This window comes from Aquidulcibacter paucihalophilus, assembly GCF_002105465.1.
GTDB classification, from domain to species: Bacteria; Pseudomonadota; Alphaproteobacteria; order Caulobacterales; family Aquidulcibacteraceae; genus Aquidulcibacter; species Aquidulcibacter paucihalophilus.
In genome coordinates this window covers 115,344-229,290 of the sequence record NZ_NCSQ01000174.1, presented here as the reverse complement: position 1 = coordinate 229,290, position 113,947 = coordinate 115,344, and the positions used below count along the sequence as shown (strand labels likewise).

Genomic DNA, 113,947 nt, shown 5'->3' with positions numbered 1-113,947 from the left:
CTAAAGGCCCGGCCGTTGCCGCCTGTAGCCAATGGATGCCAATCGGCTTTTTATTGCGTGGCTCATCCTGAAAGCTGATGCGGATAAAGTCCCCCGTCTCAAACATTTGAGTCGTGGCTTGCACAAAGCGGCTTTCGTCACGATCCAGCGGCTGCAGGGCCACAAAGCCCGGCAGAGCGCAGAGTAGCAGCGTCAAGAGGATTAGGGCGTGGGGCCGCCAGCCTTGGCAAAAAAAGTCGAGGATGTCTAAGCCGTGCTTGTGCTTCTGATGGGCGGGGACGTCTTGGACTTGTTCGGACACGCCTGCTTCCTTGATTGCGCGACAGAATGGTAAATGTCGCTATGCTTGTATCCCCCTCTAGCTACTCCTTCTGGCTGTGGCAATTGATGCCAAATCATTCGATCTTTTGGTGATGGGTGCGAATCCCGCTTCGTAAATCCGGCGACCCACCCTATGGCCAAGAGGCGTTGAGGTTCTGATGTCCGAGTTACATACACACGATCTGTCGATTGCCGTGCTGGTTCCCTGTTATAATGAGGGCGCTACGGTGGCGACCGTCGTGAAAGACTTTGCCGCCGCGCTGCCTCGCGCAAAAATCTATGTCTATGACAATCGCTCAACCGACGACACGTTTGCGCGCGCGGTCGAGGCTGGTGCCATTGTGCGGCGGGAAGATCGGCCCGGCAAGGGTGAAGTTGTCCGCCGCATGTTTGCCGATATTGAGGCCGATATCTATGTGATGATTGACGGCGATGCGACCTATCACGCCCCATCAGCCCCGCATTTGATTGATCTCATGGTCTCGACCCACGCAGACCTTGTTAATGGGGCCCGCGTGGATACAGCGGTGAAGGCCTATCGCCCGGGTCATCGCTTTGGCAACCGCCTTTTGACCGGCTTGGTCAGCGCCGTTTTTGGCCAAATGACCACCGACATGCTGTCAGGCTATAAGATTTTTTCCCGCCGGTTTGTGAAGTCCTTTCCCGCCCATTCGCGCGGGTTTGAGATTGAGACCGAGCTGATGGTCCACGCGCTAGAATTGCGCATGACGATCAAGGAACATCCCACCCCCTATGCCGAGCGGCCAGAGGGCTCAATTTCCAAGCTCAATACCATCCGCGATGGCATTCGGATTATCTCCATCATCGGCTTGTTTGTGCGTGAAGAGCGGCCATTGGCGGTCTTTAGTATCTTGGGCATCCTATTGGCGCTAACCGCCTTATTCTTGGGTATCCCAGTCGTGCTCGAATTTTGGGAGACAGGCCTTGTGTCGCGCTTCCCCACCGCGATTTTGGCAAGCGCCTTGATGATTACCGCGGTCATTTCGGTCTTCTCGGGCTTTGTCCTTGATACGGTGACGCGCGGTCGCCGCGAGGTGAAGCGCTTTGCCTATCTCGCCGCGCAAGATAAGCGCTTTTAAGGTCGCCCCATGCCAAACAAAAACGCTTCCCGGCAGGGCCAGGAAGCGTTTGGTTTTGCTTTTCTGCCCGAAGGCTGATGGGAGGCTTAGAGGCCAGCCTTGGCCAATTCACCCATCAGTTCTGGCACAGCTGACTTATAGTCAGCCACCAAGCCATAGTCTGCAATCGCAAAGATTGGCGCGTCGGCATCTTTATTGATGGCGACGATGACCTTGGAATCCTTCATGCCGGCCAAGTGCTGGATGGCGCCGGAAATGCCCACCGCTACATAGAGCTCTGGCGCAACAACCTTGCCGGTTTGGCCGACTTGATAGTCGTTTGGTGCATAGCCTGCATCCACGGCAGCGCGCGAGGCACCCACCGCGGCACCCAATTTGTCGGCCAGAGGCTCAATCACATTGTGGAATTCGTCAGCCGAACCCATGGCGCGACCACCTGACACGACGCGCTTGGCGCCTGCCAATTCTGGACGGTCAGACTTGACGATCTCAGCACCCTTAAAGGTCACATGAGCCGAAGGCGCACCAGCCGTGACGGTTTCGACCGAGGCCGACCCGCCTGCCCCTGCAGCCGCAAAAGCGGTGGTGCGGACGGTGATGACCTTCTTGGCATCTGAGGTTTCAATCGTTTCTAGCGCATTGCCAGCATAGATTGGGCGCACGAACGTCGTCGCATTCACCACTTCTTGGATTTCCGAGATGGGCGATACGTCCAAAGCTGCAGCGATGCGGGGGGCCGCGTTCTTGCCGGTTGCGGTGGCCGCAAACAAAACCGCGTCATAAGTGGCCATCAAAGGCACGACGAGGCCTTCAACTGCTTCTGCCACGCCTTGCTCAAAGGCGGCGCCTTCAGCGTGGAGGACCTTGCGGACGCCTGCAATACCGGCTGCAGCCGCAGCGGCAGCACCAGCGCCAAGACCTGCGACCAGGACATCGACATCTGAGGACAAAGCCAAAGCGGCAGTGATGGTCTTGTTGGTTGCGTCCTTTACCGACGCATTATCGTGCTCAGCAACAACGAGAACAGCCATTAGAGGACCCCTGCTTCTTTGAGTTTGCCGACCAATTGCTCGGCGCTTTCAACTTTGATGCCGCCTGCGCGCTTGGGTGGCTCTGTCACTTTCAAAACTTTCAGACGTGGCGCAACATCGACGCCATAATCACCAGTCGATTTGACGTCGATTGGCTTTTTCTTCGCCTTCATAATGTTTGGCAAAGAGGCATAGCGCGGCTCGTTCAACCGCAAGTCTGCGGTGACGATTGCTGGCAATGCGACTTCCAAAGTCTGCAAACCACCGTCGATTTCGCGGGTGACAGTGGCTTTGCCATCGGCAATCTCAACTTTCGAAGCAAAAGTGGCTTGTGGCCAGCCCAAGAGGGCCGCCATCATTTGGCCGGTGGCGTTGTTGTCGCCATCAATGGCTTGCTTGCCCATCAGAACCAATTCTGGGGCTTCTTCCGCAACAACAGCTTTCAGCAATTTCGCCACTGCCAAAGGCTCTAAATCGTCATCGGTCTGGATCAAAATGCCCCGATCTGCACCCATGGCCAAAGCCGTGCGGATGGTTTCTTGAGCCTGTTGTGGGCCGATCGACACCGCAACAATCTCAGTCGCAGCACCTTTTTCCTTCAGACGCACCGCTTCTTCAACAGCGATCTCGCAGAATGGGTTCATGGACATTTTGACATTGGCCAAGTCCACCCCGGTTTGATCGGGCTTCACGCGGACCTTCACGTTATAATCAATGACCCGTTTGACGGGTACGAGGACTTTCATGGGGCGTCTCCACTGAGTGAGCTTTTGGTTTAACGGGGCAAGTTAACCTAACTTGCCCCAGTTTCCAATTTTTGTTTGAGTGAGATCTCAATATGGACCGGCTGCGAGAGCCGACCAGATTTATTTTGGTGCCGCTTCGCTTGCTGGTGCAGCGGCTTCTGGCGCGGCGGCAGGGGCAGCACCTTCAGCTGCGGGAGCGGCACCGTCTGCAGGCACAGCTGCAGGGGCGGCTGCTGCCGCAGCCGCAGCAGCGGCTTGTGCCGGATCACGGGTTGGGTCTGGCGCAGGCAAGGCCGCTGGCGATGGCGACAGCGAGCGCAGATACGCAACCAGAGCAACACGGTCTGAGGACTTGCCCATGCCAGCATAGGCCATGGCGGTGCCTTTGATATAGCCCTTCGGGGCCTTCAAGAAATTATAAAGGCCATCGTAATCCCAGGCCTTGCCATAGGCCTTCATCGCATCCGAATAGGCAAAGCCTGCATGGGTGCCAGCCACCCGCCCCATAATGCCATACAGCATCGGGCCAGTCTTGTTGGCGCTGCCGGGCTCTACATTGTGGCAGGACGAGCAAACCTTGTGCAGCTTGTCGCCTTCAGCAACCAATTCTGCGGTTTTGGCGGGGTCTGCCAAAAGCGTGCCCCAGTCTGGCATGAGCTCAGGACCGGCTGCGGCCTCTGCACCACCTGCGGGCACTTCCGCAACTTCTACCGGAAAGCCTACGGCCGCTGTATCATTGGCATAGACCATATCACCCAAAGTACGAAGGCCCATAATGCCCAAGCCGGTCGCCAGTAAGGCGCCAGCTACCATGTTGAACCACAGATTGTTGCTGCTCATAACGGTGCTAATATCCCTGTTGTCGCGTGTTTGTCTCGAACCGCCCGCCCTCTTTTCAAGGGTGTTTGGCGGACTTTGCGTATTGGACTGTCCTATGGCATGCGTCTCAGCGGCTTTCAACAGTTTGTGCTGTGGCACCGCGCAGACATAGGCTCGCATTCTCTGGCTTTGGGCATTAAGAACGCCTGCTCGCAAAGGGTCATCACCATGTCGCAACCCCTTATCGTCATCCCCGCACGCTTGGCCGCAACCAGGCTGCCCGGCAAGCCTTTGGCCGATATTGCGGGCAAACCGATGATTGCACGGGTGATTGAGCGCGCCTTTCTGGCCAAGCTTGGCCCGGTGGCTGTTGCCGCTGGTGAGGCTGAAATTGTCGCAGCCGCCCAAGAAGCGGGCGCAATGGCGGTGCTAACAGACCCAGATTTGCCCTCTGGATCGGACCGGATTCATGCTGCCTTGGCCGAATTAGACCCCGATGGCCATTTTGATCCGATCATCAATCTGCAGGGCGATATGCCCACCCTGAACCCGGCCTTAATCCAACAGGCCCTTGCGGCCCTTGAAGATGCGCCCGATGCGGCGCTCTCAACCTTGGTATCCCCCAGCACCGATCCGGCAGAGCGGGCCGATCCCAATGTTGTGAAGGCCGTGGTTTCGTGGCCAGACACGACAGAAGGGGGTGCGACAACGGGTCGCTGCCTCTACTTCACCCGGGCGGACGCACCCACCGGGCCAGGACCGATCCAGCGCCATGTGGGCCTTTATGTTTGGCGGCGGCGTGCCTTGGCGCATTTTGTTGCTGCATCGCCATCGCCTTTGGAAGTGCGCGAGAAACTGGAACAATTGCGTGCCCTTGAATTGGGCATGACGATTGTGGCGCGCGCGGTCGATGAATTCCCCAAGGGCGTCGACACACCCGAACATTTAGAAGGTGCCAGAGCGTGGTACCAGGAGCAGGCATCGTGAGTGACTTTGTTGAAGGTAAAATCGCCTTTCAGGGCGAGTTGGGGGCCAATTCCCACGCGGCGGCCAAAGCGGCTTGCCCTTCCTTAGAGCCTTTGCCCTGCCAAACCTTTGAAGATGCGTTTGCAGCTGTTGCCAGCGGTAAAGCGGTGCGCGCCATGATTGCGATTGAAAACACTTTGGCCGGTCGGGTTGGCGATGTGCACCACCTTCTACCCGAAGCTGGCCTCTATATCGTGGGGGAATATTTCGCCCCCATTCACCACCAATTGGTCGGCGTTAAAGGTGCGACCCTGGCCGACATCAAAAAGATCCGCTCGCATCCCATGGCGCTGGGCCAGTGCCGCAAGATCATCCGTGAACTAGGCGCAGAAGCGGTGAAAACCGCCGACACCGCCGGGGCTGTGCGCGAAATCAGCGAGATGGGCGACAAGAGTGTTGCAGCCCTCGGCTCTGCCTTGGCCGCAGCCTTTTACGACCTGCCCATTCTGCGCGCAGATGTGGAGGATGAACCCCACAATGCCACCCGCTTTGTCATTCTTTCGGCCACGCCGGAGGATGCCGACCTCGAAGACGGCAAATGCATCACCAGTTTTGTCTTCCAAGTGCGCAATATTCCCGCCGCTTTGTACAAGGCGATGGGTGGGTTTGCGACCAATGGTGTGAACATGACAAAGCTGGAAAGCTATCAGATCGGCGGCAGCTTTAACGCCACCCAATTTTATGCCGATATTGAAGGCCATCCGAACGAGCGAAATGTGCAATTGGCGCTGCAGGAATTGAAATTCTTCTCCGCCGAGTTGAAAATCTTGGGCGTCTATAAGGCCCATCCCTTCCGCAAGCTGGAGGCAGGCGCTTAAGCCTACCCCGTTTCAAAAGGCCCCTTTGCCATGAAGCCCTTAACCCCCGCCCTTCGCAAAGAGGCCGTCACCTCGCTGGAACAATTCTGCGCCGAAAACTTTGACGAGCCAGTCGGCAATCTGGCGATTGAGGCCTTGTTAGACTTTATGGCTGCAGAAATCGGCCCGCTCTTCTATAACCAAGGCGTCAAAGACGCCCAAGCCCGCCTGCAAGGCCTGATCACCGATTTGGACCAAGACATCTATCAAGAGCCCTTCACCTACTGGCGACGCAAACGGTGAGGGGGCGGGTTGCCGATGCGGGTAGTGCGGCTTCACGTGATTTCTCTATTTGGTTCTCATTTGCCAGAGGCTAGGCCTAGGCAAAGGCAACGGCTTTAATCGTGTGTGAGCAAAGCGAGGCATCGAGCCGTTCCGCGCACTGCGCGGTGTGGCTTTCTTCAAGCACACGGGCTTTCCATCATCCCTCACCCAATCCGGTCTCGGCCTTCGGCATAGCCACGGGCGATGGTTTCGTAGATTTGGGCGTTTATCCGATTGGCTTCAGAGCAGTCTCTTGTTTTGATGAGGCGTGCCGGGACCCCGGCGATGACGGAGTTTTAAGGAAATATTTGCCCTTGCCGCACCAGACTGTGCTCGGCGACAATCGAATTAGCCCCAATTTTCGCCCCGTCCATGATGGTGGAATTAATGCCGATCAAGCAGCGGTCGCCAATTTCGCAGCCATGCAAAGTCACATGATGGGTGATAGAGCAATCATCACCAATCACGGTCGGCGTCGAATGACCAACATGGAGCATCACGAAGTCTTGAATATTGGTGCGACAGCCAATGCGGATTTCGTGGACTTCAGACCGCATCACGACATAGGGAAAAATGGACGCGCCCTTGCCGATCCGCACTTTGCCATAGATCAAAGCGGTGGGGTGAATCAAAGCGGGCTCGTCCAAAATGACATCATGACCACGTGAAAACATCCTTTGCCTCCCCTATGCGAGCTTGAGCGGGACAAAGCCCTGCATGATTTGATCCATCGCCAAGCCCCGCGAATGCTCGATATGATCGCGGGCCGCACGCTCTGCCGCCTTCGCGTCACCGGCCTCAAAGGCTTGGATTAAGGCCTCATGCTGGGCATCGGCATCGCGTTGATTGACCTCATTACCGGGCCGGCCAAACAGGCCAAGATGGACCAAGCGTTGCATCTCATCGGCCAAGGTTTCCAACAAAGCGGCCAGCCTGCGATTGCCGCTGGCCTTGGCGATTTCGGCATGAAAAGCCCGATTGCTGTCAACAAAGGCCAGCTGGTCGCTTGCCGTCTTGGCCAAGTGTGGGGCGGCATTGAGGGCGCGCAGACGGGCCGGATCAATCTTGCCGACGGCCATTGCGGCGGCCTGTGGTTCAACCATCAAGCGCAATTCAAACACGTCTTTGAGGGAAGCCAACGTGATGGGCGTCACCACAAAGCCATGACGGGGCACTGGCTGGACCAAGCCCATTTCAGCCAATCGTGTGAGTGCCGCCCGCGTCGCAGCGCGCGCCAAACCATAGCGGCTGGCCAATTCAATTTCAGAGAAATGCGCCCCAGGTGCCAAGCGGCACGAGATGATTTCACGTTTCAGGCAGGCAAGGGCCTGATCGCTTTGGCGCGGGTTTGGGGGCTGATCCATAAAATCTTTATAACATGTTATTGACATGTTACAAGAGGATAGTCTATGGGCCCTCTTTATGAAGGAGGGGCAAAGATGTTGACGCAGGTAAGTTGGGTCGCGCTTCTGCTCGTGCATGTTATCCCGGCCTTGGCGCTGTTTCGGCCTGCTTTGATCACCAAGCTCTATCGGGTGGAGGCGACTTCGCCGCTCTTCTTGCTGTTCCAGCATCGCGCAGCCTTGTTTTTGGTCGTGTGCCTGATCTGTGTCTGGGCTGCCGTGCGACCGGAGGTACGGCAACTGGCGACATGCGCCGTTGGCTTCAGCATGCTCTCATTTCTGTGGCTGTTTTGGGCGGCAGGCTCTCCGCCCAGCCTGCGCAGCATCGCGCTGGTTGACCTCATCGGCCTACCGTTTCTGGCCTATGTTGCCTGGCAGGCCCTCAAGCCTGTGGGTTAGACAACCGACGAGCAGCGCCCTTTTTTAACATAAAGCCTAACCCCTGTAACCAGACCCAATCTGCCCCCGTATCCTCTTGCAAGACACGATCAGGAGGCCACGGCCATGAAGTTAAAGAACATTGCGGCCACGGCCATTTCGGTTTTTGGCGCTGCCATTTTTCTCGATAGCTTGCGTTACAAGTTTACCGACCACCCTAAGACCCAGGTGATTTTCGGGGCTTTGGATGGGTGGGCAGGCTCTTTAGGGTTGCCGGGGCTGTTTGCCCATACCGGTCTCTTTAGCCAATATGTGATTGGCTCGGCAGAGCTTTTGGCTTCAACCCTGTTGATCGTAGGCTTGTTGCCGCGCCTGCAGCGATTGAATGCCCTGGGTGCCTTGATTGCCTTTGCGGTGATGGCCGGCGCAGTCAGTTTCCATTTGTTCACGCCCTTGGGGATTGACCCCAACCATGATGGTGGCGGCCTTTTTGCCGCAGCTGCAACCTTATTGGCTGGTTCTGTGGTGCTGATTGGCATTCGCTTGCCTGACATTCTGGGTCTTTTAGGGGATTTGCGTCGAATTTTTGTGGCCGATGCGCCGATGCAGTCTGAACCAAGCCCACGGATCCAACCGGCGATCTAATCCCCGCCTGAGGCGACTCCGCCCCCTTCATAACCCCATCCAACATCTTATTCACGGAAAGGATACCCCCATGAAAACCCTTAAGCTCGCCTTGATTTTAGCACTCGCCCTCAGCCCCTTGGCGATTTCTGGCCCGGCTTTGGCCGACAAAGCACCGATCTGGACCAGTTTTGGCTCCAATGTCGCCATCAAGGGCTATGACCCCGTGGCCTATTTTACCGCTGGAAAGCCCGTCCAAGGCACCTCGCAATTCAAGGTCAATTATCAGGGTGCGGAGTTTCAATTCTCAAGCGCCGCCAATCGCGACGCCTTTGCAGCCAATCCGGCCCGTTATGCCCCACAATTTGGCGGCTATTGCGCGTGGGCAGTCAGCCAAGGCTATACGGCGGGGATCGACCCCAATGCGTGGGCCATTGTGGGCGGAAAGCTATATTTGAATTACAACAAGGACGTGCAAGCACGCTGGCAGCAAAATACGGCTGGCAACATTGCTGTTGCCAACCGTAACTGGCCGACTGTTTTGAAGAAATAGAAGCGCTTAAGCGATTAAGCTGCGTCGGTGGCGTCGTCCTTCAGGGCCTTAGCCAGGTCCAGAAGGCGGCGCCGTGGGCGCTCGCCCAGACGGTAATAGGCGCGGATCAGTTCCAGCGTTTCTTTTTGACGCAGAACTTCGGGTCCGATCTCATCATCATTGGCTGGCGGCTCATTGGCGGCCGTCATGGTAGATAAACCATCATAAAAATATTGTACGGCAATCGAAAGCGCACCGGCTAGTTCAAACAAGCGGCTGGCGGTGATGCGGTTGGCACCACATTCATATTTCTGGATCTGCTGGAAGCGAATACCGACGCTATCGGCCAATTGCTGTTGGGTCATGCCCATCAGACGACGGCGGCGTCGCAAGCGGCGGCCCACGTGTAGGTCGATTGAATTGGCCATCTAGTCCTCCTGGTCGTCAAAATTCAGAAGCGTCGTGCCACCGGAACGATCCGAAACGGGACGGCCAACGCTGTTACGATGGGTAGAGTGCAAGGGCCATGCCGCTGAAGTGCGTCGTTTGCAGCACAAGGTGCTTGCCGTAATCGCGCCTCGCGCTTAGCTTGCTGCAACTGCGAAGAAAGCAGTTAGATATCAAAGGGCAGGTCTTTCCATCAAATGGCACAAATCAAGACAATTGGCGTTGTTGGCGCGGGTCAAATGGGGAATGGCATTGCCCATGTTGCGGCTTTGGCAGGATATGATGTCTTCCTGAACGACATCTCCCAAGAGAAGTTGGACGCAGGCCGCGCCCTGATTGAGCGTAATTTGACCCGTCAGGCGGCGCGTGGCTTGATTAAGGATGCCGAAATCGCCCCTGCCTTGGCCCGCATCGTAACCACAACGGCGATTGAAGACCTTTCTTCGATCGATTTGGCGATTGAAGCGGCCAGTGAGAAGGAAGATGTGAAGCGGGCGATCTTTAAGTCGCTGTGCGGCATCGTCCGTCCCGATACGATTCTCTCGTCTAATACCTCATCCCTGTCCATCACGCGGCTGGGTTCGTCGACCGACCGGCCAGAGCGTTTCATTGGTCTGCACTTTATGAACCCAGTGCCGATGATGAAGCTGGTGGAAGTCATTCGTGGTCTTGCCACCAATGAAGAAACCTATGAGGCGGCCACCGCCGTGGTCACGGCCATGGGCAAGACCATTACAAATGCCGAAGATTTCCCGGCTTTTATCGTCAATCGCGTCTTGATCCCGATGATCAACGAAGCCGTCTACACTTTGTATGAAGGCGTCGGCACGGTGGAAGGCATTGATAAGGCGATGCGTCTGGGTGCTAACCACCCGATGGGACCATTGGAACTGGCTGACTTTATCGGCCTCGATACGATTTTGTCGATCATGCAAATCCTGAATGAAGGCTTGGCCGACACAAAGTATCGCCCCTGTCCACTTCTGGTGAAATATGTCGAAGCCGGCTGGCTTGGCCGCAAAACCGACCGCGGCTTCTATGACTATCGCGGCGAAACCCCTGTCCCGACGCGCTAGTTTATTCGATCGTTTTGGACATTTTCCGATCCAGAAGCGTTTAGGTGAAACAGCGTTTCCACCAAAATAGGCCTAGGTGAAACCTACCCCATGGATGTCATCCCGGACGGCAAAGCCGGTCCGGGATGTCGTGCGGCAAACTCGCTGAGATCCCCGCTGGAAGCTCGCGCTTCAGCGGAGATCAGGCGTCGGAAGCGGCGGCTTACTTCGTGTCAATTCGGCTGGAGGAGATGCCCTTTTGCTTTAAGAAAGCCTGTACGCTGTCAGGGCCGCTTAGGTGGCCGGCACCGACGGCGACAAAGACAGTACCGGGCTTGGCCATCCGGGCGGCGATCCAATCGGCCCAACGCTGGTTGCGATCAGCCAAGATAAGTTTGGCAAGCTCAGGCTGGGTACGCAGGCTGGTATTCATCAGATCGCCCAGCTTGTCGGCATTACCGGTCTTCCAAGCGTCGACCATGTCGTTCAACATGGTTGTGGCTTGGTCCCAGTCCTCGATGGTCGAGACCAACATCGCCCGTTGTTGGGCGTCGGTCAGATTGGCGAAGAAGCCCACTTGCTCGGCACCGGTTTCAAAGCCTTCCACCGGCTTGTTTGCCGCACGGGCCAAGCTATCCAGCGTCTTGTCTACCCCCTGATTTGGGTCAAGGCCTAGCTTTTGATAGAGGCTGAGCGACAGAATGAGGCTGGCCATCCAAGGCCGCATTTGTTGGATGGCTTGGGGAGGGAAGCCACTTTGGGCGATGATGGAATTGAGCCCTGTTGTTTGGGCTTCGGTCAAGCCATCAAAGAGGGTCTTGCCGGCTGGCAATTGGCCCTTTGTGGCCATCAGATTGGCAATGACGGGACCTTCGGCTTCCAGATTGGCGATTTCTAAGCGCAAAGTGTCGGAGCTTTCAAAAGCGGCCTTTACCTTGCCATGGTTCCAGTTAACGTCGGGGGCCATCAGATGGAAAGTGCCGAACAGATAGATGGTGGTATCGCTGTCCTTCACCACCCACAGAGCGGGGGTAGCCTTTTGGCTAGCTGGTGCCGCCGCAGGTGCTTTGGCTGGTTGTGCCAAAACGGATGGAGCTTGGAAGAGGGCAATACTGAAAGCCGACAGGGCAACTAAGAGAGTCTTTTTCATCGTTATAGTCCTTACAGAGGTTAAGGTTGGTTGGAGGGTTAAACAAAAGCTGGATAGGCGGGCTTAGGCTTGATTTCGCTTGAGCCAAATCTGAGCCCAAATGGCCAAATAGGTCGCCAGAAGGATCCCCATGGCTACGCCCATGCCCGCAGCAAAGGCGTGAGTTTTGGTGCCAAGCAAAGTTTCCAAGCTCGGAAGTTGAAACTCTGGAAAGCCCACCAAAGCTGCAATTGGGACAAAGCAGATCGAAATCGTAAGAACTGAACCCCAATAAAAGGCGACCTCATGGGTATGGCGCGCCAATTCGTCGAGCAGCCTGGTATAGTGGATGGTCGCCGCCAAGCCCAAGATCATCGCAAGAACCAGCAGCACGACAAACCAGGCAGTCGGACCTCCTGTGGCTCTGAAAGGCAGGCTGAGGCCAATCCCGGCCCCGATCAGCAGGGAGCCGACAATGTAGACATTGAGCTTGGTCTGTCTGGACCATTTTGTCTTTAGAGGCAAAGGAGGCGTGTCGTTCATAGCGTGTCCTCAAAGATGGCTTCGATCGGCAACCCAAAGAGGCGCGCAATCTTGAAGGCTAAAGGCAGGGAGGGATCATATTTCCCTGTCTCCAAGGCGTTGATGGTTTGGCGGGAGACATCGAGCGCGTCAGCCAGATCGGATTGGGACCAATCCCGTTCGGCTCGGAGAACTTTGAGACGGTTCTTCATGCGTCTTCTGGTTCCTCCATGGTGAGCATATTGGGGTCGCGGATCCCAGATACCACGCCATAAATGACAAGATAAACAAACTGATAGAGAACCAGCCAGTCAAAGCCCGTCATGCCTTTGTAGAGTCCAAGCTGGGTGGCCCCCATCTCAACGAAGAAGCCCAAAAGGACGATGAAAGCTGACAAAGCACCCGATTCTACCCAAATCGCCCGGAAGAACTCGTCAAAACTTTTCCAGACGCGGTAGGCACACCACCCCATCAAGGCCGCACCTATAAGGATGAGGCCTAACACGAAGAAAGGCTGGCCAAAGGCTGTTTTAGGAAAGGCGTGCAGAAAGACCAGAGTACCAAACGCCAAACTATAGCCCACATAAAACAGCGCGAGGGAGGAGAAGGCCCGACGAGAGCTGGGATTGTCGCCAAGCCCCCCCGTCAAGACCCGATTGCGCGCAACTTTCGGATTGACCATCGCCAAACCAAATAGGCCGGCGCTGATCAGATAGATGATTAGGAGAAGCACACCGATAAAGAGGCTGAGCGAAGGCGCAAACCCAATCTCAGCGAGGAATAGCCCGGTGCGGCCTTCTTCAAACTCACGAACCCAGCCGCCGACGAAGTAGCCGACGATGCCACCTAGGAACGCAAGTCCCGCAACGCCGAGTAGAAAGTTTCCCTTTCCCTTCGTCCGAGGTTTTGGAGGTGTTCTATTCGTCATGTCATGTTTCCTTGTTAATATGACAAGGATGCTTGTCACACACGGCCAAGGCTTTGTCAAGCACACTTGTCTAAATGACATGCAGTCTTGTCAGTAGGTGTGCATTGGACGCGGTGCGGCCTAGCTGTCCCCCTCTGCGAAAGGGCAAGTCTCGCCACCCTGCAGAGTCGCAGGGTTAAAGGCGTACAGGGTGGATTTAGACGCTTAAGCTAAGACGCGTTTCAGCGCATCCGCCCAGCCGCTGAGGCGCGTTTGGCGGATGTTTGCAGCCATGTCGGGGTTAAAGCGCTCAACTTGGCCGCGCATGATTGCGGCTTCTTCCAGCGAGCCATAAAGGCCACAGCCGACCCCGGCGAGCATGGCGGCGCCCAAAGCCGTGGTCTCGATAAAGTGGGGGCGCTCTACATCGATGGCCAGAATATCGGCCAGATCTTGTGCCATCCAGTCGTTCGCAACCATGCCGCCATCAATGCGCACTTCGGCCCAATCGGCCCCATCGGCGGCAAAGGCGGTCTTGAGGTCATAAGTCTGGTGGGCCATGGCCTCGAGGGCTGCACGAACGACATGGGCCTTCTTGGCCGAGAAGCTGAGGCCATGGATCGCGCCGCGGGCATGGGGTTGCCAATGGGGGGCCCCAAGACCGGATAGGGCAGGAACCAAATAGACGCCGCCATTGTCCGCCACGCTGCGGGCAAGGCTTTCAGAGTCTGAGGCCCGTTCGATTAGGCCTACATCATCGCGCAGCCATTGCATCAAGCTTCCGGCCACAAAGACCGACCCCTCCAAAGCATAATGGCGCACACCGTCCAATTGCCACGCAATGGTGGCCAGCAAGCGGTTCCTGGACTGGGGCAGGGTCCGTCCGGTCTGGGTGAGGACAAACGCCCCGGTGCCAAAGGTCGCTTTGGTCTGGCCGGGTCGCAGGCAGGCTTGGCCGATGGTGGCGGCTTGCTGGTCGCCCGCCATGCCCGAAATGGCAATCGCGCCGCCGAACAGCTCTGGCAAAGTCAGGCCTAAGGGGCCGGCGCAATCGACAATCTGGGGCAGAATGGCACGCGGCACCCCGAACAGGTCGCATAAGCCGTCATCCCACCCCGCACTGCCAATCGCCATCAGCGCGGTGCGCGAGGCATTGGTGGCGTCGGAGATATGGGCGCCACCTGTTAGACGATAGACCAGATAGCTCTCAATCGTGCCAACTGCCAGCTTGTCGCCCGCCGCTTTCAAGTGCGGCCAGTTGCTTAAGGCCCAACCGATCTTGGAGCCCGAGAAATAGGGGTCTAGCAACAGGCCGGTCTTGGCCTGCACAATCGCCTCTTGGCCTTGATCCTTGAGGGCCTGACACATGTCGGCGGTACGACGATCTTGCCACACGATGGCGGGGGCCAGTGGCTTGCCCGTCGTCTTGTCCCAAAACACGATGGTCTCGCGCTGATTGGTGATGCCAATGCCCGCAATCGCCGAAGCCCCACCGGCCTGAGCCACCATTTCCCGGGCGCAGGCGAGAGTCAGCGTCCATATCTCGTCTGCATCATGCTCGACCAGACCGGGCGCTGGATAATGCTGGGTCAAGGGCTTTTGCGCGCTGCCAAGGCAGGTGCCATCGGCGGCAAACAGCATCACGCGGGTGGAGGTGGTGCCCTCATCAATCACAAGGATCTTGTCACTCATGGTTCCATCGCCTTCATGGCGCGCCCTTTCGCGCTGAAAATGAACACGGCCTTATTGCCAAACACCCAGCGATTGACGCTCAAAGCGGTGATGACGGAGGTGATCAGCACGATCAACATCACGTCGATATAGTGCAGCCAGTAAAGGCCAATATGCTGATAGAAGGTCTCGCCCGGAAACAAGGTGTCTGGCTTGTAGAGCACGAAATTATGGAAGCCATAAAGCAAGAAGCCAAAGATCAGGCCTGCAATTGCGGCCCGTGCATCGACATTGCGGAACAAGAGCCCTGCGATAAAGGCCGATAAGATCGGCATGGAGAAGAGCCCGTTTAGCTCTTGCAACAGATTGATGATGCTCTTGGCATTTTGGAAGACAGGCACGAGCGCAATGGAGGTCACGGTCAGCACGGCCGACGCCAAGGCGGCCAAGCGCCAATGGTTCTTGACCGCGCCAATGAACTTCTCATGGAAATCGATGGAATAAAGCGCCACACTCGAATTGAGGATCGCACTGGTATGCGCGATGACGGCCGCAGCCATCATGGCGGCAAAAGCACCCGACATCCACGACGGCAAGACATGGGCGACAAGCTTGCCATAAGCGGCATCCCCTACACTGCCAAACAGCTTATAAGCCACCACACCGGGGATCACCACAATGGCGGGGATAATCAGGATTCGCACCGCAGCGGCGGCCAAAACCCCTTTCTGCGCCTCTTGGACGGTTGGGGCCGTCATTGCCTTTTGCGTGATGTTCTGATTGGTCGACCAATAGAAGATTTGGATGAACAACATGCCCGTAAACAGGGTGTGGAACGGAATGGGCGATGTGAAAGAGCCGATCATCGAGATACGCTCCTCAGGCACACCCGAAACAATGTCAAAATTCACTGCCGCAAGCGCCAAGATCACGACCAAAAAAGCAATCGCCAGCACGCCAATGCCGGAATAGGTGTCCATCACCGCTACAGCCCGCAGGCCGCCGGTAATCGTATAAATGGCAGCAATAATGGCCATGGGTGCGGCAAACCACAAAAGCGACCAGTCCACCCCGAACATGGATTGCAGGAATAAGCTGCCGCTATAGAGCGCCGCAGGCAGATAAATCAGCACATTGCCGATCAGGAATAGAGCGGAAATGACGGTGCGAATGCTGCCGCCTTTATAACGCTTCTCCAACAGCTCGGTCACCGTGGTACAGTTGTTTCGGTAATAGATGGGCACAAAGACGAAGGCCAAAATCAAGAGGCCAAAGAAGCCGCATATTTCCCACCAGGCGAGCAACAACATCTGGTTGCCATTCATGCCCACCAATTGCTCGGTCGAAAGATTGGTTAAGGTGATGGCCCCAGCCACAAACAACCAAGAAAGACCACCGCCTGCTAGAAAGACTTCCCGCGTGGTCCCGCCATCCTTCTGTCGGTCTTTGTGACCTGCGCCGGCACCATGCACTTTCCAATAGGTCATGAGGGCGATCAGGGCGGTTAGCCCGAAGAAAATGCCGATTTGTAACGCCGACGCGCTGCCTTGAAACATGGCATTTCCCCCTTGCCTTTTCTTTAGGTGCAGACACTAGTAAGCCCTTCACGCCGAGGCAAGCTTCGGAAATGGAAAATAAAAGCGAGCAGTCCGCGCGGAGCTTGCCAGGCAGCAATTTGGGAACAACATTATGGATAATCTGATCCTCCATGGCGGTGGAACGAGTTTGGTCGTGGCGGCGAAGCGCGGTGCACCACCGGCGATCCTGCATTGGGGGACTGGCTTGCCCGATGATGTGGACGCACGGGTTCTTAAGTCGCTTGCCAGCCATCAGGGTGGACCGGGTAGCTCGGACGTATTTGTCGATGCGTCGCTGGCGATGGAGGCAGGCCTTGGCCTACTTGGCCCCTCCGGCATTGTCGTGCACCGTGCTGGAAAAGATTGGGGTAGCCGTTTTGTCGTGACAGAGGCCACACAAGCAGGCGACACGATCCATATTGCCTGCCGCGACGACCACACACAGGTGGGTTTGGCCTATGAACTGCGGCTTGATGCTGTCACAGGCGTTTTGACCATCCAGTCTGCGCTGACCAATTTGGGCGAGGGCCTGCTGGAGGTCAGTGAATGCGCGACAGCCGTATTGCCCATCGCCAATCATATGACCGATCTGATCGGCTTTACCGGTCGCTGGGCTTTGGAATTTCAGCGCGAACGGGTGAAGCGTTTTGCAGGTACGTATCTGCGCGAAAGCCGTCGGGGTCGTACTTCGCATGATGGCCTGCCCGCCCTCATTCTGTGCGGCGATACAACCGATGAAGTGCAAGGGGAGGCCTATGGCCTGCATCTGGGCTGGAGTGGCAATCACCGTATGCGGGTAGATAGTCTGCATGACGGGCGGGTCTTTGCAGGGCTTGGCGCGCTATTAGGCCCCGGTGAAATCCGGCTGAAGCAAGGCGAAACCTTCCACGCGCCCACCATCCACGCCGCCTATAGCCGCGAAGGTCTCTCGAACCTCAGCCAGCGCTTCCACGCCCATGTCCGCAGTCAAATCTTGCGCGCCGAGACGCGCGCCAAAGTTCGCCCTGTCCATTACAATACGTGGGAGGCCGTCTTTTTTGACCATGACCTTGATCGCCTGAAAGCCATTGCTGATCGCGCAGCGGCGGTGGGGGTAGAGCGTTTTGTGTTGGATGATGGGTGGTTTGGCTCCCGCCGCGATGACACGTCTGGTCTGGGCGATTGGTATGTTTCAGCCGACGTCTATCCCGAAGGCCTAAAGCCCCTGATTGATTATGTAACGGGCCTCGGCATGGAAATGGGGATTTGGTTTGAGCCTGAGATGGTCAATCCCGATTCAGACCTGTATCGCGCCCATCCCGATTGGGTGTTAAGCCTTGCCCATGTGGAACAAGTGCCGTTTCGCAACCAAGTGGTGCTGGATATTTCGCGTCCCGAGGTCTCCGACTATTTGTTTGAGCGCATCGACGCGATTTTGCGCGATCATGCCATTGGCTATGTCAAATGGGATATGAACCGGGACATCAGCCATCCAGGCGACCATCAGGGCTATCAACGCTCGCACGCCCAAGTCCAAGCGCTCTATGCTTTGCTCGAACGATTACGGATCGCCCACCCGCAGGTGGAGTTTGAATCCTGTGCCTCCGGCGGCGCGCGGGCTGATTATGGTGTTCTGAGCTATACCGACCGGATTTGGACATCCGACAGCAATGACGCTTTGGACCGCCAAGATATCCAGCGCGGGGCAAGCTTCTTCTTTCCGCTGGAAGTCCTGGGTGCTCATGTTGGGCCCCGCCGCTGTCACATTACGGGCCGAACCTTGTCCATGGCGATGCGGGCAGGGACCGCGATGATCGGCCATATGGGTCTTGAGCTCAATTTGTTGGAAGAATCTGACACAGAGCTGGCGATCCTGAAAGAGGCCATTGCATGCCATAAGGCCCATCGAGAGCTGCTACACAATGGCAATTTGGTGCGCCTAAAAACCTCTGACGAGCTGTTGGGCATGGGCGTGATCGCGCAAGATCAAACCGAAGCGCTTTATTCGATCGCCATTATGCGCAGCCAAGTTCAACGCCTTCTGCCGCGCGTTCTCTTCCACGGCTTGGACCCGGACATGAGCTATCTTGTGAAACTTGTCTGGCCGCCCAAATTCCGTTCGTGGTCGGCGGGCTCCAGCGTCGAGGTATTGGATCTTACAGGGGCCGGTCAGGTGATGACGGGGCGGTTGCTGCAAGAGGTTGGCATGGGCCTGCCGCTGACGGCGCCAGAGCAAGTCTTAATGTTCCATCTGCGCGCGCACACGCCAGATTGATCGCTTAACGGTATCTGGCCCTTTCCCCTTGGGGCCTGTCAGGCTATGTCGACCCCATGACTCCCCGTGAAAACATCCGTAATTTCTCCATCGTTGCCCATATCGACCATGGCAAGTCCACCTTGTCTGACCGCCTGATCCAATTGACAGGCGGCCTCACCCAGCGTGAGATGAAGGAACAAGTGCTCGACAGCATGGATATTGAGCGCGAGCGCGGCATCACGATTAAGGCGCAAACCGTGCGGCTTGAGTTCCAGCGTGAGGGTCAAGACTATATTCTGAACCTGATCGACACCCCGGGCCATGTGGACTTTGCTTATGAGGTCTCGCGCTCTTTGGCAGCGTGCGAAGGTGCCTTGTTGGTCGTCGATGCAAGCCAAGGCGTGGAAGCCCAGACCCTCGCCAATGTCTATCAGGCAATTGATGCCGATTTGGAGATTGTGCCAGTCCTCAATAAAATCGACCTTCCGGCGGCCGAGCCTGATCGGGTGAAGGCCCAGATCGAAGAAGTAATCGGCATTGATGCGTCAGAATCCGTGATGATCTCAGCCAAAACCGGTCTTGGCATTGAAGATGTGTTGGAAGCCATCATCACCCGCTTGCCACCGCCCAAGACGGGTGACCGCGATGCACCTCTCAAAGCGCTTCTGATGGACGCCTATTACGACCAGTATTTGGGCGTGGTGGTTTTGGTTCGCATCATTGATGGCGTGATGAAAAAGGGCATGAAGGTCCGCATGATGGCGACCGGGGCGAATTATAGCCTCGATCGTGTCGGCGTGTTTAAGCCTAAGATCACCGAAGTGGACGAATTGGGGCCAGGTGAAATCGGCTTCTTGACCGCCTCGATCAAGGAAGTGGCCGATGCCGCCGTGGGCGACACCATCACCGAAGAACGTCGCCAAACCACCAGCATGCTGCCAGGCTTTAAGCCAGCCCAGCCGGTGGTGTTCTGCGGCCTCTTCCCCGTCGATGCCGCAGACTTTGAAGATTTGCGCGCTGCGATGGGAAGGCTTCGTTTGAATGACGCCAGCTTCTCGTTTGAAATGGAAACCAGTGCCGCACTGGGCTTTGGCTTCCGCTGTGGCTTCTTGGGCCTCTTGCATTTGGAGATCATTCAAGAGCGTTTGAGCCGCGAGTTTAATCTTGATCTGATCGCAACGGCTCCCTCGGTGGTTTATGAGATCAAGATGAAGAATGGCGAGACGTTGCATCTGCACAATCCCGCCGACATGCCCGATGTGATGGCGATTGAGGCGATTGAAGAGCCTTGGATCAAGGCCACGATCCTGACCCCAGATGAATATCTGGGCGGAATTATGAAGCTGTGCCAAGACCGCCGCGGCAATCAGCGCGAACTGACCTATGTCGGCACGCGCGCCATGCTGGTCTATGAATTGCCACTCAACGAAGTGGTGTTTGACTTCTATGATCGCTTGAAGAGTATCTCGAAGGGCTATGCGTCCTTCGACTATACGATTGAGGGCTATAAGGCCGGCAATCTGGTCAAAATGTCGATCCTGGTGAATGAAGAGCCTGTTGATGCGCTTTCCATGCTGGTCCATGCAGGGCGCGCCGAAATGCGCGGCCGGTCGATGTGCGAAAAGCTGAAGGATTTGATCCCGCAGCATCTTTTCAAAATCCCCATTCAGGCTGCCATTGGTGGCCGCGTGATTGCGCGGGAAACCATCTCGGCCATGCGCAAGGATGTTACGGCAAAATGCTATGGTGGTGACGCCAGCCGTAAACGCAAACTGCTCGACAAGCAGAAGGCTGGTAAGAAGCGCATGCGCCAATTTGGCAGCGTCGATATCCCGCAAGAGGCCTTTATTGCCGCCTTGAAGATGGATGCCGACTAAGCTCGGTTAGACTTCGTCAAAACCCCGCTCGCCAAGACTGGGATCAGATAAAGCAGCAAGAAGCCGGTATTGGATAGTGCATTTCCCGGCGTGTTCAGCGCCACCGAAATGCTGCTATCGATCACCCACCAAACCAGAATGGAGCCGGTCATCGGTCGCCACAGCGAGAGCTGAGGTTGCTTCAAAGCTGTTTGCACCAAAGTGAGAAGGGTCAGCGCCCAGCCCATCATCACTGCGCCCAGAATCGCCGCCGTCAGGCGCAGGCTTTCATGCCAGCCACTTTGCCCGTCTAATGGCCAATAGATCACATCGTAAAACAGGCGGACTGCCGCGTCGGTTTGCGGCCATGCACTGCCCGCGAAGACAAGGCCCAATGCCAGAACCAGATAACACCAGCTGATCACCCATCGCCGCCAGAGACGTGCCATCCTCTATCCCCTTCTCCAAGTCTGAGGCAAACTAAGGGTGAAGCGGCTTCCGCTTCAATTACGCGCGACGTTATCCTGTCTGCTTGAGACAGTGGTATTCGCAAACCAATCCAGCAATGATGCACACTTGGGTAACAGGGTTTGGCTGCGGCCTGTATGCGAGGAGGCTCGCCCACTTTGTACCCATTTATGAGGGACGGAAAAATGCGCGTGCTGGTTACAGGAGCCGCCGGCTTTATTGGGTTTCATACTGCCGTTGCCCTGTTGCGGCGTGGCGATGATGTTGTCGGCTTTGATGTGGTCAATGATTATTATGATCCCGCACTTAAAGAGGCCCGCCTGACGCTGTTAGAACAGGTGGCAGCTCAGGCAGCAGGTAGTTTCAGCTTCATCCGTGCAGACCTTGCCGATGCCCCCGCCGTGGACGCCTGTTTTGCAGAGCATGCTTTTGACCGGGTGATCCATTTGGCCGCTCAGGCCGGTGTACGCTATTCGCTGGATAATCCGCGCGCCTATGTGGCTTCCAACATCGTCGGCTTTACCCACATCCTCGAGGCCTGCCGGGCCCACAAAATCGCACATTTGACCTATGCCAGCACGTCCAGTGTTTATGGTGGCAATACCCATATGCCCTTTGTTGAGACCAATGGTGCAGACCATCCGCTGCAATTCTATGCGGCAACCAAGCGTGCCAATGAGCTGATGGCCCATTCCTACAGTCACTTGTTCGGATTGCCGACCACGGGCCTGCGCTTCTTTACCGTTTATGGCCCGTGGGGCCGGCCGGATATGTCGCCGTCTCTTTTCGCCAAGGCGATTTTTGCCGGAGAACCGATTCAAGTCTTCAATTACGGCCATCACAGCCGCGACTTCACCTATGTGGACGATATTGTTGAAGGCGTGGTTCGTACCAGCGATCTGATCGCCACACCCAACCCGAACTGGAACAGCGACGCCCCAGACCCATCATCTTCGTCAGCCCCGTTTCGCATTTATAATATCGGGAACAATAACCCCGTCGTCTTGGCCGATTATATCGCAGCCATCGAACAGGCCGCTGGCAAGAAAGCGATCTTGCACATGTTACCGCTGCAACCTGGCGATGTACCCGATACTTCCGCAGATGTTACTGCACTTGTTGCCGCAATCGGCTATAAGCCCTCCACACCCATCCAAGTCGGCGTGAAGGCCTTTGTGGATTGGTACCGAGACTATCACGGGCTTTAGGCCCAATCTTTTTCAGCATGAACCTATGGGCCGCAGATGGACGCGCAACTTTCAACCTTGACCCGCATTAAAGACTTCATCGGACCGCAAGGCTGGACGGAAGATCCTGACCTGATCGCCCCCCATTTGATTGAATGGCGCGACCGATGGAGTGGTTCTGCGCCGATCCTGCTGATGCCCGCCTCCACCGCAGAGGCACAAATGATCCTGAGCCAATGCCATGAGGCCGGGCTGGCGGTAACGACCCAAGGCGGCAATACGGGTCTGGTTGGTGCGCAAATTCCACGCGGCGAAGTCCTGATTTCGACCAAGCGCCTCAATGCCATTCGCTCAATCGATCCCGTCGATGATGCTTTGGTCGCCGAAGCGGGCGTTATTTTGACGCAAGTTCAAGACGCGGCCCGACAAATTGGCAAACGCTTTCCTTTAAGTCTGGCCTCAGAAGGCTCTGCCACGATTGGCGGTCTGATCTCGACCAATGCAGGCGGGGTTCATGTGCGCCGCCACGGTATGATGCGCGCCCAAATCTTGGGGCTAGAGGCCGTGCTGCCCAATGGGTCGCTCTATGAAGGCCTATCGGCTCTGCGTAAAGACAATACCGGCTATGACCTAAAGCAGCTATTCATTGGGGCTGAGGGAACCTTGGGCCTCGTCACGGCCGCAACCCTGAAATTGGTTGCCCAGCCGCGCTACATGACGGTCGCATTACTCGCTTTGGAAACGCCTGAGCAAGCGGTTGAATTGCTGCACCGGCTAGAGGCAGAAGCCGCCGCGGTCGCAGCATTTGAAGTCATGAATCATGTGGGCGTCTCGCTGGCCCTCAAAAACATTCCCAATGTGCGGGTGCCCTTTAGCGCACTTTCACCGTGGCTGGCCTTGGTTGAGTTTGAAGGTCCCAGTGCAGACCTCGTCGAAAAAGTGGAAGAGGCTTTGGCCTCTGCGCTGGAAGCGGGCCTCGCTTCGGATGTCGTCGTCGCGCAAAATGAGGCGCAATCAAAGTCCTTCTGGTATTTGCGAGAAGAGATGAGCGCGTGTCAAAAGCCCGAAGGTGTGGCGGCCAAGCATGACGTTTCTGTGCCCGTCTCCAAGATTCCTGCTTTCTTGCGATTAGCCGATGCCGCCGCAGAAAAAGTGGCACCGGGCGCGCGCGTGGTCGCCTTTGGCCACTGTAGCGACGGCAATATCCATTATGATGTGATCCAACCCCGTGCGATGTCGGCAGAAGCCTACAAGGCGCTGGTGCCCCAGATGAATGAGGCGATCCACGATGTAGCTATGTCCTTCAATGGCTCAATCTCGGCTGAACATGGCATTGGCATCAGCCGGCGGGATGAATTTCTGCGGCGGGAGCCTGACGCCCATCTGACCCTGATGCGCGCTATCAAGCAAAGCTTTGACCCCAAAAACATCATGAACCCGCGCGTACTGCTTTAGTTCTGGCGGATTACATGAGGTGCTAAAGAAGGTGGCGCGCCATCCAATCGGCGAACCGCGCTTGTGCATCGGCGGTTTGCTCAGGATTGAAGCGGAACGTGGGGTTGACGGAGGTTTCTTCGTCAAAGGAATGGGTGGCACCTGGATAAATCAAGGTCTCAACGGTCGCGCCCGAGAGGCGGACTTTATCGGCAGCTTTAAGTGGCAGGTGCGTGCCAGACAGCGTGTCATTTTCGCCTAGCATGAGATAGGCTGGAATAGCCTTTTGCCATCCCTTGCGCAGCGTTTGGGCACCGAGACCGCACCAAGGATAGACGAGAAAAGCCGTCGAAAGCCCCGCAAGTGGATCGGCAGGGACGCCTTCCAAATCCGCAAATTCTGCTACTTCCGGGCCAAGGGCCAGAGCATCCATCACGGTCCAGCCGCCATGGCTCCAACCTGCTGCAGCCAGACGATCGGCTTGCACCCAGTCTTGCCCCCGCGCCCAATGCAAGAGCGCAATCAAATCGCCAGCCCGCTCCCGACCCCAAAGCCGCAGGCCCGTACATACCAAAATCCGCGCTTCGGTGAGGCTGATGTCGCGCGGACGGAAGGAATCCACTACGACACTGGCGATCCCCTTTTGCGCTGCTGCCTTAGCATAGCCTGGTTGCGGGCCATCATTATCGCCGCATCCATGAAACAGGAAAGCTGTTGGGAATGGGCCATTGCCCTCTGGTTTGAAAATCTGGCAATGAGCAAGCAGGCGCGCAGCACGGGCGTCTAATGTCTCGCGGGGGAATTTTTGCATCCGCCCAAGTCCTTCTAGTGCCGGAAATGGCGCATGCCCGTAAACACCATGGTGATGCCCGCTTCATCGGCAGCCGCAATCACGTCATCATCGCGGATCGAGCCACCGGGTTGAATGACGGCCGTGGCACCAGCCTCCACCGCTTGCAACAGACCGTCGGCGAAGGGGAAGAAAGCGTCAGAGGCACAGGCCGAGCCGATGGTGGCCGCTTGGCTCCATCCTGCCGTCTCCGCTGCTTCTACGGCACGAACCGCGGCAATGCGGGCTGAATCGCGACGGTTCATTTGGCCTGCGCCAATACCCGCGGTGACACCGTCCTTCGCATAGACAATCGCGTTGGACTTCACATGCTTGGCGACCCGAAAGGCAAACAGCATATCTGTCAATTCTTGCGGGGTTGGGGCCCGCTTGGTCACGACTTTCAAGTCCGGTGCCATAATCCGCCCCGTATCGCGGTTTTGCACCAAGAAGCCGCCGGCCAAGGTGCGGAAGGTCAGGCCTGGCTGGGTGGGATCTGGTAGGCCACCGGCCAACAAGAGGCGCAAATTCTTCTTCTTGGCAAAGATGGCCTGCGCATCTTCATCCGCATCAGGGGCAATCACGACTTCGGTGAAGATTTTGACGATCTCTTCAGCCGCCGCCCCATCCAATTTGCGGTTGCATGCAACAATGCCACCAAAGGCCGAGACTGGGTCGCAAGCCAAGGCGCGCTGATACGCGTCGGTCAAAGAAGCGCCAATGGCCACACCGCACGGGTTGGCGTGCTTGATAATGGCAACAGCGGCTGCTTCACCCGCATCAAACTCTCCGACTAATTCATAGGCGGCATCAGTGTCGTTGAGATTATTGTAGGACAGTTCCTTGCCCTGCAGCTGACGGGCGGTGGAGACACCGGGGCGCTTTTCGGTGGTGGCGTAGAAGGCAGCGACTTGGTGGGGATTTTCGCCATAACGCAGGCTTTGAACCTTGGATCCCCCAAAAGCCCGCCAATCCGGGGAGGCTTCGCCCACTTGCTCTCCATACCAGCCTGAAATGGCAGCATCATAAGCTGCGGTGCGAGCATAGGCTTTGGCGGCCAATCGTTTACGCGTCAGCTCTTGGGTGCCGCCATGGGCCGCCATGTCGGCCAAAACCGTCTGGACATCGCCAAGGTCGGTTGCCACCGCGCACCAGTCGAAATTCTTAGCCCCCGCGCGGATCATAGCAGGCCCGCCAATGTCGATATTCTCAACGCATGTTTCAAAGTTTGCACCCGAAGCCAGGGTTGCCTCGAAGGGGTATAGATTGACCCACAGAAGATCGATGCCCGCAATGCCATGTTGGCTCATCGCTGCCGCATGCTCGGCCACATGGCGCAGAGCTAGCAAACCACCATGCACGGCCGGGTGCAAGGTCTTGACCCGTCCATCCATCATTTCAGGAAAACCTGTCACATCGGCAACATCGATGACGGCCAGACCGGCCGCCGCTAAAGCTTTACTGGTGCCACCGGTTGAAACCAGAACGACCCCTTGGTCGGCCAATTGCCGTGCTGTCTCAATCAGCCCCGTTTTATCGGAAACCGAGATAAGGGCTCGGCGGACGGGACGGATCGTGGACATGGCAAAGGCTCCGGCGGAGGGTGATCACAAAAGGGGTGCGTCCGCTTATAGGCTGCGAATCGGCCTGTGGCGACAGGGTGGACTCAGCCCTTGGTAAGGGCGGGCTTGGCTGCCTTTTTGGCAGGTGCTTTTGTTGTGGGCTTGGCCTTCTTGGGCGCATCTGCTGGGTTTGGAGTCTTCGCCTTAAACTTGCAAATCTCAGCGATGCCACAGCGCCAGCAGGCGGGCTTACGCGCATCACAAACGTAGCGACCATGGAGGATCAGCCAATGATGCGCGCCCTTCTTATAGGCATCAGGCGTCACACGTTCCAGCACCGCCTCGACCTGATCGGGGTTCTTGCCCGGGGCGAGACCCGTCCGGTTTGAGACGCGGAAAATATGGGTGTCCACCGCAATCGTCGGCTCCCCAAAGGCTTCGTTGAGAACGACATTAGCCGTTTTGCGGCCAACGCCGGGCAATTCGGTCAAGGCATCTCGGTTCCGGGGCACCTCGCCGCCATATTTTTCAAGCAACAACTCGGATAAGGCGATGACATTCTTCGCCTTATTGCGCCACAGGCCAATGGTTTTGATATAATTGGTGACACCTTCTTCACCCAAGGCGACCATTTTTTCCGGCGTGTCGGCAACCGCAAACAGGCGTTTGGTGGCTTTGTTAACACCGACATCGGTGGCTTGGGCAGACAGCGCGACGGCGACCACCAAAGTATAGGGATTGGTATAGTCCAGCTCTGTCTTGGGATCAGGACGTTCTGCTGCCAATTGCGCATAGAGGGCGGCAATCTCGGCAGCCTTTAGTTTGGATTTTACGACTTTTGCTTTTGTGGCCATGCCCCCGCATAGCCAATTGCGGCAAGCCCCGCTAGCCCCTCAAAAAAATCGCCACCTTCTACATTCTGCAACTGTGCTTTCGCAGACTTTGCGCTAACTTAGGGGAATGAGTACGTCGATCACCGCCCTCCCAAATGCCCCAGAATTTGATCAGCGCGACGCCATTTATATGGACGCGGTATTGCGCCCAAACCGTTCTTTATCCGACCAAGGCTTCAAGATCGTTATGCTATCGCTTGCAGCTATGAGCTTCTTTGCCGGTTTGGCCTTTCTCTCAATTGGTGCCTGGCCGGTGATTGGATTTTTCGGTTTGGATGTCATTTTGGTCTATCTGGCGTTTAAGGTGAATTTCAAAGCAGGCGCACGCGAATGCGAAACCGTGAAGGTGAGTGCGGCGCAAATTGCGATCTCAAAGACGTGCCATCGCGGCAAAGTCGGATGGTGGCGCGTGAGCCCCAGTTTCGCCCGCGTGATTGTTGATGAGATCAATGAATATGAGACCCAAGTGACCCTCTCTGCCGGTGGGGCCCGCCTGCCCTTAGCGACCTGTCTGTCGCCGCACGAGCGCGTGGCATTTGCCGCCGCCCTCAAAGCCGCGCTAGAACAAGCACGCGGCGAACGCTACCCAACAGAAGTGACTGTTTGAAAGGTCTCACGATGGAATATCTGCACACCATGATCCGCGTCGGCAATCTGGACGCCGCCTTGGATTTCTTTTGTGGTGGTTTAGGGCTGGTAGAGCTTCGCCGGACTGAGAATGAGAAGGGCCGCTTTACCTTGGTGTTTTTGGCGGCCCCAGTGGATGCCGAGCGCTTTAAGGCGCAAGGTGAAGTGTCACAAAGCGGCCTACCAGGCGGGCTGCCTATGGTGGAACTGACCTATAATTGGGATGAGCACGCCTATGATGGTGGACGCAATTTTGGTCATTTGGCGTATCGCGTCGATGACATCTATGCCTTGTGTGCGCATTTGGCCGCCCGTGGCGTGACGATCAACCGCCCTCCGCGCGACGGATATATGGCGTTTGTGCGGTCACCCGATGGGATTTCGGTTGAACTTCTGCAGCGCGGTGCCGCGCTGGCCCCGCAAGAGCCTTGGGCAAGCGCGCCAAATATAGGCACGTGGTAATCTGGTTGAACCAGCGCGGGCAACCGACAAGGATAAACACATATGGGGAGGCCGGCACGATGCAAAAACGACTTTTAGCTTTAATTTGGATAGCCCTGGCTGGCTTTGCGACAGTCGGCTGTAGTCCGGATTTGCCACGCGCGGTTGCCGAGGCCCGCTACACATCCCCTGCATCGCAATTCATCACAATTCGCGACGGTGTCCGCTTACATGTGCGTGATGAGGGCAAGCGCGATGCGCCCGTCTTGATCCTTGCCCATGGTTCCAATGCGTCTCTCCACACGTGGGAGCCTTGGGTGGCTGAGCTTAAAGATGATTGGCGGGTGATTAGTTTCGATTTCCCCGCCCATGGCCTCACCGGCCCTTCCAAGAGTGGGGTCTATTCAAGCACCGCTTATGTGCAAGTTGTGGATGATCTGGCCCGGCATTTCAAAGTGGAACGCTTTGTTTTGGGTGGCAATTCCATGGGTGGTGGTGTGGCATGGCGCTATGCACTGGCCCATTCAGAGAAAGTCGCAGGTCTCATTTTGGTCGATGCGGCTGGCTATCCGCGCGAAACAGGCAAGCCACCTCTGGTATTCCGTCTGGCCCGCACGCCGGTGATTGGCGAGATTTTTTCGCGCGCCACCACCAAAGGCATGATTGAATCCAACCTGAAGCAAGTCATTGTGGATGATGCTTTGGTGACGCCAGAAATGGTGAAGCGGTACCATGGTCTCTTGATGCGCGAAGGCAATCGGCAAGCCACTCTAGCTCGTATGCGGGCAGGCCCTGACGATCCAAATGCCTATCAGAAAATCCCAACCATCACCGCCCCAACCCTGGTGATTTGGGGGGAAGCCGATCCTTGGATTCCGTTCGCCGACGCCAAGCGTTTTGCCCAAGAGATTAAGGGCGCAAAGCTTGTCTCCTATCCCAATATCGGTCATTTGCCGCAAGAAGAGGTCGCGCTGGCGACCGCGAAGGAAGTCGATGCCTTCTTGCAACAAGTCTATCTTAAGCCCGCCCCCTGATATAGCTTGCTCTGATCGGGTGATGCAACGCGCTGTCATCAAGAGTGACAGTATTGGGGGTGGCGCCTCTGACGGAAGCTTTCTATCAACACGGCACATGTACTCAGTCTTGCAAGACTTGAAAGGCGCTTTTTAAATGTGCGGCATTATTGGAATCTTGGGTAAAGAGGCGGTGACTTCGCGTCTCATTGAATCACTAAAGCGGCTGGAATATCGCGGTTATGATTCTGCGGGCATCGCTACCTTGGTAGATGGCAAGATTGAACGTCGTCGCGCGCAAGGCAAGATCAAGAATCTGGAAGACGTATTGGTTACCGCGCCTTTACCTGGCCTCATCGGCATAGGTCACACCCGCTGGGCTACACATGGTGCGCCGTCGGAACGAAACGCCCACCCCCATGCAACCAACCGCGTCGCGGTGGTGCATAATGGCATTATCGAAAACTTCCGAACCCTGCGGGCAGAACTTGAAGCGGAAGGCCGCACGTTTGATTCTGAAACCGATACTGAGGTTATCACCCAATTGGTGTCGCGCGCCTTGGATTTAGGGGCCAGCCCAAAGGACGCCGTGATTGAGGCCCTCAAGCGGGTCCGTGGTGCTTTTGCGATCGCCTGCTTATTCACCGGCGAAGAGGATTTATTGGTTGGTGCCCGCCAAGGCAGCCCCTTGGTTGTGGGTGTTGGCGACGGCGAGATGTATTTGGGCTCAGACGGTATAGCCGTTGCCCCCTTCACCAATCGTGTCATTTATCTCGAAGAGGGCGATCTGGTGGTCCTAAGCCGGACCAGCCATGCGGTTTATGACGTGGCGCGCAATCCGGTTGCGCGTCCGATCAAGTCGGTCGCCGCCAGTGCTGCAGCGGTCGAAAAAGGCAATTATCGCCACTATATGCAAAAGGAAATCCACGAGGAACCTGATGCGGCTGCCCGCACCATCGGCCATTATGTAGATCCACTCGAAGAGCGCGTCACGCTGCCAGACTTTGGCGTTGATTTCGCCCAGATCGACCAATTGTGGATCATTGGCTGTGGGACAGCCTATTTGGCTGGTCGCGTCGGGGAATATTGGTTTGAGCAAGTGGCAGAGCTGTCGTGCGAGACCGATATTGCCTCTGAATTCCGCTATCGCGAGCCTGTCGCGGCGGGCCGCGCGGCCGCTGTGTTCATTTCTCAATCGGGTGAAACCGCCGACACGCTAGAGGCCTTGCGCTTGTGCAAACGCAAGGGCTGGAAGACGATTGCTGTCGTCAATGTGCCGGAAAGCTCCATCGCGCGCGAAGCTGATGCCGTGCTGCCAACCTTGGCCGGCCCTGAAATCGGCGTGGCGTCCACCAAAGCCTTCGTCGCCCAATTGTCCGCATTGGCGGCAATTTCGGTCGCTGCTGCCTTGGCGCGCAAGAAGATTGATCGGGAAGAGGAGCGCCGTTTGGCGCATCTTTTGATGGAAACCCCGCGCTTGATCCGCGAAGCCTTGAAGGTTGAGACCACGATTGCTGCGGCGGCAGAAGAAGCCAGCCACGCCCGCTCCATCCTCTATATTGGCCGTGGCATGGCTTATCCGATTGCTTTAGAAGCCGCGCTGAAGCTTAAAGAAATTAGTTATATCCATGCCGAAGGCTATGCCTCAGGTGAGTTGAAACATGGGCCCATCGCCTTGATCGATGAAGTCACGCCCGTATTCGCCATCGCCCCGCATGACCATTTGTTTGAGAAGACGATCTCCAACGTTCAGGAGATTGCCGCCCGAAAAGGCCGGGTGACCTTATTCTCGGACGCATTGGGGATTGAGGAATCTGGCGATGTCGCGCGCCATACGATTGAAGCGCCAAAGGCCGATCCATTCGTGGCCCCGATTGTCTATTCACCCTTGATCCACTTGTTGGCCTATCATGTGGCGGTGGCTAAAGGCACCGATGTGGACCAGCCGCGTAACCTTGCAAAATCGGTTACGGTCGAGTGATCTGACGCAACACAATCGCGCGCTTCAACAGGCTAAGGGGCGACCAGGCAAATTGGCGCATCAGGCCCGATAAGCTGGCCTTGCGTTTGGCTTGTATGGCACCTCGGGCTTGCCACGCTTGGTGCCAGCCTTTCAGACCATCGGCAAGTCCGCGGCCATAAGCAGGGCCTGCCCCGCGCCAAGCGGTATGGGCCCACAAAAGAAGCGTCGCTGCAAGATGCGGCAGCAACAACAACCAGAATAGCGCGCCTGGCATATTTCGGATGAAGGTCCAAAGTCGGTTGCGCGTGCCATGATAGACGGCGAAGTCCGACAGTCGCCCGCTGGAAGCCGAGCCCAGATGTCGGACTTGTGCGTCGGCTAATTGTACGACTTCTCCGCCTGCCAAGCGATGCCGAAACCCGAGGTCGACATCTTCGCAATAGCAGAAATAGCTTTCTTCATAGCCGCCTAAGAAGTCAAACACATCTGCCCGCCACATCGAAGCAGCGGCACAGGGGCTGAAAGCCTGTCCGTCGGCCAGATCACTCGGCCATGGCTTGCGATAGCCGCCACGAAAGGGAATGCCGAACGCATGATAGACATCGCCGGCGCCATCGAGTTGGCTCGGGTCCTCGTCCAAAATCTGGGTGGAACCAAAGGCCGTCACATCTGGATAGCGCTGGGTTGCCGCCATCAAGGCTTCAAGCCAGTTGGGTTCTGGGAATGCGTCTGGATTGAGGCAGATGATCCACGGTCCCTTGGCAAGCCTCGACGCTTGGTTGTTTGCCGCTGCAAAACCGATATTGGTGGCATTGGCGACAAATTGCGTGGCCCGCGCCTGGGTTGCCGCGTCGGGCTCTGCCCCCTTGGGCGAGGCATTATCGATCAGGATTGTCTCAAAGTCGCGGAAGGTTTGCGCATCAAGACAGTCAAACAGACGCGGTAAATGCGCCCGGCTCTTATAGGCAATGATTAGGATCGAGACGCGTGGCCCGGTCAAGTTCAGCCAAGTGCCTCAACGGCTGCACAAACAGCTTCGCTGGTAATGCCGAAATGGGCGTAAAGCGCCTGATAGGGGCCAGATGCACCAAAGCCCTTCATGCCGATAAAGGTACCCGTCGGGCCAATCCAACGGTCCCAGCCGAAACGGACAGCTGCTTCAATGGCGATCTTGGGCAAATCGCCCCCCAAGACTTCGCTTTGATAAGCGGCGGATTGGGCTTCAAACAGCTCCAAGCAAGGGGCAGAGACGACCCGGACGCCAATACCGGCTTCGGCCAATTTGGCTTGGGCCTTCATGGCAATTTCAACTTCAGACCCCGTTGCAATCAAGACCGCCTTCTCGGGCAGGCTAGACGGCGACAACACATAGGCACCTTGGGCACAGCGGTTTGTTGGCGAACCATCCTTCCGCTGAAAGCCGAGCTTTTGGCGGGTCAAAGACAGAACCGATTGAGTTTTGGGCGCAAGCAGCGCCAGCTCCCAACATTCAGCGACTTCAATTGGGTCACACGGGCGGAAAACATTTACGTTCGGTATCGCGCGCAGCGATGCCAAGGTCTCGACTGGCTGATGGGTTGGGCCATCTTCACCCAGACCAATACTGTCGTGCGTGAGAACGTGTATGGCGCGGACTTCCATCAACGCACCGAGGCGTAGGGCAGGGCGCAGATAATCGGCAAATACCAAAAAGGTGCCCGAATAAGGAACCACGCCGCCGTGCAAGGCCATACCGTTCATAGCTGCGGCCATGCCATGCTCGCGAACACCGTAATGCACGTAGCGTTCCTGATAGGCATTAGCCCCAAAGCCCTTCATACCCGCCACTTTGGTATTTACCGAACCCGTCAAGTCAGCTGAGCCGCCCATCAACAGATCAAAGGCTGGAACCAAAACCTCCAAGGCCGCCCCAGAGCTTTCCCGCGTCGCGAGAGATGGGGCTTTCTCCGCCATGCTTGCGCAATGCGCCTCAATCACGGCACGCAATTTGGACGCATCGATCTTGGAGTCCAAAAGGTCTTTGACCGCGCCTTGATCAGACCGTTTTGCAATCCGCGCTTGCCAATCGGCATGGGCCTTCGCCCCACGGCTACCGGCAGCGCGCCATGCAGCAACAATCTCCTCTGGCACCACGAACGGCGCGTGGGGCCAGTTGAGTGCTGCGCGGGTGGCTTCAATTTCGGCAGCCCCCAGGGGGGACCCATGGGTTTTGGCAGTTCCAGCCAAATTCGGCGAGCCGAAGCCGATTTGGGTGCGGCAGGCGATCAGAACCGGCCGGTCCGACGTGAGGGCCGCCGCCATAGCTGCTTCCAATGCCACAGGATCATGACCATCTACCCGGCTTGTTTGCCAACCAGCAGCCTCAAATCGCTGAAGCTGGTCGCCAGTTTCGGCGACGGACAAAGCCCCATCGATCGAGATCTCATTATCGTCCCACAGAACAATGAGGCGATTGAGGCGCAGATGGCCCGCCAAGGAAATCGCCTCATGGCTGATGCCCTCCATCAAGTCGCCGTCTGAAGCGATAACCCAAGTGCGGTGGTCGCAGACATCGGCACCCAAAGTCGCCCGCAAATGGGCTTCGGCCATCGCAATACCAACGGCGGTGGAAATGCCTTGGCCTAAGGGACCCGTGGTGGTTTCTACACCCGGCACATGGCCATATTCGGGGTGACCAGCGGTCAAAGCGCCAATCTGGCGAAAGCGCTTCAACTGATCCATCGTCATCGCTTCGTAGCCTGTCAGATGGAGCAGCGAGTAAATCAGCATCGAACCATGGCCAGCCGACAAGACGAAGCGGTCGCGATCTTGCCAATCAGGGGCTTTGGCGTCGAATTTCAGAAACTTGGTGAACAGAACTGTCGCGACATCTGCCATGCCCATCGGCATGCCGGGGTGCCCCGAGTTGGCTGCCTGAACGGCGTCCATCGACAAGAAGCGAATGGCATTTGCAAGATCTGCATGGCTGGTCATGGGCAGTGAAACTTTCGTCGGCTGAATGACGGACCGCATATAGGACTCGGGCGGCGCTAACAATGGTAAACGGCACCTGAATCCGCCTCGACATCACCGACTTGCTCGGTGGACTCATTGCAGACTCATTGTGGTCAAAATCTACGCCCGATTTTGTCGTAAGAGGGGTGCATAACCAACTCACACACACAGTGAGGCCCGAAAATGACTATCCTTCCTTACCCCAAATCCCGCCGCCGCCCAGCCAAGCAAAAGGTAGCACCTGTTGCTGTTGTGGTTGCCCCACCTTCGGGCACGCTCCTCAATGCCATTTTGTCATATGCGGATATCTCTGAGGATATTGGAGGTGGGCTGACCTTGTTGCGGGTCAGTGCCAAGCGCATGGATGATCCCGTCATTACACAAAGCCTTGGGCGCGAGGCCGCGCGCTTGGCCGATGTCTCCATCCTGTGGAATGATGATGAAAGTGAGATTCATACTGTTCTGGATGCCGCAATTCCAAGTGGCGTTGAAGATTTCTGGGCAGAGCCTCAGTTTGAATTGACCGATCTGGCCATGGCTTATTTGGATGAAATGCTGGAGACCGAAGCGCGTGCCAAGGCCGGTTAGCCTGTTTTTTCCCCAGCTTAGCGTCTCATAAACACTTTATTCGCCATAATCTTGCCTTGTGAGGGGTAACATGCGGCCACAAACCGCCTTATAAGTAGGCCTATGACGACAATAGCTCTGGTCGATGACGACGAAAACATCCGTGCTTCCCTGGAAATCCTATTCCAGAGCGAAGGTTATGACGTGCGCACGTATCCCGATGGGGCCACGGCTTTACCTGCCTTGATCTCAGACCCGCCAGACATCGCGATCTTGGATATCAAAATGCCTCGTATGGACGGGGTTGAATTATTGCGTCGTGTGCGGGAAAGCTCAGACGTGCCTGTGATTTTCTTGACCTCGAAGGATGATGAGATTGACGAGGTCATTGGCTTTTCTGTGGGGGCAGATGATTTCATTCGTAAGCCATTTTCCACCCGGCTTTTGTCAGAGCGGGTGAAAGCGGTTCTCCGTCGCTCGCGTCCGATTGATGCGGTCGATGAGGATGTATCCCCGGCAGATGGCGACAAGAAAGTCGTTACACGTGGTTCTCTCACCATGGATCCAAATCGCCATGCTTCTTATTGGAAGGGTAAGCCCGTCCGCCTGACGGTGACCGAATTCCTCTTGCTGCAAGCGCTTGCCCATCGTCCTGGCTTTGTCAAAAGCCGAGATCAATTGATGGATGCGGCCTATGACGACAGCGTTTATGTTGATGACCGTACCATTGACAGCCACGTGAAGCGTGTGCGCAAGAAATTCCGTGAAGTTGATGGCGAGTTTGACGCCATCGAGACGCTTTATGGGGTCGGCTATCGCTACAAAGAATCCTAAAAAGAAGCCTATCGAACCCTTTGGCAAAACCCGAAGGCAGCGCCGCCGTGGCGGTATCGCAGGCATTATTTTTATTGCAAACTTCGCCGGCATCGTCATTCTGGTGCTTGGCTCGCTCTTGTTTAACGAGTTACGATCCGGCCTTACCAAGGCGCGTATGGATGCCCTACGGGCGCAAGGCTCAACGATTGCGAGCGTTCTGGCTGAGGCCGCAATTCCTGCCGACGCGGTACCGGTTTTGGATGAAGGCCGCGCCCGCGCAATTTTGAGGCGCCTATCGCGAGAGCCGGGGGCTCGCCTGCGTTTGTTTAGCCGCGATCTGCGTCCCATCGCCGATAGCACCATCTTGGACGATATCGTCAATGTACGCGAATTGCCACCGCTGGGACCTGCAGCCCCGGATATTGGCGAGGCAGCCGGCAAGGCCGTCTCTAACGTTCGGGTCTTTATCCAAGGGGCAAGCGACGACCCGAAGAAGGCCTTGATCCGTGAGGTCTCTACCGCGCTGCAAGGCAATGTCGTTCAAAGTGAGCGCTTTGATGAAGAGGGTCGCCGCGTGGTATCTGTCACGGTGCCCATTCAACGTATTCGCGCTGTCGTCGGGGTCCTGACGCTGGAAAGCGGCGATGTGAGTGAGATTGTGGAGGCAGAGCGGCGGGCCCTTTACCCCTTTATCTTTTCAGCCATTTTGGTGACTGCGATTTCGGCCAGTATGTTGGCGTGGTCTATCGCTGTGCCGTTACGGCGCTTAGCTGCGGCTGCGGATAATGTGCGAAGAGGGCGCGCACAGGCCTTGGATGCAGATGCCCTGCGCCGACGCCCGGATGAAATTGGCGATTTGGCCGACGCTTTGGCTGCCATGACTGCGACCTTGCAAGACCGCATTGACGCGAACGAAAGCTTTGCGGCTGACGTCGCTCACGAGATTAAAAATCCCTTGGCCGCGATCCGCAATGCGGCTGAACTCCTGCCTCGGGCCACCACACCCGATAGCAAAGCGAAGCTTGAATCCATCATTCTTAATGATGCGCGCCGGGTAGACCGCTTGGTCACCGATATCGCCAACGCCTCTCGCTTGGATGCCGAACTTGCCCGCGCCAGCCAGCAAAAGTTCTCCATGGCTGAAATGATGGATGATTTGTCGCGTGCCTATGGTTCGATTGGCCATTCCCGCGAAGTTGAAATTGTTGTCCGCTATCCCGATGAAACCGACCGCTTGATCGTGAGTGGGCGGGAGGAGGCGATCTCGCGCATCCTCACCAATCTATTGGACAATGCGCTGTCCTTCTCGCCCACCGACGGCCAGGTCAGTTTGGTTGGTGCGCGCGACGATAAGACCATCCGGATTGTGGTCGAGGATGAAGGCCCAGGTATTCCAGAAGAATCTCTGCAAAGCATCTTTAACCGCTTCTATACGCACCGTCCAACCAGTGCGGGCGAGGAGGGCCAAGCCGCCTTCGGTAAGCATTCGGGTCTTGGGCTCGCCATCGCGCGCCAAATTGCCGAGAGCCATGGCGGGGCGATTTGGGCGGAAAATCGCGAGGACCGCAGTGGTGCGCGCTTTGTACTCGAGTTGCCGGCTGCTTAGGCCTTAAGGCGTCGCGAGGGCCGGATGAGACAAAAGATCATGGGTCACAACCGGATAGAGTGAGGCAAGCAGGGTAAGGGCTGCGATGAGGTTGAAAGTCCGCAGCTTTACAGGATCCTGCAGGAATTGGCGCATCTGCACACCCATGAAGGCCCATAGGCCAACCGTCGGCAAGTTAATCACGCCAAAGACACTGGCGACGATGACGAGACCCAAAATTGGATGATCGGCCGGCACATAGGCAGTCACAGACATGAGCGCCATCGTCCAAGCTTTGGGATTGACCCATTGGAAGAGGCAGGCCTGTAAAAAACTGAATGGCTTTGCAGTCGAATTAGCGCTCGATTCTGGGGGGGAGGCGGTCGCAATCTTCCACGCCAGATAAATGAGATAGACCACCGAGCCCACCTTTAGGACCGTGTAGGCAATTGGAAAGCGCACAAAGATTTGCGCCAAACCGAGCCCAACCAAAATTGTCATCACCACAAAGCCAATCGACACACCCAGCATATGGGGCAAAGTGCGGGCAAAGCCGAAATTGATACCCGACGCCATGAGCATCAGATTGTTCGGCCCCGGCGTAATCGAAGAGACGAGGGCAAAGCCACATAGGCCGAGGAAGAGTTCTTGGGTCATCATGGCGCAATTTTATACGATCATTGGTCGTATGTTCTTGCAATTTCATCGTCTATGGATAAAAATGCGCATGCTATGATGAATCTAGATGAGATTGACCGAAGAATATTGCACGTCCTGTCTCATGACGGACGCATCAGCAATGTCGACCTTGCAGGTAAGGTGGGTTTATCACCCTCGGCCTGTCTTAGGCGCGTGCAAGAGCTAGAGAGACGAGATGTCATTCAAGGCTATCGCGCCCAACTCAATGCCGCCGCCCTTGGGATTGGTTTTTTGGCTTATGTGACGGTGGGTCTATCCCGCCATACCAAGCAAGAACAGGCTGATTTTGAAGCAGCAATCAAACGCGCACCTCAGGTTCGCGAATGCCACAATATAACCGGCACTGTTGAGTATTTGTTGCGGGTCGAGACAACCGATCTACCTGCGTATAAGCATTTCCATACCGAAGTCCTCGGGGCCCTGCCCCAAGTTGCCACCATCACCAGCTATATCGTGATGGGCTCGCCCAAGGATGAGCGGGGGTAGGGGGATGCTGTGGCTCCAGATTATCTTCCGTAAACGGAGATCAATTTGATGTGATGCTCTGTTGTGCAGAGTTAACTCTGTGGTACAGAGTAATCATGGACAAGAAAAAAGCGCTTGAAATTTTGAACGACGTGGCGATTGCACGTCGGAAGACGTCTGAGCTTCGGAATTACCGTGGCATGGGCTCCATTATCTCTGCTTGGGGGGTCGTTTGGCTTCTTGGCTTTGGTGCGCAGTCGATTTTCCCAGCTGCAGCACCTTATGTTTGGATAGTCGGCTGGCTTGGGGCCTTCGCCTGGACATTCACTAGACCGCCAAAGCCTGAGGACTTCCGCGCTTTGGCTACTTGGGTGGTGGCCGTTTTGTGCATATGTCTTGTCTTGGTGGTCACCAAGGCGACCCAGCCAACGGCAGCCATGATATTCGGATTGGCATTATCGGCAGCTTACGCAATCCTTGGAATTTGGTCAGGCAAGCGCTTTTGGGTGCTCGCTGCACTGGTGCTGATCTCGGCATGTGTGGGGTGGTGGCTGGTGCCCCAATGGCTTTACTTGGCTTTGGCGCTTGGCGGCGGCGTTGCGCTTATACTTGGTGGTGTCTCGATACGTCGACCATGAAACAGTGTCACGAAATCATACATCAGCAACATCGGCTCAGGATTATGGCTGCGCTTGACAGCGATCCAGAGCCATTAGATTTCGCAACCTTGAAAGCGATCAGTGGTGCCACAGACGGTAACCTGGGTTCTCACTTAGTAACGCTTGAGAAAGCTGGTCTCATCTCGATTTCAAAGGAGATCATTGGCCGCCGAACGCGAACTTGGGTCGCTCTAACTGCGTCGGGAAGGCTGGCGTTTCGTGAACATGTCGCCTTCCTTGAAGAGATTATCCAAACCAGTCAAAAGGCCCAGGAGATTGAAACATGAATGCGTGGATATTTTTAGCCTGTGCGATTGCGCTTGAAGTGACAGGCACCTTCTTGCTCAAATTATCCAATGGCTTTGAAAAGTGGCACTGGGGTGCGTTGTCGATCTTTTGCTATTCTTCGTGCTTCTGGTTCTTAGCTCCGGCCATGAAGGCACTCCCAGTCGGTATCGTCTATGCCATTTGGGCTGGTGTTGGCATTGTAGCTGCAGCGGCCATTGGGGTCTTCGCGTTTGGCGAGAAGCTAAGCGCAGTCCAATATTTGTTCGTTGTCATGGTCTTGGGCGGCGCAATTGGTCTGCGGGCAACGACGAACGCGTAGAAACTCACTTTCCCAAGGATGAGCGGGGGTAGGGATGGTGCTAATCAATCAAGCTTCAACCTAGTTTGCATTGTGTAGGCATCAGGAACGTTGTGTACAGGAACCAATCGATTGACGCATGACGCTGGCTCTTTACTCCCTGCGTGCTTCGCCAAGAAGCGCCTTAGTTCCAAGAGGACGGCGCAGCTCTCCAAGTTTAAGTCGTGCGTTTCCTTTTTAAACTCAATGAAGCGAGAATTTGGTAACAATAACTGATATCCCCCAACCTCCCTTAAGGGCACAAAATCATACTCACCACGCAGCAATAGGACGGGCAAAGTTTCATTTGCATTGGAAGCGACAATTGGTGCCTGCACATGCTGACGCTTAAGCACTAAGTTCACTTCATAACTTTGTCCGTCTATTTCCCACTGCTTTCGTTCCGAAAGCGGGATTATTTTCTCCGAGAGCCATGGCGATATTGGCGCGATCATATATGCGAGCCACAGACGATCAATCGGGGCCGTCGCCCGGCCTGTGGGGACAAAGTCTGGTAGCGGGCGGCTAACTTGTACGGAGGGCGCGTGTGGTCCTGGTTCTAAGCGAGTTAAAGGCTGTGGCTCAAGCGAAAGCTCGAACTTGGGAATTCTATACCGAAGACAATCCTTCGTAATCGGCGATTGTGCCGCCCCACACGTTTCGGGCAGCGAGATTGGCGAAACAAGTACTAAGCCCTGAACGATTTCTGGGTGAGCAATAGCGACTCTGGTCGCAATGCCCGCCCCCCAACTCCCACCGAAGAGAATTACTGGCTGTCGAATGATATCTTTTGAAAATTTCTGAATGGACTTGATGCTGTTTTCGAGAGTTAATTGCCTTTGTGCCAGCCGATCCGAAGCCCCAACGCCAATCTGGTCCAGAAAATAGATATCAAAATCAGGAAACAGCTTTGATAAGCTACTAATTTTTTCCTTTGAAATGCCAATGCCTGGTCCTCCCTCGAGGTACAGAATGGGAGTCGAGGCCTTATAAGGTGCTGTGGCGTTGATCTTCCAATAGGCGACGCGGCCAACGCCTTCTACTGAAAGATAACGCGCCTCCTTCGGTTCCGTGCCGCTTGCCACCGGCGGCGGCCTCTGCCAGATGTACCACACGGCAAAAACGCAGAAAACCACAATCAAGGTCAGCACGACAGCCACGGAAAAAGCTAATCGCTTCATCCATTTGGTCTGCATCAACGCTTCCCAAAACTATCTCAATAAACCCGCAGCTTTGGTGGAATCGTCGCGACGTCGTTGCTCATGGTGTTCATGTGCACCGGACGATAGTCGATTTTGACCGAGCCGGTGGCCTCATCATACCAGGTCAATGTGTGCTTCATCCAATTGACGTCGTCGCGATCGGCATAGTCTTCGCGCGCATGGGCACCCCGGCTTTCGGTCCGGTTGGCAGCACCATACATGGTCACCATGGCTTGGCTCAACAAATTGTCGAATTCCATAGCTTCAGCGAGGTCTGAGTTCCAGATCATGGAGCGGTCGGTGATGGCAATGTCAGGTGCGCCAGAGAAGACCTTGTCCATCTCCTTACAGCCTTCGTCCAAGGTTTGGCCTTCGCGGTAAACGGCGCAATGGTTCTGCATCACCTTTTGCATTTGCAGGCGCAGAGCCGCAGTGGGCGTGCCGCCCTTGGCCTGGCGGAAGCGATCAAGACGCGCCAAATGGCTATCCGTCATGGCATTGGTGATTTCGGGCTGACGGGCCCCAGACTGAACCGTCTCGCCACAGCGCAGGCCAACAGCACGGCCAAACACCACCAAGTCGATCAGTGAGTTAGAGCCTAAACGGTTTGCCCCATGTACAGACACACAGGCTGCTTCGCCGACGGCCATCAGGCCTGGTACAACCTGATCTGGGTCCCCACCAACCTTGGTCAGCACTTCGCCATGATAATTGGTTGGGATGCCGCCCATATTATAGTGCACGGTCGGCAGAACCGGGATCGGCTCCTTCGTGACGTCTACGCCCGCAAACACCTTGGCGCTTTCCGAGATGCCGGGCAGGCGCTGGGCCAGAATAGCAGGGTCCAAATGGTCGAGATGTAGGTGGATATGGTCCTTGCCAGGGCCCACGCCGCGGCCTTCACGGATTTCCATTGTCATCGCGCGCGAGACCATGTCACGTGGGGCTAGGTCCTTCACCGTTGGGGCATAGCGCTCCATGAAGCGTTCGCCTTCTGAATTGGTCAGATACCCACCTTCGCCTCGTGCCCCTTCGGTGATCAAGCAGCCTGCGCCATAAATGCCGGTTGGGTGGAATTGCACAAATTCCATGTCTTGCAAGGGCAGACCCGCCCGAAGAACCATCGCATTGCCGTCACCGGTGCAGGTGTGGGCGCTGGTGCAGCTGAAATAGGCCCGGCCATAGCCGCCCGTGGCCAGAACGGTGCGCTGCGCGCGGAAACGGTGCAGCTTGCCGGTCGCCAATTCCCACGCTGTAACACCGATACACGCGCCGGTTTCATCCATGATCAGATCAAGGGCGAAATACTCAATGAAGAATTCGACGTCATATTTCAGGGAGTTGCCATAGAGGGTGTGCAAGATGGCGTGGCCGGTGCGGTCCGCCGCAGCACAGGTGCGTTGGACGGGTGCTTCCCCATAATTGCGGGTCATGCCACCAAAGGCGCGCTGATAAATCTTGCCGTCTTCCGTGCGCGAGAAGGGCACACCCCAATGCTCCAGCTCATAAACGGCGGCGGGAGCATTGCGCGTTAGATATTCAATCGAATCCTGGTCGCCCAGCCAATCCGACCCCTTGACGGTGTCAAACATGTGCCAACGCCAATCATCTTCGCCCATATTGCCAAGAGCCGCCGAGATACCACCTTGCGCCGCAACGGTGTGTGAGCGGGTTGGGAAGACCTTCGAGATACAGGCGGTCTTCAAACCGGCTTGTGCAGCACCCAGAGCGGCGCGCAAACCAGAACCACCCGCACCTACAACAACGACATCGAAAGTATGGTCATTCCACTGATAGTCGGCCGTCATGGGCTTAAGCTCCAACGAATACTTTGGCGACCGAAAGGATCGCGATAACAGCTAAGATAGCGGGGATGGCTGTGTTGGCGAGCAAAGATACAGTGCGGGCAACAGCGCCCGTGATATAGTCTTCGATTACCACTTGCATGCCAAGACGCATATGGAACAGTCCAGTGAGGACTAGGAGAGCAGTCCCCGCAGCGTTCAATGGGTGCTTCAGCCAGCCCACCACACTGTCATAGCTACCATCGGTGCCCAAAAGCACTGACAAGGCGAACCAAGGCAGCAGGACGGCCAAGAAAATCGCGGTTGCGCGCTGCTGGATAAAGTGGCCGACGCCATGCTTGGCGGATCCAAGACCACGAGCGCGCGATAGCGGCGTACGTAAAGAGTGGTTCATCGTCTCCCCCTAAGCCAAAAATGCAAGCGCAAAAACCAAAACAGCCCCAACAGCGCCAGCAATGATGGTGGCCCATCCGGTCGCGGTTGAAACCTTGGGGTCAAACCCTTTGCCAGCGTCCCAAGCTAGGTGACGTATGCCGTTTGCCAAGTGATAACAGGCGGCGGCCGTAATCCCGAACAGGATCACTAAACATAGTGGGTTCATCAAAAATGACATGAAGTCTGTGTAGGCCGCTGGGCCGCTTGCCAATGCCACAACCCAAGCTGTTAGGACCATAGCGCCCAAATAGAGAGCGACCCCAGATGCCCGGTGGAAAATCGATGTCGCCATCGTCACGTGCCAACGCCAGACTTGCAGGTGTGGCGACAATGGCCGCTTATCGTGTGCTTGTGGACCTGCCATGCTCATCCCCAGAAAATGTCTGTGTGACATGGAAGAGAGCGACCGCTTCGTCAACGTTTCTCGTCAGGAGAAGTGGAAAAACAGCTTCATTTAGCTGGCTTTAGCTGCATGATTCAAAACAAGTTGGCTTAAGATAGCGTTCTCGGCGCTGAGGGCGGGGAGAACCAAGCTTGCTTCCCCCTGTTCAGCCAGCCAAGCCTCCACCCAGCTCTGCCAAGCTTCATGAAAGCCAATCAAGGCCGTCATGCCGGTTTGTCGCCTGACCCTCGCCCATTCGGTGCCGGCAATCCAAGCCAAATTCTGGGCCGACCAATCCGGCCTGCTCAACTCATATAGGCTTTTGAGGTGAGCGGCCATATCGTCTACATGCAGATAGACGATCAACGGTTTGACCTTAGCCAAGGCGGTCAAGCGTGTGGACGCAAGCTGTCGGATATGTGTGTCGGGCAGGCCAGCGGCAAAGGCGGGTAGCAAGGTGTTTTGGATCAGGGTTGCATCTAAAAGTGTGATCCCACGATGAACGATACCATGTGCCGCGAGGCGCGCCCACGGCTCAAGCCCATAGGCTTTGGGTTCTGGTTCATGGCCGGACAATCGATCCACCTGTTCGGTACGGATTGGATGATCCGGGTCAAATTCGAGATAGGCGCGTGCTTCTTTTCCTTTAGCTTCAAGATCATGCGCCACGCGCATGGCCAAGCTGGTTTTTCCGGCACCGATCGGGCCCTCTATCAATAGAATCTGTCGGTTGAATCTGCCCATCATCTTTCAGCTCGAGATTGCAGCCCTATATGAAGACCGAGTCAGGGCTGCACTTTGGGTGATTTGGTCCCCAAAAGGGCGATATGTCAGCTATAACAACTTTGTCATCATCTTATGCGACGGAATAAACGTATAGGCACGTTCAACGCGTTAAGCAAAAATCCAACTGGCTGGCCTTGGGCCGTCTAACAAGAAGTATAGGTCTCCCCCCGATGTCCATTCGATTGGCACTCTTAAGCAGCGCAGCTGCGCTTTTGCCTTTGGCATTAGCAACGCCCTCCCTGGCCCAGGTCGCGACGGTTCAGCCTGCAAATGCAACCGCGGTGCCCGTTACCTCGCAGCCGGTGGATCAGCCGGTGACCGAAGATGAGCAACCGGTTGAGGAAATCGTGGTGCGTGCCCAGCGCGGCCCAAACTCTGTCCCCGGCGATGCTGTGCCTGAAACGACCTTGGACCCAGTTGAAATCACCGCGCTTGGTGCATCAAACATTGCTGAAGTCTTGGCGGCTTTGGGTCCGCGTGCTGGTTCTGGTCGCGGGCGCGGCAGTGGCCCGCCCGTTATTCTGCTGAATGGTCGAAGGATCGGTAGTTTCCGCGATGTCCAAGGCCTTGCCTCAGAAGCCATTTTGCGGGTGGAGATCTTCCCGGAAGCTACGGCCCTGCAATATGGCTATTCGGCAGATCAGCGGGTTATCAACTTCATTCTGAAAGATAATTTTCGCGCGATTACCACAGAGCTCACCGCTGGCACCGCCGCAGAGGGCGAGCAATCCCGCGGTGAGGTTGAACTGGGTCTTTTGAGCATCGGGGCTAAGGGCCGTCTGTCAATCAATAGCGAAGTGTCCAGTCAGAATGGCGTTACGGAGGCCGATCGTGGTGTCCGTCGCGCTGCATCGCCGACGAGCACGGCTTTCCGGACTTTAGTGCCCGAAACACAGGCAGCTGAACTCGGGATCAGCTATAATCGCAATTTTGGCAAGTCGATGGGGGCGACATTTGACCTCCGTTTTGATTCCAATGAAAGTCAAAGTCGTTTGGGTCTCGCGGTAAGCCCAACAGGGCTGCCCGTTGCCAATGCATTCATTCAGCGCAATTCGCAGATTGACACGTCGCGCGCTGCCGTGACCGTCAATGGCACAACAGATGGCTGGCAGTGGACGGCCACAGGCTCTGCCGATCAAACCAAGTCGGACACCAGAACCGTTTCGCCTTTGGCAGCCGCGCAAACGGCCAATTCCACCGCGACCGTTTATGAGGTTATTTACAACACCACTGGCCCAATGATTGATGTGCCAGCCGGCCCAATCCGTGGGTCGTTCCGCATTGGCTATCAAGATCGCCAGCTCGAGTCAGAATCGGTGCGTAATGGCCTAACCACCTTCACCAATCTCAGCCGCGGTGACGTTACCGGGCGCGGAAATCTCTCTATTCCGATCACCAGCCGCCGCTCTGGCTTCGGCGAGAGTTTTGGCGATCTGAGCTTGAGTGTGAATGGCTTCTATACCGATTTGTCGGATTTTGGCGGCCTGCAAGGTGGAGGGCTCGGGGTGAATTGGTCCCCGCTTAGCACTGTGCGCCTGTCTGTTGCTTATGATGCCTCTGAGGCGGCACCCAGCATCCAGCAATTGGGCAATCCTGTTCTCGTCACGCCAAGCTCTGCCGTGTTTGATTTCCAAAGTGGCCAAACCGTATTGGTAAACCGTACCAGTGGCGGAAACTCGGCCCTCAAAGCCGAAAGTCGAGCCGATACCACCTTCAGCGTCAATTATTCGCCCGCCAAGTTTGAAGGCCTCGATCTGACGCTGAGCTATGCTGTCAATACCAGCGAAGACACAATCGCTTCCTTCCCTCTGCTGACCCCGGCGCTTGAGGCGGCCTATCCCCGGCGGTTTGAGCGCAACAGTGCGGGCGTTCTAACTGGAATTGACCAACGGCCCATCAATTACGACTCTGCCGACAGCACGATTTTGCGTTACGGATTTTCCTTCTCGAAAGGGTTTGGTCCCCAGATTGGGCGTGGCGCAGGTGGTCCCCCGATCGGTTTTGGCGGTGGGCAAAGGCCACCGGCGCCCGCAAGCTCGACAACACCTTTGCAAGGCGGTGCCGCCAGCACAAGCCCGAACCGGCCGCAATCTGGCGACGGGCAAGTGCCTGCCGCAGCCCCTAATCGACCCAATCAACAAGCAGGTCAGCGCACCGCTTCTGCGCCATCGTCAACACCTTCTGCGAGTGGCCCGGGAGGCTTTGGTGGTTTCGGGGGTGGACGCGGCGGTCCCCCGCCTGGCGTCTTCTTCGGCGGTTTTGGCGGCGGCGGCTTTGGCGGCGGACCCGGTGGTCAAGCAGGCCGCTGGAGCATTTCGATTTTCCATTCCATCAAGCTGGAAGATTCCATCATTCTGGCCCCCAATCTGCCTAAGCTTGATCTGCTTGACGGGGCGGCTGTCGACGATGGCGGTGGATCGCGCCGTCATACGGTCGAATTCAATGGTGGATGGTCCTATATGGGGATCGGCTTCCGGGCCTTTGGCGAATGGCGCGGTGAAAGCAAAATCATCGCGAGCGCAAGCGGCGTCCCAGGTGCGACAGACCTCTATTTCGACGATCAGCTCACCTTCAACCTACGCGGCTTCTTGAACTTTGAAGCGCGGCCGCAATGGGTCAAAAAGGCACCTTTCTTGAAGGGATCACGCCTCATTCTCCGGGTCGATAATCTAACAGACTCGGCCCAGATTGTCCGCGACTCTGCCGGCAATACACCTGAGGCCTATCAAAAGGCCTTGTTGGCACCGCGTGGTCGTTCCGTGGAGTTGAGTTTCAGAAAGCAGTTCTAGCTCGCCAAACCCAGTCTCGGCCTGCGCGCAGAGATTGACTCTTAGCCAAGCGCTCTGTAACAGCGCGCGTTCAATTTTCTTCTCGATCAAGGCGGTTGTCCGCCAGGAGTAACTGTCGTGAAACGCACGTTTCAACCATCTAACCTCGTCCGCGCTCGTCGCCATGGTTTCCGCGCCCGTATGGCAACCAAGGGCGGCCGTCTGGTTTTGGCCCGTCGTCGCGCCAAAGGCCGTAAGCGTCTGAGCGCTTAAAGGTTCCGGCGGCCTGGGCAGTCTTATGTCCGATAGTCCGCCTCCTACGATTGATCGGCTGACCATTCGTCGTCAGTTTTTGCATGTCGCTCAGGGTCGTAAGGCCGCTGGGCGATTTGTGTTATTGCAGGTCCGTCAGGCTTCCGATGCAGCCGCGCAGTCCAAAGGCCTCATCCGGTATGGTCTGACGGCTTCAAAGAAAGTTGGCAATGCGGTCAGCCGCAATCGGGCCCGCCGCCGTTTGCGCGCAGCGATGTTACAGCTATTGCCTCTTCATGGTCGCCCGGGATTTGACTATGTAGCAGTCGCGCGTACTGCAACTGTGACAGTGGAATGGCCCGCCTTGCTTGACGACTTGACCACCCTGTTCTTAAGGCTGTCCGCAAAACCTGCCTCTCCGCCTGTTACATCCGCCACAGCCACATCTTAGAAGCTGATAGCAAGGACCCCAATGTCCCCGTCTCCACTGTCTCCGCCACCCTCAGCGCCTGATACCAAGAACCTCGCAATCGCGATCGGCTTGTCTTTAGCGATCTTGCTTGGCTTCCAATATTTTTATGAGATGCCGCGCGAGAAGGCGCGTATGGCAGAGATGGCGCAGAAGCAGGAAGCCCAAGCCGCCGCACAAAAATCTGCTGCGGCGCAACCAGCTGTCACGCCTGTGCAAGCAGCAGCAGCAGCAGGACAACCCGTCAGCCGTCCCGATGCGCTGGGTTTGAGCCAACGTATTGGCATTGATGCGGATGCGGTCAGCGGGACGGTCTCGACTTTGGGTGGCCGGTTCGATGATTTGGTGCTGAAGCGCTATGATGAAACCATCAAGAAAGATTCCAAAGCGGTGACGTTGTTGCATCCGCAAGGCACGGCCGATGGATATTACGCTTTCTTTGGCTTTACAGCGCCCGATGGCAGCGCCGGCGCTTTACCAGGGCCCAACACGGTCTGGCAGGCCACTCCGGGCGAAAAGCTCACGCCAACGACACCCATCACCCTGACCTATAACAATGGTCAAGGTCTGACGTTTAAGCGTGTCGTGAAAGTGGATAAGAATTATCTGTTCACGGTCACAGACACCGTTGTGAATGCCGGTGCGGCACCCGTGACGTTGCAGCCTTATGGCGCGATACGTCGCCACGCAAAGCCAAAAGAGCCACCTAATGGGATCAACCACGAGGGCATGGTTGGCGTATTTGATGGCAAGCTGAAATTGATGAGCTACCAAAAGCTGGAGAAGGGCGAGGCTCTGCAACAAGCCAGCACCGGTGGCTGGCTCGGCATCACCGATAAATATTGGCTTTCCGCCCTGATTCCCGATCAAAAGACCAAGGTAGACGGAGCCTATAAAGTTACCCAATTGCCGAATGAGGAAGTGTTTGAAGCCAGCTTCATTGCCGCACCGGTTGCCTTGGGTGCGGGCCAAAGCTTGACCACAACACAGCACCTCTATGCCGGCTCAAAGCGCGTGTCGGAATTGCGCACTCTTGGCCAAGAACTCGGGCTGCAGCGCTTTCAAGATGCCGTCGACTGGGGGATGTTTTGGTTCCTGACCAAGCCATTCTACGCCATGCTGATGTTCTTCAATGGCTTGATCGGCAACAATATCGGCATTGCCATTCTGATGGTCACCGTCGTGATCAAGGTCGTGACCTTCCCCCTAGTGTATTCCAGCTATAAGAGCTTTGCGAAACTGCGCGATCTCGCCCCCAAAATGGCGGAGATCAAAGAACGCTTTGCCGCCGATGTGCAGCGCCAGCAGCAAGAGACGATGAAGCTTTATCAGACGGAGAAGATTAATCCCGTCGCTGGCTGTATTCCAGCTTTGCTCCAAATGCCGATCTTCTTTGCCTTGTTTAAGGTTCTCTCGATTTCGCTCGAATTGCGTCATGCACCCTTCTACGGCTGGATTTCTGACCTGTCGGCCAAAGATCCAACCACGATCTTCAATCTCTTCGGTCTGCTACCCTATGACCCGACGGCAATCCCCATTATTGGCACCTTCTTGGCGATTGGTGCTTGGCCGATCCTGTACGGTGTCTCGTTCTGGTTGTTGCAGAAGATGCAGCCTACTGCGACCGACCCGCTGCAGGCACAAATTTTTGCGCTCATGCCGTGGATCTTCGTCTTCGTATTCGCGGGCTTTGGTTCGGGCCTCGTGATCTATTACACTTGGTCAAACCTGCTGACGATTGTGCAGCAATATGTGATCTCGAAGCGGTCAGGTACGTCTAACCCAATTGACGAGTTCTTTGCAAAACTCGGCAAGAAAAAGTCTGCCTGATTATGTCTGAACCAATGGCTCCGATGCGTGACCTCCCGCCGGGGGAACGCTTGTTTCGCTTGGAGCCGCGCTTTCTGTGGGCCGCCAAGACGATGTCAGACTTGCCGCCCATGGGGGCACCTGAAGTCTGCTTTGCAGGTCGGTCCAACGTCGGCAAGTCCAGCTTGGTAAATGCTTTGGTCGGGCGCAAAGGTCTCGCCCGGGCCTCGTCAGAACCCGGGCGCACCCGCGAACTGATCTTCTTTGCCATCGCCGGCAAAGATGAAGTTGAGCGTATTCGGATTGTTGATCTACCCGGCTATGGCCATGCAGTGGCATCAAAGGCAGAGATCGCGCGCTGGAACGAAGCAACGCGTGACTTCTTGCGTGGCCGCGCCACTTTGAAGCGGGCCTTTGTTCTGGTCGACAGCCGCCATGGGTTAAAGCCAAATGATCTGGACGTGATGCGCATGCTGGATAGTTCTGCCTTGTCGTATCAAATCATCCTGACAAAGGTCGACAAATTGAAGAAGGGGGAGCTGGACGCGGTGCTTGCTGCCACAAAAGAGGCCCTCAAGAAGCGTCCCGCTGCACATCCTGAGGTTATCCCAATTTCTTCGCATGAAAACCTCGGCATTGGGCAATTGCGAGAGGAAATCGCTTCCTTATCGGTAACGTAAAATTTTTCATTCAAATACAGTCTGATATTCGCCAGTTAGGCGAAAATAACCCAGTATTTGGCGCGCGCAGCTAACTCCTTCGCCTTTTTTGGGACTGGAAGACCTCACTACTCTAGATTTTCTGACTGATGCTAAGGACTTGTTTAAAAAAGCCCCCGTTTGCTTGACCTAAAGTTAAGGAGTTTCTGCGACATTTTACCCAAAAACGTGGGCAATTTGGTCGGTATGGGATTCATAAACGCAATGGTGCAGAGCTTCACGCCTCTCCAAATGCTACAAACTGGGCGACGCATGCAGCCAAGCAGCTTGCGCGTGCCGGCCCGGCTGCGTTGCCCTGTTGGACTTGCGGGTACGGCCTTTGAGACCGGCCTTCTGGACTGGGTGCCCATATGAGTTCGCCCGCCGCAAGCATTGATCATTTCGTCCGAACAGACTTTGCACGGGTCTTGGTTGTGGACGACGATCCCATCCTGCGTGAATTTGCCGTCTCCCACCTCGCTAGCCCCAGTATCGAGGTAAGTGTTGCAGAGGATGGGCTGATTGCGCTGGAAGCTTTGCGTAAAGGTGACTTTGACGTGGCGCTCGTCGATCTCGACATGCCGAATATGAATGGCTTTGAGCTGATGGAAGCCATGGGCCGCGATCCGCGTTTGATGGGTCTGCCGGTTGTTGTCATTACCGGGCGCGACGATATGGAGGCAATTGATTTGGCCTTTGCCGCTGGCGCGACCTCCTTTGTCGTCAAGCCGATCAATTGGCGTCTAATAACCCATCAATTAGCTTATGTGCTTCGAAACAGTCGGTCTGAGGCGGCAATCCGCCAAGCCCGGGCTGCGGCGGAATCTGCCAGCAAGGCCAAAAGCATATTCCTCGCCAATATGAGCCATGAAATTCGTACGCCTCTCAATGGGGTCATTGGTTTGGCCGGGGCTTTGAGCCGGACCCCACTTAGCGATGAGCAGTTCGAAATGGTTAGCCTCATCCGTCAGTCGGGCCAGACGCTTGAGCGCTTTTTGACCGATATCCTTGACGTGTCCAAGATCGAAGCAGGCAAGCTTACCCTTCAGGTCGACACGTTCGATCTTGTCGAGGCGATCGAGGCGGCTGTGCATTTGATGCAGACAGCCGCGACGGAGAAATTCCTTAAATTCGGCTTGAGTTTTGGGGAAACCGCGCGCGGGCTTTTCAAAGGGGATGTCGTCCGCATTCGCCAGATCGTTTCGAACCTAGCCTCTAATGCGGTTAAGTTCACCAAAGAGGGCCAGGTTACGGTTCAGGTCGATGTGATCGAACCCGAAGTCGACGGAGAGGTGGCGACCTTAGTCGTCAAGGTTTCCGACACGGGTATCGGGTTTGATAAAGAAGCCCGCGCCCGCTTGTTCAATCGCTTTGAACAAGCCGACGGATCAATCACCCGCCAATTTGGTGGCACAGGTCTTGGCTTGTCCATCTGTAAGGCCCTGTCAGAGATGATGGACGGCTCTATCAGTGTCGTGTCGATTCCGAACGAAGGCTCAACCTTTACCGTCAGGCTGCCGCTGAAACGGTCTATGCCACTTGATGCATTTGACATCCTGCGCGCGATGCAGCCTGAAGTGCCGAAGCAAAATGTGGCGACCTCGGGCGCGGCAGAGCGCCTCTTGCGCATTCTACTGGCCGAGGATCATCCAACCAATCAACGCGTTGTGGCCATGATCCTACAGCCCTATGGTGTGGACCTTACCGTCGTGGAGAATGGCGTGAAGGCCTTGGAAGCTTTCCAAGCTGATAAGTTTGATGTCGTTTTGATGGATATGCAGATGCCCGAAATGGATGGCTTGAAGGCCACACAGGCGATCCGGGCTTTTGAATTGACCGCCAACCGCCCCCGCACGCCCATTGCCATGCTCAGCGCGAACGCCATGAAAGAGCATGTCGAACAGGCCTTACAGGCCGGGTGCGACGTCCATATTGCAAAGCCTGTCACGCCTGAATCCTTGGCGAAAGGGATTGAGGCGGCTCTCGCGGGGGCCATAGCCAATCATCCAGATGAAAGCCCCGCCTTGGCGCGTGCCTAAGGTCCAATTCAACTCACAAGATCGAGTTCGGGTGCGGCATGCAAATGGGTAGCTTTTGCGGGGAGATAGCAAGACACGGTAACCCCTTTGGCATTGGGGGAGGCCAGAGACACCCAGCCGCCGTGTAGTTCAACAAAGCGCTTCACCAAAGCGAGACTGACGCCAGCCCGCCGGTCGCCATCGGCAAAGCCTTCAAAAGCAGAAGCTTGCCGCGCCATATCTATGCCCGGCCCAGTATCGCTGACCCAAAGCCGAACCGTATCGTCAAAGCGACGAGCACCAATCGTGATGGTGTCGCCTTTGCCCGTAAAGCGCAGCGCATTGGATACCAGATTGAACAAAATCTGCCGGATGCGCGCTTTATCTGCCCGAATGATCCCGGCGCTTTCGTCACACTCAACCACAATCCGCACTTGGTCGTTGACGGAATTGGTCCGCGCGATCTCTGCCGTAACTTCTAGGGTTTCGGCCAGATTGACGTCGCCCAAGTCTAGCGACATTTGTCCGGCATCAATCATGGCGAGGTCGAGAATATTCTCGATCAGCTTTTCGAGTTGGCTGGACGCAATGCTGATTGAGTTCAGATAATCTGACTGGGCTTCAGTTAACGTGCCGCCAACACCTGCTGCCAAGAGTTCGGCATAGCCCCCAATCGTCGTAAGCGGTGTACGCAATTGATAACTCACATTACGCACAAACTCGGTTTTTAGGCGGTCGGCATCTTGGAAAGCCGCGGCCTTGTCGCGCAGAGCAGTTTCCACTTCGCGCGCAGCAGTCACGTCAGCAAAGGCCGCCAGCGTTGCACCATCGGGCAGGGGGCGGGTTAGCCAAGTCAGGCTGGTGCCATCGGCGCACACAAATTCACCCTGTTTCTCTTGTCGTGAACGAGGTGAGGGATCAGAAATCCGGGCCTTTAATTCACTCCAAAACACGGCGTCGCGATGGACCAAAATTGCACGCTCTGCAACCAAATCAAATTCGGGCAGTGCGTCTAAGAAACTTTGGTCGAGGCCCCACATGCGGGCGAAGGCACTATTGGCCAAGGAGAGCCGCCCGTCAGCCGTGAACACCGCCACGCCTTCGCCAAGCTTGTCCAAGGTGGCGCGCTGTACCTCGATCAATGTTTTGAACCGGGCTTGCAGACCCATCTTATCGGAGATGTCCTCAAACAGGATCAACAGACCACCTGAAGGCTGGCGCTGGCGGGCCACGCGCAGAATACGACCATCAGGCATGGTCCACGTCTCATCAGGAATCAGGCCGGGTTCCTGGTAATGCGACAGCTCCTTCGCTTTCCAGGCGGCAAAATCGCGCGTCGCTGCAATCTTGGCAGACTGGCGCAACCGGTCCAGCCATTCGCCATGGGTTGGGCCATCATTCAACCACGCATCCTCAAGGCCCCACAAATTGGAGAAGGCGCTATTGTGCGTTGTTAAGCGTCGACTGGAGTCAAAAACAGCAACCGCGTCGGTAAGGTGGTTTAAGGTTTCCTCGTGCGCTTTGGCTTCGCGGGCCAAGGTGTCGCGCACCTCAATCTCTTCTGTAACGTCAAATGCAATGCCCGACGCACCGTCGTCGGCAGGAAAAAGACTGATCCGCAACATGCGACGCTTGCCATCAATGGTAACCGCTCTGGTATGGGTTGAGGCTTGGCCCTTGGCCGCTTGAGCGGCATCATCACGCGCCTTTTGATCAAGCGCGCAATCCCGGGCGCGTGCATCTTCGAGATCGACCGCTTCAACGGCCTTCAAATACGACGTATTGGCCCATAAAAGAGCACCTTGGCTATCGGTTCGCCAAGCCGGGAAACTTGCCTGTCCAGCCCCAGCAAGATCGCCTGCAGCCGCACCGGGGGTCAACCAGACAATGGCCTTCGCGCCGTGGGGCTTGCCCATAACTTCAAGTCCCAAAACCGATAAGGTGAAAGCTTCTCCGCGCTGACGCAATTGCGTAAGGCGGGTGCCAAGCTCAGCGGAGGCTGCAACCAAAGCTTCTAGGATATCAAAGGTACTGGGTTCTTCGGTTGGGCTTTGTGCCTTTAGATCCAAGCGTTTGAGGAGCGTTGACCGCGTTGAGGCGTCGGCCTCCTCCTCGGGTTCGCCCCAGCCTTCGCCATCATCATGATCGGGCCAAACCAAGGCGACCGAGCCAGAAGCAGCAATGGCGGCACTGGCACGGGGGCTCGAAATGGGAACACGCCTTTGCTTGCCATAGCGATACGCCAAATAGCCGGCCACGGCCGCGGCTCCGCCCGCGGTGACGACATCACGCCCCCATTGGGCTAAAAAGGCTGACAAGTCTAATGGCACTTTCTGTACGCATCCACTCGTTTTGATTCACTTTGTTAAGTCTAAGCTAAGATTGGTTAACAAAGATTAACGCCGGGCGATTGGATGCACCTTATGCACAGTTTCGGCTTAGGAGATTCCGCCGAGATAGACGTATTTGAGCTCCAAATATTCTTCGACACCGTGGTGCGATCCTTCGCGGCCTAGGCCGCTTTGTTTGATGCCGCCAAACGGTACGCCTTCAGACGAGGTTAGCCCCGAATTCACGCCCACAATCCCCGTTTCAAGCGCTTCGGCAACCCGGAACGCGCGGGCCAAATCCTTCGTATAAAAATAGGATTGAAGACCAAATGGCGTATCATTGGCGGCAGCAATTACTTCTGCCTCGGTCTTGAAGCGAAAAATCGGTGCGACCGGACCAAAGGTTTCTTCCTGTGCAAACTTCATTGAACTGGTCACCCCCGTGATCACGGTGGGTTCAAAGAACGTGCCCCCTAGCGAGCTGACTTTGCCGCCAGTTTGAAGGCTGGCACCTTGGGCTAAGGCATCGGCGACATGGCTTTGAACTTTGGCGAGAGCTGCCTGGTTGATTAGCGGGCCCTGTGTGACGCCTTCCTCGGTCCCTGGTCCCACTTTCATGGCGGCGACTTTGGCCGTCAGTTTGGCAACGAAGGCATCATGGATGTTTTCTTGGACATAAATCCGATTCGCACATACGCAGGTTTGGCCCATGTTACGGAACTTAGACGCCATGGCCCCGTCTACGGCCGTATCAATATCTGCATCATCAAAGACGATGAAGGGTGCATTTCCGCCAAGTTCAAGTCCCAGTTTTTTGACCGTATCAGCGCATTGGCGCATCAAAAGTTTGCCAATTGGGGTTGAGCCTGTAAACGACAGCCCCCGTACGATCTCGCTCGCGCACCACGCTTGACCGATGGCGACGGCATCGCCCGTCACAACGTTCAATACACCCGCTGGCACGCCCGCCTCACAAGCCAAATCCGCGAGGGCGAGTGCGGTGAGCGGGGTTTCTGGGGCGGGCTTTAGAACCATGGTGCAGCCTACCGCCAGCGCGGGACCTACTTTGCGTGCAATCATGGCCGCCGGGAAATTCCAAGGCGTGATGGCTGCCACGACTCCCAAGGGCTGGCGTAAGACCATGATGCGGCCATCGGCTTTTGGTGACGGAAGCGTCTCTCCGCGGATGCGCTTGGCCTCTTCAGCAAAAAACTCAATGAAAGACGCGGCGTAAGCGATTTCGCCGCGGGCTTCGGATAGTGGCTTGCCTTGTTCTGCCGTCAAGATCTGCGCCAAATCTTCTAGGTTGGCCATGATCAGGTCAAACCACTGGCGCAGAATGGCGCTTCTTTCCTTTGCGGTTTGGCTGCGCCAAGCAGGTAGGGCGGCATGGGCCGCGGCAACAGCTTTTTCCGCAGCGTCGTGACCCAGTCTGGGCACTTTACCCAAAACAGCCCCGGTTGCGGGGTTGAAAATTTCTTCATCGCCGTCGCCGATCCAGTGGCCATCAATGAGACATTGGGTACGGAGTAGGCGTGGATTAGACAGCTTCACGTTTTGGCCTCCTCAGCCGTGGCTTCGCATCACGGTAATTTATCTCGCAGCGCATACCAAGACATGGCTGCGGTCAAAAGCGGCCAGCGGAGCGCCCGGCCACCTGGGAAATGGGGTACGGGCATACGGTCGAGCACGTCATAGTCACGCTGTTGACCCAAAACACATGCCGCAAGGATGCGCCCAAAATAAGGTGCTAAAACAACGCCTTGACCCGAGTATCCAGACGCAGACAGAATGCCGGGCCTGATTTGACGCAAAAAAGGCAATCGGGTTGGGGTGATGCCGAGTGCTCCACCCCAAGCATGGGTAACCTGAATAGCGCTGAGGTCGGGATAGATTTTAACCAGATTGCGCCGCACGAAGCTTTCAACGTCTTTCGGCCAGCTAGGCGTGTATTTTTCGCCCCCCCCAAATATCAAGCGATGATCGGCTGTCTTGCGCCAATAATTGACGACAAAGCGCGTATCCATCGCCGAATCATGGTGCGGCAAAATTGGGCTCGTGATCGGTAAGGGCTCGGTTGCGACGACAAAGCTGCCGATTGGCAGAACGCGCGCTTCGACATCAGGTTCGATGCCGTCTAAATAGCCATCGCCGCACAAGAGGATATGCTCCGCCACGACCCGACCATTTGCGGTTCTGGCAAAGCGCTTGCCGCCGTTGACGCCAATTTCAAGGACGCGGCTGTTCTCATGCAGATCCGCTTTAGCGACGAGGGCCGCTTGCGTCAGCCCATAGAGTAACTTGAGTGGGTGCACGTGCCCAGCCGATGGGTCGCGCCAGCCGCCATGATAAGCGGAGGTTCCAAGCGCCTCCTCAACGTGCTCACGATCCAGCCGATGGGGCCGTTCATAGCCATACTCGCGCGCCATAAATTCCGCGTCTTCATCCAAGGCTCGCATCAGGCCCGGGGTGTGCGCGGCAAAGATTTGCCCCGGGGCCCAATCGGCCTCAATTTGCAAGTCCCGCATACGTGCCAAAAGGTCCGCTTTGGCTTCTTCGGCGAGCAACCATAGCTTACGGGCATCCTCGCGGCCCATGCGTGCTTCAAGCCATTTCTGGTCATGCCGCCAGCCAGAACAGGTAAGGCCACCATTTCGGCCCGAAGCACCCGCACCCACTTCGTTGGCTTCTAGAACAACAACCTTTAGTCCAGCTTTGGCCAGATCAAGCGCTGCTGACATGCCGGTAAAGCCTGCTCCAACGACAACGACATCTGCCCACACTTCCCCAACAAGGGGTATGGTGCGGGCAAAGGGACGCTTCGCTGATGCGTGATACCACGTGGTGGGCGCGCTGGCTGCAGAGCAAACATGACGCGAAGGAGAATGCACGGCTGTCATTTGTTATAACAAATGAACCATCCAAGCATCTAGGTCAAGCAGCTCTAAGTCCTTAACCTCAAGCCTTTTGGCCGAATAAGCCCTTCACGCGGCTAAAGGCGGGGACCAAGGCCTTGTGCGCGATAGGTTCAACAATCGCTCCTATAACCAGACCAATTACTGCAGCAATCGCAGCGCTCACGAGCCAGGTCACAAAACCTGAAAGCGCGGGGACACTTGCTGCCACCGACGTCGCGAACCCATGGATCACCTTCTCGGGTGTGGGGTAGCCAAGCTCATAGAGGCCATGCACCATAATGCCGCCGCCAACCCACAACATGGCAACCATGCCAATGTAACTGAGGACCTTCAAAAACACGGGCATGCCTAAAACGAGGCCGCGCCCAAAGGCCGCAATCGCGCCATTGGCAGAGCGCGCCATAGCCGCACCTGCGTCGTCCGCCTTCACAATCAAAGCAACGGCTCCATAAACCAAGACCGTCATGCCGATGCCGACAACAGCCAAAACACCACCTTGCAGCCATAGAGGCGCGGTTGCGACGGTAGATAAGGTAATGGCCATGATTTCTGCGGATAGAATGAAATCGGTCCTGATTGCACTGGCCACTTTCTCATTCTCAAGCTCAAGAGAGGTCTTGTCACCATCATCGGTGACGTCATCCTCGCCGTGGTGGTCATGGGGGCGGACTAGGTCCATGACCTTCTCATAGCCTTCCATGCACAGATAGGCTCCGCCCAACATCAAAAGCGGTGTGATAATCCAAGGGGCAAAAAAGCTCAGGAATAAGGCACCTGGCAGCAAGATGATGATCTTGTTTTTCAGCGAGCCCCAAGCAATCTTGCCAATGATGGGGAGTTCGCGTTCCGAGGCAAAGCCAACGACATAGCGCGGCGTAACAGCCGCATCGTCGATCACAATGCCAGCAGCTTTTCCCGCGGCCTTGCTGCCAGCTTTTGCCGCTTGAGCCGCTGCATCATCCAAGCTTGCAGCCGCAATTTTCGCGATCGCTGTGACATCGTCCAACAGCGCCAATAATCCTGAGCTCAAATCATTACCCCCAAAACGGATCCCTAGAGCCCAAGATATAGGCCTTTTTGGGCCTAAGCGCTATGTCCCGCGACATGCATGATCCCGATAAATCCCTCTTCAGCCAGTTTCGGCCGTCCTAAGGAGGTGACGCATGTCGAGCGACCTAAACTCGTCCAGAAAGAAGGGACCTGATTCAATGTCAGACTTGTGACCTTCGGTCGCCAGCCCCAAGCGCTTCAAAGCCTTGCAGGCAGGCCTTTGGCTCGCTAACCAAAACGCAGAAAGGCTGCTTGATGACCAAATCAAATCCGGGACTATTTTTTGAAGATTTCCATGTCGGCATGGTTTTGCGGCACGCGACCCCAAAGACTGTCACAGAGGGCGATGTCGCGCTTTATACCGCGCTAACAGGATCGCGCTATGCGCTCTATAGCTCAGATGCCTTTGCGCGGGATGGTGACTTAGATGCCGCACCCATAGACCCTTTATTGGTGTTTCATACGGTGTTTGGCAAAACAGTTCCGGACATTAGCCTAAATGCGGTTGCGAATTTGGGCTATGCCGATGGTCGTTTCCTCGGTCCAGTGTTCCCGGGTGACACGTTGTCGGCTGTTTCCGAAGTGATCGGCGTTAAAGAAAATTCCAATGGGAAGACCGGCGTTGTTTACGTGCGGACGACTGGCTTCAATCAGCAAGGCGAAGCCATCCTGAGTTATGTTCGTTGGGTGATGGTCCATAAGGGCGACCCTAGCGCGCCAGCGCCAACGCCGGTTATCCCGCACTTGCCCGCCTTCGTCGCACCCCAGGACTTACCCGCTCCCGTACCGGCATGGTCTGGGACTTATGATTCTGAATTGGCGGGCTCGCCTTATGCATTTGAAGATTATCAGATCGGGGAATGCATCGACCATGTGGATGGGATGACGGTCGAAGAGGCTGAACATCAAATTGCGACGCGCCTGTATCAAAACACGGCAAAAGTGCATTTTGACTCTGTCGCCCAAGCCCAATCCAAGCAAGGTAAGCGTTTGATTTATGGCGGTGTTGTGATCTCAATCGCGCGGGCCTTGGCATTTAATGGACTGGCCAATGCAGCTGAAATTCTAGCGATCAATGCCGGGCGGCACATCAATCCGTTATTCGCCGGCGATACGATTTATGCGTGGAGCGAGGTTCTCGACAAAGCGCTGTTAAGCAATGGCCATGGCGCCCTGCGTCTGCGCTTAATCGCGACAAAAAATGTCTCGGCCTATGACTTCCAAGGCCCTGAAAGCCCTGACGCGATCCTGGAGTTTGACTATTGGGCTGCGATCCCGCTTCGCTCGAGTTTTGTCAGCTAAATGGCGTTTGCACTCGACCCGAGACTAGAAGCCGATACGCTTTTTGTGGCGCAATCTCGCCTGTGCGACGTGCGGCTGATGAATGACTCGCGCTATCGGTGGCTCGTGCTGGTGCCACGTGTCGCTGACGCTGTGGAATTGTTTGATTTGCGGCCAGAAGATGGGCAGCAAGCTTGGAAAGAAGTCCTAGCACTCGGCAGTTTGGTCGGCGGCCTGCCGGGAGTTGATAAGGTCAATATTGGCGCTCTGGGCAATATGGTACGCCAGCTTCATATCCATATTGTCGGTCGGCATGTGGGTGATCCAGCTTGGCCCGGACCAGTTTGGGGGCATAGCCCGGCTACGCCTTATAGCTCCGACGAGGCAGCGGCATTGATCAACCGCGTCGCAACCTTCGTGTCGAGCCTCGATTAAGCCCTATATTCATCGCCTCAAAATCCTGTCATGACATCCGCCTCACCAGTTTGCCGCCTTCTTGCGTGATTGATATGAACCAGCCTGACACCGTAACCTTTAGGGTTCCAGATTCGCTTGTTGTTGCGCTTGAGGCCTTGGCGCGACGCGCAGGTGGGGCGATATTGACGGTCAAGCACACAGGCATCCAATCACACGCAAAGTCGGATGGTTCGCCAGTTACTGCCGCCGATTTGGCCTCTAACGCCCTCATTCTTGAAGGTTTGACAGAGCTTTTACCGCATGTCCCGGTGATTAGCGAAGAAGGGGAGGACGGTCCTAAAGTTCTCGCCAATCCAGACGGGGATTTTCTGCTGATTGATCCCCTCGACGGGACGCGGGAGTTTGTATCAGGCGACCCTGATTACACCGTCAATATCGCTCTTTTGACTGGTCGCAGGCCGGCCGTGGCGGTGGTTCATATGCCGGAAACTGGCGTCTCTTGGGTTGGAGATTGTCGGATGGCTTCTCGCGGTGCGTGGCGCCTCGATCCTCACGGCTCTTGGCACCCAATCAAAACACGTGAGGCTGAAAAGAGCCTCTCCGTTTTAGCCTCACGCTCGCATCAAGACCCGGCGACAGAGGCCTTTTTGGAAAAAGTCCACGTCAGGGAACTTGTGCGCCGGGGTTCTTCCTTGAAATTCTGCTTGATCGCTGAAGGTCTAGGCGACCTTTATCCCCGCTTTGGACCGACCATGGAATGGGACACAGCAGCCGGTGATGGCGTTTTGACCGCGGCAGGCGGGGCCATGTTGGACCTAAGCGGCCAAGCATTCCACTATGGCAAAATTCAAGAAGAATGTAGAAATTGCGGCTTCATGGCGATGGGTGACCCCAGTTTGGCCGCGACGCTCTTTTAAGCTGCTGCGCGATCCTGTTTGGCTCGCCGTTCGTTCAAGGCGTGAGTATAGAAGCCCGCAACCCAAGCGGCAACCACATCTCCATCAAGCGGCGCGTTGAGGCTTGCCAAAGCAGCATCGGCCATATCCTCTGAAAAGCGCGTGCCACGCCGCGAGCGAATTAGCGCATCCGCGAACCGCGGGCAGAACTCCGGGTGGCCTTGAAACGACAAAGCGGGCACGTCGTCATAAACCAAAGCCGCATAAGGCGTGAAATCCGATTGTGCGATGACGCGCGCTGTCTTGGGCGGTTCCAGCACTTGGTCTTGGTGACTGACTGCTAAATGTAGGCGCTGTCTGGTTCCGCCCATCCAAGGCTCGTCGGCTGCGACGTGATAGGTATGACGGCCTAGGCCCCAGCCTTGGGGAGCTTTATGTGCGCGCCCACCAAAGGCCTCCGCCATGAGCTGGTGGCCAAAACAAATGCCAACTTGCGGGACCTTAAGTTCGCCAGCGCGCTGGATCCACGTTTTCAGTTCTGCAATCCAAGCAAAATCATCATACACACCCGCGGGTGATCCTGTGATCAACGCGGCTTCGACCTCGCCCGGGTGGGGCAGGGCTTCCCCGTCCAGAACCTGCACGACCTCGCAAGTGAGGGCTGGGATATGTGGGGCCAAAAGGGCCTCAAGCATAGCCGGATAGCTGGGGAAAGCGCCGCGAATCGGTTCAGGCGGACGGCCGGTTTCAAAGATCGTTACATGCATGGCCATAACCTAACCTCGATTGAAGATAGTTTGCATGTAAAACATGGTTAGAAAAAGCTAACAAAGATCAAATGACGCCGGATTAGGCAGGGCTTGGCTACTTGCACCTGGAAACAGACCAAATTTGTTCAGACTTAAAACACATGTTGCGTTTTGGGACATCAACTAACTGTCAACCACGAATTTTTCCTCTTTCGCAACCAAACAATTCATGGCACATTGCTTGCTAACAGGATTTCGACCTTCTTTTAGGTCCCCTGCATGCGAAAAACTTTTTGGGCTCCGGCTTTCTGGCTGGGGCCTTTTTTCGTTTTCGGCCTATGGCGTCTCTATGGCGGTCTTCCTGCTGGATTGGAACGTTGCGACGCTATATAGCGCCAGTCCAGCCCAGATCAGGGCAAAAGTTATCCCATGGGCTGGGGTGAAATGCTCCCCCAAAGCTAGGCCAGTGCTGAATTGTAGCGTTGGAGCCAAATATTGCAGCAGTCCCAAGGTCGTTAGCTTAAGACCACGCGCCCCAGTTGCAAACAAGATAAGCGGGATCGCTGTTGCTGGGCCCAGCAAGATCAATAAGCCTGTCATGCTTAGTGATCCGCCCATGACAGGGCCGCCTGCCTGAATATGCCAGGCGATGATGGCCAAGGCAGGGAGAAAGAGGAGAGCTGATTCCCAGAATAGACCCGCTGCGGGGTGAACCGGGGCTAGCTTGCGAACTAAGCCATATAGCGCGAATGAGAAACCCAAGCCCAAGGCCACATAGGGAAAAGCACCGACCAGAAAAGTTTGGTTTAGCACGCCCAAAAGTGCCAAGGCCAAAGCGCCAATCTGCCACTTAGTCAGCTTTTCTTTGAAGAAGGCTACACCCATACAGACATTGATCAGCGGATTGATGAAATAGCCAAGGCTCGATTCCACGATCCGATCTTGGCCAACCGCCCAGACATAAAGCAGCCAATTGCCGCCAATTAAGGCTGCCGATAAGGCCAATAGACCAAGGGTCTTTATCGTCACGCGCAGAGACGCCATGCCCCCAAAAACCAGAGCGGCAAGCAGAGCGCAGGGCAAAGTCCAAACAATCCGCTGGGCCGTAACTTCCAGAGGTGGGATATGGGAAAATAGGTGCAGAAAGGCCGGCAATAGGCCCCACATGACATAGGCGGACAGTGCCGCCCAGAATGCGGGTTGCAACCTTGTGCGCTCAACCAGTGTCATCATTCCCCCTTCGTGCCCAGCGCTACCCCGCCAAGCACAAAGCAAAAGGGGTATTGTCAGGCTGTCGTGCTAGGCATTCGCCACAGTCAATTTTTTCTCGAACGCGCCACGCTCGACAAGCAATTGGGCAATCTGGATCGCATTGAGTGCGGCACCTTTACGCAGATTGTCGGCGACAACCCACATGGCCAAACCGTTTTCAACCGTCGGGTCGGTACGGATGCGCGACACATAGACGGGGAATTCGCCGGCTGCTTCAACTGGCGTCATATAGCCACCGGCTTCCCGGCGATCCATGACCACCAAACCAGGTGCTTCTTCCAAAGCTTCCCGGGCGGCTTCCTCGCTGATGGGGTTTTCAAATTCAATATTAACCGCCTCGGAATGGCCCACAAAAACGGGTACGCGCACCACAGTCGCCGTCACCTTGATGGTCGGGTCCAGCATTTTTTTGGTTTCAGCGACCAATTTGAATTCTTCGGTCGTGTAGCCGTCTTCCATGAAATCGCCGCCATGCGGGATGACGTTGAACGCAATTTGCTTGGGATAGATTTCTGTCTTCACCGGATCATTGACAAAGATGCCGCGTGTCTGGGTCCACAATTCATCCATGGCTTCTTTGCCAGTGCCAGAAACCGACTGATAGGTTGCGATCACCACGCGGGTGATTTTCGCCAAATCATGCAATGGCTTGAGGGCCACAACCAATTGCGCGGTTGAGCAATTTGGATTGGCAATGATCATTTTCTTTTTGTAGCCCATGGCCGCGTCTGGATTGACTTCTGGCACGACGAGCGGAACGTCGGGGTCCATGCGCCATTGGCTGGAATTGTCGATCACCAAACAGCCTTGCGCCGCGATCTTGGGCGACCATTCTTTCGATGTTGCACCACCGGCGCTCATCAAGCAAATGTCCCACCCAGTGAAGTCAAAATAATCAAGGGCTTGGCACTTCAAAGACTTGTCGCCAAACGAGACTTCACGACCCAAAGAACGCCTTGATGCAATCGCGGCAATTTCGGAAACAGGAAACTTCAGTTCTGCCAGCAAAGCGAGCAATTCGCGACCAACATTGCCGGTTGCACCGACGACGGCGACTTTTAAACCCATGACTTTTCTCCGTAGGGAGCCCTATTAGCCCTTTGAGCGCTAATGTCCAAGAGCAAAGGACTGTTACGGGCCCTTTGCTGCCACTTGGATCAGACCGGATCGTGCCTTAGAGCGCGCGTAAGGCGGGTAGGCACTGATTGAGTGATTTTTCGATTGTATCGACCATAAAGTCGATTTCCGAAGTCGAAACGATCAGCGGCGGGCACATGACCACGCTATCACGAATACCCCGAACCATCAGGCCATTGGCGATACAGGCGTCACGCACCATCGGGCCTGCCTTGCCCTCTTTGCCGCCAAAGCGGTGGTTCGTGCCGGGTTCGGATACAATTTCGACAGCACCCAACAGACCTTGCGAACGCACTTCCCCGACCAATTCATGGCCTACCAAGCGCTGCAAGGCCTTTGCCAAATAGGGCCCAGTGACTTCCCGTGTGCGGGTGACAAGGTCTTCGCGCTCAATGATTTCCAAATTGCGCTCTGCGACCGCACAGCACATCGGGTGCCCCGAATAGGTGTAACCATGCACAAAGTCGCCGCCCTTTTCGCGCAGCACTTCCACGATCGCGCGCGACGCAATCGTGGCTGAAATCGGCGCATAGCCTGACGACAATTGCTTGGCTGTGGTGATAATGTCCGGTGTAAAGCCGTACGTAGTGTGGCCAAACCACTGGCCGGTGCGGCCAAAGCCACAAATGACTTCATCGGCAACCAAGAGAATATTGTATTTGCGGCAGATTGCCTCGATCTTTTGCCAATAGCCCTTAGGCGGAATGATGACACCGCCAGCGCCTTGGATGGGTTCGCCCACAAAAGCTGCAACATTATGGGCGCCAACTTTTAGGATTCGGTCTTCAACCTCTTGCGCACAGCGTGTAGCAAAAGCTTCCTCATCTTCCCCAAAGCCTTCATTGAAGGCATAGGGTTGGATCACATGCTCAATCCCTGGAATGGGCAGAGATCCGATCGCGTGCATCGCGCTCATGCCGCCAAGGCTTGCGCCCGCGACTGTCGAGCCATGATAGCCATTGCGTCGGCAGATAAAGATGTTTTTGTAAGGCTGGCCTTGGACCGCCCAATAATGGCGCACCATACGGAACATGGTGTCGACAGCTTCAGAGCCTGAAGAATTGAAGAACACATGCTGCAATTCGCCGCCGGTAATGCCAGCAATCTTTGCAGCCAAGCGTACTGCGGGTGCCGTCGCGGTTTTGAAGAAACTGTTATAATAGGGAAGTTCCAACATTTGCTCATAGGCAACGTCAGCCAATTCTTTGCGCCCATAGCCTACGCCGACGCACCAAAGACCGGCCATGCCATCGAGATAGGATTTTCCGTCTACATCCCAGAATGTGCAGTCTTCCGCGCGCGTAATGATACGCGAGCCACCCAAATCACGAATCTCGCCGTAATCAGCTTGGGCAGGTAAATGGTGTGCGACATCCAAACGTCGCAGCTCAACCGCGTCATAATTGCGCAAAGCTGTTGCTGGTGGGGTCATGGCTTTTGTCCTAAGCTGATCTGTTTGTTATAACAAATAGATCAGCCAGACGAACAGGGAAAGTTATTTCTGCGCCTCGACCTGTAATTATCCAACGCGGCGGCGCATGAGGGGGCAGCGACGCAAGGCCTAAAGGCCTAGCGCTTTCCAAAGCCTCTGCCAAAAGCTTGTGCGGACTTGCAGGCGAACAGCCGGTCGCACGACAGGCTCATTATAGTCCCGCAACTGGCGTGGGCGAAACGAGGCTTCGGCGGTGTAATGTGGCGCAGTTCTCATCGCTTTGTTCCATCTTATGACACCTTGTGTGTCTGAATGGATTAACTGCAAGTACTATGCCACGTGGTTAATCGCACCTCAACAAAAAGGCCCGCCATATGGCGAGCCTTTTAAACTTCTAATAAATCAGTGGCGAAGCTTGCCGTGGCCTTAGGCCGCCGCAGATTGCTCACCTGGTGTTGGGTCGCGAAGCACGTAACCACGGCCCCAAACTGTTTCAATGTGGTGCTGGCCGTCGGCCGAAGCTGCCAATTTCTTGCGTAGTTTACAAATGAAGACGTCGATAATCTTCAATTCTGGCTCGTCCATCCCGCCATAGAGGTGGTTCAGGAACATTTCCTTGGTCAAGGTGGTGCCCTTGCGCAAGGAAAGCAGCTCCAGCATTTGATATTCTTTGCCGGTCAAGTGAACGCGTTGATTGTTCACTTCCACCGTCTTCTGATCGAGGTTCACCACGATGTCGCCGGTGCGAATCATCGACTGTGAATGGCCTTTCGAGCGGCGCACGACGGCATTAATTCGGGCAACTAACTCGTCCTTGTGGAAAGGCTTCGCGACGAAATCGTCTGCGCCCACGCCCAAACCACGAACTTTGGTGTCAATGTCGCTCGTTCCCGACAAGATCAGGATTGGCGTGCCGACACGAGAATTGCGCAACTGCCGCAACACGTCGAAGCCGTTCATGTCTGGCAAGGTCAAGTCCAACAAAATAATGTCGTAGTCATACAACTTGCCCAGATCGACACCTTCTTCGCCAAGGTCAGTCGTGTAGATATTGAAGCCCTCAGACTTCAGCATTAACTCAATCGACTGCGACGTCGCGCTATCGTCTTCAATTAACAGAACCCGCATGGAGCCCCCTCCGACATGCCCTGAATGGGCGGTGTAACAACCAACGACCCATGCCTAAGCTGATTTGCTTAAAGATGGTTAACCGCTTTTTGCGGCTTGTCTGACATTTTCCATATGTTGGGGCTACGTTTGCCGAATTGATCTTTACGACAGGTTAACGCGAAGCGCTTCAAATGCGACTTTATCAACCATGTTCACTCATTTCTTCACATGGCGTCTTAAGTGGGACGGGTTTTAGCAGAGAAAGTAGGGCGGCAGGATGCGTCCAAACGGACATTCACGAGTGGGAGGCGGTGTGCGCTTGGCCGATTTGGCCGAAACCTTGGGGCGGCAAGACCATACGCGCTATGAAGGCCGGATTGTTGCCGTAAAAGGTCTGATGGTCGAAGCGAGCGGTCCGCCGCAAGCGATGGCCTTAGGGGCACGGGCACTGGTCGAAGCTGCTGAAGGTTATGCGCGCCTCGAAATCGTTGGCTACCGTGATGGCCGCGCTCTTCTGATGCCCTTTGAAACCGTTGAGGGCTTGCGTGCAGGGGCGAGCCTCGTCTTTGAGGGCACGTCGCCGATGATCGCGCCATCCTCATCTTGGTTGGGTCGGGTTATTGATGCATTTGGCAATCCCGTAGATGGCGGACCACCGGTCCCCAAGGGTTCCCACCCGCGCCTGCTTAGGGGTGTTCCCCCGCCAGCACACACGCGGGTGCGCGTTGGCGAGAGGATGGAAACAGGAATTCGGGCAATCGACGCCTTTTGCGCCCTATGTCAGGGCCAGCGAATGGGCATTTTCGCGGGCTCTGGTGTCGGCAAATCGGTTTTAATGTCACAATTGGCCAAAGGTGCGGCAGCAGATGTCGTTGTTATTGGTCTCATTGGTGAGCGCGGCCGAGAGGTCAAGGAATTCGTTGAAGACACCTTGGGCACAGAAGGTTTGCGCCGCTCGGTCGTGGTTGTGGCGACATCGGATGAAAGTAGCCTCAAACGCCGCCAGGCCGCCTATACCACCTTGGCCGTTGCCGAGCACTTTCGTGACCAAGGGCTTCAGGTCCTGTGCCTTTTTGACAGCGTGACTCGCTTTGCCATGGCCCAACGCGAGATCGGCTTGGCAACAGGCGAACCACCAACCACAAAGGGTTATACACCCACAGTGTTTGCCGAATTGCCGAAGCTGCTGGAGCGCGCAGGCCCGGGTGCCCCGACTGGTGGAGAGCAAACCGGATCAATTACGGGCCTTTTCACAGTCCTTGTTGACGGCGGTGACCATGATGAGCCCGTTGCCGACGCGGTCCGCGGTATTCTCGATGGCCATTTGGTGCTCGAACGCGCCATTGCCGAACGTGGCCGTTTTCCTGCGCTCAATATTCTCAAATCTGTTTCCCGTCTCATGCCGGAGTGTCATGCACCAGAGGAGCAAGTTTTGGTGCGCGACGCCAAGCGCGCCTTAGCCGCTTATTCGGATATGGAGGAATTGATCCGCCTCGGCGCATATCGTCGCGGGGCAGACCCAGGTACGGACCGGGCGATCGCTTTGGCAGAACCCTTGGAAGAGTTCCTTAGCCAAGGTAAGCAAGAGCGGACGACCTTTGTGGAGACTTTCCAGCGCCTATCAGACATCATGACCACGCAGGGCTAAAATAAGTCATTGAGCCTATTGTGCAGTTTTCCTACCCGCGGGAAAATTCTACAGATCGAAAGAGCGATTTCTTAACCCACAGCGTGTATAAGAGGGATGTAACGCAGGGAAAGTCATAATGAAAACCGGCTCAACGCTTATCAAATTGGCCAAGCATAAGGTCGACAGCGTCCAGATGCTGATCAGTGCGGCTGAACGCACACGCGAAGATATTGAGCGCAAGAAGGCCGACCTTTTGGTCGCGGAGAAGCGGGAGCGCACGCGTGCGGAAGCCGATCCTGCCATGATGGGCCATTGGGTAGCTTATTCTCAAGTGCTGGTCGCACAGCGTGCCAATCTGGATGCCTCGCTTGTGGGCGTTGAAGAGCAGTTGGAAGCCTTACGGGGTGACCTGCAAGCTGCTTTTGAAGAGCAAAAGAAGTTCGAAATGCTCGAAGAGCGCCGTCTAAGCCGGACGAATGCCTCCAAAGCCAAACGCGAACAGGCCTTCTTGGATGAAGCGGCCATGATCCGGGCTGCAAAGCGCCACTCTGCTTAACAGCATTTGTTCTGACGCAATTGCAAAAAAGGGCCCTCACGGGCCCTTTTTTGTGCGTTTGGCGAGTGGGTGATTGCGTGTCACCAGTTCCGTCAGTCGCGCGTCGGCCACATGGGTGTAGATTTGCGTGGTGGAAATGTCGGCATGCCCAAGCATGACTTGAACCGACCGTAGATCCGCGCCGCCTTCAACCAAATGGGTTGCAAAGGCATGACGCAGCACGTGTGGGCTCATCTTTTTGGGATCTAAGCCGGCTTTGATCGCCAGTTCATCCAATAGGCGCGCAAATTCACGGCGTCCAAAATGGCCGGCCTTACCCTTGGCGGGAAACACGAACTTCTCAGCCTCCGCTCTCAAATTGCCCTCAGGCAGGCTTTGGGCTCGGACGGCAAGCCACGTATCCAAAGCGCGTCGGGCGTAAGATCCCAAAGGAACAAGTCGTTCCTTCCCGCCTTTGCCCTTCACGCGCATGGCCGCAATGTCCGGCTTCGGCACGGCGCGCAGTGGCAGGCCCACCAATTCACTGACCCGTAAGCCACATCCATAAACAAGCTCAATCAAGCAGCTTGCACGCGCCGCTTTCCAGCCTTTTAGGGTGGTTGCTGCGGCCAAAAGCGCATCAATGTCCGCAGCTTCAGCAGTCTTGGGCAGGCTTCGACCCCGTTTGGGCCCATCCCACCGCCGTGTTGGGTCATCAGCCCGCCACCCTTCGCTGACGGCGAATTGAAAGAATTGTCGCAAAGCTGCGCGGCGTCGGGCGATGGTCGTGCTGCTAAGTCCGCGGACACTTAAGTCTTGGGCAAAGGCCTCAATATCTTCATAGGTGGCAGACATGGCGTCGACTTGCCGTTCATTTAGAAAGTCTGAGAAATCTGCCAAATCACGTCGATAGGCATCTAGCGTATTGCGGGCCGCGCCCCGCTCCACACCAATCATCTCGAGAAAGGCGTCGACCAGATTGTTCACTTCGGTGGGGTCCAACTGGGCTTTGGTGGTGCTTTAGTTTGGGCCTTTGGTGCCGCTGCCCCCTGGCGTGGCGCCGGACGTGGGGTCGCTTTTGTCGCGCTCGGTGCGGCAGTTGCCGCAGGTGCTGCCGATCTTGGCGGGCTGGGGGGATTGGTAGTTGTCCGCAAGCCCGACGGGGGAGGTGGTGGCGCGGCACTGGGCTTGGCAGGCGCAGTTGTGGGTGCAGGCCGCGCTGGAACAACCATGTCCAACGCAAGCAAATAATCGCGCGCTAGTTCGACAGCTTGTGCCGACAGGCCCACGCGCCGCAACGCACGAATGGAGATGGCTAGTGTTTCGGCGTCCGCACTGGCGGGCTCTTGGCCTTGAAGTGCAAGGCCCACCAATAATGCAACCTCACCCTTTGAGTTACGTTCGGCCGCTAAACTTAGGGCCGTGCGCAAGCCGGCTTGACCGCTTTTGACGTCGGGAAGCCCCGGTTGAACTAAGGCCGATAGCCCGCCCAGCGTGGGCAAGCCGCTCGACCAGGCGATGAGTGCGTCTCGAATCGCTTGGCGTTGGCTGCTAGGATTGGTCGCCGCCTCGATATGGCGTTGCACTGGACGATCGCCCGCAACTGGATCAAGCATCGCCAAGACAAGGCGCTGGCGTGGCGACATAGGCGTGGGACTGCGAATTTCAATCGCCTTGGCTAGCCTTATGTCGCCGGCCCAAAGTGCAGCTTCAGCCAAGATGGGCATTGTCATGGGTGGGATCTGATCAGGCGACGAGGCGAGGAGATTTTTCAGATCCGGCAGGAGAAGGCGTGCTTCTAAGGCCCGGCTTTGTGCCGTGGCGGCTTGGCTGATGGCCCGAGCCCATATTTCTGCAATAGGCGGTGGTGGAGGCGGTGCCGGCAGCGTTACGGGCTCGCTTTGCACATCTTGCGTCTCGGTTTGTGGGGAAAGAGTGGGCGTCATCGGAGGTGGCAAAGGTATGCGCAAAAGCGCTTCTTGGGCGGGCGACGCGACCCCTGTTTGCGCGGCTCGCCGCAAGAAGGGTGTGACTTCGTCGACCGGTCCCCGCGCCATGTAGTTGGGCCAATTGATCAGGGCCGACAAGGCGGCTGGGTCACCGTTATTGGCAAATGCCCGGGGTGGTTTCAACTGCGCAATCATACTCAAAGCCAAGGCACGACCGCTATCAGCCCGAAATGCTGGTGGATTGGTCACGGGGCCAGACACGGCCGCAACCGCCCGACCCAACCATGTATCGGTTTGGCCCTTCGCGCGCGCGAGGTCGACAGATAAGTTCGCTGCGGGTCCCTCGCCATTCAATGCGTAACAGGTGGCTCTCGTCTCAAACCAGTTCGGGCTAGCAAGATGGCTATTGGCTTCCTCAAGGCCAGGGGTTGCAACCCAGGCACACGCCTCCTCAGATTTGCCTGCCCGAAACGCCGCATCAATCGCCAGCGTGACGAGGGCGGGATCGGTGCTGAGTCTTGGAACGGTTTGGAACAGGCGCGTGACGGCCTCAGAAGGGCCCAAACGATTGGCCGCATGAAACCGGGCGCGAGCCAAATCTAGGTCTCCGGCCGGCGCGGAGCCGCCCGAAAACACGGCTTGGCGGACCAAACGCTGGAGGCTTGGGAAGCGCAAATCAGGTGTGATGCGTTCAAAAGCCAGAGCCAATGTACCGGGATCAGCCCCCTGCCACAGATCGCTCTCCATAGGCTCTAGTCCAGAAGGTAGGGCAGCCGCGCCCCAAGGACCTACTTCTTGCAAAGGCGCAGATTCAATGGTGCTAATCGATTGGCTCAAAGCGGGTGACGCGGCCATCGAACAAAACAAGGCACTGGTCAGGAGTAAGTTGCGTATCATCATTCCTGTCATAATCCATTTTGCGGCAAAACAGTGGCCTCTATGCTCACACAGACGCGATTGCGCGAACCACGCGACAAGCGCACATTTAATCCCTATGTTCGCTTATCGTTCTTATCTTTGCGAATCAACTTCATGTCTAGTGAACCGCTTTCTTCTCAGCCGGCTTTGTCGATTTCCCAGCGTGCCATGGCGCGTGCGCCTGCGGGAGCGGAGGGGGCAGAGCACCCTTGGTTGGTGGGCCTCAATGAGCAACAGCGCGAAGCGGTTGAAGCACTCGACGGCCCGGTTCTGGTATTATCCGGGGCGGGTACCGGCAAAACGAAAGTGTTGACTTCCCGGTTGGCGCAGTTGCTGGTGACAGGGCGTGCAAAGCCTTGGGAGATTCTGTCCGTCACCTTCACCAATAAAGCCGCGCGTGAGATGCGTGACCGCACTCAGCTTCTGATTGGGCCAGCGGCGGAAGGCTTACGATGGCTAGGGACATTCCATTCAACCAGCGCGATGATTTTACGCCGCCATGCAGAGCTGGTCGGACTCAAACCCAGCTTCACGGTTTTAGATACCGATGATCAAATCCGTTTGCTGAAGCAGGTCATTGAGGCTGAAAACATCGACCAGAAGCGCTGGACGCCACGTTTTCTCGCCAGCTTGATTGATGGCTGGAAAAACCGTGCATTGACGCCGGATAAGGTACCCGCCGATGAGTCTTTCCTGTTTGCAAATGGCAAGGGTGCCAAGCTCTATTCCCTCTATCAATCCCGCCTTAAAGTTTTGAATTGCGTCGATTTCGGCGACCTTCTGCTAGAAACCATCAGCCTCTTTTTGAAAGAGCCTGACTTGCTGGCGGACTATCATGATCGCTTCAAATATATTCTGGTGGACGAGTATCAGGATACCAATGTCGCCCAATATCTTTGGCTGCGTCTTTTGGCACGCAAGCGCAAGAATATCTGCGTTGTTGGCGATGATGATCAGTCGATTTATGGCTGGCGCGGGGCAGAGGTCGACAATATCTTGCGCTTTGAACATGATTTTCCGGGTGCAAAAATTGTTCGGCTAGAACGCAATTATCGCTCAACACCGCATATTTTGGCCGCTGCCAGCCATCTGATCTCGAGCAATAAGAACCGCCTTAGCAAAACTCTCTGGACCGATATTCCAGAAGGCGACCGCGTGCTGGTACGGGGGATTTGGGATGGGGAAGCCGAAGCACGCCTGATCGCCGATGATATTGAACAGTGGCGGCGAACGGGACGGCGCTATGATGAAAGCGCGGTCTTGGTGAGGGCTTCTTGGCAGATGCGCGCCTTTGAAGAGCGCTTTTTGATGCTGCAGATTCCCTATAAAGTCATTGGTGGGCCGCGCTTCTTTGAGCGGGCCGAAATTCGCGATGCGCATGCTTATTTGCGGCTCATCCGCTCTCTTGACGATGATTTGGCTTTTGAGCGGATCGTCAATGTTCCCAAGCGCGGTATTGGCGATACCAGTATTCAACGGCTAGGCACGGCGGCGCGTTTGGCCGGCGTCCCCTTGTTCACCATGGCGAGCCAATTGTTAGGCAGCGATGAATTGAAGGGTCCAGCTCGCACGGGCCTCACACGTTTCATCCATCAACTTGAACACTGGCGCAAAAAGGCACTGGAATTGCCGCATACCGAATTGGCCGAACTCATTCTCGATGAGAGCGGCTATACCGATATGTTGAAGGCCGACAAGAATCCACAATCGGTCTCCAAACTCGATAACTTGAAAGAATTGGTCCGATCTATGGGGCAATTCGATACCTTGGCAGCTTATCTAGAGCACATTGAATTGGTAATGGACTTGGATCGCACCGAGGAGGGTGATGCCGTCCAGATCCTAACGCTGCACGCGGCAAAGGGCCTTGAATGGCCTTTGGTCTTCCTGCCCGGGTGGGAAGAAGAGGTTTTTCCCTCACGGCGCGCCCTAGATGAAAAGGGTGACAAGGCGCTCGAGGAAGAGCGTCGCCTCGCTTATGTTGGCATAACGCGGGCGCGAGAAAGTGCGCGCATCAGCTTTGCCGCCAATCGGCAGATTTATGGGCGGTGGAATAGCGTCTTGCCGAGCCGCTTTGTCGATGAACTACCCGATGGCCATGTCGATGCGGTTTCTGACACGGGCTATTTCAATCAAGGGACGGGTGGTGCAGCAGAGCGCTTTGCGGCCTATGGTCCGCTTTCGACCCAACCTGGTAATGGGTTTGGCACAGGCTATGAAAGCCCGGGTTGGAAACGCGCGCAGGCCGCCGCTGCCTTGGGCAAATTGGCACCGGGTATTGCCAAAGGGTTTGGTGGGCCGATTATCGATGGCGAAGCCAAGCTTCTGGCGCGAACCGGGGCTAAAGATGCGACTTATGCCGTCGGCCAGCGCATTTTCCATGATAAATTCGGCTATGGTGCCGTGCGCCATGTCGAGGGGTCAAAGCTGACCATTCAGTTTGAAAAGTCTGGCGAGAAAAAAGTGCTTGATAGCTTTGTGCGCCCGGCTTGATCCGGGCTCACATCAGCGAATTATTGGCGGAACAAGCTCAAGATGCTTTGAGGCGCTTGGTTTGCAATCGACAGGGCCTGGGTGCCCAATTGCTGCTTGACCTGAGCTGCTTGCAAGCGGGCTGATTCCACCGCAAGGTCGGCATCAACCAAGTTCCCGATGCCGCCTTTGATGCTATCCTGAAGTTTGCCGACAAAGATTTCGTGATTCTCGATCCGTTTGGCTGACGCGCCGAGGCGGGCCAATTCTGAGTTTACATATTCAAGAGAAGCGACAATCCGATCGCGAACTGTCGCCGCATTGGCTGCGGTATCTAGGACGTCTGTAGTACCAAGATAAATGTCAGCGGCAGGCGAGGCGACGGTGGTGCCCGCACCCGCTACAAGGCGGAGGTCGATAATCGGCAAAGTCACCGTGAGGCTGCCGGTGGAATTGGCGAGAAATGTAAAGCTGGCGGCAGCGCCATCTAAGGCATTGCCACCATCAAACACGGCATTGGCGATCACTGAGGCAACTTGGTCGCGCAAGGCGATGAATTCGGCGTTATACGCTGCCCGTGATGTGGCACTAGCGGAGGCATCTGAAGCTGCCACGGCCTTTTCGCGCATTTGTGAGAAGATGTCGGAGATTTGCTCGCCAGCGGCGAGCGCCACGTCTGCGATGGATTTGGCGCGGTTCAAGCTGTTCCGAACCGCGTCATAGGCGGAAAGTTCAGACCGCTGCTGCTGGGCGATGTTGTAAATCGCGCCATTGTCCTTCGCGACGGCAACTTTCAAGCCGGTATTGATCCGATTTTGGATGCTATCCATTTCGCGATTGGTCTTGTTCAGATTTTGAAGAGCCGTCATGGCTCCCATATTTGTATGCACACTACCTGACATGGTTCGCTCTTTCTTTTTTAATCACCCGGTCAATCTCGGCAAACCTTGCAGTGAGATGACCCAAATTAATCTACAGAAGTTGTGGCGAAAACATGGTGAATAATTCGTAAATCACCGTCTGGCCTAAGAAATTTTGACCTGATTTGTTTTCGTCTAACCTTTGCCCCTTTAGTTACGGAACAGCGACAGGATGGTCTGTGGTGCCTGGTTGGCGATCGACAGTGCCTGGGTGCCCAATTGTTGTTTGACCTGCAGCGACTGCAAGCGCGCGCTTTCGCTGGCGAGGTCCGCGTCGACCAAATTGCCGATACCGCCGGTGATGGCATCTTGCAGTTTGGAGACAAAGATCGAATGGTTTTCAACGCGCTTGGCTGATGCGCCAAGGCGCGCCAATTCCGAGTTGATATAGTTCAGCGACGCAACGACTTGATCGCGCGAGGTTGCCGCCAGTGCGGCTGTGCTCAAGTCCGATGTTGCACCCAAATAGACGTCAGCGGCGGGGGATGCAGGTGTACCGCCCGCGCCGGTTGCCAACGACAGATCGAGGGTTGGCAAGGTGATGGTTTGGCTGCCGGTGGTGTTTGCAAGGAAGGTTAAGTTTGCACCACCGCCTAAAATGTTGGCACCATCGAACACGGCGTTTGCAATTACCGAGGGTACTTGATCGCGCAGCGCGATAAATTCGGAATTGTAGGCGGCTCTCGATGTCGCGCTAATAGAAGTATCAGACGCCGCAACCGCCTTTTCGCGCATCTGTGTGAAAATGTCAGACAGGGCCTCGCCTGCAGCGAGTGCAACGTCGGCAATCGACTTCGCGCGGTTCAAACCGTCGGCTACTGCATTATAGGCAGAATTTTCAGAGCGCTGTTGCTGGGCGATGTTGTAGATCGCGCCATTGTCCTGCGCTTTAGCAACTTTCAAACCGGTATTGATCCGGCTTTGGGTAACACTCAGTTCGCGTGAGGTCGCATTCAAATTCTGAAGCGCGACCATCGCTCCCATATTTGTGTGGACGCTATTTGCCATCTTCTAAAGTCCTTCCAGCCATTCAGGCGGAACCCTCGCTACTTTGAGGGTCAGTCCGCAAACTCTGGGTTGGGCTCCGCAAATGGCATGCCAAGGGCATTAATCATGTATTTAATTGAATTTTATGTATTTTTTTAAGCAACCGTCAAAGTCCTGTGCCGCCAAACATGGTAAACACTGCCGGGTCATTAAGGTTAACAGGCAAAATTTGCCGCTCTAGCAGGTCAATCGCACAATTGCCCGCTCTCTTTCGTTGCAGTGCCTTCAAACGCGCGCTAGAGCGCCTATCACAGGCAAAGATCTAGTCCGAGGGGAAACAGATATGGCTCGTAAGAAGATTGCGCTCATCGGTGCAGGGATGATTGGGGGCACCTTGGCCCATATCGCGGCGCGCGAAGAGCTGGGCGACATTGTATTGTTCGATATCGCTGAAGGCGTGCCACAGGGCAAAGCTCTGGATATTGATGAAGCCAGCCCGGTGTTTGGCTCCGACATCGATATCAAAGGTGCCAATGACTATGCCGCCATTGCTGGCGCAGACGTCTGCATTGTTACAGCGGGTGTGCCCCGCAAGCCTGGCATGAGCCGGGATGACTTGATCGGTATCAATCTTAAAGTGATGAAGGCCGTCGGCGAAGGCATTAAAACCTATGCCCCTAATGCCTTTGTCATCTGCATCACCAACCCGCTTGACGCCATGGTTTGGGCGCTGCGCGAATTCTCGGGCCTGCCCCATAATATGGTTTGCGGGATGGCTGGCGTGCTCGATAGCGCGCGCTTCCGCTGGTTCTTGGCAGAACACTTCAAAGTGGCCGTCGAAGACATTCACGCTTGGACCCTCGGCGGTCATGGCGATGATATGGTGCCGATGGTGCGCTACTCGACTGTAGGCGGCTTGCCGCTGCCGGTTTTGGTTGAGCAAGGCAAGATCAGCCAAGATGAACTCGATGCCATTGTAAAGCGCACCCGTGGCGGTGGCGGCGAAATCGTGGCTCTTTTGAAGACTGGCTCGGCCTATTATGCGCCCGCGGAAAGCGCCATTGCGATGGCGGCCTCTTACCTCAAGGACAAGAAGCGCGTTTTGGCCTGTGCTTGTCATCTGACTGGCCAGTATGGCATCCATGACATGTATGTCGGCGTGCCTGCTGTGATTGGCGCAGGTGGAATTGAGAACATTATTGAGTTCCCAATGGATGCGGCTGAAAAAGACATGTGGGCAAAGTCGGTAGCTGCCGTAAATGGCCTCTTGGCTGCCTGCAAAGAGATTGAGCCCTCGCTGGCTTAATCGTGGTACTTGGTCCAACTCTCACCACGGCGAGATTAGTCCTGCGTCCACCGACGCAGGACGATTTCCCTGCTTTTGCTGCCATGATGGCAAACGCCGATCATGTGAAATTCATCGGCGGCGCTTTGCCTGAAGCCATGGCTTGGCGGCAATTGGCCACCATTACGGGTGCCTGGTCCCTGCGTGGTTTTTCAATGTTTTCAGTCCTTGAGCGTGATACGGGCCAATGGGTTGGCCGAATCGGGCCTTGGATGCCGCATGGTTGGCCTGGTACTGAAGTCGGCTGGGGGTTGGCACCAGAGGCTATGGGAAAAGGCTATGGTGTGGAGGCTGCCACCGCCTGTATGGATTGGGTCGTCGATCACCTTGGCTGGACGGACATCATTCACATTATTGATCCAGCGAACAAACCGTCTGAAGCTTTGGCTGCCCGCATAGGTTCAACCAATTTGGGTCCTACGAAAATGCCAGAGCCCATGCATGAGCTTCAGGTTAATGCGTGGGGCCAGAGCGCGCAGCAATGGCGTGCGCGGCGGGCCGGTTAGCGCTCGCCAGCCAGTAAATTCCCGATAATCGTATCTGCGACGAGACATCCGGCCGCGGTTAGCCCTAAGTGGGTTGGGCTTTGCCACATCAGGCCTTGGCCGATCCGAGCTTGAATCTGATCCTCGGGGAGGGGCACGCCGGGCGCGTCATATAGGGCGACACCATCCAGCATGCGCAATCCCATGAGCCAGAACTCATCGCGAACGGCGTCGAGCGTTAAGCTGTCATCCTCTAAGATACCATTGCCACTTTGTGTAACGCTGTCACAATAGGCTTTCGGGCGGAGGTGGGCTTTGGTTGCCCGTCGCGCCCCACCCCAGCCCAACCGGCCATGCGCACCGGGGCCAACACCAATCCAATCCTGCGACGTCCAATAGAGCAGATTGTGCCGCGACCGATTGTTGCTTCCCTTGGCGTGATTGGAAACCTCATAGGCGTCAAAGCCTGCCCCCTCAAGAAGGGTCTGGGTCAGGGTGAAGAAGTCAGCTGCTTGATCATTATCAGGCAGGCAAAGCGTGCCGCGCGAGGCCGCTTTGGCAAAAGCTGTCCCCTCTTCAATCGTCAATTGATAGGGCGAGACATGGTCGGGTTGAAGCGTCAGCGCCAGCTCTAACTCCTGCTGCCACGTCTCTAAGGTTTGGCCCTGGCGGGTATGAATGAGGTCAATCGACAGGCGCGGGAAAATTGTTCGGGCTAGGCGCGCCGCGCTCAGACCTTCTTGCGCACTGTGAAACCGCCCGAGCTGTTTAAGGCTTGCATCATCTAACGCCTGTAGGCCGAGCGATAGGCGCTCTACCCCGGCATTGCGAAGGTCTTGAAACCGGGCGGCTTCTGCGTCGGTGGGGTTGGCTTCCAAACTGATCTCGAAGCTGTCTTCAAAACCCCAGAGGCGATCTGCCTGTTCGATGATTCGGCGGACTTGGTCCGGGGCCATGAGGCTGGGTGTTCCGCCGCCAAAAAACAGGCTTGTCAGTGGGCGCTTACCTGTTTGGTCACGCCAATAAGTCATATCCGCTAGAATGGCCTCAAGCAGGGGCTCGGTTTCTTGGCCGCGCGCCTTGTAAACGTTGAAATCACAATAGGGGCAGATGGCCGCGCAAAAGGGCCAATGCACATAAAGCCCCAGTTGACGCTGGCTCATGACAGCACGGCAGCAACAAATTTCGCAAATGCATCCGCACGATGGCTCATGGCGTGCTTAACCGCAGGATCCAGCTCGCCAAACGTTTCAGTGTGCCCTTTAGCCACGAAGATAGGATCATAACCAAAGCCGTTTGAACCTCGCGGGGTTGCAACGACTTCACCTACAACTTCTCCCTCGAAGGCTTCCTCGCGCCCATCGGGATAAACCAGTGCCAGGGCGCAAACGAAACGCGCCGAGCGGTCTGTCGCGCCTTTGGCTTGGAGTTGGCGCTCAATTTCCGCCATGGCCGCATAAAAGTCGCGATCAGGCCCCGCCCAGCGCGCTGAATAAATGCCGGGCGCACGGTCAAGTGCCATGACCTCTAGCCCCGAATCATCTGCCAAAGCCGGCAGACCCGTTGCGAGGCACGATGCCCGAGCCTTCAAGAGCGCATTGCCAATAAAAGTAACCTCGGTCTCCTCTGGTTCAGGTACGCCGAGATCACCTGCACTAACGACCTCAATGCCAAACGGGGTAACGAGGGCAGCAATCTCTTTTAGCTTGCCCTTATTGTGGCTTGCGATCACAAGTTTTTCAAAAGGCTTACTGGTTTTTAACATGGCTTATCTTTCGCATCTCTTGTGGCTTTGTTAGACCTTCACCACAAAGCCTGACTACAGCTGAGCGGAAAAGCTCGGCACTCGTGATTCGACCAAGGCGACCCTCGCCCTTGAAGGAGCTCAGAATGATTTCGACCCGTGCCATCGTCCTTGCCCTTACGCTTTCTGTCTCGCCTATGGCGGTGGCGATTGCAACGGCCCAGACTGCCGCAACCACGCCTGCACCTGCTGCGGTGGAGACCCGAACTGTTGGGCAATTGGTGATGCAAAATGTGCCGGTCACGCCCGAAGCCGTTCGGGAACGCTTGATCCAATACACAAATACGCGCGCTGCCTCGTTTCAGGATTTTCTGCCCGATGGCGGCATTCTGATTTCCACGCGCTTTGGCGATGTGCCGCAAATCCATGAGGTCAAAATGCCGATGGGGGCACGCAGCCAATTGACCTATTATGCAGAACCCGTCGGTGGTGCGGCGGTCCGGCCAAATTCGGGTGGTAGCTTCGTTTTTGGCAAGGATAAGGGTGGGGATGAGTTCACCCAAGCCTATCTGTTTGACCGTGCCACAGGTCTTGCGAAAGCCTTTACCGAACCTGGCACCCAAAACGCGGGTATCCGCTTTACCAAGGATGGTAAGCTGGCAGCTTGGACAGTAACCCGAAACGGCACGGCCGTGCGCGATATTGTGATTGCTAATCCAGACCAACCTGAAAGCCGCCGCTTGGTCTATCGCGCAGAAGGCGGCTTTGGCATCGCTGACCTATCTGATGATGGCAAGACCATTCTTTTGGGGCAAGGAATCTCGGTCAATTACTCCAAGCGTTGGGTTTTGGATGTTGCGACTGGCACTTTGACGCCCATCACGCCCGATCTGAAAGTCTCCTATGATGGCGGGACTTTCGCGGCAGACGGCAAGTCGATTTATATCCTGACGGACGAAGGCTCTGAGTTTTCCTATCTGGTTCAATTGGACTTGGCGACCGGTGCCCGGACCCGCGTGTCGCCTGCCATGAATTGGGATGTTGAAGGCTATGACCTTTCCCCCGATGGCAAAACCTTGGCCTTTACGGTCAATGAGAATGGTCTTTCGAAACTCTATCTGCAAAGCACAGCAAAGGGCGCGAAGGCGGAGTTGGTTGCTTTGCCAGTTGGCACCGTCGGTGGCGTCGATTGGGACCCCTCGTCCAAACGGCTTGGGATGACAATTTCCACCGCCAAAGCGCCGGGCGATGCTTATACCTATGATGTTGCGACCAAAAAGCTGACCCGTTGGACGATGAGCGAAATCGGGGGCTTAAATCCTGATAGTTTCGTTGAGCCAAGCTTCTTCAACTATCCAACCTTTGACAAGGTTGATGGTAAGCCGCGCACCATTCCAGCCTTTATCTACAAGCCAAAGAACGCGAGTGCGTCAAACCAAGCCCCGGTGATCATCAATATCCATGGCGGTCCAGAAGGCCAATCGCGTCCAGGCTTCTCCTCCACGGTGCAATATTGGGTGAATGAGCTTGGTGCAGCCGTGATTTTCCCGAACGTGCGTGGGTCAACCGGCTATGGCAAGACCTATGTCGATCTTGATAATGGCTTCAAGCGGGAAGATTCGGTCAAAGATATTGGTGCGCTTCTGGATTGGATTGCCACCCAACCAGATTTGAACCAGCGCAAAGTCGTGGTCTATGGTGGCTCCTATGGCGGCTATATGGTGCTTGCCAGCATGACCAATTTCAACGACCGTCTCGCCGGTGGCATCAATATTGTCGGCATCTCGCACTTCGCGACTTTCCTACAAAACACCAATGGCTATCGTCGTGACTTGCGCCGTGTCGAATATGGCGATGAGCGCGATCCAGCCATGCGTGCCTTCCATGAAAAAATCGCGCCTTTGAACAATGCGCATAAGATCACCAAGCCCCTCTTTGTGATCCAAGGCGCGAACGACCCACGCGTACCCATGTCCGAGGCCGATCAGATCGTCGCGAAGGTTCGCAACAATGGTGGCCAAGTCTGGTACATGGTTGCCAAGGATGAGGGCCATGGATTTGCCAAGAAGAGCAATCGTGACGCCCAACGCGAAGCTGAAACCCTCTTCTTCCAGCAGGTTTTTGGAGCAAAATAGCCCAGGTTAGGCTGTGCTGTTACGCAGTGAATACGCGTGACAGCACAGCTTGACGGTCTAGACCCCAGGCATTGGTAAGGCCTTGGGCAAAGAGGTGGCGGACGTCATTCGCCGGGACCAGATCACGATCCTCATAAAGCCGGTTCAAGCCGGGCCAATCACCCAGCATCTTGCCGCCCTTCACAGCACCGCCCAACAGGAAGGAAACCCCGCCAGTCCCATGATCTGTGCCGCCCGTGCCATTGACCCGCACGGTACGCCCGAATTCTGTGGCAATCACAACCGTCGTAGTCGCCCACACCGGGCCTAGACCCTCACGCAAGGCCTTAATGGCAGAATCTAGGGCCTCCAATCGATTGGCTAATTGGCCTTGGGCACCACCTTGGTTGGCATGGGTGTCCCAGCCTTCAAACGAGAGGACAGCACCAGCAGGTCCACCAGGGGCTGCTAGAATGCGGGCGGCAGCACTTGCCAAAGGCGCATAGGCCCCTTGGCGGCCACGGCCTTCGTTACCACCCATCATGGTGCCACCATCTGCAATGCGATCGGTCTCAATCGCCATGGCCAATGCGTTGGACAGCATGGCATCGCCTGCATAGAGGTCTGACAGGCGTGCCAACGTGTCCATATCGCTTTCTGGCGCCAAGGGCGGTGCCCAAGATGTGGCTTTAGCTGGACCGCGCAAGACCAAGGGAATGGTTCGGCCGATGGCAACCCCTTCCTGATGAGGCCCATTGGGCAGCATGGCCAAAGCGCGGTTCATCCAGCCAGAGCGCGCGCTGGTCATCTGTGTGGTTCCCGCTTCGAGCAAGTCTTGCGCGTCAAAGTGCGACCGCTCCCGGTACGGGCTGGCTGCTGCGTGCATGAAGGACATGTGGCCCTTTTGCCAAAGCCCGTGCATTTCCTTTAGGGCGGGGTGAAGACCAAAACCGTCCACCAGCGGCAGGGTCCCATTTGGCCCACCCGGTCCGTCCAGAGCAATCGCGCCGCGAAAGCTCTGATAGTTTGGATCGCCATAGGGCACGACCGCCGTAAGGCCGTCCATCGCGCCCCGCAGGATGATGAAGACGAATTTGCCAGATGTTGTCGCGGCTTGAGCAAAGCTTGCCGTTCCACCCAACATGGCGAGAGATAGGCCTGAAAGGCCAGCGGTGAGGAGCGTGCGGCGGTTGGTCATCTGCGTTGAAACTCCGGGCTCATAAGGGCAAGCACAATGCCTTGACGGGCGGTTTGGGCGCGCGAGATAGCTGTTTTGGTTTTGTCTGTGAGGGCAGGGCCAAGGGCGGTTTCCGCAAAGGCCAAGGGCTGGAACGTCTCGCCAATCACATCGGCGGCAAGGTTTGCCCAATCAATCCGCTTAAGAATCGCGTCGGGCGCTGCCCATTCACTGGCGACATCTGGCCAGCCCTTTGGACTGGGTGCCCGCCACGGGGTTTGACCCAATTGCTCGAAGGTTGATCGCAGGGCCTGCGTCGACGTGGCGTTGGCACCGCTTGCCCGCATGGTTGAGAGCAAAAAGTCATTCGGGGTTTTGAATTTTTGGGCTTCTGGGGTCCAAGCTTCGGGACTTTGAACCAGCGTTTTGGCTAAAGCAGATAGATCACCGCGGCTCTGCAGGAAGGCGTTTTCAAGCCGTGTTACAAGGGCAGGGGGCGGGTCATCGGCCACAAAATGCTGGGCAAGTTTGAAGGCGATCCGCTTTGCCACCGATGGCTGGCGCGCCAAATGGGCGAGGATATCAAGCGCTTGCCGCTCTCCGGTGGCGGGGAAGTTTTTGCCAAGGATTGTGCGACTGCCCGGTTCGTGCAGCGCAGATACGAATATGGTGGTGCCCATCTCTGCGCCTTGCGCCAATCGACGCAAGCGAGGCCCTGCAACCGTCCACCCTGTAAGGGCGCGGGCAAATTCGGTGACATCGGCTTGGGTGTAGCCCCCATCAGCTCCCAACGTATGAAGCTCAAGGATTTCACGCGCCAGATTTTCATTCAAACCCGCGGCCCGCCTGCGACCTTGTTGGTTTTGCGCAGCTTGAGAATTTGGACCAATCGACTGCGCCTGATCGAGATAAATGAGCATGCCGACATGGGTGTCAGCCTTCACAAGCAAGTCCTCGAACCGACCCCAGACATGTGGTCGAATGGCTTCGCGCTCAAAAGAGCCCGGAAAGGGTGTGGTCTGGAAATTGCGCGCGGCCATGGTGAAATGGTTTGACCAGAACTGGACCCAACGCTCAGCAAAGGGGGCTGGGGTTGTCACCGCATGCTGAATGCGGGCTTCAATTTCTGGACCCGTCGTTTTGCTGATGAGGTCAGCTAAGCGCACACGTTCGTCGAAATTCACGGCTGGATTGGGCGATTGAGCGCCGCGCTGTTGGGCTGCACGCGCCTGCTGATAGCTTTGCAGGGCTTCAAAAGCCTGGGCGCTGGATAGCAGACCATTTGCCGGGAGGTTGGTGGATGCGGCGTTGCCAATTTGGCTCATAAGCCAAGCCTTTGGGTCGCGTGCAATCTGGCCAAGTTCGCCGGGCCTAGCCCCTAGTCCAAATCGATTGGCAGCAATGACAGCATTTAGGCTCATGATACTGGCGCCTCCTTAGTGGGTCTAACGCACTGCCATCTCCATTCCGTCGCGCGACTTACCAAAGGATCTAAGCTGGCCGTACGCGCTCCCCAAATAATGCTGAACCGACACGAACGTGCGTTGCACCCAATCTAATGGCGGTTTCAAAATCGCCGCTCATGCCCATTGAAAGGACCGACAAGCCATGGCGTTGGGCCAGCTTGGCTAGAAGGGCAAAATGCATCGCAGGCTCTTCATCCTCCGGTGGAATGCACATGAGCCCCTCGATCGGCAAGTTATGTTCGGCGCATAGTGCCAACAAGGCTGGAAGGTCACGTGGCGCAACCCCAGCCTTTTGTTCCTCTTCACCGGTATTTACTTGGACCAAGAGCCTTGGAAGTTTGTGACCTGCCTGAGCCAGTTTCGCCAAGGTTTGAACCAACTTCGGACGATCCACTGTTTCGATGACATCGAACAAGGCGATGGCGTCTTCGGCCTTATTGCTTTGGAGTGGGCCAATCAAATGTAGGGTAAGGTCCGGGTGGGCTTTGCGGCGGTCTGCCCATCGGCCTTGGGCTTCTTGCACGCGGTTTTCACCAAAGACGCGGAGGCCAGCGGCCAAAGCAGCTTCGATTCGGTCTTCAGGTTGAACTTTTGACACCGCGACCAAGGTGACGCTGTCGTTCGGCCTTTGGCTTGCTTGCGCGGCCTGCTTGATCCGGCCCGTGATTTCGGCGATGCGTTGGTTTATGTCCATGCCAAGGCTTCTAGCCGCCCTGCGCTCATTCCGAAAGCCCGTGACGTCAGGCTATCCGCGTCTTATTGTGCTTACAGACCCCGCGCGGGGTTATGACCTGGCACGTCAGGCTGCTGCTTGTCCGCCAGAGTCGATTCTCATCGAGCGGACCTATGGCAAAAAGCCAACAGCGCTTAGGGGCCCTCGTGGTCGAGGGCCGATCCGGTTAGCAACCGTTCCTCCGCGTGTGGCCCGACAGACTCAGCTGGATGGGATTCATTGGCCAGAAAGGCGTCTAAGGCTGCGCCATCGTAGTAAGACCTCTGACCTGATCGAAACCGCTTCTGCCCATCGGGGCCTGAGCATCGCCAAAGCACAGCAATTGGGCATTAAGGCGATTCTGGTTTCGGTGGCTTTTCCGAGTCAAAGCCCAAGCGCGAATGGCCCGGGCGTAGGTCGACCTAAAGGCGTGATTCGCCTTGCCTTGCTGCAACGTGCGTTTCCATCCTGTGATCTGTACGCACTTGGTGGAATTCGGGCCAAGACGGCGCGCCTGCTTGCACGCAGCAACCTTTATGGTGTGGCCCTAATTAGTGGATTGTGAGGCTAATTACAGCTGTTGGCACCCGAAGCAGCCAAACTAAAGCTTAGAATTTGAAAGCTGATTCGACTTTAACGCCAGGCTCACGACGCTGAGAGCGATCGCGGTTCTGAGAAACACCTAATTGCTCGTTTGGTACCACAACTTCGCCACCGACGCGGAATTTTGGCGAAATCTGATAGAAGGCACCTGCCAATGTGCGGCCCGAATTTTGGCCGTTGCGCGGTGTTAGCGCAGTTGGTGGGTCTTGCTGCACGCCAAAAGTCATGCCCCAACGGCTGCGTGGGTCAACCTTTACAGCGGCCTTAAGCTCGCCCCGAGGCACCCAAGCGTTTGCCCCATCGCGCACTTCAGAGCCGAAAGTGAATCGCTCATACCAAGGAGCTTGTGCTGTTTGAGCTGTCGACGCCGTTGGATTTACAGTCTTTTGGTCACGCGCGACGGCTTGACCACCACTCATCACCATGAGTGTTGCCAAACTTGCTGCCATGATCAAACGGCTTCCAAACACGCCAAACTTTCCTTTCAGACCATCTGGTGAACGAGGATGGATGCAATTCTTTACTATTTCCTTGCGTGGTTAAGAGCAATCCTAAATTGTTGTGAACTTCTGCATTCCCGTGAATCTGCTGCCCATCGCGTCAATATAGTGATGAATATGCAACGCGTCGGTCAGACGCTGTCACCCCGCGGGCAGTATTGTTGGCATTGGATCGCACCTTTGACTCTAGCGCAAGAACAGCTTCATGCTATAGACCCATGGCTTTCCGTCCGGGGCGGGCGGGGGAGCTAGTCTGGAGCATGCCAATGCGCGTCGTCGCGCCTACACTTATCGTCGCACTCATGGTCGCAACCGGTTTGGGTGGCTGCGCCACCCGCGCAAAGACGACTTCGACCGATCAAGCTGCTGCCGCCGCTGCTGCACCGCAGGCAAAGAAGGCACGGACCGGTCTGTTCTCAGGCCGCTCTGCGAAGGGCACTGGCGAAGCAGGTATCGGGGTGAATGCTTTCTTATGGCGGGCAACGCTGGATACCTTGAACTTTATGCCACTTCTGGACTCAGATCCATTTGGTGGCACTTATGTCACGGACTGGCATGCGGTTGCTGAAAAGCCTGATGAGCGCTTCAAGGTCCAAGTTTATATTCTGGACACGCGCTTGCGCGCGGATGGCCTGTCTGTCCAAGTTTTCCGTCAAGCAAAAGACGTAACCGGGTCGTGGGTAGATGCCACGGTTGACCCCGATACGGCTATTCAGATTGAAAATGCGATTCTGACCCGAGCACGGCAGTTGCGCATCTCTCAACTCGAAACGCGCTAATAGAATTAGCCAGTGCGCCTGTGAGATTTGTCAGCCAGGCCCTGCGTCGGGGCTGGTCGAACTGCCTGTGTCTGCTTGGCAGCGCGCCTGCTTTTAGGGCAAAGACATACGGGTTATTTGGCTGTTCGGTGCTGGACCGTCCACCCATTGAATTTGGTCTAAGGCAATAAGGGTCTTTTATGGCTGCACGTTACAATCATCGCGAAACCGAACCGCGCCAACGCGCGCGCTGGGACGCTGCCAAATTGTTTGAGGCTGGCCCGCCAGACCCCTCTCGTGCCAAATGCTATGTGTTGGAAATGTTCCCTTATCCATCGGGCCGCATTCATATTGGTCACGTCCGCAACTATGCCATGGGTGACGTGATCGCGCGGCGTCGTCGCGCGGCCGGTGATCAAGTTCTGCATCCGATGGGGTGGGACGCTTTCGGTTTGCCCGCAGAAAATGCGGCGCGCGAACGGGGCGCGCATCCTGGAACTTGGACGCGCCAGAATATCGACGCCATGCGTGCCCAATTGCAACAATTGGGTTTTGCGATCGACTGGTCGCGCGAATTTGCCACTTGCGAACCATCCTATTACCGCCATCAGCAGAAAATGTTTTTGGACTTTCTCAAAGCGGGCCTTGTGTATCGCAAGAAGAGCAAGGTGAATTGGGATCCAGTTGAGAATACGGTTCTGGCCAATGAACAGGTTGTCGATGGTCGCGGCTGGCGCTCGGGCGCACTGGTTGAGCAACGCTATTTGGAGCAATGGATGTTCCAGATCACGCGCTATGGCGAGGAACTAATTGCCGCATTGGACGATTTGACTGGCTGGCCTGAAAAAGTGCGCATCATGCAGCACAATTGGATCGGCAGGTCTGAGGGCTTGCGCTTTCGGTTCCAGTTTGACTCAACAACGCCATCGCCGATCGGTGGGGGGTTGGAAGTGTACACAACCCGACCCGACACGCTCTTCGGTGCCTCATTTGCAGGCATTTCGGTGGACCATCCGATTGCTTTGGCTTTGGCCGAAGCCAACCCAGCACTCGCGGAATTTTGCGAATCCTGTCGGCGTGCGGGCACCTCGGAAGAGGCTATTGAGACTCAAGAAAAGCGTGGGTTTGATACTGGCCTGCGCGTTATTCACCCATTTGATGCCAGCCAAACTTTGCCCGTTTGGATCGCGAACTTCGTCCTGATGGATTATGGCACTGGGGCAATCTTTGCTTGCCCCGCACATGACCAGCGCGATTATGAGTTTGCGACAAAATACAATCTGCCGATCAAGCCCGTCATCCTGCCCGAAGGCGCAGATCCAAGCGCGGTGACGTTGGAAAATGGACCCTATCTGGGTCAGGGCAACGTGTTCAACTCTGATTTCTTGGACGGGATGACAAGCGAGGACGCAAAGTCTGCGGCCATGGATCGGATGGAGGCTTTGGGTGCGGGAGAGCGTACGGTAAACTTCCGTCTGCGGGATTGGGGCGTATCCCGTCAGCGCTATTGGGGCTGCCCGATCCCGATCATCCACTGCAAGACCTGCGGTCCAGTCGGTGTGCCGGAAGACCAATTGCCCGTGACTTTGCCCGAGGATGTGACCTTCGACAAACCGGGCAATCCTTTAGACCATCATCCAAGCTGGAAGCACGTCGACTGCCCAAAATGTGGGGCCCCGGCGGTGCGGGAGACCGATACGCTCGATACCTTCGTCGATTCATCCTGGTATTGGGCGCGTTTTTGTGGCCAACCACAGGATCGGCCAACCGACTTAGCGGCTGTTTCTCATTGGTTGCCGGTCGATCACTACATTGGCGGGGTTGAGCACGCAGTCTTGCACTTGCTCTATTCGCGCTTTTTTGCCCGCGCCATGAAGGCAGTTGGCCATCAGCCGACTTCAGAGCCTTTCAGCCGGCTCTTTACCCAAGGCATGGTGACGCATGCGACCTATAAGTCGCAAGCGGGTCACTGGTTGTCGCCGGATGAAGTTGAGATTACGGGCACAACCGCCGTCGAGATCGCAACCGGGAAGCCTGCTGTAATTGGACCCATCGAGAAGATGTCGAAGTCCAAGCGCAATACCGTCGACCCTGAAGACATTATCGATACCTATGGTGCCGATGTGGCGCGTTTGTTCGTTCTGTCGGACTCCCCACCCGAACGGGATGTGGAGTGGTCTGAATCGGGCGTCGAAGGTTCTTGGCGCTTTGTACAGAAAATCTGGGCAGCCTTTGATGCCTTACCCGAAGGCGTGCCTGGCCCGATGCATGTCGCGACGGGGGTGAGTGGTGCCGCACTCGAGTTGCGTCGTGCTGGCCATAAGGCGATTGCCGCCATCAGCTTGGCGATTGATTCCTATCGCTTCAACAGCGCCATCGCGCAATTCCATGAATTGGTCGGCCACATCCGCCGCTCGGAAAGCGATGATAGCGCCGACATGTTGTCGGCTCGGGTTGAGGTCTTGGGAGTTCTGGCTCGCGTCCTGCAGCCCTTTACACCGCATTTGGCGGAAGAAGCTTGGCTGCGTATGGGTGGCGAAGGCTTTGTCGCAACCGCACCTTGGCCGGAGGCCGATCAAAGCTTGCTGGCGGAAGCCACCATCATGTTGCCGGTGCAAGTTGATGGCAAGAAGCGGGGCGAATTGCACGTTGCCAAAGGAACATCCAAGGAAGAGCTTGAGTCCTTGGCCTTGGCGTTGCCCGAAGCCACACACTTCCTTGCGGGACGAACTGTGGCTAAACTCATCGTGGTTCCAGACCGGATCATCAATATCGTGACCCGTGCAGCATAGGATGGACAAGGCATTGGCTAAGCTGGGTGTGCTCGTTTGCATAGTTGGATTGTCGGCAATGTTGGCCGGCTGCGGTTTCCAACCTGTCTACAGCACACAGGGATCTGGGATCGGACCTGTAACCATTGCCGCCATTGAAGGCCGCACCGGCTATTATTTGCGACAAGAGCTTGACCGGCGTGCGGTGCTTGAGCAGGGGACGGCTAGCCCCCGTGTTTTGAGCGTGAAATTGACCCGGATCTTTACCCCCGCTGCGCAGGGCACAGACGGGATTTCGACCCGCAATGAGATGACCGTGACTGCCACTTATGTTTTGGCTGCAGCGCCGCCTCTTCCCGCTGTGACTGGCACCATCACCACAAACGTCGCTTATGAAAGCCTGGATCAGGCCTTTGGCGATGTCGCTTTGCAAGCTGATGCGGAAGAACGTGTGGCCAATCAAATTGCGGAACGGCTGTGGTTAGACCTCCAGCGGCAAGTGCGGGCAGCGCGATGAAGCTGACGGGTCTTGCGGCCGTGAAGGCCGCGCAAAAGGACCTTTCGCCGCGCTTTGTGATCCTGTCTGGACCTGATTCTGGTCAGTTGCGCCGCCTCGCAGAAGCACTTGCAACCCGCCATCGGGCCCAGAATCCAGAGCTGGAATTTAAGCGCTTTTCTGAGGATGATTTGAAGGCCAATCCTGGTGGCGTTGAGGAAGCCATCAGCAGCGCCTCGCTGTTTGGCGGGGCCGCCATTGCTCATGTGCGGGTCAGTGGCGAGAAAGATGCCGCCTCACTGGCTGGCCTATTGGAACGTGTCGACAAAGGTGGTCCCAAGCCAGAAGGGGTCTTGATCCTAGACGTTGGGGACATTGGCCGCAGCTCAAAAACGCGTAAGGCCTTTGAGGATTCAGCTCACGCGTGGTCGCTTCAATTATACGAGACAACCCGCGATGAATTGCTGGGTGTTGCCCGCGCCGAAGCAAAGGCTGCGGGCGTTAGTATTGAATTGGATGCACTGGCCGCGATCTTGGAGGCCGTCGCGCAAGATACCAATTCGGTTGCAGCAGAGGTGCAAAAGCTTGCCGTCTATGCGGGCACTGACGGTGTAATTGACCTGGCGTGCGTTGAGGCTGTGGGCTCTGGTGGTCGCGAAGCGGGCTTGGATGAGGCTATTGATGCCGCTTTTTCAGGTCAGCCTGCTCTCATGGTACAGCGGCTTGAGCAGGCTTTCGGCGGCGGGGCCAATCCTGTGGCAATCTTGAACGGTACGGGTCGGCGCGTCCGGCTTTTGCTGCAAGTTCGGGCTGGCGTTGAAGCCGGCGGCAATGCGGCCGAGATGCTTAAGCACCCCAAGATGGGGGTCTTTTGGAAGCGACAGGCCGAAGTCGCCCGTCAAGCGGGTCTGTGGAGCCGTGCAGCCCTTGAAGACGTTTTGACAGCGACTTTGGAAGCTGACGGTCAAGTCAAGCGGGCAGGATCCCCAGACACTGCCTTGGTGGAACAATTGCTGATCCGCATCGCCAAAAGGGCTGAGCGGATCGCCAAGCGCTAAAGCGAGATTTAATCGTTCTTACCCGCGCGCTGGTCGCGCCAAGCCGCAATCCGAAGGCGAAGTGCGTTGAGCTTGATAAAGCCTTCAGCGTCCTTCTGATTATAGCCACCGGCGGCATCAAAGCTGATCAGTTCTTTGTTATAGAGCGAGAGCGGGCTCGACCGACCCTGCACATAGACACCGCCCTTGTAGATTTTCAATGTCACTTCGCCGGTGACGTCTTCCTGGCTGCTGTCGATCGCGGCCTGCAGCATCTTCCGCTCTGGTGTGAACCACATGCCATTGTAGATTAAGGCGGCATAGCGCGGCATCAATTCGTCCTTGAGATGCATGGCCCCGCGGTCAAGGGTGATGCTTTCCATAGCACGGTGGGCTTGCCACAGGATCGTGCCGCCTGGGGTCTCATAGTAACCGCGTGACTTCATGCCAACAAAGCGGTTTTCGACAAGATCGAGGCCACCCACACCATTTTCCGCGCCAATGCGATTGAGTTCGCCCAAGAGCGCTGCTGGGCCATAGGCCTTGCCATTCAAAGAGATGGGGTCGCCGCGCTCAAAGCCAATTGTGATCATCGTCGCTTTATCGGGCGCTTCTTCCGGTGTGATGGTACGACGATCGGCGCGTTTGGAAACCAGATCGGGCACCGGCTCGTTTGGATCTTCGAGGACAAGGCCCTCAGAGGAAGTGTGAAGCAGATTCGCATCGATCGAGAAGGGGGCGTCTTGCTCCTTCCCGGTGGCAATCTCTATTCCGTGCTTTTTGGCATAGGCGATTAGGTCTGGGCGCCCTTGGAAGCTCCACTCCCGCCATGGCGCAATCACGGTCACATCGGGCTTCAGGGCATAATAGGAGACTTCAAACCGCACTTGGTCGTTGCCCTTGCCGGTTGCACCGTGACACACGGCATCGGCCCCAACCAGATTGGCGATCTCAACTTGGCGCTTCGCGATTAGTGGCCGCGCAATCGAGGTGCCCAACAGATAGACGCCTTCATAGAGGGCGTTGGCACGAAACATCGGGAACACATAGTCGCGAACAAATTCATCGCGCAGGTCGTCGATGAAGATATTCTCTGGCTTTACCCCTGCAGCCAGTGCCTTTGTGCGCGCAGGTCCTAGTTCCTCGCCTTGACCAAGATCAGCCGTAAAGGTCACGACCTCACAGCCATAGGTCTCCTGCAACCACTTCAAAATGATCGAGGTGTCTAGGCCACCAGAATAAGCGAGAACGACTTTGTTGACTTTGCGCGCGGTGGTCATAGGGCTTGGGTTCCAAGGCTAAATCATGTGCAGTCGTGCTAGGCAATCCGAGCTTGGAGATCAAGCGGTCTGAGCAACGTCGCCTTGATTTGAATGTTACGTGCGGACCTTTAGCGCTGCTTGTCCTTATTGAGCCATTTGATGGCAAAGGCGAGGTGGAGCAAATGTGCCAACACAAAGGCGAAGGCCATGAAAACCCGCGAGGTACCTAATGACACGGCCTCTTGGGTCAATTGTCCGGTTGGCACACGGTGCGCCAGAAACGTGAGTAGGAGGCCAAATCCTGCAGCCAGAGCGGGCGCGAACAAAAGCGCAAACCGTCTGGGCGCTGTCCAAGTGGGCTGACCATTGAGGCCAAACTGCATCGGAATACGCGCACCAGCGTCAATCTTGGCAGCGGCGGACGCCGAAATCAAAGCCATCAGGGTGAGGCCGGCAACAAAGCACAAATCCCCGGTCCAAAGCAGAAAGTGAGAGAAATCGAGCGGGTTCACGCCATCGACTAGAGCACCATAACTGGCCTTTGAATAGGGCCTTTACGGCGCCTGTTGCGCTAGACGACTACCTGTGTGCCCAGTTCGACAACCCGCCCCGAAGGAATATGGAAGAAGTCCGTTGCATTGGTGGCGTTCTTCGAGAGGAAAATATACAAATGGTCCTGCCACAAAGGCATGCCAGAGGTGCTGGACGCTACAATGGTGCGGTGCCCCAAGAAGAAGCTGGTCGACATGATGTCGAACTTCAGGCCTTGTTTCCGGCACATGGTGAGCGCTTTGGGAATATTCGGGCTTTCCATGAAACCGTAATTGACGATCACGATGCGCACGTCGGGAATGATCTCTTCAATTTCAATCCGATCGGCATCTGCGACGCGCGGCGTTTCGGCCGTCCGGACGCTTAAAATGGCGATCTTTTCATGCAGAACCTTGTTGTGCTTCAGGTTATGCATCAGCGCCACAGGGGCAAGGTCAGGGTCACTCGTCAAGAAGATCGCCGTACCCGCCACGCGGTGGGGCGGATGGGCCATGAGGGTCTTGAGAAGATCGCGTAGCGGAATTGAGTCGCGCCGCGTCTTCTCCGACAAGATTTGGCTGCCTTCCTGCCATGTCCACATAATGACGACGATGGCCGCGCCTAGAACCAGCGGGAACCAAGCCCCGTGCGGGATTTTCAGGACTTGCGAGCCAAGGAAAACAATGTCCAGCGCCGCAATCGGCACCAGCAACAAAGCGGCTTGGAACCCATTCCATTTCCACAAACGGGTCACGACGGGAACAGCCAACAATGTATCCATGAACATGGCACCGGTGATCGCGATGCCATAGGCGGACGTCAAATTGCCTGATGACTTGAACGAGAACAGAAGGACCAAAACACCAATCATCAAGAAGGTGTTGACTTGGGGCACATAGATTTGCCCGGCCTGGGTCTCGCTGGTGCGACGGATTTGCATACGGGGCAGGAGGCCCAGTTGCACTGCTTGCTGGGTCATGGAGAAGGCGCCAGTGATCACCGCTTGGCTGGCAATGACCGCCGCCAAAGTTGCCAAAATCATGACTGGCCAGAAGGCAAATTCGGGCACCATCATCCAGAATGGGTCTGCTTTCGCCGCTGGATTGGCCAACACAAACGCGCCTTGGCCAAGATAATTCAAAGCCAAGGATGGGAAGACAAGTACGAACCAAGCCGCACGGATGGGGTTTTTGCCAAAGTGGCCCATATCCGCATAGAGCGCCTCAGCACCCGTCACAGCAAGGAAGATCGAGCCCAATATGACCAGGGCCACAAGGCCATTTTCCATCAGAAAACGCAGCGCATAAATTGGGTTGAACGCCAGCCAAACGCGGGGATCATCGGCAATATGATAGATGCCAAGGCCCGCCAAAGTCAGGAACCACAAAGCTGTTACCGGGCCAAACAAGGCCGCAATTTTATGGGTGCCTTTGGATTGTACCAGAAACAAGCCAACCAAAATCGCCGCAGAGATCGGCAAAATATAGGGCGTGAACAAATTGCCGACGCCGGGCGCAATCTTCAGGCCTTCAATCGCACCCAGAACCGAAATCGCGGGCGTAATAATGCCGTCGCCATAAAAGAAGGCCGCACCCATCACGCCACAGAAAAACACCCATGGCGACTTTCGGCCCATCGCACGCTGTGCCAAGGCCATCAGGGCCAGCGTGCCACCCTCGCCCTTATTGTCGGCCCGCATCAGGAACACGACATATTTCAGGGTTACAATTAGGAACAAAGCCCACAGGACGAGGGAGACCACCCCTAGAACGGCCACCTCAAGATTGCCGGAGCCTTTGGCGTGCGCCAAGGCTTCGCGCATGGCATAAAACGGACTGGTCCCGATGTCGCCAAACACGACACCGACCGAACCAAGGGCAAGCATGAAAAATCCACGGGCGGACTGGCTACCATGACCATGGCCGCCACCTTGGGCGCCACTGGCTGGATCGCCAAAGCCTTTTGAGACTTCAGTGTCCGCTGACATATTTGAAGGCGATGCCATCTTGGCTCCCCGAACACAGTGAATCGGACTCTCGACCCGCTGCCTGTACGCGATTGTAGGCGGCGCCAATACGCCTTTTGTCGGGCGGCTTCAATGCTAAAGCACAATTGGGCATTGGGGCGAGCAGAATTTGCGGGTTACTGCACGTTTCTGACTGGCTTTGCTTGGGAACAGGCCGCATCGGCGGCAGGATATAAACTAGACGGGCGCACGGGGGCCGTCTATCCACGGTGCGGATGACCAAACCCCTTGGTGACAGGAGATCGCAATATGGCACGACGACTTTGTTTGGTAACTGGGGCTTCGGCTGGAATTGGTCAGGCGATTGCCCGCATTTATGCTGAACGCGGCTATGACCTTGCTTTGACGGCACGTCGGGCTGATCGCTTGGAGACGTTTGCCGCCGAATTGAAGCAGACTTGGGGGGCTGAGAGCATCACGATTGCCGCAGATTTGGCAGACCGCGCGGCTCCCGCACAGATTATTGGCGCGCTTGAAGCAGCGGGTCGCCCAGTTGATGCCTTGGTCAATAATGCTGGCTATGGCTTGCAAGGCAATTATCTAGCATCCAGCTGGGAGGACCATGCAGCCTTTATGCAGGTACTTGTCGAAGCCCCCCTTGAGCTCGCCTATCGTGTCTTGCCTGGCATGCAGGAACGTCGCTTTGGTCGCATCATGAATGTAGCGTCGCTGGCAGGCCATTTGCCCTCCGCAGCTGGGGCAACGCTTTATGGAGCCTCAAAGGCGTTTTTGATTAAGTTCAGCCAAGCGCTCAATCTGGAAAATACCGATAATGGCGTGCATGTTAGCGCGCTATGCCCGGGCTTTACCTATTCTGAATTCCACGACGTCAACGGCATGCGCGAACAAGTCTCCACCATGCCGAAATGGTTGTGGCAGGATGCAAAAACGGTTGCCCAAATCGGCTATGACGCGCTGGAAGCCAACCAGCCAGTGGTGGTGACGGGCACAACCAATAAGACGATTGCCGCCATTGGAAAGCTTTTGCCAGACAGCCTCGCCTTGCGCTTGATGAAGTCGCAAGTGCAAAAGTTTCGCCGCGCCGACTAAAGCTTAGCCCTTAGTGGCATCCACAAGGCTTATGCGGTGGCGTCCGTGGTTTGCGTGGCGGTGGGTCTAAATGTATCCGGTCGCGCACCCCTGAAAAGCGGGTGCCGCCACCAACAAACACATAACCGCCGCCGCCATAGCTATAGGAGGTCTCGGTCGGGAAGCCGACGCCATAGCTCATGCCACCCATGAAGAAGCTTGCGGGAATGAGCGTCACTTCTTGTTGTTGCTGGCAGCAAGGCACCGGCGGCGTCAAGGTTGGTGTCACCAAAGTCTGTTGCAATGGCGGTGGCAGCACGGGCGGCGGTAAAGGAATAGGTGATTGGGCTACAGGTGGTTGTAGGATAACAACTTCTCGCGATTGTGGCGGAAGTTGAGGTTGAACCACATGTGCTTGTGGCGCTGGGACCCAAGAACCATGGCACGTCACATTGGCCCCCGCGTAAGGCGCGACACAATTCATTGCCACGGTTTGATGGGACGTCGTGGGGTTGGTCGTCATTGCACTTTGGCTACCGGATGACGCATGCGACGCGCTTTTCTGATAGGTGGAAGTAAATGTGACGGCTTTCTGCGGCGGCGCACTGGGGGCCATTGTCGGCGTTTGCGTCGGCTGGGCCTCAGGAACCGCTCTGTTTTGATATCCCCGATTTGGATCAAACAGGACAGTTGGGCCGGAACTTTGCGTGGACGAAGAGGTGTAGGTCTGGCTTTGCACGGTCATGCCCGGGGCAACGCGGATCAGGCCTGCGCACGCTGCTTGATCTGCTGCACTGCCGAGGAGGCAGGGATCACCGGCCCCTTGGGGTTGTGGCGCTGAGGCCGTCATACCATTTGCGGCGGCTTGTCCAGCGGCGGCAAGCGCCATGAGCGAGACGATGAAAGCAGTTTTGGTCATTCTGACCCCCTTTAATGGCGCACCACGTCCTGTGGTACGGCGCACCTATGTGTCGTGACGGTCTAAAGGGCTGATAAATCGCTAAAGTTCAAGGCTGTGCCCGCGTGCGGGGAATTCAGCCCAAATTCGCCCTTCCCGAAAACCCTAACAGGCGACTTCATGTCTTGAACTGAAACAGGAAAGCCCTTCAGAAATCATAGGCGATGCCTTTGCGCTCCCAATCGCCGAAGCGGGTTGGTTCCGCGCCTTTGGGCCCGTTGATTTCATGTGCCAAAGCCAATTCTGCTTCGGCTTGTGCGCGACGCTCGGCCGCCTCTGCCAAAGCCCGTCCTGCGGGCGTGCTGAGATCAAAAGAACCGCTTTCACGCACTGGTGAAGTCATGGAGGCGGAATCTGCGCTTTTTTCAGTCATCATGGCCCCCTACATATAGGCCTAGCCTAATCGGAGTCGAGCTTTCTATGAACACCACCAAGACTTTCATGCTGCTAGCTGCCATGACCGCCATTTTTATGGCTGTCGGTTATTTGATCGGCGGCGCTCCAGGCATGGCCATCGCGTTTGTGGTGGCGGCGGGTATGAATGTGTTTTCCTACTGGAACTCCGACAAAATGGTCTTGAAGGCCTATCGTGCTGTGGAAGTCGGGCCAGATGATCGTGACCCTTTGATTGCCACCTACGCGCAAGATGTCCTGACGATGGCACAAAAGGCCAATATGCCGCGCCCCCGCATTTATGTGATTCAAAACCCTCAGCCAAATGCATTTGCAACCGGACGCAATCCGGAAAACGCGGCTGTGGCCGCGACGACGGGCCTATTGTCGATGCTGAACCGGCAAGAGATTGCCGGTGTGATGGCCCATGAACTGGCGCATGTGAAGTGCCGCGACACCTTGACCATGACCGTTGCTGCGACTCTTGCGGGCGCGATTGGTATGCTTGCTAACTTCGCCATGTTTTTTGGTGGGGATCGGGAGCGACCGAACCCGATTGCCATGATCGCGATCATGGTGTTTGCACCGATGGCCGCCGCTGTCGTGCAGATGGCCATTAGCCGCTCGCGCGAATATGAAGCAGACCGCCTTGGGGCCGAGATTGCCGGTGACCCAGAATGGCTGGCGTCGGCGCTTCAAAAGATTCAATATGGAGCACGGCAAGTCCATAATGAGGATGCTGAACGTCACCCTGCAACCGCCCATATGTTTATTATCAATCCGTTGGCTGGTGGATTGCGCGATAATTTGTTTTCCACCCACCCAGCGACTGAGAACCGTGTCGCGCAATTACAGGCGCTAAAGGCGCAAGACTTGCCGGGCAACACGTTAGGATTGGATGAGGGGTCATCGCGAACCTCTGGGCCCTGGGGGCGCAGAAAGGGGCCATGGGGATAATGAATTGGGATGCTTTATGCATCCTTGCCTCTGCCCTGGCACTTGACCGGAAGCGGTTGGACGCGCAGGAGCCTGCGCCATGCCGTCTGACCCATCCCATCCCGAACGCTCACGTCACCGTAGACCGCCATCTGGCTCTCCCCGCAGAGATTCCGGCCAAAGGTCTGGTGGTGAGCGCCGAACACCCCGTCCACTAGCCAATCCCGATCCGGCGCGCTTCGCGGCGGTCTGCCTAGTGTCCCATGTTGTGGATCAAAGGTGGACCTTGGAAGAGGCTATGCGCAAGGAGCAGGCGTTTGTTCGACTGGATGGGCGCGATCGCGGCTTTGCAGCTCATTTGACACTGGCCACCTTGCGCGCATTAGGTTTGGTAGATGCGGTCTTGGCGACAAAGTTGGCCAAGCCTTTGCCCGATAGTGCGCATTTTGCCAAAGCGCTCTTACGCGTCGGTGCTGCTCAGTTGATCGAGGGCTTAGCTCCGCCCCATGCGGCCGTAGGTCGGTCTGTGGATTTAGCGAAGTTTGAAGCAACCGGGCGTGGCTTCGCTGGCTTGATCAATGCGGTGCTGCGCCGGATTGCAACCGAACCCTTGGTGCGGCCGCACGACCGCGAACGCGTTCCTGCCTTGTGGTGGAACCGTTGGCGTGCAGCCTATGGCGCTGAAGCCGCTGATGCGATTGCGGCAAGCCTTTCCCGTCAGCCTGCTCTGGATCTGACAACAAAGGGCGATCCTGCAGCCATTGCCGCTGCGGTTGATGGCATCGTTTTGCCGACAGGCAGTATTCGACTTAAAGAAACGCCCAGCGATGTGACAAGCTTACCCCTTTGGGATGAGGGCAATTACTGGGTGCAAGATGCCGCCGCCGCTTTGCCCGCGCGCCTATTGGCAACGAAGCCCGGCGAAGTCGTCTTGGATATGTGTGCTGCCCCTGGCGGAAAGACCATGCAATTGGCCGCCAGTGGCGCGGATGTAACCGCGCTTGATCTCGATGCAGCGCGGATTAATCGCGTGGCGGAAAATCTTGCACGCACAAGCTTGACGGCGCGTTTGCAGGTTGCAGATGCCCGTACCGTTTCGGCAGAACCCTATTTTGACGCGATTTTGTTGGACGCCCCCTGCAGCGCCACCGGCACGTTGCGCCGCAATCCAGAAACGCTTTGGATCAAGACGCCCAGTGACGTCGCGCGTTTTGCCACGGTGCAGATTGAACTGGTTCGCGCAGCAGCCGCAGCCCTGAAGCCGGGCGGTCGGCTTGTTTATGCCGTATGTTCGCTAGAGCCGGAAGAGGCCGATCCAGCGGTGGCGGCAGCCCTCGAGTCTGGGCTCAATTTGGCCCCAATATCGCCGGAAGAGGTCCCCGAATTGGGGCAAGCGGTGACCGATCAGGGCTGTTTGCGCGTGTTGCCAAGTTATTGGGGGGATCGGGGCGGCATGGATGGGTTCTTTATCGCGCGATTTGTAAAGCCAAGTTAGGTCGCCGGCCCACGGGCCAAATTGCCATCTTGCAGCAGCCCCCCGAAACAGAGCATGACTAAGCGATGTCAAAGCTACTCATCAGCCCGTCCATTCTATCTGCGGACTTTGCCAAACTCGGCGCCGAAGTTGCCGCAATAACACGTGCGGGTGCCGATCTTATCCATATTGATGTGATGGACGGGCACTTTGTACCCAACATTACAATCGGCCCCCAAGTGGTGAAGGCTTTGCGTCCACACTCGGATCGGCCGTTTGATGTCCATTTAATGATCGCTCCGGCTGATCCCTATTTGCAGGCCTTTGCCGAGGCAGGGGCTGATATTATCTCGATCCATCCAGAAGCCGGTCCGCATTTGCACCGCAGTCTCCAGACCATTCGTAATCTGGGTAAGAAGGCTGGTGTCGTTTTAAATCCCTCAACGCATGAATCTGTCTTGGACCATGTCATGGATATGGTCGACTTGATTTTGGTGATGAGTATCAATCCCGGCTTTGGCGGCCAAGCATTTCTGCCCAGTCAATTGGGCAAGATTGAAACCTTGCGGAAGATGATTGATCGCACCGGCAGGGAAATTCTGTTGGAGGTCGATGGTGGGGTGAACCCTCAGACGGCCCGGGATTGCTACAATGCCGGGGCAGATACGTTGGTGGCCGGGACGGCCGTCTTCAAAGGTGGCCCTGAACATTATCAAGCCAATATTGCAGCCCTAAAAGCGGCCGCAGGCTAGAGGTTAGATATGCCAGTTCAAGCCAAGCATCAGTCAGGGGCGGGTATGACAGCGCGTCTCGGGCAACACATGCGCGGCCTCTTTGAAACCGGCGTATTTCGTGAGGACGGCACGCTTGTTTCACGGCAATGGCACCCCTTGCCAGACTTCCGTCCCTCTGTTCACGAAGAAGGCCTTGAACTCTTGCAGGGCCGAACTCCCAGCCGCACGGGCCTCGGCAGTTTTGATCCTTTTCTTGGACCATTCTCGATTCCGGAGGCCATGACTCAAAGTTGGGCAGTTTCCTTTGAGTTTTTGCGCGATTTGTCGCCCTCCTATGGGGACTTGGTTCCCATTCTAGAGCTTTGGCTGGAACAGTGGTTCCAGCGTCGGGCACAAGAGCCTCAAACTGGTTTGGCGATCTGGAAGGCGGCGGGCAGTGCCCCAAGTCGTAGCGATGTCCTGATTTGGCGCGGCCGTCGGGTGATAAATTGGCTGGCTCATCTCTTGCCCTTGTTGCCTTCTTTTTCGTCCTCGCTGCAAGGGAGAATTTGGCACGGGCTTTTGGCAGATATTGCTTCTTTGATTGAGCCCGACCGCGGCTTCCTTGCCAATCTGGCTGGCGGGTGGGAACCCATGAGCCGCCGCGCTAAATGGACGCGAGCCGCAGCCATTCTTGGCGTTAGCGGCAGTGCACCTGCGCTTTTGCGACAAACCACAGTCTCAGAAGCGCTAGATCATGCCGAGGAATTGATCGCACCAGATGGCATGTTTGCAGATGGGTCGCCCTTGGGAACCTTGTCTGCCGCTGCCGATCTTGCAATGCTCACACGGGTTGTGGAAGCTGAGCCAATCGCGCAACGCGTGCGGCAAGCCCTGGCTAGTCTGCAGCGTGCAGACGGCTCACTTGTGACGTTCAATAAGCAGCGCGGGTATGGCGGCTTGGTTGAGTCCGTGTTGGGCCCGGGGCGCTGGCGGCGGTCATCCGTGCTCAAAACTGGACATATTGGCTTGATTGAGGCGGGTTCCACGCGCCTGTGGTTACGCACCCCCATGGGTGTCTCTGAAGTTGGACCAATTGTTGAATTTGAAGCCCACGGTTTGGCACTCCTATCCAATGGCCCTTCGGGTTTGTCGGCACTGCAGTTTGATCGATCCGTAGACCTCGTCGACCCGCAAATCCGACGACGCGACGAAGATGGATCTGCTTTGCTGGAGGCGAAGGCGAGCTTTGAGGTTGAAGGCCAACGCCATAGTTGCGTCCGTACCATGACGATCAGCGACGATGGTCGTCATGTTCAGGGTGAGGACGCGATGTTTGCGGGTGCCAATGGATCTCGCGTGCGGATACGTACGCTGATGTTCGATCTGGGTGAGGGGTGTCGAGCTGTGCCCAGTCGCGATGGCGAGAGCATTTTGATCCGCACACCTGCAAACCGCGCGTGGCGGTTCCGCTGTCAAGGCTTGGATACCGAGGTAAATGAAGTTAACATCGACAATTCTGCCGGATTGTCACAAAATCGCCGCCATCAGCTGCTTTGTAGGGTCCGGGGCGCCAATCTGGCCAAAGACATCATTATTCGTTGGGACCTGCAGGTCGAGGATTTGATTTGAACCGCCATAAACTCAAAATCTTTTCGACAGGCTACTTAATTGATATCGCCTTGGCGGTATTGAGCTTCTGGCTTGCCCTCTATCTTGCCTATGGGATTGGTCTAGAGCCTGCGTCGGTCGAAGGTACGATCATTGCCTTGGTTTGTTATGGTATTTCGATCGCGGTCGCCTTGATCGCCTTTCGCCTCAATCAATTGGTGTGGCGCTGGACATCCGCCGACGACTTGGTTCGCTTAAGTCAAGCGATTGCCGCTGCGGGTATCGGGACGGTTGCGGTTCTATTCTTTGTCGATCCCTCGGTCACAGTGCCGCGCATTTCACCGGCTCTCGCCGCATTGGTTTCTCTCGTTCTGATGGCTGCAGCGCGCGGCTTTGCCCGGGTGCTTTCGGGGGGTGGTCTTCGTGCCCTTTTCCGCACCATCGCACCAAATGCACCAGCGACGATTTTGGTGGGGCCGACCGATGCAATCACGCAAGCAATTCACGCCGCTCGCTTGACGGGGCCGCTGCCGATCCGCCCAATTGCCATTGTTTCAACCATGGGCACCCAAGTCGGTAAGATTTTTGCCGGTGCACGCGTGTTTGGCGGCCTCGAAACCTTAGAGCCACTGGTCACCGATGCGCTGTCGCGCAACTCTGAAGTCCGGATTGCGCTCATTGGTCGTGACCCCGCCCGCAGAGCTGCCCAAGTCGCCTTGCAAGTTGCTGCCCGAAAGGGTGTTGCCCTGATGCGAATTCCCGAAGGGGCAGGTGCAACTCTGGGTGCGGTGCATCCCGCCGATGTTCTTGGACGCACACGCCGCGAACTCGATTTACGCGGTCCTCGTGGTCTTGTCCGATTTAAGCAGATTTTGGTGACCGGCGCAGGCGGGACCATTGGCAGCGAAATCGTTAAGCAAATCGCGGAGCTTTCCCCCAGCAGGATCGTTTTGGTTGACTCGTCTGAGAATAATCTCTTCCAGATCTCGTCAGAAATCCGTGCCACCCACCCCAGTATCGATATTGTCGCACGTCTCTGTGACATTCGCGATGCGCAACGCATCAATGCGATCTTTGAAAAATATCGTCCCCATGTGGTCGTTCATGCTGCGGCAAACAAACATGTGCCGATGATGGAAGGCCATTTCTGCGAGGCCCTTGAAGTTAATCTCGGCGGCACATGTGTGGTCGCTGATGCCGCTATGGCAGTGGATGTTGAATCCTTTGTCTTCATTTCCACCGACAAGGCGGTCAATCCCGTTAATGTTATGGGCGCGGCGAAACGTGTTGCCGAGCTTTATGTGCGCGATTGCTCGCGCCGAGCCAAAGGGGCCTTCCACTCGGTTCGCTTTGGTAATGTTCTGGGGTCAAGCGGTTCGGTTATGCCGGTGTTTGAGCGCCAGATTGCCCGAGGCGGGCCTGTCACCATTACCCATTCAGAGATGACGCGTTGGTTCATGACGGTCGAGGAAGCCAGCTCCCTCGTGCTGCAGGCGGCCGCCATTGGGGCTGAAAAGGGTGGCACCATGTCCGGCGGTCAGTTTGTGCTCGACATGGGCGAACCTGTACGGATTATGGAACTCGCTGAGGCGATGATCCGGATGAAGGGAAAAGAGCCCTGGCGCGATATCGCAATTGTGGAAACAGGCTTGCGGCCCGGCGAACGTTTACATGAAGAATTGTTCCACTCGTTTGAGCGTGTTGAAAACACAGCTGTAGACGGGGTGCTTGTCGCCAGCGATCCTATGGAGCCACCCGAAAACCTGCGTACGCTGATCGACCATGTTTTGGATGCCGCCCGAAAGGATAAGGAAACGGCTGCCTTGATGTGGTTACAACGCATTTTGCCAGACTTTAAGCGGCGAGGCGATCAAGCCATGATTACGAGCGTTGATCTTCGAAACGTCGAATAGGCCAACCGAAACTAGCCTTCAGGAGAAGCCATGTCGGTGCGATTTACCCCATGGAGAACTTCGATTGCGCGACCGCCAAGGACCGCCATGGCTTTCGCCTTACCCGCTTCCGCCAGCTTAAGACGTTGATCTGGATTGCGAGCCAAGGTTTGAAGCCAGCGGATGGCCTCATCCATGCGGGGCTCGGCCCATCGTGCTGCCTTTTGAGTATAGACCTTGTCAGGATCATCAAGTGCCACAAGGTCAGCATTGACCAAAGCCACGCATTTATTGTCCATAAAGTCTAAGTTTCCCGACCACTTAGTCGCAATCAGGGGGCGTCCTGCCAACATGATTTCGGCTAGATTCAGCCCGAACCCTTCGGTGCGATGCAAAGAGATATAGACATCGCAGGCAGCATATAAATCGTGCAAATCTTCCAAGCCATCACCCGCAGGGCGCAGGATGATTTGCGGACCTGCAACTTGGGCAGCTTCTCGCAGGCGATGCAGCGAGTCTGGAAACCGATCACCAGACAAATGACGCAGGATTAACCGAGCATCGGGTTGATCATGAAAAGCGGCCACAAATGCGGAAATGGCCCCAATAGCATTTTTGCGGGTCAGGCTAGAGGCAAGTGAAAAGCTTTGAATGGCAACAAAGGCAGAGTCAGAAATGCCAAGCGCTTCACGACTCCGAGCTCGGCGCTCTGCCGTCACCTCGGGCGGCGGCAAGAGCGCGACCGGATGGGGAACGACATGAACCGGAACATCAAACAGCTTTTTAAGTGCAATGGCTGAGAAGGTGCTGGGGGTCCAGATTTCGTGCGCGAAACGCCCAGCCAACTTCCAAAAAGCGGGCACGACTTCCAGTTCCCAGACCCAATAGCCAATTATTTTTCGATTGCGCAGCTTTTCTTTGCCCATTTTGGCAAGGGCGTGAATTGCAACATCAGGATTCAAAGCGACGATTAAAACATCATCAGGTGCCAGCTCTTCTGATCGGATCGCAAGCTTGGGGTCGATTGGTGCTCCAATCCACTTAGAGGCGTCAATTTTACGGACGCTGACACCACCTGCGCGTAGTTCATACTCTAGTAGTTTCGCTGCGATTCCGTGACCAATAGGGGAAGAAAATGCACCCAAGATTGCAACAGACCGAAAGCTATGGACTTGATCCTTAACCGCTTTGGGCAGACCTAAAGCGATAATTGGATCGATCAGAAACCGAAGTCGCTTTCCAAGACACACGCGGAGCGGCATTGGGAATGTATGCCACCAGCGTCGCAATGCTTCCACGACACCCATGCATGACCCTCAACATTTCACAATAAAGCTGCGCTATATGCGACCAATAATCTATGTCGGCGTGGCTTTACAAGCGAGGTCATCTAAGCCTCGCATGAGCCATCAATTTCATTTTCGACCAATGCTCACATAGGTGAACCCATCTTTGCGCAGATCATCTGGATTATAAATGTTCCGCAAATCCACCATGACAGGCTTTGTCATCTGCGTCGCGATCCGCTCAAAATCGAGGGCACGGAATTGGTCCCATTCGGTTAGGATAACGATCGCATCTGCATGGTCAGCAACCGCATAAGGGCCGTCTACCATCTCTATGCCAGAGAGCTCTTTTTTGGCTTCTTCCATGCCTTCGGGATCATAGGCTTTGATCTTTGCGCCCGCTGCCAGCAGAGCAGGCACGATGTCCAAACTTGGGGAATCTCGCATGTCGTCTGTGTTTGGCTTGAAGGTCAGGCCCAAAATGCCAATGGTTTTGCCATTCACATCCCCGCCGCATGCTTCAATTACCTTGCCAGCCATACGCTTCTTTCGGTTGGTATTGGAAGCAACGGTTGCCTCCACAATCGTCACCGGGGCGTGGGCTTCTTGAGCCGTGCGCATCAGCGCCAGGGTGTCTTTCGGGAAGCAGGATCCACCATAACCAGGTCCAGCATTCAGAAACTTTTTGCCAATCCGGTTGTCGAGGCCAATCCCGCGCGCAACTTCTTGGACATTAGCACCTACCTGTTCGCACAGGTCAGCCATTTCGTTGATATAAGCGATCTTGACGGCCAAGAATGCATTGGCGGCATATTTGATCAATTCGCTGGTCCGTCGATCTGTAAACAGGATCGGCGTTTCATTCAAAAACAAAGGCCGATAAAGCTCGCGCATGACTTGGCGTGCGCGCTCATCCTCGGTCCCCACGACGACGCGGTCTGGTCGCTTGAAGTCGCCAATTGCAGCCCCCTCGCGCAGGAACTCAGGATTGGAAACCACGGAGAAGTCCCCTTTTGGGTTAACTTCCGTCATGATTGATTGAACGAGGTCACCTGTCCCAACCGGGACGGTCGATTTGTTCACGACGACCGTATAGCCTTGCATATGCTCGGCAATTTCGCGCGCGGCCTGCTCCACATAAGACAAGTCCGCATGGCCGTCGCCGCGCCGCGATGGCGTTCCGACCGCGATGAACACGGTGTCGGCATCCTTTACGGCCTCGCTTAGATCGGTCGTGAAGGATAGGCGACCAGCCTTCACGTTAGATGCGACTAAGTCTTCAAGTCCGGGCTCGAAGATTGGCATAATCCCTTGGTGCAACCGGTCAATCTTGCCTGCATCCTTATCGACGCAAATAACCTGATGCCCGAAATCGGCGAAGCAGGCACCTGAAACCAAACCAACATAACCTGTGCCAACCATTGTAACGCGCATGTTTCGAACCCTTGTTTATATCGATTTCATGTGATGCAGGGCCGATCATATAGCCCAAATTAATCTGCTCTTTACCTGCTTCTTTAGGCGATAGGTTTGAAGAAAATAAGTCTATTGCTGTAAATGCGCAGGTCAGACCGCTGTACTTTCCAGTCTTTAGTCTCGCGCCAGCAGCTTTTCGATCATAGCCCGGACGTCTGCGCCAAGTTCAGGATCCTTGAGCGCATAGCCAATAAAGGCTTCGGCATAGCCAATCCGAGAGCCGCAATCAAAGTCGCGTCCCTGAAATTCAACGGCATGGAAGGCTTGGACTTCCATCAATCGCAGCATGGCGTCGGTCAATTGAATTTCGCCACCTGCCCCACGTTCCTGGGTTTCAAGATAATGGAAAATTTCTGGCTGAAGAATATAGCGACCCGTAATCCGCAAATTTGAAGGCGCAACTTCTTTAGCTGGCTTCTCGACCATGCCGGTGACCGGCATGGATTTGCCAACTTTAGGACCATGGGCAATCACGCCATAGCTCGAAACCTGATCCATTGGCACAGGATCTACGGCAATCACGTTGCCGCCAACCTCCTCATAACCCGCAATCATTTGGGCCAGGCATGAAGGGCTTGCCTGCACCAAGACGTCCGGCAGCAAAACAGCAAAAGGCTCATTACCAATAATGTCTCGGGCGCACCAAACCGCATGTCCAAGGCCGAGCGGTGATTGTTGGCGCACAAAGCTTTTTGACCCCGCCTCTGGCAGCATGTCCTCAAGCATTTTCAATTGCACAGTCTTGCCGGCCCGACGCAGGGAGTCTTCCAGCTCATAAGCGCGGTCAAAATAGTCCTCGATCGCATTTTTATTGCGGCCAGTCACAAAGACAAAGTGTTCAATCCCTGCTTCCAACGCCTCTTCAACAACCCAATGGACGGCGGGGCGATCAAAGACGGGCAACATTTCTTTCGGCAATGATTTGGTTGCCGGCAGCACACGTGTTCCAAATCCTGCCACTGGCAAAACGGCTTTACGAATTTTCCTCATAAATATTTTCCTCGAGCCCGCGCAAATCTGTGCGCTCTATAGTCCGTCAAGTCTTTAGTGCCCACCCGCTGTTGCAGATATCTGGGAGTTCCAGCCGACTCATAGTGTGCGGCGGGTTGCAGAAATCGTGCCATGAATGGTTGAAAAACTGTGGTTTCCGCAGCGATTGAACCGACCAAACACCGGCAAACTGGGCGCTGGCCTTGAGGCGATGTCTTGCGTGCTTTATGCGGGCTCCTGATCATTCGCCTGTCACACCCATGGACTGGACCCCTCATGAAGATTTTTATTGATACCGCCGAAGTCGCCGATCTGAAAATTCTAGCTGCAACTGGCCTCGTTGACGGCGTGACGACAAATCCATCTCTGATCGCAAAGTCCGGGCGCAAGATTGCCGATGCTATTGAAGAGATCTGTGCATTGATTCCTGGCCCCATCAGCGCCGAAGCTGTGGCAAGCGATTATGATACCTTGCTGGCTGAGGGCCGCTTTTTGGCAAAGATCGCCCCAAATGTCGTGGTTAAGCTGCCTTTGACCCCTGTTGGCTTGCGCGTCTGCAAGACTTTGGTCGATGAGGGCACGCCGGTTAATGTCACTTTGTGCTTCTCGGCTGTGCAGGCCTTGTTGGCCGCAAAGGCTGGCGCAACCTACATTTCGCCCTTTATCGGACGTCTCGATGACAATGGTCAGGACGGGATGGAACTCATCCGCGATATTCGGGTTATCTACGACAATTACGGTTTTGAAACGCAGATCCTAGCTGCCTCTGCGCGCACAGCGATGCATGTTCGAGACGCTGCCTTGGCGGGTGCCGATTGTGCAACTTTGCCGCCTGCAGTCTTCCATGCGCTTTATAAGCACGTTTTAACCGATCTCGGGTTAGAAGCATTTATGAAGGACTGGGCTAAGACCGGTCAGTCGATTTTGTAGGTCGACTGGGGGAAATTGAGCCATAATGGGACTGCCGTTCTTTGATGGCGAACCCCGCGTTTAAGGGCAAGTTTTTGGCGAAACATATGCAATCCCCTTTGATTACTCCGGTTATCTTGTCAGGCGGCGCTGGGTCGCGCCTTTGGCCGTTGTCGACGCAGACCAAGCCCAAGCAGTTCCACGCCTTAGCTGGGGCAGCCACCATGTTTGGCCAAACGTTGCAGCGCGTTGCGGCCGATCAGGCCGCGCAATTTGGCGCACCCCTCATCATTTGCGGCCTCAGCCACCTCGGCCCGGTCAGCGAGGAGCTTGAGCGAGAAGGGGTACACGCAGCAACAATCGTGCTCGAGCCCAAGCCACGCAACACAGCACCAGCTCTCGCCATTGCCGCGCTGATACAAGCCGAGCGGGACCCAAACGCGCTGATGCTGGTCTTACCTGCTGATCACGTGATTGCACGCCCGGAAAACTTGCATCGGGCCTGTTTGAATGCCTGTGCCGCGGCCCTAGACGGACGCATTGTCACCTTCGCCGTAACCCCCACCGCGCCTGAAACTGGCTATGGCTACATTAAAAGCGGTGAAGCGCTCGGCGAAGGTGTGTTTGCGGTAGAAGCCTTCCGTGAAAAACCTGACTTGGCTACGGCTGAGGCTTATTTGGCCGATGGGCATTATGCTTGGAATGCGGGCATTTTCTTTTTCAAGGCCAGCGCGTTTTTGGCAGAACTCGATCTGCACGCCCCAGAGGTTCTAAAGGCTGCAAGGGAGGCTCTCGCCTTGGGGCGTCGGCACGAAGGGTGTGTTTATTTAGACGAGGCCGCCTTTGTAAAAGCCCCATCTATCTCGGTCGATTATGCGGTGATGGAACCCACTGACCGCGCGGCTGTGGTCCCGGTGGATATGGGCTGGAATGATGTTGGTTCCTTCCTGACGCTCTGGGATTTGGCCGAAAAGGACGCCAACGCCAATGTCTCCCAGGGACCCACCGCCTTGTTCGATACACAAGGCTGCCTCGTACGTTCAGAGGAAACCCCGGTTGCTTTGATTGGTGTGGAAGACCTCGTCGTCATCGCAACGGCGCAAGGCATTTTGGTCATGCACAAGGATCGTGCCCAAGACGTTCGTCTCGCGGCGGACGCTTTCAAAGCGAAGAGCTGAAATGCCACGCGATTTCAACTATATTCTTACGGTCAGATGTCCCGACCAAACAGGTATAGTTGCCGCTGTCTCGCGCTTTCTCGCCGACCGTGGACTAACCATTGAAGAAGCCGATCATTTCCATGATCAGCTTGAAGGCCATTTCTTCATGCGGACGGCCTTCAAGTCGAGCTCTGAGTCTGTCCCATTGCCCTTGATGGAGTTGCAAGCTGGCTTTGCGCCCATCGCGCGTCGCTACAAGATGGATTGGGCGTTTCATCCAACCAGCGAGAAGCCACGCATTGTTCTGGCGGTTTCTAAGTCCGGCCATTGCCTGAATGATTTGTTGCACCGCTGGCGGTCTGGCTGGTTACGGGCAGATATTGTCGGTGTTGTATCCAATCATGAAGATCTGCGTGAAGAAGTCCAATGGCATGGATTGCCCTATCTTTATCGACCTGTAAGTCCAGAGACTAAAGCGCAAGCTGAGGCGGACTTTCTAGCTTTTATGCAAGAGCATCGAGCCAATCTCTTGGTGCTCGCCCGCTATATGCAAGTCTTGACGCCAGAGACAGTGGCAGCCCTGCACGGCCGGTGTATCAATATCCACCATTCCTTCTTGCCGGGATTTAAAGGGGCCAAACCATACCACCAGGCGCATGCGCGGGGCGTGAAAATGATCGGGGCGAGCGCTCATTATGTGACTGCCGATCTGGACGAAGGACCCATTATCGAGCAAGGGGTAGAGCGCGTCACCCATTCCGATACGCCCGATGATTTGATCGAAATTGGTCGCGATCTCGAATGTACCGTACTCGCTCGTGCGGTCCGGTGGCATTGTGAACATCGTGTTCTCTTGGCCGGTCATCGTACAGTAGTTTTTCGCTAACTAGATTTGGGTGCGCAAGAACCCGCATCCCAACAAGTCATTCCCTTTATTCTAACCGCATTCCGCGCTAGTGCACTGCCACTTCAATTGGAGCTCACAAGATGACGAACACCACGATGCCTAAACCCTTGACGGATTTGGCAACCAATACTCTCGAATTTGAGATGAATCCTTTGGTGAAAGCCACTGGCTTCCGTGAGTATGATGCCCGTTGGTGGTTTGGCATTCAGGGCAATGCAAAAGCGCCTGAGTTGAATTTTCTGGGGGTGCAGGCCTTGGGTCTGGGCCTCGGCACCTTGTTGCATGAGTATGGCGCGAGCCGCGTTGTCGTCGGCCATGACTTCCGCTTTTACTCTTTGTCGATCAAGCAAGCTTTGACCATTGGGTTGATGCAAGCGGGCTGTGAAGTTTTGGATATTGGATTGGCGCTATCGCCAGTGGCCTATTACGCTCAGTTCGCCTTAGACGCACCCGCCGTGGCGATGGTCACGGCAAGTCACAATGAAAATGGCTGGACCGGCGTCAAAATGGGCGCGCAAAAGCCTTTGACCTTCGGCCCCGATGAAATGGGCAAACTGCGCGACATCGTTTTGTCAGGTTCGTTTGTTGAACGACCCGGCGGCAGCCTCACGCGCGTTGAAGGCATGCGTGAGCGTTACATTGCCGACGCGGTGGGTGATTTCAAGCTCAGCCGTCCGATCAAAGTTGTCGTCGCTTGCGGCAATGGGGCCGCGGGGGCTTATGCGCCTGATGCCTTGCGTCGGATGGGCGCAGAAGTTGTTGAGATGGATTGCGATCTCGATTGGACCTTCCCGAAATATAACCCCAACCCAGAAGACGAAGAAATGCTCCACGCGATGGCCGAGACCGTGCGTGCGACAGGGGCAGAGCTGGCCTTGGGCTTTGATGGCGATGGCGACCGCTGTGGGGTGGTTGATGATTCAGGGGAAGAGATTTTTGCCGATAAGATCGGCCTCCTTCTCGCCCGAGACATGAGTGCCTTGCATCCAAACGCAACCTTTGTCGTCGATGTGAAGTCCACAGGGGCATATGAGATTGATCCGGTTTTGAAGGCGAACGGCGCCAAGGTTGACTATTGGAAGACCGGCCATTCCTATATTAAGCGCCGTACCAATGAGCTCAATGCTCTGGCGGGCTTTGAGAAGTCTGGCCATTTCTTCCTGCGCGCACCCTATGGACGCGGCTATGATGACGCTTTGGTCGCGGCCCGTGTGATCTTGGCTATGTTAGATCGGGCTGGTGGGGCCAAGCTTTCTGAGATGAAGCAGAAACTGCCGCTGACCTGGACCTCGCTCACCATGTCCGCCCACTGCGGGGATGAAGTGAAATATGGGGTCATCGATCGCGTCGTGGCCGATTATGTGGCGCTGGCTGCTGCTGGCGGGAAAATCCTCGGGCGCGCAATCCGTGATGTAAACACGGTCAATGGCGCACGTGTGACGTTAGAAGACGGCTCATTTGTGCTTGTACGGGCTTCCTCGAACAAGCCTGAATTGGTGGTCGTGGTTGAGAGCACTGTTTCAGATGCCGACATGCGCGCCCTCTTCCATGAGGAAGCCAAGCCACGGCTGTCTGCCTTCTCAGAAGTCGGCCATTATAATCAAACGGTCTAGGCCTTAGAGGGGCACCGGAACATGGACTTGGAGATCAAGCGCCTACGGTCTTGGATGTTTGACCACGCACTGCCCTTATGGGCAGATCGCGGGTGGGACCGGGTTCATGGTGGGCCAGTCGAGGAGCTGGCACTGGACGGTGGCTCTTCTGATCCGGGCTTTAAGCGTGTTCGGGTTTTCTGTCGGCAAGTTTATGTCTTTTCCCACGCCTATCTTCTTGGTTGGCAGCCGGGCATTACGCACGCCAAAAAAATGTATGACGCAATGGTGTCTCATTGTTGGCAGGGGCCCGATTTAGGCTGGGCCAAACTTGTTACGTCGGACAATCAAATTCTTGATCCGACCACGGACCTTTATGACAATGCGTTCGCCCTGTTCTCGCTCGGCTGGTTTTATCGCATTTCACCCACGCCGGATGTCTTGGAATACATGCACCAGACTGTCGCTTTGATCGACACGAAGATGCGCCATCCAAAGCTTGGGTTTTGGCATCAAATTCCAGCTAAAGGGCCCCGGCTACAAAACCCGCACATGCATTCTTTGGAAGCTTGCTTGGCTTGCTTTGAAAGCACGCAAGACCCGATTTTCGCCCGATTGGCACACGAAATCATCGGCCTGTTTAACGGACATTTTTATGACCCAGCGCGTCGGACTTTGTGCGAGTATTTCGACGATAATCTTGACCGACTGGCCGACGAGAAAGGCCATTGGGTAGAGCCTGGTCATCAGTTTGAATGGGCTTGGATATTGGCCTCCGCCCATAAGTTATTGGGCGTGGACGTCACCGAACAGGTGGAAGGCTTGATTGCATTCGGCGAGGAAAAGGGCGTCGATCACGCACGTGCTGCCACCTATAATGTCATTCTAGATGATGGGCGGTTTGTCGATGCGGGTTCGCGAACTTGGCCGAATACCGAGCGTTTGAAGGCCGCCGTGGCTCTTTTTGAATTGACAGGCGCGGATCCTGTTCCCGTTTTGCGGCCAACTTTGCAGCTCTTGCTCAACCACTATCTGGCGGTGGAGCCTTTAGGGGGCTGGATTGATGCGTTTGATCAAGCGGGTAAGCCCATCGCGCAAGCCATGCCGACCTCGACCTTCTACCATTTGTTTCTGGCCTTCGCCGAAGTGTTGCGGGTTGCAGACCGGCTAAAAGCACATTAGCCACTCGTCGCAATTCTCATGCAGGAGCGCCTGCGTTTGAGACCTATCAGAAGGCTCTTCCCGTGTCAGACGTTTCCTTGAAGCAGGTCCGAATTGGTGTAGCGGGTGCCGGCGTATTTGGCCGTAATCATGCCAATAAGATCAAAGCCAATCCACGGGCCACTTTAGTGGGGATCTTCGATCTGAGTGCCGAGCGTGCAGAGGCCTTGGCCTCAGAAATGCAGACCCAAGCCTTTACAGAGCTCTCAGCTATTCTCGCTGAAGTTGATGCACTTGTGGTTGCCACCCCGGCCATCGCCCATGGTGGGGTCGCCCGTGCCGCAATTGATGCGGGTAAGCATTGCTTGGTCGAAAAGCCTTTAGCCGCGACATCTGCAGATGCGGATATTCTTTGCCAGCATGCCGCCGAACGGGGCCTCGTGCTGCAGGCGGGCCATCAAGAGCGCTATATTTTCCA

At 56.0% G+C, this 113,947-nt stretch carries 108 protein-coding genes (2 of these 108 only partly in view); 55 read left to right on the top strand and 53 right to left on the bottom strand.

The features are described from left to right. Positions 1–301: the 5' end (the start) of an ArnT family glycosyltransferase gene (locus tag B7364_RS17625; RefSeq protein WP_085341349.1), read on the bottom strand. Its footprint begins 1,439 nt before the window's first position; the window shows 301 of its 1,740 coding nt (coding positions 1–301); it begins with the start codon at positions 299–301; its stop codon lies beyond the left edge, outside the window. A 178-nt stretch (positions 302–479) separates the two neighbouring features. On the opposite strand from B7364_RS17625, the gene B7364_RS17620 reads away from it, so the two are divergent. Then, positions 480–1,421 carry a glycosyltransferase family 2 protein gene (locus tag B7364_RS17620; protein WP_085341348.1) on the top strand — a complete coding sequence of 314 codons (942 nt, stop codon included), beginning with the start codon at positions 480–482 and terminating at the stop codon, positions 1,419–1,421. 86 nt (positions 1,422–1,507) lie between these two features. On the opposite strand, the gene B7364_RS17615 is transcribed toward B7364_RS17620, so the two are convergent. The 3 genes from B7364_RS17615 to B7364_RS17605 all read right to left on the bottom strand — a co-directional run bounded on the left by B7364_RS17615 (position 1,508) and on the right by B7364_RS17605 (position 4,038). Further along, entirely contained in the window at positions 1,508–2,452 is a 945-nt protein-coding gene (locus B7364_RS17615) for an electron transfer flavoprotein subunit alpha/FixB family protein (protein WP_085341347.1), read from the bottom strand. Then, positions 2,452–3,198, bottom strand: coding sequence for an electron transfer flavoprotein subunit beta/FixA family protein (locus B7364_RS17610; RefSeq protein WP_085341346.1), 747 nt, complete (start codon positions 3,196–3,198; stop codon positions 2,452–2,454). Before B7364_RS17610 ends, B7364_RS17615 begins: the two co-directional genes overlap by 1 nt. 120 nt (positions 3,199–3,318) lie before the next feature. Beyond that, positions 3,319–4,038 carry a c-type cytochrome gene (locus tag B7364_RS17605; protein WP_085341345.1) on the bottom strand — a complete coding sequence of 240 codons (720 nt, stop codon included), beginning with the start codon at positions 4,036–4,038 and terminating at the stop codon, positions 3,319–3,321. Positions 4,039–4,245: 207 nt separating this feature from the next. On the opposite strand from B7364_RS17605, the gene B7364_RS17600 reads away from it, so the two are divergent. The 3 genes from B7364_RS17600 to B7364_RS17590 are packed head-to-tail and all read left to right on the top strand — an operon-like array spanning position 4,246 to position 6,143. After that, positions 4,246–5,004: a 3-deoxy-manno-octulosonate cytidylyltransferase gene (locus B7364_RS17600; protein WP_085341380.1), complete on the top strand. Its 759-nt coding sequence runs from the start codon at positions 4,246–4,248 to the stop codon at positions 5,002–5,004. Further along, positions 5,001–5,861: a prephenate dehydratase gene (locus B7364_RS17595; protein ID WP_085341344.1), complete on the top strand. Its 861-nt coding sequence runs from the start codon at positions 5,001–5,003 to the stop codon at positions 5,859–5,861. The genes B7364_RS17600 and B7364_RS17595 overlap by 4 nt, the downstream gene beginning before the upstream one ends. Before the next feature lie 30 nt (positions 5,862–5,891). Then, positions 5,892–6,143 carry a DUF2164 domain-containing protein gene (locus B7364_RS17590; RefSeq protein WP_085341343.1) on the top strand — a complete coding sequence of 84 codons (252 nt, stop codon included), beginning with the start codon at positions 5,892–5,894 and terminating at the stop codon, positions 6,141–6,143. A 317-nt stretch (positions 6,144–6,460) separates the two neighbouring features. Here the strand turns inward: B7364_RS17590 and B7364_RS17585 are convergent, their stop codons facing one another. Further along, the gene (locus B7364_RS17585) at positions 6,461–6,838 is read right to left on the bottom strand and encodes a gamma carbonic anhydrase family protein (protein ID WP_198534316.1); all 378 of its coding nucleotides are present in this window, start codon (positions 6,836–6,838) and stop codon (positions 6,461–6,463) included. Between the two features lie 12 nt (positions 6,839–6,850). Further along, on the bottom strand, positions 6,851–7,528 hold the full coding sequence (locus B7364_RS17580; RefSeq protein WP_198534315.1) for a GntR family transcriptional regulator: 678 nt from the start codon (positions 7,526–7,528) through the stop codon (positions 6,851–6,853). 75 nt (positions 7,529–7,603) lie between these two features. Here B7364_RS17580 and B7364_RS18055 point away from each other — a divergent pair, with 75 nt between their 5' ends. The 3 genes from B7364_RS18055 (at position 7,604) to B7364_RS17565 (ending at position 9,122) form a co-directional block, all read left to right on the top strand. Continuing rightward, complete coding sequence (locus B7364_RS18055; RefSeq protein WP_198534314.1) at positions 7,604–7,966, top strand: hypothetical protein; 363 nt, start codon at positions 7,604–7,606, stop codon at positions 7,964–7,966. A 105-nt stretch (positions 7,967–8,071) separates the two neighbouring features. Continuing rightward, entirely contained in the window at positions 8,072–8,590 is a 519-nt protein-coding gene (locus B7364_RS17570) for a hypothetical protein (RefSeq protein WP_198534313.1), read from the top strand. Positions 8,591–8,660: 70 nt separating this feature from the next. Continuing rightward, entirely contained in the window at positions 8,661–9,122 is a 462-nt protein-coding gene (locus B7364_RS17565; RefSeq protein WP_085341340.1) for a YHS domain-containing (seleno)protein, read from the top strand. Between the two features lie 14 nt (positions 9,123–9,136). Here B7364_RS17565 and B7364_RS17560 read toward each other — a convergent pair whose 3' ends face one another. Next, the gene (locus B7364_RS17560) at positions 9,137–9,529 is read right to left on the bottom strand and encodes a helix-turn-helix domain-containing protein (RefSeq protein WP_085341339.1); all 393 of its coding nucleotides are present in this window, start codon (positions 9,527–9,529) and stop codon (positions 9,137–9,139) included. A 216-nt stretch (positions 9,530–9,745) separates the two neighbouring features. Between B7364_RS17560 and B7364_RS17555 the strand changes: the two genes are divergently transcribed. Then, positions 9,746–10,624 carry a 3-hydroxybutyryl-CoA dehydrogenase gene (locus B7364_RS17555; protein WP_085341338.1) on the top strand — a complete coding sequence of 293 codons (879 nt, stop codon included), beginning with the start codon at positions 9,746–9,748 and terminating at the stop codon, positions 10,622–10,624. A 202-nt stretch (positions 10,625–10,826) separates the two neighbouring features. Here B7364_RS17555 and B7364_RS17550 read toward each other — a convergent pair whose 3' ends face one another. From B7364_RS17550 to B7364_RS17525, 6 genes are all read right to left on the bottom strand, one after another. After that, entirely contained in the window at positions 10,827–11,753 is a 927-nt protein-coding gene (locus B7364_RS17550) for a TraB/GumN family protein (protein WP_085341337.1), read from the bottom strand. Positions 11,754–11,816: 63 nt separating this feature from the next. Next, positions 11,817–12,275 carry a hypothetical protein gene (locus B7364_RS17545; protein ID WP_085341336.1) on the bottom strand — a complete coding sequence of 153 codons (459 nt, stop codon included), beginning with the start codon at positions 12,273–12,275 and terminating at the stop codon, positions 11,817–11,819. Next, on the bottom strand, positions 12,272–12,466 hold the full coding sequence (locus B7364_RS17540) for a helix-turn-helix transcriptional regulator (RefSeq protein ID WP_085341335.1): 195 nt from the start codon (positions 12,464–12,466) through the stop codon (positions 12,272–12,274). Before B7364_RS17540 ends, B7364_RS17545 begins: the two co-directional genes overlap by 4 nt. Next, entirely contained in the window at positions 12,463–13,182 is a 720-nt protein-coding gene (locus B7364_RS17535) for a hypothetical protein (RefSeq protein ID WP_085341334.1), read from the bottom strand. Before B7364_RS17535 ends, B7364_RS17540 begins: the two co-directional genes overlap by 4 nt. 204 nt (positions 13,183–13,386) lie before the next feature. Continuing rightward, positions 13,387–14,853, bottom strand: a complete 1,467-nt coding sequence (locus tag B7364_RS17530) for a glycerol kinase (RefSeq protein WP_085341333.1) — start codon at positions 14,851–14,853, stop codon at positions 13,387–13,389. Continuing rightward, the gene (locus B7364_RS17525) at positions 14,850–16,388 is read right to left on the bottom strand and encodes a sodium:solute symporter family transporter (protein WP_085341332.1); all 1,539 of its coding nucleotides are present in this window, start codon (positions 16,386–16,388) and stop codon (positions 14,850–14,852) included. Before B7364_RS17525 ends, B7364_RS17530 begins: the two co-directional genes overlap by 4 nt. A gap of 133 nt (positions 16,389–16,521) precedes the next feature. Between B7364_RS17525 and B7364_RS17520 the strand changes: the two genes are divergently transcribed. Beyond that, positions 16,522–18,663 carry an alpha-galactosidase gene (locus tag B7364_RS17520; RefSeq protein WP_085341331.1) on the top strand — a complete coding sequence of 714 codons (2,142 nt, stop codon included), beginning with the start codon at positions 16,522–16,524 and terminating at the stop codon, positions 18,661–18,663. A gap of 56 nt (positions 18,664–18,719) precedes the next feature. Next, positions 18,720–20,522, top strand: a complete 1,803-nt coding sequence (lepA, locus tag B7364_RS17515; protein WP_085341330.1) for a translation elongation factor 4 — start codon at positions 18,720–18,722, stop codon at positions 20,520–20,522. Here the strand turns inward: lepA and B7364_RS17510 are convergent. After that, positions 20,519–20,950 carry a hypothetical protein gene (locus B7364_RS17510; RefSeq protein ID WP_085341329.1) on the bottom strand — a complete coding sequence of 144 codons (432 nt, stop codon included), beginning with the start codon at positions 20,948–20,950 and terminating at the stop codon, positions 20,519–20,521. The two genes, lepA and B7364_RS17510, sit on opposite strands and share 4 nt — an antisense overlap. A 204-nt stretch (positions 20,951–21,154) precedes the next feature. Between B7364_RS17510 and B7364_RS17505 the strand changes: the two genes are divergently transcribed. Then, positions 21,155–22,177: an NAD-dependent epimerase gene (locus B7364_RS17505; RefSeq protein WP_085341328.1), complete on the top strand. Its 1,023-nt coding sequence runs from the start codon at positions 21,155–21,157 to the stop codon at positions 22,175–22,177. 36 nt (positions 22,178–22,213) lie between these two features. After that, on the top strand, positions 22,214–23,611 hold the full coding sequence (locus B7364_RS17500) for an FAD-binding oxidoreductase (protein ID WP_085341327.1): 1,398 nt from the start codon (positions 22,214–22,216) through the stop codon (positions 23,609–23,611). 22 nt (positions 23,612–23,633) lie between these two features. On the opposite strand, the gene B7364_RS17495 is transcribed toward B7364_RS17500, so the two are convergent. The 3 genes from B7364_RS17495 to nth all read right to left on the bottom strand — a co-directional run bounded on the left by B7364_RS17495 (position 23,634) and on the right by nth (position 26,835). Next, positions 23,634–24,401 carry a dienelactone hydrolase family protein gene (locus tag B7364_RS17495; protein ID WP_085341326.1) on the bottom strand — a complete coding sequence of 256 codons (768 nt, stop codon included), beginning with the start codon at positions 24,399–24,401 and terminating at the stop codon, positions 23,634–23,636. A 14-nt stretch (positions 24,402–24,415) separates the two neighbouring features. Then, the gene (gene purH, locus B7364_RS17490) at positions 24,416–26,002 is read right to left on the bottom strand and encodes a bifunctional phosphoribosylaminoimidazolecarboxamide formyltransferase/IMP cyclohydrolase (RefSeq protein WP_085341325.1); all 1,587 of its coding nucleotides are present in this window, start codon (positions 26,000–26,002) and stop codon (positions 24,416–24,418) included. Positions 26,003–26,085: 83 nt separating this feature from the next. Continuing rightward, positions 26,086–26,835, bottom strand: coding sequence for an endonuclease III (nth, locus tag B7364_RS17485; protein ID WP_085341324.1), 750 nt, complete (start codon positions 26,833–26,835; stop codon positions 26,086–26,088). Positions 26,836–26,941: 106 nt separating this feature from the next. On the opposite strand from nth, the gene B7364_RS17480 reads away from it, so the two are divergent. The 4 genes from B7364_RS17480 (at position 26,942) to glmS (ending at position 30,936) form a co-directional block, all read left to right on the top strand. Next, positions 26,942–27,481, top strand: coding sequence for a DUF2244 domain-containing protein (locus B7364_RS17480; RefSeq protein WP_085341323.1), 540 nt, complete (start codon positions 26,942–26,944; stop codon positions 27,479–27,481). Between the two features lie 11 nt (positions 27,482–27,492). Beyond that, positions 27,493–27,963 (top strand): VOC family protein, encoded by a 471-nt coding sequence (locus tag B7364_RS17475; RefSeq protein ID WP_085341322.1) that lies wholly within the window; start codon positions 27,493–27,495, stop codon positions 27,961–27,963. A gap of 59 nt (positions 27,964–28,022) precedes the next feature. Further along, positions 28,023–28,976: an alpha/beta fold hydrolase gene (locus tag B7364_RS17470; protein ID WP_085341321.1), complete on the top strand. Its 954-nt coding sequence runs from the start codon at positions 28,023–28,025 to the stop codon at positions 28,974–28,976. A gap of 136 nt (positions 28,977–29,112) precedes the next feature. Beyond that, entirely contained in the window at positions 29,113–30,936 is a 1,824-nt protein-coding gene (gene glmS, locus B7364_RS17465; RefSeq protein WP_085341320.1) for a glutamine--fructose-6-phosphate transaminase (isomerizing), read from the top strand. Here the strand turns inward: glmS and B7364_RS17460 are convergent. Together B7364_RS17460 and tkt are read right to left on the bottom strand one after the other, a co-directional pair. Then, entirely contained in the window at positions 30,923–31,918 is a 996-nt protein-coding gene (locus tag B7364_RS17460) for a glycosyltransferase family 2 protein (RefSeq protein WP_157893784.1), read from the bottom strand. The genes glmS and B7364_RS17460 overlap by 14 nt on opposite strands. Before the next feature lie 2 nt (positions 31,919–31,920). Next, entirely contained in the window at positions 31,921–33,891 is a 1,971-nt protein-coding gene (tkt, locus tag B7364_RS17455; protein ID WP_106407682.1) for a transketolase, read from the bottom strand. Between the two features lie 204 nt (positions 33,892–34,095). On the opposite strand from tkt, the gene B7364_RS17450 reads away from it, so the two are divergent. The 3 genes from B7364_RS17450 (at position 34,096) to B7364_RS17440 (ending at position 36,901) form a co-directional block, all read left to right on the top strand. Next, positions 34,096–34,500 carry a hypothetical protein gene (locus B7364_RS17450; RefSeq protein ID WP_085341317.1) on the top strand — a complete coding sequence of 135 codons (405 nt, stop codon included), beginning with the start codon at positions 34,096–34,098 and terminating at the stop codon, positions 34,498–34,500. 102 nt (positions 34,501–34,602) lie between these two features. Continuing rightward, positions 34,603–35,313: a response regulator transcription factor gene (locus B7364_RS17445; protein ID WP_085341316.1), complete on the top strand. Its 711-nt coding sequence runs from the start codon at positions 34,603–34,605 to the stop codon at positions 35,311–35,313. Further along, a complete protein-coding gene (locus tag B7364_RS17440; RefSeq protein WP_198534312.1) occupies positions 35,282–36,901 on the top strand; it encodes a sensor histidine kinase in 1,620 nt (539 codons plus the stop codon). The genes B7364_RS17445 and B7364_RS17440 overlap by 32 nt, the downstream gene beginning before the upstream one ends. A gap of 3 nt (positions 36,902–36,904) precedes the next feature. Here the strand turns inward: B7364_RS17440 and B7364_RS17435 are convergent, their stop codons facing one another. Beyond that, on the bottom strand, positions 36,905–37,540 hold the full coding sequence (locus tag B7364_RS17435; protein ID WP_198534311.1) for a LysE family translocator: 636 nt from the start codon (positions 37,538–37,540) through the stop codon (positions 36,905–36,907). A 72-nt stretch (positions 37,541–37,612) separates the two neighbouring features. On the opposite strand from B7364_RS17435, the gene B7364_RS17430 reads away from it, so the two are divergent. The 4 genes from B7364_RS17430 to B7364_RS17415 all read left to right on the top strand — a co-directional run bounded on the left by B7364_RS17430 (position 37,613) and on the right by B7364_RS17415 (position 39,310). Beyond that, a complete protein-coding gene (locus B7364_RS17430; RefSeq protein WP_085341378.1) occupies positions 37,613–38,065 on the top strand; it encodes an Lrp/AsnC family transcriptional regulator in 453 nt (150 codons plus the stop codon). Positions 38,066–38,160: 95 nt separating this feature from the next. Beyond that, the gene (locus B7364_RS17425) at positions 38,161–38,682 is read left to right on the top strand and encodes a hypothetical protein (RefSeq protein ID WP_085341314.1); all 522 of its coding nucleotides are present in this window, start codon (positions 38,161–38,163) and stop codon (positions 38,680–38,682) included. A 44-nt stretch (positions 38,683–38,726) separates the two neighbouring features. Next, on the top strand, positions 38,727–38,990 hold the full coding sequence (locus tag B7364_RS17420) for a transcriptional regulator (protein ID WP_232780944.1): 264 nt from the start codon (positions 38,727–38,729) through the stop codon (positions 38,988–38,990). Continuing rightward, entirely contained in the window at positions 38,987–39,310 is a 324-nt protein-coding gene (locus B7364_RS17415; RefSeq protein WP_085341312.1) for a DMT family transporter, read from the top strand. The genes B7364_RS17420 and B7364_RS17415 overlap by 4 nt, the downstream gene beginning before the upstream one ends. Positions 39,311–39,354: 44 nt before the next feature. Here the strand turns inward: B7364_RS17415 and B7364_RS17410 are convergent, their stop codons facing one another. The 5 genes from B7364_RS17410 to B7364_RS17390 all read right to left on the bottom strand — a co-directional run bounded on the left by B7364_RS17410 (position 39,355) and on the right by B7364_RS17390 (position 43,899). Beyond that, on the bottom strand, positions 39,355–40,524 hold the full coding sequence (locus B7364_RS17410; protein WP_085341311.1) for an alpha/beta fold hydrolase: 1,170 nt from the start codon (positions 40,522–40,524) through the stop codon (positions 39,355–39,357). A 20-nt stretch (positions 40,525–40,544) separates the two neighbouring features. Next, complete coding sequence (gene sdhA, locus B7364_RS17405) at positions 40,545–42,338, bottom strand: succinate dehydrogenase flavoprotein subunit (protein WP_085341310.1); 1,794 nt, start codon at positions 42,336–42,338, stop codon at positions 40,545–40,547. Between the two features lie 4 nt (positions 42,339–42,342). Further along, positions 42,343–42,729, bottom strand: a complete 387-nt coding sequence (gene sdhD / locus B7364_RS17400; protein ID WP_085341309.1) for a succinate dehydrogenase, hydrophobic membrane anchor protein — start codon at positions 42,727–42,729, stop codon at positions 42,343–42,345. A gap of 9 nt (positions 42,730–42,738) precedes the next feature. Beyond that, a complete protein-coding gene (gene sdhC / locus B7364_RS17395) occupies positions 42,739–43,134 on the bottom strand; it encodes a succinate dehydrogenase, cytochrome b556 subunit (RefSeq protein WP_085341377.1) in 396 nt (131 codons plus the stop codon). Between the two features lie 90 nt (positions 43,135–43,224). After that, on the bottom strand, positions 43,225–43,899 hold the full coding sequence (locus B7364_RS17390; RefSeq protein ID WP_085341308.1) for a hypothetical protein: 675 nt from the start codon (positions 43,897–43,899) through the stop codon (positions 43,225–43,227). Positions 43,900–44,108: 209 nt separating this feature from the next. On the opposite strand from B7364_RS17390, the gene B7364_RS17385 reads away from it, so the two are divergent. From B7364_RS17385 to B7364_RS17360, 6 genes are all read left to right on the top strand, one after another. Then, positions 44,109–46,727 carry a TonB-dependent receptor gene (locus B7364_RS17385; protein WP_085341307.1) on the top strand — a complete coding sequence of 873 codons (2,619 nt, stop codon included), beginning with the start codon at positions 44,109–44,111 and terminating at the stop codon, positions 46,725–46,727. A 117-nt stretch (positions 46,728–46,844) separates the two neighbouring features. After that, positions 46,845–46,979 (top strand): 50S ribosomal protein L34, encoded by a 135-nt coding sequence (gene rpmH / locus B7364_RS17380; RefSeq protein WP_085341306.1) that lies wholly within the window; start codon positions 46,845–46,847, stop codon positions 46,977–46,979. Between the two features lie 25 nt (positions 46,980–47,004). Further along, complete coding sequence (gene rnpA / locus B7364_RS17375; protein ID WP_085341305.1) at positions 47,005–47,409, top strand: ribonuclease P protein component; 405 nt, start codon at positions 47,005–47,007, stop codon at positions 47,407–47,409. Between the two features lie 21 nt (positions 47,410–47,430). Continuing rightward, positions 47,431–49,257, top strand: a complete 1,827-nt coding sequence (gene yidC / locus B7364_RS17370; RefSeq protein ID WP_085341304.1) for a membrane protein insertase YidC — start codon at positions 47,431–47,433, stop codon at positions 49,255–49,257. Positions 49,258–49,307: 50 nt separating this feature from the next. Beyond that, positions 49,308–49,916: a ribosome biogenesis GTP-binding protein YihA/YsxC gene (gene yihA, locus B7364_RS17365; protein WP_408606361.1), complete on the top strand. Its 609-nt coding sequence runs from the start codon at positions 49,308–49,310 to the stop codon at positions 49,914–49,916. A 389-nt stretch (positions 49,917–50,305) separates the two neighbouring features. Further along, positions 50,306–51,973, top strand: a complete 1,668-nt coding sequence (locus B7364_RS17360; protein ID WP_085341303.1) for a hybrid sensor histidine kinase/response regulator — start codon at positions 50,306–50,308, stop codon at positions 51,971–51,973. Between the two features lie 8 nt (positions 51,974–51,981). Here B7364_RS17360 and B7364_RS17355 read toward each other — a convergent pair whose 3' ends face one another. The 4 genes from B7364_RS17355 to B7364_RS17340 all read right to left on the bottom strand — a co-directional run bounded on the left by B7364_RS17355 (position 51,982) and on the right by B7364_RS17340 (position 58,230). Beyond that, entirely contained in the window at positions 51,982–54,282 is a 2,301-nt protein-coding gene (locus B7364_RS17355) for a sensor histidine kinase (RefSeq protein WP_085341302.1), read from the bottom strand. Positions 54,283–54,390: 108 nt separating this feature from the next. Then, positions 54,391–55,830, bottom strand: a complete 1,440-nt coding sequence (locus B7364_RS17350) for an NAD-dependent succinate-semialdehyde dehydrogenase (RefSeq protein WP_198534322.1) — start codon at positions 55,828–55,830, stop codon at positions 54,391–54,393. 35 nt (positions 55,831–55,865) lie between these two features. Next, positions 55,866–57,173: an NAD(P)/FAD-dependent oxidoreductase gene (locus tag B7364_RS17345; protein ID WP_198534309.1), complete on the bottom strand. Its 1,308-nt coding sequence runs from the start codon at positions 57,171–57,173 to the stop codon at positions 55,866–55,868. A 67-nt stretch (positions 57,174–57,240) separates the two neighbouring features. After that, positions 57,241–58,230, bottom strand: coding sequence for a DUF808 domain-containing protein (locus tag B7364_RS17340; protein ID WP_085341299.1), 990 nt, complete (start codon positions 58,228–58,230; stop codon positions 57,241–57,243). Between the two features lie 275 nt (positions 58,231–58,505). On the opposite strand from B7364_RS17340, the gene B7364_RS17335 reads away from it, so the two are divergent. The 3 genes from B7364_RS17335 to cysQ all read left to right on the top strand — a co-directional run bounded on the left by B7364_RS17335 (position 58,506) and on the right by cysQ (position 60,865). Then, a complete protein-coding gene (locus B7364_RS17335; RefSeq protein WP_085341298.1) occupies positions 58,506–59,552 on the top strand; it encodes a MaoC family dehydratase in 1,047 nt (348 codons plus the stop codon). Next, the gene (locus B7364_RS17330) at positions 59,553–59,966 is read left to right on the top strand and encodes an HIT domain-containing protein (RefSeq protein WP_085341297.1); all 414 of its coding nucleotides are present in this window, start codon (positions 59,553–59,555) and stop codon (positions 59,964–59,966) included. It abuts the gene before it with no gap. A 74-nt stretch (positions 59,967–60,040) separates the two neighbouring features. Further along, positions 60,041–60,865 (top strand): 3'(2'),5'-bisphosphate nucleotidase CysQ, encoded by an 825-nt coding sequence (gene cysQ / locus B7364_RS17325; protein WP_085341296.1) that lies wholly within the window; start codon positions 60,041–60,043, stop codon positions 60,863–60,865. Here the strand turns inward: cysQ and B7364_RS17320 are convergent. The 6 genes from B7364_RS17320 to ctrA form a co-directional block, all read right to left on the bottom strand. Further along, positions 60,862–61,611, bottom strand: a complete 750-nt coding sequence (locus tag B7364_RS17320; protein ID WP_085341375.1) for a type 1 glutamine amidotransferase — start codon at positions 61,609–61,611, stop codon at positions 60,862–60,864. The genes cysQ and B7364_RS17320 overlap by 4 nt on opposite strands. A gap of 318 nt (positions 61,612–61,929) precedes the next feature. Then, positions 61,930–62,826, bottom strand: coding sequence for an EamA family transporter RarD (gene rarD / locus B7364_RS17315; protein ID WP_085341295.1), 897 nt, complete (start codon positions 62,824–62,826; stop codon positions 61,930–61,932). Positions 62,827–62,892: 66 nt separating this feature from the next. Continuing rightward, complete coding sequence (locus B7364_RS17310) at positions 62,893–63,933, bottom strand: aspartate-semialdehyde dehydrogenase (RefSeq protein WP_085341294.1); 1,041 nt, start codon at positions 63,931–63,933, stop codon at positions 62,893–62,895. Between the two features lie 106 nt (positions 63,934–64,039). Further along, the gene (locus B7364_RS17305) at positions 64,040–65,434 is read right to left on the bottom strand and encodes an aminotransferase (protein ID WP_085341293.1); all 1,395 of its coding nucleotides are present in this window, start codon (positions 65,432–65,434) and stop codon (positions 64,040–64,042) included. 129 nt (positions 65,435–65,563) lie between these two features. Then, positions 65,564–65,710, bottom strand: coding sequence for a hypothetical protein (locus B7364_RS17950; RefSeq protein WP_157893783.1), 147 nt, complete (start codon positions 65,708–65,710; stop codon positions 65,564–65,566). 150 nt (positions 65,711–65,860) lie between these two features. Continuing rightward, the gene (ctrA, locus tag B7364_RS17300) at positions 65,861–66,562 is read right to left on the bottom strand and encodes a response regulator transcription factor CtrA (protein WP_085341292.1); all 702 of its coding nucleotides are present in this window, start codon (positions 66,560–66,562) and stop codon (positions 65,861–65,863) included. 301 nt (positions 66,563–66,863) lie between these two features. Between ctrA and fliI the strand changes: the two genes are divergently transcribed. Beyond that, entirely contained in the window at positions 66,864–68,192 is a 1,329-nt protein-coding gene (gene fliI / locus B7364_RS17295) for a flagellar protein export ATPase FliI (protein WP_408606360.1), read from the top strand. Between the two features lie 118 nt (positions 68,193–68,310). Further along, positions 68,311–68,730 carry a flagellar FliJ family protein gene (locus B7364_RS17290; protein WP_085341290.1) on the top strand — a complete coding sequence of 140 codons (420 nt, stop codon included), beginning with the start codon at positions 68,311–68,313 and terminating at the stop codon, positions 68,728–68,730. A 36-nt stretch (positions 68,731–68,766) separates the two neighbouring features. On the opposite strand, the gene B7364_RS17285 is transcribed toward B7364_RS17290, so the two are convergent. Then, on the bottom strand, positions 68,767–69,696 hold the full coding sequence (locus B7364_RS17285; RefSeq protein ID WP_106407679.1) for a site-specific tyrosine recombinase XerD: 930 nt from the start codon (positions 69,694–69,696) through the stop codon (positions 68,767–68,769). Further along, positions 69,693–71,558 (bottom strand): hypothetical protein, encoded by a 1,866-nt coding sequence (locus B7364_RS17280; RefSeq protein ID WP_085341289.1) that lies wholly within the window; start codon positions 71,556–71,558, stop codon positions 69,693–69,695. The genes B7364_RS17285 and B7364_RS17280 overlap by 4 nt, the downstream gene beginning before the upstream one ends. 132 nt (positions 71,559–71,690) lie before the next feature. Here B7364_RS17280 and B7364_RS17275 point away from each other — a divergent pair, with 132 nt between their 5' ends. Continuing rightward, positions 71,691–74,069, top strand: coding sequence for an ATP-dependent helicase (locus B7364_RS17275; protein WP_085341373.1), 2,379 nt, complete (start codon positions 71,691–71,693; stop codon positions 74,067–74,069). A 20-nt stretch (positions 74,070–74,089) separates the two neighbouring features. On the opposite strand, the gene B7364_RS17270 is transcribed toward B7364_RS17275, so the two are convergent. Together B7364_RS17270 and B7364_RS17265 are read right to left on the bottom strand one after the other, a co-directional pair. Then, positions 74,090–74,950, bottom strand: coding sequence for a flagellin N-terminal helical domain-containing protein (locus tag B7364_RS17270; protein ID WP_085341288.1), 861 nt, complete (start codon positions 74,948–74,950; stop codon positions 74,090–74,092). A 168-nt stretch (positions 74,951–75,118) separates the two neighbouring features. After that, positions 75,119–75,976, bottom strand: a complete 858-nt coding sequence (locus B7364_RS17265) for a flagellin N-terminal helical domain-containing protein (RefSeq protein WP_085341287.1) — start codon at positions 75,974–75,976, stop codon at positions 75,119–75,121. 322 nt (positions 75,977–76,298) lie between these two features. Here B7364_RS17265 and mdh point away from each other — a divergent pair, with 322 nt between their 5' ends. Both mdh and B7364_RS17255 read left to right on the top strand, forming a co-directional pair. Continuing rightward, positions 76,299–77,261 carry a malate dehydrogenase gene (mdh, locus tag B7364_RS17260; RefSeq protein WP_085341286.1) on the top strand — a complete coding sequence of 321 codons (963 nt, stop codon included), beginning with the start codon at positions 76,299–76,301 and terminating at the stop codon, positions 77,259–77,261. Continuing rightward, positions 77,261–77,806: a GNAT family N-acetyltransferase gene (locus B7364_RS17255; protein WP_085341285.1), complete on the top strand. Its 546-nt coding sequence runs from the start codon at positions 77,261–77,263 to the stop codon at positions 77,804–77,806. The genes mdh and B7364_RS17255 overlap by 1 nt, the downstream gene beginning before the upstream one ends. Here the strand turns inward: B7364_RS17255 and hemW are convergent. Next, the gene (hemW, locus tag B7364_RS17250) at positions 77,803–78,948 is read right to left on the bottom strand and encodes a radical SAM family heme chaperone HemW (RefSeq protein ID WP_085341284.1); all 1,146 of its coding nucleotides are present in this window, start codon (positions 78,946–78,948) and stop codon (positions 77,803–77,805) included. The genes B7364_RS17255 and hemW overlap by 4 nt on opposite strands. After that, a complete protein-coding gene (gene rdgB / locus B7364_RS17245; protein ID WP_085341283.1) occupies positions 78,945–79,550 on the bottom strand; it encodes an RdgB/HAM1 family non-canonical purine NTP pyrophosphatase in 606 nt (201 codons plus the stop codon). Before rdgB ends, hemW begins: the two co-directional genes overlap by 4 nt. Before the next feature lie 125 nt (positions 79,551–79,675). Here rdgB and B7364_RS17240 point away from each other — a divergent pair, with 125 nt between their 5' ends. Beyond that, positions 79,676–81,664 carry an alpha/beta fold hydrolase gene (locus B7364_RS17240; RefSeq protein ID WP_232780943.1) on the top strand — a complete coding sequence of 663 codons (1,989 nt, stop codon included), beginning with the start codon at positions 79,676–79,678 and terminating at the stop codon, positions 81,662–81,664. A 19-nt stretch (positions 81,665–81,683) separates the two neighbouring features. Here B7364_RS17240 and B7364_RS17235 read toward each other — a convergent pair whose 3' ends face one another. The 3 genes from B7364_RS17235 to B7364_RS17225 all read right to left on the bottom strand — a co-directional run bounded on the left by B7364_RS17235 (position 81,684) and on the right by B7364_RS17225 (position 84,980). Beyond that, positions 81,684–82,841 carry a DUF1501 domain-containing protein gene (locus tag B7364_RS17235; protein ID WP_085341282.1) on the bottom strand — a complete coding sequence of 386 codons (1,158 nt, stop codon included), beginning with the start codon at positions 82,839–82,841 and terminating at the stop codon, positions 81,684–81,686. Beyond that, positions 82,838–84,241, bottom strand: a complete 1,404-nt coding sequence (locus tag B7364_RS17230) for a DUF1800 domain-containing protein (RefSeq protein WP_085341281.1) — start codon at positions 84,239–84,241, stop codon at positions 82,838–82,840. The genes B7364_RS17235 and B7364_RS17230 overlap by 4 nt, the downstream gene beginning before the upstream one ends. Positions 84,242–84,311: 70 nt before the next feature. Continuing rightward, entirely contained in the window at positions 84,312–84,980 is a 669-nt protein-coding gene (locus B7364_RS17225; RefSeq protein ID WP_085341280.1) for a YggS family pyridoxal phosphate-dependent enzyme, read from the bottom strand. Between B7364_RS17225 and B7364_RS17220 the strand changes: the two genes are divergently transcribed. After that, entirely contained in the window at positions 84,979–85,563 is a 585-nt protein-coding gene (locus B7364_RS17220; protein WP_157893782.1) for a thiamine phosphate synthase, read from the top strand. The two genes, B7364_RS17225 and B7364_RS17220, sit on opposite strands and share 2 nt — an antisense overlap. A gap of 43 nt (positions 85,564–85,606) precedes the next feature. Here B7364_RS17220 and B7364_RS17215 read toward each other — a convergent pair whose 3' ends face one another. Beyond that, complete coding sequence (locus B7364_RS17215; protein WP_085341279.1) at positions 85,607–86,071, bottom strand: NtrZ family periplasmic regulatory protein; 465 nt, start codon at positions 86,069–86,071, stop codon at positions 85,607–85,609. 296 nt (positions 86,072–86,367) lie between these two features. On the opposite strand from B7364_RS17215, the gene B7364_RS17210 reads away from it, so the two are divergent. From B7364_RS17210 to holA, 4 genes are all read left to right on the top strand, one after another. After that, positions 86,368–86,880 (top strand): DUF3576 domain-containing protein, encoded by a 513-nt coding sequence (locus tag B7364_RS17210; protein WP_085341370.1) that lies wholly within the window; start codon positions 86,368–86,370, stop codon positions 86,878–86,880. A gap of 179 nt (positions 86,881–87,059) precedes the next feature. Beyond that, positions 87,060–89,651, top strand: a complete 2,592-nt coding sequence (gene leuS, locus B7364_RS17205; RefSeq protein ID WP_085341278.1) for a leucine--tRNA ligase — start codon at positions 87,060–87,062, stop codon at positions 89,649–89,651. A gap of 1 nt (position 89,652) precedes the next feature. After that, entirely contained in the window at positions 89,653–90,147 is a 495-nt protein-coding gene (gene lptE / locus B7364_RS17200; RefSeq protein ID WP_085341277.1) for an LPS assembly lipoprotein LptE, read from the top strand. After that, positions 90,108–91,184 carry a DNA polymerase III subunit delta gene (holA, locus tag B7364_RS17195; RefSeq protein WP_157893781.1) on the top strand — a complete coding sequence of 359 codons (1,077 nt, stop codon included), beginning with the start codon at positions 90,108–90,110 and terminating at the stop codon, positions 91,182–91,184. The genes lptE and holA overlap by 40 nt, the downstream gene beginning before the upstream one ends. Before the next feature lie 8 nt (positions 91,185–91,192). Here the strand turns inward: holA and B7364_RS17190 are convergent, their stop codons facing one another. The 3 genes from B7364_RS17190 to B7364_RS17180 form a co-directional block, all read right to left on the bottom strand. Further along, on the bottom strand, positions 91,193–92,443 hold the full coding sequence (locus B7364_RS17190) for an argininosuccinate synthase (RefSeq protein ID WP_085341275.1): 1,251 nt from the start codon (positions 92,441–92,443) through the stop codon (positions 91,193–91,195). Between the two features lie 110 nt (positions 92,444–92,553). Further along, the gene (locus B7364_RS17185) at positions 92,554–92,937 is read right to left on the bottom strand and encodes a hypothetical protein (protein WP_085341274.1); all 384 of its coding nucleotides are present in this window, start codon (positions 92,935–92,937) and stop codon (positions 92,554–92,556) included. 59 nt (positions 92,938–92,996) lie between these two features. After that, positions 92,997–94,961, bottom strand: a complete 1,965-nt coding sequence (locus B7364_RS17180; RefSeq protein WP_085341273.1) for a potassium transporter Kup — start codon at positions 94,959–94,961, stop codon at positions 92,997–92,999. A gap of 270 nt (positions 94,962–95,231) precedes the next feature. On the opposite strand from B7364_RS17180, the gene B7364_RS17175 reads away from it, so the two are divergent. Beyond that, positions 95,232–96,032, top strand: coding sequence for an SDR family NAD(P)-dependent oxidoreductase (locus tag B7364_RS17175; protein WP_085341272.1), 801 nt, complete (start codon positions 95,232–95,234; stop codon positions 96,030–96,032). 10 nt (positions 96,033–96,042) lie between these two features. Here the strand turns inward: B7364_RS17175 and B7364_RS17170 are convergent, their stop codons facing one another. After that, a complete protein-coding gene (locus B7364_RS17170; protein ID WP_157893780.1) occupies positions 96,043–96,930 on the bottom strand; it encodes a hypothetical protein in 888 nt (295 codons plus the stop codon). A gap of 187 nt (positions 96,931–97,117) precedes the next feature. Beyond that, a complete protein-coding gene (locus B7364_RS17165; RefSeq protein ID WP_232780948.1) occupies positions 97,118–97,312 on the bottom strand; it encodes a DUF1674 domain-containing protein in 195 nt (64 codons plus the stop codon). A 77-nt stretch (positions 97,313–97,389) separates the two neighbouring features. Between B7364_RS17165 and htpX the strand changes: the two genes are divergently transcribed. From htpX to B7364_RS17140, 5 genes are all read left to right on the top strand, one after another. After that, positions 97,390–98,319: a zinc metalloprotease HtpX gene (gene htpX, locus B7364_RS17160; RefSeq protein ID WP_085341270.1), complete on the top strand. Its 930-nt coding sequence runs from the start codon at positions 97,390–97,392 to the stop codon at positions 98,317–98,319. Positions 98,320–98,398: 79 nt separating this feature from the next. Then, positions 98,399–99,793 carry an RsmB/NOP family class I SAM-dependent RNA methyltransferase gene (locus tag B7364_RS17155; RefSeq protein ID WP_085341269.1) on the top strand — a complete coding sequence of 465 codons (1,395 nt, stop codon included), beginning with the start codon at positions 98,399–98,401 and terminating at the stop codon, positions 99,791–99,793. A 65-nt stretch (positions 99,794–99,858) separates the two neighbouring features. Beyond that, a complete protein-coding gene (gene rpe / locus B7364_RS17150) occupies positions 99,859–100,524 on the top strand; it encodes a ribulose-phosphate 3-epimerase (RefSeq protein WP_085341268.1) in 666 nt (221 codons plus the stop codon). A gap of 45 nt (positions 100,525–100,569) precedes the next feature. Then, on the top strand, positions 100,570–102,117 hold the full coding sequence (locus B7364_RS17145; protein ID WP_157893779.1) for a heparinase II/III domain-containing protein: 1,548 nt from the start codon (positions 100,570–100,572) through the stop codon (positions 102,115–102,117). After that, on the top strand, positions 102,114–104,009 hold the full coding sequence (locus B7364_RS17140) for an SDR family NAD(P)-dependent oxidoreductase (RefSeq protein ID WP_085341266.1): 1,896 nt from the start codon (positions 102,114–102,116) through the stop codon (positions 104,007–104,009). The genes B7364_RS17145 and B7364_RS17140 overlap by 4 nt, the downstream gene beginning before the upstream one ends. Positions 104,010–104,020: 11 nt before the next feature. On the opposite strand, the gene B7364_RS17135 is transcribed toward B7364_RS17140, so the two are convergent. The 3 genes from B7364_RS17135 to galU all read right to left on the bottom strand — a co-directional run bounded on the left by B7364_RS17135 (position 104,021) and on the right by galU (position 107,740). After that, positions 104,021–105,295, bottom strand: coding sequence for a glycosyltransferase (locus B7364_RS17135; RefSeq protein ID WP_085341265.1), 1,275 nt, complete (start codon positions 105,293–105,295; stop codon positions 104,021–104,023). A gap of 108 nt (positions 105,296–105,403) precedes the next feature. Beyond that, positions 105,404–106,708, bottom strand: coding sequence for a UDP-glucose dehydrogenase family protein (locus B7364_RS17130; RefSeq protein ID WP_085341264.1), 1,305 nt, complete (start codon positions 106,706–106,708; stop codon positions 105,404–105,406). Between the two features lie 156 nt (positions 106,709–106,864). After that, positions 106,865–107,740, bottom strand: coding sequence for a UTP--glucose-1-phosphate uridylyltransferase GalU (gene galU, locus B7364_RS17125; RefSeq protein WP_085341263.1), 876 nt, complete (start codon positions 107,738–107,740; stop codon positions 106,865–106,867). A 276-nt stretch (positions 107,741–108,016) separates the two neighbouring features. Here galU and fsa point away from each other — a divergent pair, with 276 nt between their 5' ends. The 6 genes from fsa to B7364_RS17095 all read left to right on the top strand — a co-directional run. Further along, positions 108,017–108,670, top strand: a complete 654-nt coding sequence (gene fsa, locus B7364_RS17120) for a fructose-6-phosphate aldolase (RefSeq protein WP_085341262.1) — start codon at positions 108,017–108,019, stop codon at positions 108,668–108,670. Between the two features lie 86 nt (positions 108,671–108,756). After that, on the top strand, positions 108,757–109,827 hold the full coding sequence (locus B7364_RS17115; RefSeq protein ID WP_085341368.1) for a mannose-1-phosphate guanylyltransferase/mannose-6-phosphate isomerase: 1,071 nt from the start codon (positions 108,757–108,759) through the stop codon (positions 109,825–109,827). 1 nt (position 109,828) lies between these two features. Further along, complete coding sequence (gene purU, locus B7364_RS17110; RefSeq protein WP_085341261.1) at positions 109,829–110,695, top strand: formyltetrahydrofolate deformylase; 867 nt, start codon at positions 109,829–109,831, stop codon at positions 110,693–110,695. A 116-nt stretch (positions 110,696–110,811) separates the two neighbouring features. Further along, complete coding sequence (locus B7364_RS17105) at positions 110,812–112,329, top strand: phosphomannomutase/phosphoglucomutase (RefSeq protein ID WP_085341367.1); 1,518 nt, start codon at positions 110,812–110,814, stop codon at positions 112,327–112,329. A gap of 21 nt (positions 112,330–112,350) precedes the next feature. Then, positions 112,351–113,490, top strand: a complete 1,140-nt coding sequence (locus B7364_RS17100) for an AGE family epimerase/isomerase (RefSeq protein WP_085341260.1) — start codon at positions 112,351–112,353, stop codon at positions 113,488–113,490. 62 nt (positions 113,491–113,552) lie between these two features. After that, on the top strand, positions 113,553–113,947 hold the 5' portion of the coding sequence (locus B7364_RS17095) for a Gfo/Idh/MocA family protein (RefSeq protein WP_085341259.1). The gene runs 532 nt beyond the window's last position; the window shows 395 of its 927 coding nt (coding positions 1–395); it begins with the start codon at positions 113,553–113,555; the stop codon falls past the right edge of the window.

What these genes read in the sequence shown, in the direction of transcription:
- B7364_RS17620 (WP_085341348.1), top strand. Translation starts at nt 480, where the DNA reads ATGTCCGAGTTACATACACACGATCTGTCGATTGCCGTGCTGGTTCCC.
- B7364_RS17615 (WP_085341347.1), bottom strand. Translation starts at nt 2,452, where the DNA reads ATGGCTGTTCTCGTTGTTGCTGAGCACGATAATGCGTCGGTAAAGGAC.
- B7364_RS17610 (WP_085341346.1), bottom strand. Translation starts at nt 3,198, where the DNA reads ATGAAAGTCCTCGTACCCGTCAAACGGGTCATTGATTATAACGTGAAG.
- B7364_RS17605 (WP_085341345.1), bottom strand. Translation starts at nt 4,038, where the DNA reads ATGAGCAGCAACAATCTGTGGTTCAACATGGTAGCTGGCGCCTTACTG.
- B7364_RS17600 (WP_085341380.1), top strand. Translation starts at nt 4,246, where the DNA reads ATGTCGCAACCCCTTATCGTCATCCCCGCACGCTTGGCCGCAACCAGG.
- B7364_RS17590 (WP_085341343.1), top strand. Translation starts at nt 5,892, where the DNA reads ATGAAGCCCTTAACCCCCGCCCTTCGCAAAGAGGCCGTCACCTCGCTG.
- B7364_RS17585 (WP_198534316.1), bottom strand. Translation starts at nt 6,838, where the DNA reads ATGTTTTCACGTGGTCATGATGTCATTTTGGACGAGCCCGCTTTGATT.
- B7364_RS17580 (WP_198534315.1), bottom strand. Translation starts at nt 7,528, where the DNA reads ATGGATCAGCCCCCAAACCCGCGCCAAAGCGATCAGGCCCTTGCCTGC.
- B7364_RS18055 (WP_198534314.1), top strand. Translation starts at nt 7,604, where the DNA reads ATGTTGACGCAGGTAAGTTGGGTCGCGCTTCTGCTCGTGCATGTTATC.
- B7364_RS17570 (WP_198534313.1), top strand. Translation starts at nt 8,072, where the DNA reads ATGAAGTTAAAGAACATTGCGGCCACGGCCATTTCGGTTTTTGGCGCT.
- B7364_RS17565 (WP_085341340.1), top strand. Translation starts at nt 8,661, where the DNA reads ATGAAAACCCTTAAGCTCGCCTTGATTTTAGCACTCGCCCTCAGCCCC.
- B7364_RS17560 (WP_085341339.1), bottom strand. Translation starts at nt 9,529, where the DNA reads ATGGCCAATTCAATCGACCTACACGTGGGCCGCCGCTTGCGACGCCGC.
- B7364_RS17555 (WP_085341338.1), top strand. Translation starts at nt 9,746, where the DNA reads ATGGCACAAATCAAGACAATTGGCGTTGTTGGCGCGGGTCAAATGGGG.
- B7364_RS17550 (WP_085341337.1), bottom strand. Translation starts at nt 11,753, where the DNA reads ATGAAAAAGACTCTCTTAGTTGCCCTGTCGGCTTTCAGTATTGCCCTC.
- B7364_RS17545 (WP_085341336.1), bottom strand. Translation starts at nt 12,275, where the DNA reads ATGAACGACACGCCTCCTTTGCCTCTAAAGACAAAATGGTCCAGACAG.
- B7364_RS17540 (WP_085341335.1), bottom strand. Translation starts at nt 12,466, where the DNA reads ATGAAGAACCGTCTCAAAGTTCTCCGAGCCGAACGGGATTGGTCCCAA.
- B7364_RS17535 (WP_085341334.1), bottom strand. Translation starts at nt 13,182, where the DNA reads ATGACGAATAGAACACCTCCAAAACCTCGGACGAAGGGAAAGGGAAAC.
- B7364_RS17530 (WP_085341333.1), bottom strand. Translation starts at nt 14,853, where the DNA reads ATGAGTGACAAGATCCTTGTGATTGATGAGGGCACCACCTCCACCCGC.
- B7364_RS17525 (WP_085341332.1), bottom strand. Translation starts at nt 16,388, where the DNA reads ATGTTTCAAGGCAGCGCGTCGGCGTTACAAATCGGCATTTTCTTCGGG.
- B7364_RS17520 (WP_085341331.1), top strand. Translation starts at nt 16,522, where the DNA reads ATGGATAATCTGATCCTCCATGGCGGTGGAACGAGTTTGGTCGTGGCG.
- lepA (WP_085341330.1), top strand. Translation starts at nt 18,720, where the DNA reads ATGACTCCCCGTGAAAACATCCGTAATTTCTCCATCGTTGCCCATATC.
- B7364_RS17510 (WP_085341329.1), bottom strand. Translation starts at nt 20,950, where the DNA reads ATGGCACGTCTCTGGCGGCGATGGGTGATCAGCTGGTGTTATCTGGTT.
- B7364_RS17505 (WP_085341328.1), top strand. Translation starts at nt 21,155, where the DNA reads ATGCGCGTGCTGGTTACAGGAGCCGCCGGCTTTATTGGGTTTCATACT.
- B7364_RS17500 (WP_085341327.1), top strand. Translation starts at nt 22,214, where the DNA reads ATGGACGCGCAACTTTCAACCTTGACCCGCATTAAAGACTTCATCGGA.
- B7364_RS17495 (WP_085341326.1), bottom strand. Translation starts at nt 24,401, where the DNA reads ATGCAAAAATTCCCCCGCGAGACATTAGACGCCCGTGCTGCGCGCCTG.
- purH (WP_085341325.1), bottom strand. Translation starts at nt 26,002, where the DNA reads ATGTCCACGATCCGTCCCGTCCGCCGAGCCCTTATCTCGGTTTCCGAT.
- nth (WP_085341324.1), bottom strand. Translation starts at nt 26,835, where the DNA reads ATGGCCACAAAAGCAAAAGTCGTAAAATCCAAACTAAAGGCTGCCGAG.
- B7364_RS17480 (WP_085341323.1), top strand. Translation starts at nt 26,942, where the DNA reads ATGAGTACGTCGATCACCGCCCTCCCAAATGCCCCAGAATTTGATCAG.
- B7364_RS17475 (WP_085341322.1), top strand. Translation starts at nt 27,493, where the DNA reads ATGGAATATCTGCACACCATGATCCGCGTCGGCAATCTGGACGCCGCC.
- B7364_RS17470 (WP_085341321.1), top strand. Translation starts at nt 28,023, where the DNA reads ATGCAAAAACGACTTTTAGCTTTAATTTGGATAGCCCTGGCTGGCTTT.
- glmS (WP_085341320.1), top strand. Translation starts at nt 29,113, where the DNA reads ATGTGCGGCATTATTGGAATCTTGGGTAAAGAGGCGGTGACTTCGCGT.
- tkt (WP_106407682.1), bottom strand. Translation starts at nt 33,891, where the DNA reads ATGACCAGCCATGCAGATCTTGCAAATGCCATTCGCTTCTTGTCGATG.
- B7364_RS17450 (WP_085341317.1), top strand. Translation starts at nt 34,096, where the DNA reads ATGACTATCCTTCCTTACCCCAAATCCCGCCGCCGCCCAGCCAAGCAA.
- B7364_RS17445 (WP_085341316.1), top strand. Translation starts at nt 34,603, where the DNA reads ATGACGACAATAGCTCTGGTCGATGACGACGAAAACATCCGTGCTTCC.
- B7364_RS17440 (WP_198534312.1), top strand. Translation starts at nt 35,282, where the DNA reads ATGGGGTCGGCTATCGCTACAAAGAATCCTAAAAAGAAGCCTATCGAA.
- B7364_RS17435 (WP_198534311.1), bottom strand. Translation starts at nt 37,540, where the DNA reads ATGATGACCCAAGAACTCTTCCTCGGCCTATGTGGCTTTGCCCTCGTC.
- B7364_RS17430 (WP_085341378.1), top strand. Translation starts at nt 37,613, where the DNA reads ATGATGAATCTAGATGAGATTGACCGAAGAATATTGCACGTCCTGTCT.
- B7364_RS17425 (WP_085341314.1), top strand. Translation starts at nt 38,161, where the DNA reads ATGGACAAGAAAAAAGCGCTTGAAATTTTGAACGACGTGGCGATTGCA.
- B7364_RS17420 (WP_232780944.1), top strand. Translation starts at nt 38,727, where the DNA reads ATGGCTGCGCTTGACAGCGATCCAGAGCCATTAGATTTCGCAACCTTG.
- B7364_RS17415 (WP_085341312.1), top strand. Translation starts at nt 38,987, where the DNA reads ATGAATGCGTGGATATTTTTAGCCTGTGCGATTGCGCTTGAAGTGACA.
- B7364_RS17410 (WP_085341311.1), bottom strand. Translation starts at nt 40,524, where the DNA reads ATGCAGACCAAATGGATGAAGCGATTAGCTTTTTCCGTGGCTGTCGTG.
- sdhA (WP_085341310.1), bottom strand. Translation starts at nt 42,338, where the DNA reads ATGACGGCCGACTATCAGTGGAATGACCATACTTTCGATGTCGTTGTT.
- sdhD (WP_085341309.1), bottom strand. Translation starts at nt 42,729, where the DNA reads ATGAACCACTCTTTACGTACGCCGCTATCGCGCGCTCGTGGTCTTGGA.
- sdhC (WP_085341377.1), bottom strand. Translation starts at nt 43,134, where the DNA reads ATGGCAGGTCCACAAGCACACGATAAGCGGCCATTGTCGCCACACCTG.
- B7364_RS17390 (WP_085341308.1), bottom strand. Translation starts at nt 43,899, where the DNA reads ATGATGGGCAGATTCAACCGACAGATTCTATTGATAGAGGGCCCGATC.
- B7364_RS17385 (WP_085341307.1), top strand. Translation starts at nt 44,109, where the DNA reads ATGTCCATTCGATTGGCACTCTTAAGCAGCGCAGCTGCGCTTTTGCCT.
- rnpA (WP_085341305.1), top strand. Translation starts at nt 47,005, where the DNA reads ATGTCCGATAGTCCGCCTCCTACGATTGATCGGCTGACCATTCGTCGT.
- yidC (WP_085341304.1), top strand. Translation starts at nt 47,431, where the DNA reads ATGTCCCCGTCTCCACTGTCTCCGCCACCCTCAGCGCCTGATACCAAG.
- B7364_RS17360 (WP_085341303.1), top strand. Translation starts at nt 50,306, where the DNA reads ATGAGTTCGCCCGCCGCAAGCATTGATCATTTCGTCCGAACAGACTTT.
- B7364_RS17335 (WP_085341298.1), top strand. Translation starts at nt 58,506, where the DNA reads ATGACCAAATCAAATCCGGGACTATTTTTTGAAGATTTCCATGTCGGC.
- B7364_RS17330 (WP_085341297.1), top strand. Translation starts at nt 59,553, where the DNA reads ATGGCGTTTGCACTCGACCCGAGACTAGAAGCCGATACGCTTTTTGTG.
- cysQ (WP_085341296.1), top strand. Translation starts at nt 60,041, where the DNA reads ATGAACCAGCCTGACACCGTAACCTTTAGGGTTCCAGATTCGCTTGTT.
- B7364_RS17320 (WP_085341375.1), bottom strand. Translation starts at nt 61,611, where the DNA reads ATGCATGTAACGATCTTTGAAACCGGCCGTCCGCCTGAACCGATTCGC.
- rarD (WP_085341295.1), bottom strand. Translation starts at nt 62,826, where the DNA reads ATGATGACACTGGTTGAGCGCACAAGGTTGCAACCCGCATTCTGGGCG.
- B7364_RS17310 (WP_085341294.1), bottom strand. Translation starts at nt 63,933, where the DNA reads ATGGGTTTAAAAGTCGCCGTCGTCGGTGCAACCGGCAATGTTGGTCGC.
- B7364_RS17305 (WP_085341293.1), bottom strand. Translation starts at nt 65,434, where the DNA reads ATGACCCCACCAGCAACAGCTTTGCGCAATTATGACGCGGTTGAGCTG.
- B7364_RS17950 (WP_157893783.1), bottom strand. Translation starts at nt 65,710, where the DNA reads ATGAGAACTGCGCCACATTACACCGCCGAAGCCTCGTTTCGCCCACGC.
- ctrA (WP_085341292.1), bottom strand. Translation starts at nt 66,562, where the DNA reads ATGCGGGTTCTGTTAATTGAAGACGATAGCGCGACGTCGCAGTCGATT.
- B7364_RS17290 (WP_085341290.1), top strand. Translation starts at nt 68,311, where the DNA reads ATGAAAACCGGCTCAACGCTTATCAAATTGGCCAAGCATAAGGTCGAC.
- B7364_RS17280 (WP_085341289.1), bottom strand. Translation starts at nt 71,558, where the DNA reads ATGATGATACGCAACTTACTCCTGACCAGTGCCTTGTTTTGTTCGATG.
- B7364_RS17275 (WP_085341373.1), top strand. Translation starts at nt 71,691, where the DNA reads ATGTCTAGTGAACCGCTTTCTTCTCAGCCGGCTTTGTCGATTTCCCAG.
- B7364_RS17270 (WP_085341288.1), bottom strand. Translation starts at nt 74,950, where the DNA reads ATGTCAGGTAGTGTGCATACAAATATGGGAGCCATGACGGCTCTTCAA.
- B7364_RS17265 (WP_085341287.1), bottom strand. Translation starts at nt 75,976, where the DNA reads ATGGCAAATAGCGTCCACACAAATATGGGAGCGATGGTCGCGCTTCAG.
- mdh (WP_085341286.1), top strand. Translation starts at nt 76,299, where the DNA reads ATGGCTCGTAAGAAGATTGCGCTCATCGGTGCAGGGATGATTGGGGGC.
- hemW (WP_085341284.1), bottom strand. Translation starts at nt 78,948, where the DNA reads ATGAGCCAGCGTCAACTGGGGCTTTATGTGCATTGGCCCTTTTGCGCG.
- rdgB (WP_085341283.1), bottom strand. Translation starts at nt 79,550, where the DNA reads ATGTTAAAAACCAGTAAGCCTTTTGAAAAACTTGTGATCGCAAGCCAC.
- B7364_RS17240 (WP_232780943.1), top strand. Translation starts at nt 79,676, where the DNA reads ATGATTTCGACCCGTGCCATCGTCCTTGCCCTTACGCTTTCTGTCTCG.
- B7364_RS17235 (WP_085341282.1), bottom strand. Translation starts at nt 82,841, where the DNA reads ATGACCAACCGCCGCACGCTCCTCACCGCTGGCCTTTCAGGCCTATCT.
- B7364_RS17230 (WP_085341281.1), bottom strand. Translation starts at nt 84,241, where the DNA reads ATGAGCCTAAATGCTGTCATTGCTGCCAATCGATTTGGACTAGGGGCT.
- B7364_RS17220 (WP_157893782.1), top strand. Translation starts at nt 84,979, where the DNA reads ATGCCAAGGCTTCTAGCCGCCCTGCGCTCATTCCGAAAGCCCGTGACG.
- B7364_RS17225 (WP_085341280.1), bottom strand. Translation starts at nt 84,980, where the DNA reads ATGGACATAAACCAACGCATCGCCGAAATCACGGGCCGGATCAAGCAG.
- B7364_RS17210 (WP_085341370.1), top strand. Translation starts at nt 86,368, where the DNA reads ATGCGCGTCGTCGCGCCTACACTTATCGTCGCACTCATGGTCGCAACC.
- leuS (WP_085341278.1), top strand. Translation starts at nt 87,060, where the DNA reads ATGGCTGCACGTTACAATCATCGCGAAACCGAACCGCGCCAACGCGCG.
- lptE (WP_085341277.1), top strand. Translation starts at nt 89,653, where the DNA reads ATGGACAAGGCATTGGCTAAGCTGGGTGTGCTCGTTTGCATAGTTGGA.
- B7364_RS17190 (WP_085341275.1), bottom strand. Translation starts at nt 92,443, where the DNA reads ATGACCACCGCGCGCAAAGTCAACAAAGTCGTTCTCGCTTATTCTGGT.
- B7364_RS17180 (WP_085341273.1), bottom strand. Translation starts at nt 94,961, where the DNA reads ATGGCATCGCCTTCAAATATGTCAGCGGACACTGAAGTCTCAAAAGGC.
- B7364_RS17175 (WP_085341272.1), top strand. Translation starts at nt 95,232, where the DNA reads ATGGCACGACGACTTTGTTTGGTAACTGGGGCTTCGGCTGGAATTGGT.
- B7364_RS17170 (WP_157893780.1), bottom strand. Translation starts at nt 96,930, where the DNA reads ATGACCAAAACTGCTTTCATCGTCTCGCTCATGGCGCTTGCCGCCGCT.
- B7364_RS17165 (WP_232780948.1), bottom strand. Translation starts at nt 97,312, where the DNA reads ATGACTTCACCAGTGCGTGAAAGCGGTTCTTTTGATCTCAGCACGCCC.
- htpX (WP_085341270.1), top strand. Translation starts at nt 97,390, where the DNA reads ATGAACACCACCAAGACTTTCATGCTGCTAGCTGCCATGACCGCCATT.
- B7364_RS17155 (WP_085341269.1), top strand. Translation starts at nt 98,399, where the DNA reads ATGCCGTCTGACCCATCCCATCCCGAACGCTCACGTCACCGTAGACCG.
- rpe (WP_085341268.1), top strand. Translation starts at nt 99,859, where the DNA reads ATGTCAAAGCTACTCATCAGCCCGTCCATTCTATCTGCGGACTTTGCC.
- B7364_RS17145 (WP_157893779.1), top strand. Translation starts at nt 100,570, where the DNA reads ATGACAGCGCGTCTCGGGCAACACATGCGCGGCCTCTTTGAAACCGGC.
- B7364_RS17135 (WP_085341265.1), bottom strand. Translation starts at nt 105,295, where the DNA reads ATGGGTGTCGTGGAAGCATTGCGACGCTGGTGGCATACATTCCCAATG.
- B7364_RS17130 (WP_085341264.1), bottom strand. Translation starts at nt 106,708, where the DNA reads ATGCGCGTTACAATGGTTGGCACAGGTTATGTTGGTTTGGTTTCAGGT.
- galU (WP_085341263.1), bottom strand. Translation starts at nt 107,740, where the DNA reads ATGAGGAAAATTCGTAAAGCCGTTTTGCCAGTGGCAGGATTTGGAACA.
- fsa (WP_085341262.1), top strand. Translation starts at nt 108,017, where the DNA reads ATGAAGATTTTTATTGATACCGCCGAAGTCGCCGATCTGAAAATTCTA.
- B7364_RS17115 (WP_085341368.1), top strand. Translation starts at nt 108,757, where the DNA reads ATGCAATCCCCTTTGATTACTCCGGTTATCTTGTCAGGCGGCGCTGGG.
- purU (WP_085341261.1), top strand. Translation starts at nt 109,829, where the DNA reads ATGCCACGCGATTTCAACTATATTCTTACGGTCAGATGTCCCGACCAA.
- B7364_RS17105 (WP_085341367.1), top strand. Translation starts at nt 110,812, where the DNA reads ATGCCTAAACCCTTGACGGATTTGGCAACCAATACTCTCGAATTTGAG.
- B7364_RS17100 (WP_085341260.1), top strand. Translation starts at nt 112,351, where the DNA reads ATGGACTTGGAGATCAAGCGCCTACGGTCTTGGATGTTTGACCACGCA.